General features: G+C 71.6%; 91 protein-coding genes and 5 pseudogenes (2 of these 96 cut by a window edge). 36 read left to right on the top strand and 60 right to left on the bottom strand.

All coding sequences use genetic code 11. From position 1 onward, the window contains the following. From crcB (QF034_RS38545) to QF034_RS38515, 7 genes are all read right to left on the bottom strand, one after another. Positions 1-298, bottom strand: partial view of a fluoride efflux transporter CrcB gene (crcB, locus tag QF034_RS38545; protein WP_307179296.1) — the 5' portion only. The gene continues 50 nt to the left of window position 1, outside the view; only the first 298 of its 348 coding nucleotides appear in the window; the start codon lies at positions 296-298; its stop codon lies off the left edge, out of view. Continuing rightward, the gene (locus tag QF034_RS38540) at positions 295-675 is read right to left on the bottom strand and encodes a DUF190 domain-containing protein (RefSeq protein WP_307179295.1); all 381 of its coding nucleotides are present in this window, start codon (positions 673-675) and stop codon (positions 295-297) included. Before QF034_RS38540 ends, crcB (QF034_RS38545) begins: the two co-directional genes overlap by 4 nt. Beyond that, complete coding sequence (gene crcB, locus QF034_RS38535) at positions 672-1133, bottom strand: fluoride efflux transporter CrcB (protein ID WP_307179294.1); 462 nt, start codon at positions 1131-1133, stop codon at positions 672-674. The genes QF034_RS38540 and crcB (QF034_RS38535) overlap by 4 nt, the downstream gene beginning before the upstream one ends. A 168-nt stretch (positions 1134-1301) precedes the next feature. Next, on the bottom strand, positions 1302-2261 hold the full coding sequence (locus tag QF034_RS38530) for an SMP-30/gluconolactonase/LRE family protein (RefSeq protein WP_307179293.1): 960 nt from the start codon (positions 2259-2261) through the stop codon (positions 1302-1304). A gap of 58 nt (positions 2262-2319) precedes the next feature. Beyond that, positions 2320-2577: an ArsR/SmtB family transcription factor gene (locus tag QF034_RS38525; RefSeq protein ID WP_307179292.1), complete on the bottom strand. Its 258-nt coding sequence runs from the start codon at positions 2575-2577 to the stop codon at positions 2320-2322. A 182-nt stretch (positions 2578-2759) separates the two neighbouring features. After that, positions 2760-4319: a glycoside hydrolase family 53 protein gene (locus QF034_RS38520; protein ID WP_307179291.1), complete on the bottom strand. Its 1560-nt coding sequence runs from the start codon at positions 4317-4319 to the stop codon at positions 2760-2762. A gap of 115 nt (positions 4320-4434) precedes the next feature. Beyond that, positions 4435-6456 (bottom strand): beta-galactosidase, encoded by a 2022-nt coding sequence (locus tag QF034_RS38515; RefSeq protein WP_307179290.1) that lies wholly within the window; start codon positions 6454-6456, stop codon positions 4435-4437. 184 nt (positions 6457-6640) lie between these two features. On the opposite strand from QF034_RS38515, the pseudogene QF034_RS38510 reads away from it, so the two are divergent. The 5 genes and pseudogenes from QF034_RS38510 to QF034_RS38490 all read left to right on the top strand — a co-directional run bounded on the left by QF034_RS38510 (position 6641) and on the right by QF034_RS38490 (position 11341). Further along, positions 6641-7961, top strand: a pseudogene (locus QF034_RS38510) (ABC transporter substrate-binding protein). After that, complete coding sequence (locus QF034_RS38505; protein WP_307179289.1) at positions 7958-8935, top strand: carbohydrate ABC transporter permease; 978 nt, start codon at positions 7958-7960, stop codon at positions 8933-8935. Before QF034_RS38510 ends, QF034_RS38505 begins: the two are co-directional and overlap by 4 nt. Further along, positions 8932-9840, top strand: a complete 909-nt coding sequence (locus tag QF034_RS38500) for a carbohydrate ABC transporter permease (protein WP_307179288.1) — start codon at positions 8932-8934, stop codon at positions 9838-9840. The genes QF034_RS38505 and QF034_RS38500 overlap by 4 nt, the downstream gene beginning before the upstream one ends. Further along, a complete protein-coding gene (locus QF034_RS38495; protein ID WP_307179287.1) occupies positions 9837-10868 on the top strand; it encodes a LacI family DNA-binding transcriptional regulator in 1032 nt (343 codons plus the stop codon). The genes QF034_RS38500 and QF034_RS38495 overlap by 4 nt, the downstream gene beginning before the upstream one ends. A gap of 83 nt (positions 10869-10951) precedes the next feature. Further along, positions 10952-11341 carry a MarR family winged helix-turn-helix transcriptional regulator gene (locus tag QF034_RS38490; RefSeq protein WP_307179286.1) on the top strand — a complete coding sequence of 130 codons (390 nt, stop codon included), beginning with the start codon at positions 10952-10954 and terminating at the stop codon, positions 11339-11341. Between the two features lie 26 nt (positions 11342-11367). On the opposite strand, the gene QF034_RS38485 is transcribed toward QF034_RS38490, so the two are convergent. From QF034_RS38485 to QF034_RS38470, 4 genes are all read right to left on the bottom strand, one after another. After that, positions 11368-11769, bottom strand: coding sequence for an SseB family protein (locus tag QF034_RS38485; RefSeq protein ID WP_086558508.1), 402 nt, complete (start codon positions 11767-11769; stop codon positions 11368-11370). A 163-nt stretch (positions 11770-11932) separates the two neighbouring features. Then, on the bottom strand, positions 11933-12655 hold the full coding sequence (locus tag QF034_RS38480; RefSeq protein WP_307179285.1) for a Type 1 glutamine amidotransferase-like domain-containing protein: 723 nt from the start codon (positions 12653-12655) through the stop codon (positions 11933-11935). Between the two features lie 79 nt (positions 12656-12734). Continuing rightward, positions 12735-13586 (bottom strand): phosphotransferase, encoded by an 852-nt coding sequence (locus QF034_RS38475; RefSeq protein ID WP_307179284.1) that lies wholly within the window; start codon positions 13584-13586, stop codon positions 12735-12737. A 27-nt stretch (positions 13587-13613) separates the two neighbouring features. Continuing rightward, positions 13614-14264 carry a maltokinase N-terminal cap-like domain-containing protein gene (locus QF034_RS38470; protein ID WP_307179283.1) on the bottom strand — a complete coding sequence of 217 codons (651 nt, stop codon included), beginning with the start codon at positions 14262-14264 and terminating at the stop codon, positions 13614-13616. Between the two features lie 268 nt (positions 14265-14532). Between QF034_RS38470 and QF034_RS38465 the strand changes: the two genes are divergently transcribed. The 4 genes from QF034_RS38465 to QF034_RS38450 all read left to right on the top strand — a co-directional run bounded on the left by QF034_RS38465 (position 14533) and on the right by QF034_RS38450 (position 21080). Further along, a complete protein-coding gene (locus QF034_RS38465) occupies positions 14533-15726 on the top strand; it encodes an MFS transporter (RefSeq protein WP_307179282.1) in 1194 nt (397 codons plus the stop codon). 53 nt (positions 15727-15779) lie between these two features. After that, the gene (locus QF034_RS38460; RefSeq protein ID WP_307179281.1) at positions 15780-17546 is read left to right on the top strand and encodes a glycoside hydrolase family 35 protein; all 1767 of its coding nucleotides are present in this window, start codon (positions 15780-15782) and stop codon (positions 17544-17546) included. Beyond that, positions 17540-19924 carry a beta-galactosidase gene (locus QF034_RS38455; protein WP_307180077.1) on the top strand — a complete coding sequence of 795 codons (2385 nt, stop codon included), beginning with the start codon at positions 17540-17542 and terminating at the stop codon, positions 19922-19924. Before QF034_RS38460 ends, QF034_RS38455 begins: the two co-directional genes overlap by 7 nt. A gap of 88 nt (positions 19925-20012) precedes the next feature. Then, a complete protein-coding gene (locus QF034_RS38450) occupies positions 20013-21080 on the top strand; it encodes a LacI family DNA-binding transcriptional regulator (RefSeq protein ID WP_307179280.1) in 1068 nt (355 codons plus the stop codon). A 9-nt stretch (positions 21081-21089) separates the two neighbouring features. Here the strand turns inward: QF034_RS38450 and QF034_RS38445 are convergent, their stop codons facing one another. The 14 genes from QF034_RS38445 to solA form a co-directional block, all read right to left on the bottom strand. Continuing rightward, the gene (locus tag QF034_RS38445) at positions 21090-23069 is read right to left on the bottom strand and encodes a heavy metal translocating P-type ATPase (RefSeq protein WP_307179279.1); all 1980 of its coding nucleotides are present in this window, start codon (positions 23067-23069) and stop codon (positions 21090-21092) included. Positions 23070-23163: 94 nt separating this feature from the next. After that, a complete protein-coding gene (locus QF034_RS38440; protein WP_307179278.1) occupies positions 23164-24825 on the bottom strand; it encodes an amidohydrolase family protein in 1662 nt (553 codons plus the stop codon). Between the two features lie 198 nt (positions 24826-25023). Beyond that, positions 25024-26307 carry an NAD(P)/FAD-dependent oxidoreductase gene (locus QF034_RS38435; RefSeq protein WP_307179277.1) on the bottom strand — a complete coding sequence of 428 codons (1284 nt, stop codon included), beginning with the start codon at positions 26305-26307 and terminating at the stop codon, positions 25024-25026. 40 nt (positions 26308-26347) lie between these two features. Continuing rightward, entirely contained in the window at positions 26348-27013 is a 666-nt protein-coding gene (locus QF034_RS38430; RefSeq protein WP_307179276.1) for a haloacid dehalogenase type II, read from the bottom strand. A gap of 36 nt (positions 27014-27049) precedes the next feature. Then, on the bottom strand, positions 27050-27988 hold the full coding sequence (locus QF034_RS38425; protein ID WP_307179275.1) for an aldo/keto reductase: 939 nt from the start codon (positions 27986-27988) through the stop codon (positions 27050-27052). After that, positions 27985-29439 (bottom strand): aldehyde dehydrogenase family protein, encoded by a 1455-nt coding sequence (locus tag QF034_RS38420; protein WP_307179274.1) that lies wholly within the window; start codon positions 29437-29439, stop codon positions 27985-27987. Before QF034_RS38420 ends, QF034_RS38425 begins: the two co-directional genes overlap by 4 nt. After that, on the bottom strand, positions 29436-30389 hold the full coding sequence (locus QF034_RS38415; protein ID WP_307179273.1) for a succinylglutamate desuccinylase/aspartoacylase family protein: 954 nt from the start codon (positions 30387-30389) through the stop codon (positions 29436-29438). Before QF034_RS38415 ends, QF034_RS38420 begins: the two co-directional genes overlap by 4 nt. A gap of 23 nt (positions 30390-30412) precedes the next feature. Beyond that, the gene (locus QF034_RS38410; RefSeq protein ID WP_307179272.1) at positions 30413-31684 is read right to left on the bottom strand and encodes an aminotransferase class III-fold pyridoxal phosphate-dependent enzyme; all 1272 of its coding nucleotides are present in this window, start codon (positions 31682-31684) and stop codon (positions 30413-30415) included. An 81-nt stretch (positions 31685-31765) separates the two neighbouring features. Beyond that, complete coding sequence (locus QF034_RS38405) at positions 31766-32632, bottom strand: ABC transporter permease (RefSeq protein ID WP_307179271.1); 867 nt, start codon at positions 32630-32632, stop codon at positions 31766-31768. Further along, positions 32629-33522, bottom strand: coding sequence for an ABC transporter permease (locus QF034_RS38400; RefSeq protein ID WP_307179269.1), 894 nt, complete (start codon positions 33520-33522; stop codon positions 32629-32631). The genes QF034_RS38405 and QF034_RS38400 overlap by 4 nt, the downstream gene beginning before the upstream one ends. 3 nt (positions 33523-33525) lie before the next feature. After that, positions 33526-34665 (bottom strand): ABC transporter ATP-binding protein, encoded by a 1140-nt coding sequence (locus QF034_RS38395; protein WP_307179268.1) that lies wholly within the window; start codon positions 34663-34665, stop codon positions 33526-33528. Next, positions 34658-35758: an ABC transporter substrate-binding protein gene (locus QF034_RS38390; protein WP_307179267.1), complete on the bottom strand. Its 1101-nt coding sequence runs from the start codon at positions 35756-35758 to the stop codon at positions 34658-34660. Before QF034_RS38390 ends, QF034_RS38395 begins: the two co-directional genes overlap by 8 nt. A gap of 78 nt (positions 35759-35836) precedes the next feature. Continuing rightward, on the bottom strand, positions 35837-36808 hold the full coding sequence (locus tag QF034_RS38385; RefSeq protein ID WP_307179266.1) for a succinylglutamate desuccinylase/aspartoacylase family protein: 972 nt from the start codon (positions 36806-36808) through the stop codon (positions 35837-35839). Between the two features lie 147 nt (positions 36809-36955). Then, entirely contained in the window at positions 36956-38092 is a 1137-nt protein-coding gene (gene solA, locus QF034_RS38380; RefSeq protein ID WP_307179265.1) for an N-methyl-L-tryptophan oxidase, read from the bottom strand. Between the two features lie 278 nt (positions 38093-38370). Between solA and QF034_RS38375 the strand changes: the two genes are divergently transcribed. Together QF034_RS38375 and QF034_RS38370 are read left to right on the top strand one after the other, a co-directional pair. Continuing rightward, positions 38371-39117, top strand: coding sequence for an IclR family transcriptional regulator (locus QF034_RS38375; RefSeq protein ID WP_307180076.1), 747 nt, complete (start codon positions 38371-38373; stop codon positions 39115-39117). Between the two features lie 308 nt (positions 39118-39425). Continuing rightward, complete coding sequence (locus tag QF034_RS38370) at positions 39426-40172, top strand: IclR family transcriptional regulator (protein ID WP_307180075.1); 747 nt, start codon at positions 39426-39428, stop codon at positions 40170-40172. Between the two features lie 61 nt (positions 40173-40233). On the opposite strand, the gene QF034_RS38365 is transcribed toward QF034_RS38370, so the two are convergent. The 4 genes and pseudogenes from QF034_RS38365 to QF034_RS38350 all read right to left on the bottom strand — a co-directional run bounded on the left by QF034_RS38365 (position 40234) and on the right by QF034_RS38350 (position 47172). Continuing rightward, entirely contained in the window at positions 40234-41418 is a 1185-nt protein-coding gene (locus tag QF034_RS38365) for an aminotransferase class V-fold PLP-dependent enzyme (RefSeq protein WP_307179264.1), read from the bottom strand. Between the two features lie 175 nt (positions 41419-41593). After that, positions 41594-42938, bottom strand: a pseudogene (locus QF034_RS38360) (NAD-dependent succinate-semialdehyde dehydrogenase). 92 nt (positions 42939-43030) lie between these two features. Then, entirely contained in the window at positions 43031-45907 is a 2877-nt protein-coding gene (locus QF034_RS38355) for an FAD-binding and (Fe-S)-binding domain-containing protein (RefSeq protein WP_307179263.1), read from the bottom strand. Further along, a complete protein-coding gene (locus QF034_RS38350) occupies positions 45904-47172 on the bottom strand; it encodes an aspartate aminotransferase family protein (RefSeq protein ID WP_307179262.1) in 1269 nt (422 codons plus the stop codon). The genes QF034_RS38355 and QF034_RS38350 overlap by 4 nt, the downstream gene beginning before the upstream one ends. A 226-nt stretch (positions 47173-47398) precedes the next feature. Between QF034_RS38350 and QF034_RS38345 the strand changes: the two genes are divergently transcribed. Next, positions 47399-49021, top strand: coding sequence for a PucR family transcriptional regulator (locus QF034_RS38345; RefSeq protein ID WP_307179261.1), 1623 nt, complete (start codon positions 47399-47401; stop codon positions 49019-49021). 3 nt (positions 49022-49024) lie between these two features. Here the strand turns inward: QF034_RS38345 and QF034_RS38340 are convergent. The 6 genes and pseudogenes from QF034_RS38340 to paaA all read right to left on the bottom strand — a co-directional run bounded on the left by QF034_RS38340 (position 49025) and on the right by paaA (position 54718). Continuing rightward, positions 49025-50780 (bottom strand): annotated as a pseudogene (locus QF034_RS38340) (RICIN domain-containing protein). A gap of 200 nt (positions 50781-50980) precedes the next feature. After that, positions 50981-52096, bottom strand: coding sequence for a 1,2-phenylacetyl-CoA epoxidase subunit PaaE (gene paaE, locus QF034_RS38335; RefSeq protein WP_307179260.1), 1116 nt, complete (start codon positions 52094-52096; stop codon positions 50981-50983). Then, positions 52096-52611 (bottom strand): 1,2-phenylacetyl-CoA epoxidase subunit PaaD, encoded by a 516-nt coding sequence (paaD, locus tag QF034_RS38330; protein ID WP_307179259.1) that lies wholly within the window; start codon positions 52609-52611, stop codon positions 52096-52098. The genes paaE and paaD overlap by 1 nt, the downstream gene beginning before the upstream one ends. Continuing rightward, a complete protein-coding gene (gene paaC, locus QF034_RS38325) occupies positions 52605-53432 on the bottom strand; it encodes a 1,2-phenylacetyl-CoA epoxidase subunit PaaC (protein ID WP_307179258.1) in 828 nt (275 codons plus the stop codon). Before paaC ends, paaD begins: the two co-directional genes overlap by 7 nt. Positions 53433-53441: 9 nt before the next feature. Next, positions 53442-53735, bottom strand: coding sequence for a 1,2-phenylacetyl-CoA epoxidase subunit PaaB (gene paaB / locus QF034_RS38320; RefSeq protein ID WP_307179257.1), 294 nt, complete (start codon positions 53733-53735; stop codon positions 53442-53444). After that, positions 53732-54718 carry a 1,2-phenylacetyl-CoA epoxidase subunit PaaA gene (gene paaA / locus QF034_RS38315; RefSeq protein WP_307179256.1) on the bottom strand — a complete coding sequence of 329 codons (987 nt, stop codon included), beginning with the start codon at positions 54716-54718 and terminating at the stop codon, positions 53732-53734. Before paaA ends, paaB begins: the two co-directional genes overlap by 4 nt. Before the next feature lie 203 nt (positions 54719-54921). On the opposite strand from paaA, the pseudogene QF034_RS38310 reads away from it, so the two are divergent. Further along, positions 54922-55137 (top strand): annotated as a pseudogene (locus QF034_RS38310) (hotdog fold domain-containing protein); the annotation flags it as partial. Next, on the top strand, positions 55134-56435 hold the full coding sequence (gene paaK, locus QF034_RS38305) for a phenylacetate--CoA ligase PaaK (RefSeq protein WP_307179255.1): 1302 nt from the start codon (positions 55134-55136) through the stop codon (positions 56433-56435). The pseudogene QF034_RS38310 and the gene paaK, both read left to right, overlap by 4 nt. Before the next feature lie 4 nt (positions 56436-56439). Here paaK and QF034_RS38300 read toward each other — a convergent pair whose 3' ends face one another. Beyond that, the gene (locus QF034_RS38300; RefSeq protein WP_307179254.1) at positions 56440-60159 is read right to left on the bottom strand and encodes an nSTAND1 domain-containing NTPase; all 3720 of its coding nucleotides are present in this window, start codon (positions 60157-60159) and stop codon (positions 56440-56442) included. An 85-nt stretch (positions 60160-60244) separates the two neighbouring features. Here QF034_RS38300 and QF034_RS38295 point away from each other — a divergent pair, with 85 nt between their 5' ends. Further along, positions 60245-61558: an acyltransferase family protein gene (locus QF034_RS38295; protein WP_307179252.1), complete on the top strand. Its 1314-nt coding sequence runs from the start codon at positions 60245-60247 to the stop codon at positions 61556-61558. On the opposite strand, the gene QF034_RS38290 is transcribed toward QF034_RS38295, so the two are convergent. Next, positions 61525-62748 carry a PP2C family protein-serine/threonine phosphatase gene (locus QF034_RS38290; protein ID WP_307179251.1) on the bottom strand — a complete coding sequence of 408 codons (1224 nt, stop codon included), beginning with the start codon at positions 62746-62748 and terminating at the stop codon, positions 61525-61527. The two genes, QF034_RS38295 and QF034_RS38290, sit on opposite strands and share 34 nt — an antisense overlap. A gap of 101 nt (positions 62749-62849) precedes the next feature. Continuing rightward, positions 62850-63608, bottom strand: a complete 759-nt coding sequence (locus QF034_RS38285) for an IclR family transcriptional regulator (RefSeq protein ID WP_307179250.1) — start codon at positions 63606-63608, stop codon at positions 62850-62852. Between the two features lie 211 nt (positions 63609-63819). On the opposite strand from QF034_RS38285, the gene QF034_RS38280 reads away from it, so the two are divergent. The 6 genes from QF034_RS38280 to QF034_RS38255 are packed head-to-tail and all read left to right on the top strand — an operon-like array spanning position 63820 to position 71659. Continuing rightward, positions 63820-65403, top strand: a complete 1584-nt coding sequence (locus tag QF034_RS38280) for an ABC transporter substrate-binding protein (protein ID WP_307179249.1) — start codon at positions 63820-63822, stop codon at positions 65401-65403. A 2-nt stretch (positions 65404-65405) separates the two neighbouring features. Continuing rightward, positions 65406-66362 carry an ABC transporter permease gene (locus QF034_RS38275; protein ID WP_307179248.1) on the top strand — a complete coding sequence of 319 codons (957 nt, stop codon included), beginning with the start codon at positions 65406-65408 and terminating at the stop codon, positions 66360-66362. Further along, positions 66359-67243, top strand: coding sequence for an ABC transporter permease (locus QF034_RS38270; protein WP_307179247.1), 885 nt, complete (start codon positions 66359-66361; stop codon positions 67241-67243). Before QF034_RS38275 ends, QF034_RS38270 begins: the two co-directional genes overlap by 4 nt. Beyond that, complete coding sequence (locus QF034_RS38265) at positions 67243-68991, top strand: dipeptide ABC transporter ATP-binding protein (protein WP_307179246.1); 1749 nt, start codon at positions 67243-67245, stop codon at positions 68989-68991. The genes QF034_RS38270 and QF034_RS38265 overlap by 1 nt, the downstream gene beginning before the upstream one ends. Then, positions 68988-70994, top strand: coding sequence for a CocE/NonD family hydrolase (locus QF034_RS38260; protein WP_307179245.1), 2007 nt, complete (start codon positions 68988-68990; stop codon positions 70992-70994). The genes QF034_RS38265 and QF034_RS38260 overlap by 4 nt, the downstream gene beginning before the upstream one ends. Next, the gene (locus tag QF034_RS38255; RefSeq protein ID WP_307179244.1) at positions 70961-71659 is read left to right on the top strand and encodes a TetR/AcrR family transcriptional regulator; all 699 of its coding nucleotides are present in this window, start codon (positions 70961-70963) and stop codon (positions 71657-71659) included. Before QF034_RS38260 ends, QF034_RS38255 begins: the two co-directional genes overlap by 34 nt. Here QF034_RS38255 and QF034_RS38250 read toward each other — a convergent pair. After that, entirely contained in the window at positions 71648-72715 is a 1068-nt protein-coding gene (locus QF034_RS38250; RefSeq protein ID WP_307179243.1) for a LacI family DNA-binding transcriptional regulator, read from the bottom strand. The genes QF034_RS38255 and QF034_RS38250 overlap by 12 nt on opposite strands. Before the next feature lie 270 nt (positions 72716-72985). Here QF034_RS38250 and QF034_RS38245 point away from each other — a divergent pair, with 270 nt between their 5' ends. Both QF034_RS38245 and QF034_RS38240 read left to right on the top strand, forming a co-directional pair. Continuing rightward, on the top strand, positions 72986-76246 hold the full coding sequence (locus tag QF034_RS38245) for a discoidin domain-containing protein (protein WP_307179242.1): 3261 nt from the start codon (positions 72986-72988) through the stop codon (positions 76244-76246). After that, the gene (locus QF034_RS38240; RefSeq protein ID WP_307179241.1) at positions 76243-77733 is read left to right on the top strand and encodes a family 43 glycosylhydrolase; all 1491 of its coding nucleotides are present in this window, start codon (positions 76243-76245) and stop codon (positions 77731-77733) included. Before QF034_RS38245 ends, QF034_RS38240 begins: the two co-directional genes overlap by 4 nt. Positions 77734-77743: 10 nt before the next feature. Here QF034_RS38240 and QF034_RS38235 read toward each other — a convergent pair whose 3' ends face one another. Continuing rightward, entirely contained in the window at positions 77744-78478 is a 735-nt protein-coding gene (locus tag QF034_RS38235) for a dienelactone hydrolase family protein (RefSeq protein WP_307179240.1), read from the bottom strand. A gap of 328 nt (positions 78479-78806) precedes the next feature. Here QF034_RS38235 and QF034_RS38230 point away from each other — a divergent pair, with 328 nt between their 5' ends. The 7 genes from QF034_RS38230 to hypE all read left to right on the top strand — a co-directional run bounded on the left by QF034_RS38230 (position 78807) and on the right by hypE (position 86701). Next, on the top strand, positions 78807-80552 hold the full coding sequence (locus tag QF034_RS38230) for a hydrogenase maturation protein (RefSeq protein WP_307179239.1): 1746 nt from the start codon (positions 78807-78809) through the stop codon (positions 80550-80552). After that, positions 80549-81112: a hydrogenase maturation protease gene (locus QF034_RS38225; RefSeq protein ID WP_307179238.1), complete on the top strand. Its 564-nt coding sequence runs from the start codon at positions 80549-80551 to the stop codon at positions 81110-81112. The genes QF034_RS38230 and QF034_RS38225 overlap by 4 nt, the downstream gene beginning before the upstream one ends. Positions 81113-81173: 61 nt before the next feature. Next, complete coding sequence (gene hypB, locus QF034_RS38220; protein WP_307179237.1) at positions 81174-81905, top strand: hydrogenase nickel incorporation protein HypB; 732 nt, start codon at positions 81174-81176, stop codon at positions 81903-81905. Then, the gene (hypF, locus tag QF034_RS38215; protein WP_307179236.1) at positions 81902-84214 is read left to right on the top strand and encodes a carbamoyltransferase HypF; all 2313 of its coding nucleotides are present in this window, start codon (positions 81902-81904) and stop codon (positions 84212-84214) included. Before hypB ends, hypF begins: the two co-directional genes overlap by 4 nt. Positions 84215-84217: 3 nt before the next feature. Further along, positions 84218-84499 (top strand): HypC/HybG/HupF family hydrogenase formation chaperone, encoded by a 282-nt coding sequence (locus QF034_RS38210; RefSeq protein ID WP_037671093.1) that lies wholly within the window; start codon positions 84218-84220, stop codon positions 84497-84499. Beyond that, positions 84496-85638 carry a hydrogenase formation protein HypD gene (hypD, locus tag QF034_RS38205; protein WP_307179235.1) on the top strand — a complete coding sequence of 381 codons (1143 nt, stop codon included), beginning with the start codon at positions 84496-84498 and terminating at the stop codon, positions 85636-85638. Before QF034_RS38210 ends, hypD begins: the two co-directional genes overlap by 4 nt. Next, positions 85631-86701, top strand: coding sequence for a hydrogenase expression/formation protein HypE (gene hypE / locus QF034_RS38200; protein WP_307179234.1), 1071 nt, complete (start codon positions 85631-85633; stop codon positions 86699-86701). The genes hypD and hypE overlap by 8 nt, the downstream gene beginning before the upstream one ends. A gap of 43 nt (positions 86702-86744) precedes the next feature. On the opposite strand, the gene hypA is transcribed toward hypE, so the two are convergent. The 9 genes from hypA to QF034_RS38155 form a co-directional block, all read right to left on the bottom strand. Next, positions 86745-87101, bottom strand: a complete 357-nt coding sequence (gene hypA, locus QF034_RS38195; protein ID WP_307179233.1) for a hydrogenase maturation nickel metallochaperone HypA — start codon at positions 87099-87101, stop codon at positions 86745-86747. Between the two features lie 7 nt (positions 87102-87108). Next, the gene (locus tag QF034_RS38190; protein ID WP_307179232.1) at positions 87109-87258 is read right to left on the bottom strand and encodes a hypothetical protein; all 150 of its coding nucleotides are present in this window, start codon (positions 87256-87258) and stop codon (positions 87109-87111) included. A gap of 80 nt (positions 87259-87338) precedes the next feature. Continuing rightward, a complete protein-coding gene (locus tag QF034_RS38185) occupies positions 87339-87545 on the bottom strand; it encodes a hypothetical protein (RefSeq protein ID WP_307179231.1) in 207 nt (68 codons plus the stop codon). A 42-nt stretch (positions 87546-87587) separates the two neighbouring features. After that, positions 87588-88184, bottom strand: coding sequence for a DUF5947 family protein (locus QF034_RS38180; RefSeq protein WP_307179230.1), 597 nt, complete (start codon positions 88182-88184; stop codon positions 87588-87590). Further along, positions 88181-88717 (bottom strand): NifU-related iron-sulfur-binding protein, encoded by a 537-nt coding sequence (locus QF034_RS38175; protein WP_307179229.1) that lies wholly within the window; start codon positions 88715-88717, stop codon positions 88181-88183. The genes QF034_RS38180 and QF034_RS38175 overlap by 4 nt, the downstream gene beginning before the upstream one ends. Continuing rightward, a complete protein-coding gene (locus QF034_RS38170; protein WP_307179228.1) occupies positions 88710-90503 on the bottom strand; it encodes a nickel-dependent hydrogenase large subunit in 1794 nt (597 codons plus the stop codon). Before QF034_RS38170 ends, QF034_RS38175 begins: the two co-directional genes overlap by 8 nt. Positions 90504-90552: 49 nt before the next feature. Further along, entirely contained in the window at positions 90553-91641 is a 1089-nt protein-coding gene (locus QF034_RS38165; protein WP_307179227.1) for an NADH-quinone oxidoreductase subunit B family protein, read from the bottom strand. Next, positions 91641-93800, bottom strand: a complete 2160-nt coding sequence (locus QF034_RS38160) for a hypothetical protein (protein ID WP_307179226.1) — start codon at positions 93798-93800, stop codon at positions 91641-91643. Before QF034_RS38160 ends, QF034_RS38165 begins: the two co-directional genes overlap by 1 nt. A gap of 197 nt (positions 93801-93997) precedes the next feature. Next, positions 93998-94465, bottom strand: coding sequence for a DUF6069 family protein (locus QF034_RS38155; RefSeq protein WP_307179225.1), 468 nt, complete (start codon positions 94463-94465; stop codon positions 93998-94000). A 160-nt stretch (positions 94466-94625) separates the two neighbouring features. Here QF034_RS38155 and QF034_RS38150 point away from each other — a divergent pair, with 160 nt between their 5' ends. Beyond that, positions 94626-96305 (top strand): NAD-dependent malic enzyme, encoded by a 1680-nt coding sequence (locus QF034_RS38150; protein ID WP_307179224.1) that lies wholly within the window; start codon positions 94626-94628, stop codon positions 96303-96305. Positions 96306-96380: 75 nt separating this feature from the next. Further along, on the top strand, positions 96381-97295 hold the full coding sequence (gene sigJ, locus QF034_RS38145) for an RNA polymerase sigma factor SigJ (protein WP_307179223.1): 915 nt from the start codon (positions 96381-96383) through the stop codon (positions 97293-97295). 23 nt (positions 97296-97318) lie between these two features. Here the strand turns inward: sigJ and QF034_RS38140 are convergent, their stop codons facing one another. Together QF034_RS38140 and QF034_RS38135 are read right to left on the bottom strand one after the other, a co-directional pair. Next, positions 97319-98056 (bottom strand): SDR family oxidoreductase, encoded by a 738-nt coding sequence (locus tag QF034_RS38140; RefSeq protein WP_307179222.1) that lies wholly within the window; start codon positions 98054-98056, stop codon positions 97319-97321. A 153-nt stretch (positions 98057-98209) separates the two neighbouring features. Beyond that, complete coding sequence (locus QF034_RS38135) at positions 98210-99205, bottom strand: Lrp/AsnC family transcriptional regulator (protein ID WP_307179221.1); 996 nt, start codon at positions 99203-99205, stop codon at positions 98210-98212. Positions 99206-99324: 119 nt separating this feature from the next. On the opposite strand from QF034_RS38135, the gene QF034_RS38130 reads away from it, so the two are divergent. The 3 genes from QF034_RS38130 to QF034_RS38120 are packed head-to-tail and all read left to right on the top strand — an operon-like array spanning position 99325 to position 103330. Then, the gene (locus QF034_RS38130; protein WP_307179220.1) at positions 99325-100644 is read left to right on the top strand and encodes an Nramp family divalent metal transporter; all 1320 of its coding nucleotides are present in this window, start codon (positions 99325-99327) and stop codon (positions 100642-100644) included. Further along, entirely contained in the window at positions 100641-102092 is a 1452-nt protein-coding gene (locus tag QF034_RS38125; RefSeq protein WP_307179219.1) for an amidase, read from the top strand. Before QF034_RS38130 ends, QF034_RS38125 begins: the two co-directional genes overlap by 4 nt. Then, positions 102089-103330 carry an NAD(P)/FAD-dependent oxidoreductase gene (locus QF034_RS38120; protein WP_307179218.1) on the top strand — a complete coding sequence of 414 codons (1242 nt, stop codon included), beginning with the start codon at positions 102089-102091 and terminating at the stop codon, positions 103328-103330. The genes QF034_RS38125 and QF034_RS38120 overlap by 4 nt, the downstream gene beginning before the upstream one ends. A gap of 7 nt (positions 103331-103337) precedes the next feature. On the opposite strand, the gene QF034_RS38115 is transcribed toward QF034_RS38120, so the two are convergent. The 5 genes from QF034_RS38115 to QF034_RS38095 form a co-directional block, all read right to left on the bottom strand. Beyond that, the gene (locus tag QF034_RS38115; RefSeq protein ID WP_307179217.1) at positions 103338-105077 is read right to left on the bottom strand and encodes an amylo-alpha-1,6-glucosidase; all 1740 of its coding nucleotides are present in this window, start codon (positions 105075-105077) and stop codon (positions 103338-103340) included. A gap of 79 nt (positions 105078-105156) precedes the next feature. Continuing rightward, positions 105157-105981, bottom strand: coding sequence for a carbohydrate ABC transporter permease (locus tag QF034_RS38110; RefSeq protein WP_086562640.1), 825 nt, complete (start codon positions 105979-105981; stop codon positions 105157-105159). Further along, positions 105978-106964, bottom strand: coding sequence for a carbohydrate ABC transporter permease (locus QF034_RS38105; RefSeq protein WP_307179216.1), 987 nt, complete (start codon positions 106962-106964; stop codon positions 105978-105980). Before QF034_RS38105 ends, QF034_RS38110 begins: the two co-directional genes overlap by 4 nt. A gap of 10 nt (positions 106965-106974) precedes the next feature. Beyond that, on the bottom strand, positions 106975-108216 hold the full coding sequence (locus QF034_RS38100; protein ID WP_307179215.1) for a sugar ABC transporter substrate-binding protein: 1242 nt from the start codon (positions 108214-108216) through the stop codon (positions 106975-106977). Between the two features lie 117 nt (positions 108217-108333). After that, a complete protein-coding gene (locus QF034_RS38095; protein WP_307179214.1) occupies positions 108334-109356 on the bottom strand; it encodes a LacI family DNA-binding transcriptional regulator in 1023 nt (340 codons plus the stop codon). Positions 109357-109663: 307 nt separating this feature from the next. Between QF034_RS38095 and QF034_RS38090 the strand changes: the two genes are divergently transcribed. After that, positions 109664-112345 carry a carbohydrate-binding protein gene (locus QF034_RS38090; protein WP_307179213.1) on the top strand — a complete coding sequence of 894 codons (2682 nt, stop codon included), beginning with the start codon at positions 109664-109666 and terminating at the stop codon, positions 112343-112345. Positions 112346-112447: 102 nt separating this feature from the next. On the opposite strand, the gene QF034_RS38085 is transcribed toward QF034_RS38090, so the two are convergent. From QF034_RS38085 to QF034_RS38070, 4 genes and pseudogenes are all read right to left on the bottom strand, one after another. Further along, a complete protein-coding gene (locus QF034_RS38085; protein ID WP_307179212.1) occupies positions 112448-113161 on the bottom strand; it encodes an SDR family NAD(P)-dependent oxidoreductase in 714 nt (237 codons plus the stop codon). A gap of 34 nt (positions 113162-113195) precedes the next feature. Continuing rightward, a pseudogene (locus tag QF034_RS38080) lies at positions 113196-113822 on the bottom strand (zinc-binding dehydrogenase); the annotation flags it as partial. A 50-nt stretch (positions 113823-113872) separates the two neighbouring features. Next, positions 113873-114571, bottom strand: a complete 699-nt coding sequence (locus tag QF034_RS38075) for a TetR/AcrR family transcriptional regulator (RefSeq protein WP_307179211.1) — start codon at positions 114569-114571, stop codon at positions 113873-113875. A 44-nt stretch (positions 114572-114615) separates the two neighbouring features. After that, positions 114616-115343: the 3' portion of an aspartate ammonia-lyase gene (locus QF034_RS38070; RefSeq protein WP_307179210.1), read on the bottom strand. 697 nt of this gene lie beyond the right edge of the window; 728 of the gene's 1425 nt are visible here — the last part of the coding sequence; its start codon lies off the right edge, out of view; its stop codon occupies positions 114616-114618.

Below are 115343 nucleotides of genomic sequence, written 5' to 3'. Positions count from 1 at the left end.
CCAGGCTCGCCGTCACATTGAGGACGGCGTAGCCGCGGGCCCCCGTCTCCACCAGCCGCAGCGTCTCGTAGGAGAACGTCGAGTACGTCGTCAGGGCCCCGCACAGCCCGGTGCCGAGCAGCAGTTGGACGTGTCCGGCGACGCCGGTGAGCAGGCCGAGGATCAGACAGCCGGTGACGTTCACCGCGAAGGTGCCCCAGGGGAAGACGGAGTCGTGCCGGGCCTGCACCGCGCGGTCGGTGAGGTAGCGCAGCGGGGCACCGACCATGGCGCCCCCGACGACCAGCAGCCAGTTCACAACGACCTCTTACCCTTCCCGTCCGTTTCGCCCGGGGTGTCCGCCCGGCCGGTGTACCGGATGACTTGGCAGTCGTCGAGAGTCACCAGGCCCTCGGTGACGAGTTCGTCGAGCTGGGGCAGGAAGGCCCGCACGCGTGGCTCGGTGTCGACGATCACGACGGCGACGGGCAGGTCCTCGCTCAGCGACAGCAGCCGCGAGGTGTGGATCAGCGAGGAGGCGCCGAAACCCTCGACACCCCGGAAGACGCTGGCGCCCGCGAGGCCCGCCGCGTGGGCCCGGTGGACGATCTCCGAGTAGAGGGGCTTGTGGTGCCAGGTGTCGTTCTCGCCGACGAAGACGGTCAGGCGCAGGGCCCTGCCGGTCAGCCGTGTCATGACTGCCTCCACTTCAGGGCACGGCGGGTCGACCAGGCCGCGAGCCATACCGCCGTGAGCGCCGCGAGCGGGGTCGCGGCGAGGTAGGCCAGGCCGGTGCGGAGGTGGCCGCCGTCGGCCAGCTTCTGGATGTCGACGGCGTAGGTCGAGAAGGTCGTGAACCCCCCGAGCACGCCGGTGCCGAAGAAGGGTCGGACCAGGCGGTGGGCGGCCCGGACCTCGGTGATGACCACCATGAACACGCCGATCACGGCGCAGCCGGCGACGTTGACCCAGAAGATCGTCCAGGGGAAGCCGCCCGTGTGCGAGGGCCACCACAGGGACGCCGCGTAGCGGGCGGCGGCCCCCACTCCCCCGCCGAGCGCCACCGCCGCGACGACCGGCGCCTGGGCGCGCCAGGCGGGCGGGTGCGGTGCGGCGGGCCGGATGCGCAGGCTTTCCGTCTCGGGGGCCGTCATGGTCGTACGTCTCCTACTCGCCGGGGCCCGGAATCTGCGGGCGCGTGCCGTCGCAAGTAGGGACCGTTGGCGGCGTCCGTGCCGCGGTTCGGGTACGGCGGGCCCCACCGCCGCGCCGCGAGAGGTGGCGCGGCCGGGGTTCAGGTTAACCCCGGTGGCGAACCGGCGTCACTTCGGGCTGGGTGGCTCGCAGACCGCCACGCCCGGCTCCCAGAGGCTGCCCAGCACGAGGTTTCCGCCCGCCTCGCACACGCTGGTGACCATCCGGTACCCGGAGTGGCGGCGGGCGAGGTGGTGGACGACGCGGCCCGCGTCGTCGAAGGCCAGGACGGCGATCGTGCCGGTGGGACGGAAGGGGGCGTGTACGGCCGCGCGGGCGGCGGCCCGGCGGACCGCGGGCGCGCTGCGGTGGAACAGGTCGAGGGCGGGGACGCGGGGCCCGGCCAGCGCGACCCAGACCGGTCCGTCCGGGGCACCGCGCCACAGGTTGTCGGGCATGCCCGGGAGGTTCTCGGCGAAGGGCTCGCTCCGGCCGGCGCCGGGTCCGGTGAGCCGGTAGCGGATGAGCCGGCGGGCGCCGGTCTCGGCGACGACGAGGAACGACTCGTCGGCCCCGGCGGCGAGCCCGTTGGCGAACTGGAGGCCGTCCAGCACCACCTCGGGGGTGTCCGCGCCGGGGGCGAGGCGCAGCAGGCGTCCCGTCCCGGTGTGTTCGACGATGTCGCCGATCCAGTGGTCCAGGGGATGGCGGCGGCTGGAGACGGTGAAGTACACGCTGCCGTCGGAGAGGGACACGACGTTGCTGGCGAACCGCAGCCGCTCCCCCGCCACCGAGTCGGCGAGAACGCGGACCGTGCCGTCGCCGGTGCCGACGCGCAGCAGTCCGCGTTCGGCGTCGCACACCAGCAGGTCGCCGTCCGGGAGGAGTTCGAGCCCGAGCGGCCTGCCGCCGGTCTCGGCGATCACCTCGGTCCGGGCCGTCACCGGGTCCCCCAGGCCGTCCAGGCGCAGGATGCGGCCGTCCGCCAGGCCGGTCAGCACGCGGCCGCGCGGGTCGGCGACCACGTCCTCGGGGCCGTGGCCCACGGCGACGTAGTGGCGTGGGACGAGTGCCGTGGGGCGTTCCATCGTGTGCGTGTCCTTCACCGTCGGGGGGATTCCGCTGTACCGGGCTGTACCGGGTCGACTACCAGCCCTTTTCAAACATCCGGGCGACCTCGGCAATCCGCATCTCGTCGCGGTGGTAGTGCACGCGGCCCGCGGACCGGCTGGTGCGCAGCATGCCGGTGGCCTGGAGCAGCCGGAGGTGGGTGACGGCGACCGGGCGGGGCATCGAGAACCTCTCGGCGACGGCGTCCGCGGTGACGCCGTGCGCGGCGGGGCCGGGTTCCTTCAGCCAGGCCAGGATGCGCAGGCGCGTCTCGTCCGTGGGAGTCCTCAGCATGTCGTGCCCCTGCCTCGCGGCTCTGGTCCTCTCACCGCGTCTTCCCACTGTCCCGCAGTCGAAGCCGCCGCGTCCGGGACTCGGCATCCTTGACCGATACCGAACTTCCGTAGGCCACAAGTGAGTTCGAGAACGGGCGAGGGCCCGGCCGCGGGTGTGCGGCCGGGCCCCCCTCCCCGTGGTCAGCGGTGGCGGAACCAGGACGTCGACGACAGCGCCCGGTCGTCGTAGCCGAACAGCGCCTGGTTCTCCCAGGCGTTGCCGGAGGACGGGTCGGTCGGGTCCCAGCCGTTGCCGTTCACCGCGGTCCAGGTCGCCTCCCAGTAGAAGATGCCGAGGCCACGGCCGTTCGGGACGGCCTCCACGATGCTCGCCACGTCGTTCATCCACCGGGTCTGGCCGGCCACGCTCGCCGGGTAGCCGGAGACCAGTTCGGCACTGGTGTCGATGATGTTCTCGTGCGAGTCCTCGCTGTCCAGGCGGAACGGGTAGGCGGTCTCGGCGACGAAGACCGGCTTGCCGTAACGGGAGGCCGCGTCGTCGAGGGTCGTCTGGAAGTCGGCCAGCGTGCCGTGCCAGTAGCCGTAGTACGACAGGCCGATCGCGTCGAACTTCACGCCGCCCGAGCGCGCGCTGTCGAACCACCAGCGGGTGCCGGGCAGGTCACCGCCCTTGGCGAGGTGCAGGGCGACGGTCGTGCCGGAGTTGACCGCCTTGACCGCGTCATAGCCGGAGTTGAGCAGACCGGCCAGCTGCGTCCAGTTGGAGGTCGATCCCTCGTTCCACAGCATGCCGCCGTTGATCTCGTTGCCGACCTGGACCATGTCGGCGGTGGTGCCCTGCGCCTTCAAGGCGTTCAACACGTCGTACGTGTGGTTGTACACGTCGGTCTTGAGTTGACTGTACGAGTGTCCGGTCCAGGCGGCGGGCTTGTCCTGGCGGCCCGGGTCGGCCCAGAAGTCCGAGTAGTGGAAGTCGACCAGCAGCTTCATGCCCTGCGCCTTGACGCGCTTGGCCGTGGCGAGGACGCGCGCCTTGTTGTTGTAGCCGTCGGCCGGGTTCACCCAGACCTTGAGGCGCGCGTAGTTCATGCCGGACGACTTGAGGATCGCCAGGGGGTCGCCGGCCGTGCCGGAGCTGTTCCGGTAGACGCCGCCCTTGGCCTCGCTCTTGGCCAGGGACGAGATGTCGGCGCCCTTGATCGACGTACCGGACGTGCCCGACGTGAAGGTCAGGTCGTCAACATTGATCCAGTTGCCCGCGTTCGCGTCACTGTTGACGCTGATCGTGCACTGGTTGCTGGTCACATTGACCGGCACGACGATCCGGATCCACCCACTGGCCGAGACCGGCAGGTCGGTGCGCTGCTCGGCTCCGCCGCAGTTCTTCAGCGCGATGTACGCGGACTTCTGCCCGCCGCCGGAGCGCACCCAGGCGGTGAGCTTGTAGGCGCCGTTGGTGAGTCCGGACAGGTACTGGTACGTCTCCACCTTGTAGGCGGTGGAGGCCCAGTGGCTCAGGCGGTAGCTGCCGCCGTGGCCGCCGGACTCGGTGAACGAGGCGCCGGTGTCGCCGTACTCGGACCAGCCGCCCGGTGTGGCCGCGCCCGCGCCGTCGGCCTCGAAACCGCCGTTGGCCGGCGTGCTCGCGGCGTGGGCGGAGGTGGCGGGAAGGGCGGTGAGGGCGAGCCCCGCCGCGAGCGGGAGCAGCAGGGTCCTGAGCGTGCGTCTGGGATGGAACATCGTCGTCCGTCGTCCCTTCGACGTGGGGGTTGAGGGTGCCCCTCGCCCGGAGGAGGGGCGAGAGGGCCCCTCCGCCCGCGGCTCCTGCGGCTCGCACGGGCGGAGGGGAGTCGGTTCAGCCGTCGAGCCGGACGACCCGGACGGCTCCGGCCGGGACCGGCAGCCGGCCCACGGCGCGTTCACCGGTCAGCAGCTCGGTGCCGGGGGCCTCCAGCGGCACCTTGGCGTCCGAGCCGGTGTGGTTGACGGCGAACAGGTAGGTGCCCGACTCGCCGGTGCGGCGGACCACTTCGACGTCCCGGGGCAGGTCGGCGCGCGGGGCGAGCCGCGCGTCCTCGGCCGCCCAGCCGAGCAGCGCGTCGAGGCCGTCGGATCCCAGCCGGGTGGAGATGTACCAGGCGGTGCCCTCGCCACGGCGGTGCCGGGTGACGGCGGGCCGCCCGGCGGCGAGGCCGTCGGCGTACGTCAGTACGGTCTCGGCGCCGCGCGGCACCACGAACTCCGTCCACACGTCGGCGCCCAGCTCGGATCCGTCGGGGCCGCTGACGTGCACCCGTTCGCCGGGAAGCAGCGGCGAGAACTCCTCGACGGTGAGGCCGAGGACGTCCCGCAGCGGGCCCGGGTAGGCGCCCTCGTGGACGGCGTCGTGCTCGTCGACGATGCCGGAGAAGTAACTGACGACCAGCGTGCCGCCGTTCTCGACGTACGCCGTGAGGTTGTTCCCGGCCGCCTCCGTCATCAGGTACAGGGCCGGTACGACGACAAGGGGATACCTCGACAAGTCGGCTTCCGGGTGGGCGAAGTCGACGGTGAGGTGGCGGTCGTAGAGTGCCTCGTAGAAGGCGTCGGCGCGCTCGCGGGCGTCGTGGTCGACGCTGGGACGCCATTCGAGGTTCTGCGCCCACCAGGAGTGCCAGTCCCACAGCACGGCCGCGTCGGCTGCGGTGCGGGTGCCGCGGATCTCGCTCAACGCGTCGACGGCCGAGCCGAGTTCGACGACCTCGCGCCACACCCTGGTGTCGATGCCGCCGTGCGGGAGCATCGCCGAGTGGAACTTCTCGGCGCCGCGCCGGGACTGGCGCCACTGGAAGAACATGGCGCCGTCGGAGCCGCGCGCCACGTGCGTGAGGGAGTTGCGGGCCATCTGGCCGGGGGCCTTGGCCGGGTTGCGGGGCTGCCAGTTGACGCCCGAGGTGGAGTGTTCCAGCAGCAGCCAGGGGGCGCCGCCCGCGACGGAGCGGGTGAGGTCGGCGGCCATCGCCAGGTTGACGTGGGTGCGGCGGCCGTCGGTGATCAGGTAGTGGTCGTTGGTGACGATGTCGACCTCGCGGCCCCAGGCCCAGTAGTCGACGGAGTCGCACTGGCTCAGCGCCGTCATGAAGTTGGTGGTGACCGGGACGCCCGGGGAGAGGCGGTGCAGGATGTCCCGCTCCGTCACGAAGTTCTCTCGCATGGTCGCGTCGGCGAACCGCTTGTAGTCCAGCGCCTGGCTCGGGTTGACGGCCGCGGGGGTGAGCCGGGGCGGGTTGATCTGGCCGAAGTCGGTGTAGCGCTGACCCCAGAAGGCCGTGCCCCAGGCCTCGTTGACCGCGTCGACCGTGCCGTACGTCGTCCCCAGCCAGCGGCGGAAGTGCGCGGCGCACGAGTCGCAGTAGCAGGCCGAGACGGGGACGCCGTACTCGTTGTGCACGTGCCACATCGCCAGCGCCGGGTGGTCGCCGTAGCGCTCGGCGAGCTTCGTGGTGATGGCCGCGGCGGCCGCGCGGTAGTCCGCGTTGCTGTGGCAGATCGCCGCGCGGGAGCCGAACTCGTAGCGCACGCCCTCGCGGGTGACCGGCAGGGCGTCGGGGTGGGCCCGGTAGAACCAGACGGGCGGCACGACGGTGGGGGTGCCGAGGTCGACGCGGATGCCGTGTTCGTGCAGCAGGTCCAGGAGCCGGTCGAGCCAGCCGAAGTCGTAGGTGCCGGGCGAGGGCTCCAGCAGTGCCCAGGAGAAGATCCCGACGCTCACCATGGTGACGCCGGCTTCCCGCATCAGCCGGACGTCCTCCTGCCAGACGCTCTCCGGCCACTGCTCGGGGTTGTAGTCCCCACCGAAGGCGAGCCTGGTGAGGCCCCTGGGGGTGGTCTCCGGCATGGATGGTCTCCCGGTCGATCGATCAATTGGGAACGTGCACACACAATGACACGGTGCGGAGCCCAACATAACCGCACAGCAACAACCATTGACAAGTGTCCGGGATGTTTCTCTACTGTGAACGCTCACAGAAGCATGGCAGGTTCTCGCAACAGGCGAGAACCCCAGGTCAGGGGAGAGATCCATGCCGTACACGAAGCGCCGCCGCCTCGTGACATCCGCCGTCGCCCTCGCGCTCGGCGGCCACCGCCCTCGCCGCCTGCGGCTCGGAATCCGGGGACAGCGAGACCGAGTCGGGGCCGGTCTCGCTGACGTACTGGACCTGGACGCCCGGCATGGACAAGGTCGTGGACCTGTGGAACAAGGGGCCGGGCAAGAAGGACCAGATCACCGTAACGGTGAAGAAGCAGGCGTCCGGCGACACGCTCGTCACCAAGATCCTCACCGCGCACAAGGCGGGCAAGGCGCCCGACCTGGTGCAGGCGGAATACCAGGCGCTGCCCACGCTGGTCAGCAACGACGCCCTGGCGGACATATCCAAGAACGTGGGTGACGCGAAGGACAGGTTCGCCGACGGCGTCTGGCAGCAGACGACGCTGGGCACGGACGCGGTCTACGCGGTCCCGCAGGACATCGGGCCGATGATGTTCTACTACCGCGAGGACCTGTTCAAGGAGTACGGCCTGACGGTCCCGACGACCTGGGAGGAGTTCGCCGAGACGGCCCGCAATCTCAAGAAGGCCGCCCCGGACAAGGACCTCACCACCTTCTCCGCCAATGACTCCGGCCTCTTCGCGGGTCTCGCCCAGCAGGCGGGCGCCAAGTGGTGGACGACCTCCGGCGACCAGTGGAAGGTCTCCATCAACGACGCGGCGACGCAGAAGGTCGCGAAGTTCTGGGGCGGCCTGGTCAAGGAGGGCGCCATCGACAACCAGCCGATGTACACCCCCGCCTGGAACAAGGCACTCAACACCGGCAAGCAGATCGCCTGGGTCAGCGCCGTGTGGGCACCGGGCACGCTGACGACGGCCGCCCCCGCCACCAAGGGCAAGTGGGCCATGGCCCCGCTCCCCCAGTGGTCCGCGAACGAGAACCGCACGGGCAGCTGGGGTGGCTCCTCCACCGCCGTCACCACGGACTCCAAGCACCAGCAGGCCGCCGCCGAGTTCGCCACCTGGCTGAACACCGACCGTGACGCCCTGAACGCGCTGGCCAAGGAGAGCGGCATCTACCCGGCCGCCAAGAACGCCCAGACCAGCGGCGCCTTCCTCAAGCCGCCGGCCTACTTCTCCGGCCAGGCCGACTTCTACAGCAAGGCCGCCGACATCGCGGAGACCACGGCGCCGTCCGCCTGGGGGCCCAACGTGAACGTCGCCTACACCACCTTCAAGGACGCCTTCGGCGCCGCCGCGAAGAACAAGTCGGACTTCGGCGCCGCGCTGGAGAAGATGCAGGACGACACCGTCGCCGACATGAAGAAGCAGGGCTTCGAGGTCGCGGAGTGAAAAGCACGGCACGCCGGCAGTCGTACGGGGTCAAGGGCGCCCCGTACGCCCACCCGTCTCCCACCACCACCCTCAAACGAGCGCGAAGCGCCCCCTATTTTTTCCTTGTCCCCGCGACGATTCTGTTCGCGCTGTTCTTCGCACTGCCCATCGGCTACGCGCTCTGGCTCAGCCTCCACAAGGTGAAGGTCTCCGGCCTCGGTCTCGGCTCCGGCGCTCGCAAGGAGGTCTGGGCCGGTCTGGAGAACTACACCGACGCCCTCACCGACAGCGAGCTGGTGAACGGCGCCCTGCGCGTGCTGGGCTACGGCTGCATGGTCGTCCCCGTCATGCTGGGCCTCGCCCTGCTGTTCGCGCTGATGCTCGACTCCGAGAAGGTGCGGCTGGCCCCCTTCACCCGGCTCGCGATCTTCCTGCCGTACGCCATCCCCGGCGTGGTGGCGGCGCTGCTCTGGGGGTTCCTGTACCTGCCGGACGTCAGCCCCTTCTACTTCGTCCTCGACAGGCTGGGGCTGCCGCAGCCGGACCTGCTGGACGGCGGGCCGCTGTACCTGGCCCTGTCGAACATCGCGGTCTGGGGCGGCACCGGCTTCAACATGATCGTCATCTACACCTCGCTCCAGTCGATCCCGGCGGAGGTGTACGAGGCGGCGAAGCTGGACGGCGCCACCCCGGCGCAGATCGCGCTGCGGATCAAGATCCCGATGGTGGCGCCCTCGCTGGTGCTGACCTTCTTCTTCTCGATCATCGCGACGCTGCAGGTGTTCAACGAGCCGACCACCCTCAAGCCGCTCACCAACTCCGTGTCCACAACGTGGAGTCCGCTGATGAAGGTGTACCGGGACGCGTTCGGCGAGGGTGACATCTACGGGGCCGCGGCGCAGGCCGTGATCATCGCGTTCGCCACGCTCCTGCTGTCCTTCGGCTTCCTGCGGGCCGCGAACCGCCGTCAGAAGCAGGAGGCAGCCCGATGAGTTCCCTTGCCGTTTCCCAGGCCGAGCCGGTGGCGGGCAGCACGCCCGGGACCGCCCAGGGCCGCCCGCCGCTGCGCCGCCGGATCGCCCTGATCCCGACGGCCACCCTGCTCCTGGGGGCGATCTACTGCCTGCTGCCGGTGGCCTGGGTGGTCATCGCCGCCACGAAGTCCGGCAGTGAGCTGTTCTCCACGTTCACGTTCCGGCCGGGCACGGGCTTCGCCGACAACTTCCACGATCTGAGCGCCTACCGCGACGGCGTCTACTGGGAGTGGATGGGCAACTCCGCCCTGTACGCCGTCCTGGGCGCCCTGCTGTCGACGTGCGTGTCCGCGATCAGCGGCTACGCGCTGGCGACCTACCGCTTCCGCAGCCGCGAGACGATCTTCAACGTGCTGCTCGCGGGTGTGCTGATGCCGCCGGTGATCCTGGCCATCCCGCAGTACCTGCTGCTGGCGAAGGCCGACCTCACGGACTCCTACCTCTCCGTCCTGCTGCCGCAGATCCTGTCGCCGTACGGCGTCTACCTCGCGCGGATCTACGCCGCCGCCGCGGTCCCCGCCGACGTGGTCGAGGCCGGCCGGATGGACGGGGCGAGCGAGTGGCGGATCTTCACACGGATCGCGCTGCCGATGATGATCCCCGGCATGGTGACGGTGTTCCTCTTCCAGTTCGTGGCGATCTGGAACAACTTCCTGCTGCCGTACATCATGCTCAGCGACGACGAGAAGTTCCCGATCACCCTCGGCCTGTTCACGTTGCTGGAGCAGGGCGCCAACACCCCGGCGATGTACACCCTGGTGATCACGGGCGCGTTCCTCGCGGTGCTGCCGCTGGTCGCTCTCTTCCTGGTCATCCAGCGGTTCTGGAGTCTGGATCTGCTCTCCGGAGCCGTAAAGTCATGACCATGAACGCTGCGGGGGGCAGGCGCAGGCCGCCCACGATCCACGACGTGGCGCGCGAGGCGGGGGTCTCGCGCGGCACGGTCTCGCGTGTACTCAACGGCGGCCACTACGTCAGCCCGGCCGCCCAGGAAGCGGTCAACGCGGCCATCCGCAGGACGGGTTACGTCGTCAACCGGCACGCCCGCTCCCTGATCACCGGGCGGTCCGACTCGATCGGCTTCCTGCTCACCGAACCGCAGGAGCGGTTCTTCGAGGACCCCAACTTCAACGTCCTGTTGCGCGGCTGCACCCAGGCGCTCGCCACGCACGACATCCCGCTGCTGCTGATGCTGGCGGGCACCGAGGACGAACGGCGCCGCCTCACCCGGTACATCACCGCCGGGCATGTCGACGGGGTGCTGCTGGTCTCCAACCACTCCGGTGACCCCGTCGCCGAGCAGTTGCGCGGGGCCGGGGTGCCGCTGGTGGCGTGCGGGAAGCCGATCGGAATGGGCTCCAAGGTGAGTTACGTGGCCGCCGACGACCGCGACGGCGCCCGCGACATGGTCCGCCATCTGCTGTCGCTCGGGCGGCGCCGGGTGGGCATGGTGACCGGGCCGCTGGACACACCCGGCGGTGTCGAGCGTCTCGCCGGCTACCAGGAGGTGCTCGCGGAGGCGGGCTTCGACTTCGACGAGCGCCTCGTCGTCTCCGGCGACTACAGCCGCGCCAGTGGCGAGGCGGGCGCCGAGCGGCTGCTGGAGCGGGTCCCGGACCTGGACGCGGTGTTCGTCGCCTCGGACCTCATGGCGCAGGGCGTGCTGGCGGCCCTCCACCGGGCGGGGCGGCGCGTGCCGCAGGACGTGGCGGTCGGCGGTTTCGACGACTCCCCGGCCGCCCTGGCGTCCAGCCCGGAGCTCACGACCATCCGGCAGCCGTGGGACCGCATCAGCGCCGAGATGGTGCGGGTGCTGCTCGCGCAGATCGGGGGCGAGGATCCGGCGGCGGTGATCCTGCCGACGGAGCTGGTCAAACGGGAGTCGACGTAGGCTCCCGCCGTCCGGCGAGGGACGCGCACCGCGCGCACTGCATGCACGGTCATCGAATGCCGCGCCGGTGTTACCGTTCACATATGGCGTCGAAAACGGCTGGTGCGCGGCTCGAGGAACGGTGGCGGGACATCCTGTCGGCGCACGCGCGCACGATGTGCGAGATCGACCGTGTGCTGCATCCGCACGGGCTCGGCGCGTCCGACTTCGAGGTCCTGGACATCCTCGCCACGGCCGCGCCCGAGGAGGGCGAGCAGTGCCGGGTGCAGAACCTGGTCGGGCGGGTCCATCTCAGCCAGAGCGCGCTGTCCCGGCTCATCGCCCGGCTGGAGAAGGACGGGCTGGTGACGCGTTCGGTGTGCGTGGAGGACCGGCGCGGTGTGTGGGTGACCCTGACCTCCAAGGGCCGTGACCTGCACGCGGAGGCACTGCCGCTGCAGCGGGCCGCACTGGCCCGGACCCTGGGCGAGTAACCCGCCCGGGCCCGGCGCACGGCGTCCTACGGACGTGCCAGCAGGGTGCGTACTCCCTCCGAGGTGAGCGTCAGGCGGTGCTCCGAGCTGCCGTCTATGGTGAGCGACAGGTCGTCGGCCGGCCACTGGGCGGCCAGGGCGCCGAGCGGCACCAGGCGGTAGCGGGAGACGAACGGCAGCAGCCCGGCCATCTCCACCTCGGAGGTGAACACGGGCACCACCGGCTCGCCGCCGGGCTGCTCCAGCACCGGCAGCGCCACCGCCGAGGGATTGGCGGTGTCGGCGTCGTTCGCGTCGTCGGGCACGGGGATGAGCACGTCGCTGTTGGCGAGCGCGTCCAGAGCCGCCGCGTCCTCGGTGTTCTCGGTGAGGACGTCCAGAGCCCGCTGGGCGGGCGTGGGCGTGGGGTCGTTTGCGGGTGTCTCCATGGCAGATTCCCTGGTAGCGGCGGTCGTGCGGCCTGCCCGGGGCATGATCCGCCCCGGACGCGGTGTTGCTCGCGTACCCGATCGTGCCCGGGGCAATCCTGCTTGATCTTCGAGGTTCTCGGGATGTGCGGGCCGGAGGCTCAGGGGCTCTGTGGCGGTGACGTCAAACGGTCCCGAGCAACCGACACGGCAGCGCACGCTCCCTCACGCCACCACCCTCGTCCGGCTCCACCCGGTACACCCCGGCTCCCCGCGCCCGGGTGACGGCCTCCGTCAGCACACCGCCCGTGAACAGCGCCGCGGCCCCGTCCTCCACCGCCCAGCCTGCCGGCAACCGCCCCGCTGCCACGGCCGCGCGGTAGGAGGGGCGGCGGCCCGGTTCACTGTCGTAGTGCGGGCAGACGGAGCCGAGCAGCAGCCCCAAGCCGTCGGGGAGGTACGTCAACGGCCCGAAGGAGTCGGTGTGCGAGCCCTCGGCCCAGCAGTTGGCACCGGCGCTGATGCCGCACAGCAGCGTGCCGCGGCCGTAGGCCTCCCGCAGCAGCCGGTCCACGCCGTGGGTTCGCCATACGGCGAGGACGTTGGCCGTGTTGCCGCCGCCCACGTAGATGACGTCCTGGGCGAGCAGGAAGGAGCGCAGTGCGTCGTCGTCCAGCTCGCGGCGGAACAAGTGCAGGACGGAGGGTTCGCAGGCGCGGCGGCTCCCGAACGCCGCACGGAACTGTTCGATGTAGGCCGGCGCGTCTCCGCCGGCCGTGGGTACGAAGCACACCTTGGGGCGGGGCACGCGTGCCCGGGCCAGTACCCAGTCGTCGAGGCGGCCGTCGTCGTCGGTGGAGAAGCCACCGCCGAGGAGGGCGAGGCGCTGCGGGGGTTCGGCGGCCATGGCTGTGCCTTCCTGGACGGGTGACAACGAGCTGCTCGACACCGGCCTGTGCAAGCCACAGCTGTCGGTCACCGGGAATTCAACCGTGGGAATCCAGGCCGTTGCGATCGAGTGCCGCCCGGATCTGGCTGAGCCACTCCCCGGCCAGCCGGCGCCCGTCGGGGAGCTGGTCGTCCCGGTCCCAGCGCCACGTTGTGATCATCGCCAGCACCAGGATCCGGCACTCGCGCAGCAGGTCCTGATCGACACCCGGGTAGTGCTCGCCGACTTCTTCGGGTGCATGGGCGAGGTCGAATTCGACCGGCCCACGGCAACACGTCTCGAGGTCGATGAACAGCAGGCCGTTCTGCGTGGTGAGCAGGTTGCCCGGGTGCGGCTCGCCGTGCAGCAGCTGTTCCGCGCCGCCGCGCTCGCCGATCGCTCGTCTCAGGCTCCGCAGCGTGTCGCCGAGCAGTTTCCGGTCCGCGTCGGCGAGCGCCGGAGTGCGGTCGTGGTTCGCCACGAGTTGTTGAGCCTGCTCGACTCGGTCCGTGAAGTGCGGCGTGGGAACGTCGATTTGGCGCATGCCGGTGTGCAGCAGATTGAGCGCGGTGGCGTAGTCGGCCGGTGAGATCTCGGAAGGTGTCGCGGGTTCGTAGTAGGTCCACAGCGTGATCTCGTAGCCGTCACGCTCGTGGACGCGTGGCTCCACCCGAGGCTCGAGAGCAGCCACAGGGCACCCGGCTCCGGCGAGCCGCTGGGCGAGCTCGACTTCGAACCGTGCGATCTGATGCGCCGCAGGTGCCACCCGGGCCAGGACATCGCAAGGCAGCAGACGCAGAGTGAGCTTGTTCGAGTCATGGAGAACGAGCGCGTCGTCGGCTGTCAGGCCGAGTGAAGAGGCGGTCGACAGGGCCGCGGCCACCGCACGACGGACCTCAGACGCCTGCATCGTCGCCTGCCCCCTCTCCCCTGAGCACTAGGGAGTGTGCAGGACGGCGAAGACCCCGCGGGCACGAGTGCCGTCCGGGAGCTGCCAGGTGCCGGTGACCTGGCCGGTCGCCCCCTGGGACGGCGGAAGCGGGCCGTCCGGGGCAGGCCGCAGGACGCGGTGCAGGTGGAGGGTCGTGCCGTGCGGGGCGGTCAGCCGGGTGCCGTCCTGGTCGTCAGCGGCGACGAAGTCCGTGGGGAGGGGGCCTTCGCCGGTGTGGGAGGCGGCGACCTCCCGGTCGGGTTCGTGGCTGACGCTCTGGGCCTGGGCCTGCACCCGCCCCTCGATCAGGGCAGCCAACTGGGCGACCAGCACGGGGTCGTGGCACCCGTCGTAGGCCCAGCGCTGCCCGAGCACGCCGTGCTCCATGGTGCCCACGAGGGCGTGCTCAGCCCCGTCGAGCGGGGCACCGCGATAGGTGAGCGGCACCAGGTAGGTGACGGGCTGAGGGCCCGAGGTGTCGGTGACGACCATGAACTCGATCCCGACCTCGCCCTGCGGGTCGTCCAGCCGGAACCCGCCGGCCTTGGCGAGCTTCGGCTCGGCCGCGCCACCGCGGTACCACGGGCGGGACGGCAGCCAGACGGTGAGCAGTTCCAGCTTGGTCGGTGTCACCGTAGTGCGGTGGATGACTGCCATGCCGAGGGTTTCCTTCCGTCCGTTGCGCCGGCCAGAGGGCGCGGGTGGCCCATGCGCGCATTAGATCAGCCGCCGCACCGGCTTCACCACGCGATTATCGGGAGGGGCCGCGGCAGCGCGGAGCTTGCCCGGGCTTTTCATTCTGCCGTCAAGGGGTGTCGGCGAGGGTGATGTTACCGGTAACATCACCCTCGCCCGCCCTCGCTTCGAGCCGTACGCGACCTGTTCTCCGCCCGCCCCACCCGGCCGGCCGTCCCCGGGAGTCCGCGTGACCGACCAGCCCACCGCGCAGCGCGCGGTCAGCCTCTCCCCCGCTTCGTCGGCCCCGGTGTTCAGCGGGGCCGCCGTGGTGGCCTCCTGTGCGGGCTTCGTGCTCATGGGTGCGTTGCAGGCCCTGTACGGGCCCGCGATCCCCGGCGTCCGTGCGGAGTTCGGGCTCTCGCCGTCCGCCGCGGGGCTGGGGCTCAGCGCGCACTTCGTCGGCGGCGTGGCCGGTGTGCTGCTCTTCGACCGGCTCTACGGGCGGGTCGGCAACCGGCACCTCCTCGGCAGTTCCTACCTGCTGATGGCGCTCGGCGCGGCGGGCTTCGCGCTGGCACCCGGCTGGCCCACCGCCCTGGCTGCGGCCCTGCTCGCCGGGCTCGGTTTCGGCGGCATCGACTACGGGCTCAACCAGCTGTTCGCCGTCGGCTTCGGCCACCGTTCGACCGCGATGCTGAACATCCTCCACGCCCACTTCGGCATCGGCGCCATCCTCGGCCCCGCCCTGATCGGCGTGGTCGGCTCGGAGCACTACCCGGCCGTCTTCCTCGGGTTCGCCCTCGCCAACCTGCCGTTGCTGCTGTGCCTGAGGGGCGTACGGAACGACGCGCCCGTCCCGCCCGGGGACGCGACGGGCGGTGGCGGGGTCCTCCGGCGGAGCCTCGCCTCGGTACTCGCCGTCTTCGTCGCGCTCTACGTCCTGCACGTCGGCATCGAGGCCGGTGTCGGCGGCTGGGAGCCCACGCATCTGGAGACCGTCGGCTACGGCGCGGGCGTCGCCGCCACCGCCACGTCCGTGTACTGGCTGATGATGACCGTCGGCCGCTTCCTGGTCGCGCCGCTCGCGCTCCGCTTCTCCGCCCAGGCGATCATCACCGTCTCCTGCGCGGGGATGACGGTGTGTCTGCTGGCCGCTTCCGTGCCGGCGCTGGCCCTGTACGCGTACGCCGGTGTCGGTCTGTTCATCGCGCCGATCTTCCCCACCGGTCTGCCCTGGCTGAACCGGGCGGCCCCGCGCGCCCGCAGAGCCGGTGCCCTGGTCATCGCGGCGTCCATGATCGGCGGTGTCGCCGCCGGGCCGGCGCTGGGCAAGGCCATCGAGTGGTCGGGGGTCCGCGCGGTGCCCCTCCTGCTGTGCGGAGTCTCGGCGGTGTGCCTGGGCGCCACGCTCTGGCTGATCCGCGTCACCCGCTCTCGCTGAAAGTCCCATCGACTTCCATTGACCTGCGCCCGCCCCCCGAAGGGAAGCCTCGTATGCCCGCCCTGACGACGACGTCCGACGGATTCCTGCTGCACGGCGAGCCGTTCCGGATCGTCTCCGGTGCCCTGCACTACTTCCGTGTCCACCCCGGCCTGTGGTCCGACCGGCTGCGCAAGGCGCGGCTGATGGGCCTCAACACGGTGGAGACGTACCTCCCGTGGAACCACCACCAGCCCGATCCCGAGGGCCCGCTCGTGCTCGACGGCTTCCTCGACCTGCCCCGGTTCCTCGAACTCGCCCAGGACGAGGGGCTGCACGTGCTGCTGCGTCCCGGACCGTTCATCTGCGCCGAGTGGGACGGCGGCGGGCTGCCCGACTGGCTGACCTCGGACCCGGACATCCGGCTGCGGTCCAGCGATCCGCGTTTCACCGGGGCCGTCGACCGCTACCTGGACCTGCTGCTGCCCGCGCTCCGGCCGCACCTGGCCGCGGCGGGCGGTCCCGTCATCGCCGTGCAGGTGGAGAACGAGTACGGGGCCTACGGCGACGACGGCGCGTACCTCAAGCACCTGGCCGACGCGTTCCGCTCCCGGGGCGTCGAGGAGCTGCTGTTCACCTGCGACCAGGCCGACCCAGAGCACCTGGCCGCCGGGAGCCTGCCGGGCGTGCTGACCGCCAGTACGTTCGGCAGCCGGGTCGAGCAGTGCCTCGGGCGGCTGCGCGAGTACCAGACCGAAGGCCCGCTGTTCTGCGCGGAGTTCTGGATCGGCTGGTTCGACCACTGGGGCGGGCCGCATCACGTCCGGGACGCGGCCGACGCCGCCGCCGATCTGGACCGGCTGCTGTCCGCCGGGGCGTCCGTCAACCTCTACATGTTCCACGGCGGCACCAACTACGGCTTCACCAACGGCGCCAACCACAAGCACGCCTACGAGCCCACCGTCACGTCGTACGACTACGACGCCGCGCTCACCGAGTGCGGCGACCCGGGCCCGAAGTACCACGCCTTCCGCGAGGTCATCGCCCGCCACGTCGGCGTCCCAGAGGAGCCCGTGCCGGTGCCCGGCCCCAAACTGCCGCCGACCGGCGTGGAGTTGGACCGCCGGGCACCTCTGCTTCCCCTCGCCGACGTGCTCGCCGCGCCCGTCCGCACCGACGACCCGGTGACCCTGGGCGAGCTCGGGCAGCACACCGGCTACGCGCTCTACCGCACCGTCCTGCCCGCCTCCGGTGACGGCCTGCTGCACTTCGCCGGCGGTGTCGGCGACCGCGCCCAGGTCTTCGTCGACGGCGCCCCCGTCGGCGTGCTGGAGCGCGAACGCCACGACGAGACGCTGCCGGTGCGTGTCCCGCGCCCGGGCGCCGAGCTGGAGGTGCTGGTCGAGAACATGGGCGGTGTCAACTACGGGCCCCGCATCGGCGCCCCGAAGGGCCTGCTCGGACCCGTCTCCTGCAACGGCACCGCCCTGCGCGGCTGGGACTGCCACCCGCTGCCGCTTCACGACCTGGACGCGGTGCCGTTCGCCCCGGGCGACGGGGCGGCGGTCACCGTGCCGGCCTTCCACCGCGGCACGTTCGAGGTGGACACGCCCGCCGACGCCTTCCTCGCCCTGCCCGGCTGGACGAAGGGGCAGGCCTGGGTCAACGGCTTCCACCTGGGCCGCTACTGGAACCGCGGCCCGCAGCACACGCTCTACGTCCCCGCGCCGGTACTGCGGCCGGGCACCAATGAGCTGGTCCTGCTGGAACTGCACGGCACCGCCGCCACCCGCGCGCAGCTGACCGACACGCCCGACCTCGGCCCGGAGAACACCTGGTGACCCCGCACCGGCTGCGCGTGCCCGCGCCCTCCGCTCCCCCGCCGACCGGCCACCTGCCCTTCGCGGACGCGCCGGGCGTGCCCGATCCGATCGAGGTCACCGGCCGCTGGCTCACCCGTGGCGGCCGCCCCTGGTTCCCGGTCTCCGGCGAGTTCCACTACTCCCGCCACCCGGCCCGGGAGTGGGAGGAGGAGTTGCTGAAGATGAAGGCGGGCGGGGTGAGTGCCGTCGCCTCCTACGTCATCTGGATCCACCACGAGGAGATCGCGGGGCGGATCCGCTTCGACGGCGACCGCGACCTGCGCCGCTTCGCCGAGCTGTGCGCCCGCCACGGCCTGGACTTCATCCCGCGGATCGGCCCGTGGTGCCACGCGGAGGTGCGCAACGGCGGCCTGCCCGACTGGCTGCTCGCCCGCGCCTGTACGCCGCGCACCGACGATCCGGCCTATCTGGAGCCCGTACGCGCCTGGTTCGCGGCCGTCGCGGAGCAACTGCGCGGTCTGGACCGGGCGCACGGGGGTCCGGTCGTCGCGATCCAGATCGAGAACGAGCTCTACGACCAGCCCGGTCATCTGCGCACCCTGAAGCGCCTGGCCCAGGAGGCCGGACTGAGCGCGCCCCTGTGGACGTCGACCGCCTGGGGCGGGGTCCGGCTCCCGGGTGACGAACTGCTCCCGCTGTACGGCGGCTATCCGGAGGCGTTCTGGACGGAGGCGGACGGCGGCTGGCCCGACACCTGCCGCAAGCACTTCTTCTTCACCCACGAGCGCGACGACGAGGGCATCGGCGCCGACCTGCGGCCCACGACCGAACGCGGCGCCGACCCGGTACCGGCGGACCGATTTCCCTGGGCCACCTGCGAGCTGGGCGGCGGCATGGCGGTGGCCTACCACCGGCGTCCCCGGGTGGAGGCCGCCGACGTGGCGGCGCTGGGGCTCACCAAGATCGGCTGCGGTTCGGTCTGGCAGGGCTACTACATGTTCCACGGCGGCACCAACCCGCCCGGAGAGCTGACGACCCTTCAGGAGTCGCACGCCACCGGCTACCCCAACGACCTGCCGGTCCTGACCTACGACTTCCAGGCCCCGCTCGGCGAGTACGGCCAGGTGCGGCCCTCGTACCACGAACTGCGGCTCCAGCACCTGCTGCTGGAGTGCTTCGGGGACCGGATCGCGCCCATGGAGTCCGTGCTGCCCGAGCGGCTGCCGACCGGGCAGCACGACCGGGACACGCTGCGCTGGGCCGTCCGGACCGACGGCACGTCGGGCTTCCTGTTCGTGACCAACCACCAGCCGCACGAGCCGCTGCCCGACCACCCGGACACGGCCTTCACGGTCGCCTTCCCGGACGCACCCGCGCTGACGCTGCCGAGCACTCCCGTGACCGTGCCGTCCGGCGCCTGCTTCTGCTGGCCGCTGCGGCTGGACGTGGCCGGGCTGCGGCTGGAGTGGGCGACCGCGCAGCCGGTGTGCACCGTGGAGGCGGGCGGCCGTACGGTCCTGGTGCTGGCCGCGACCGACGGCATCGTGCCCGAACTGGTCCTGGACGCGGACACGGTCGCGTCCGTCGCGACACCGTCCGGCGACGTCACACCGGTCGGCGACCGGGTCCTGGTCAGCGGAGTGCGGCCCGGCACCGACGCCCTGGTCGAGGTGGAGGCCGCCGACGGTTCACGCGTCGGGCTGCTGGTCCTGGACGCGGCGACGGCCCGTACCGTCTACCGGGGGGACGCCTGGGGAGCCGAGCGCCTGGTGCTGTGCGGGGACGGTGTCGTCTTCGACGGTGCCGAGGTACGGCTGCACAGCCCGGCCGCCAAACCGTCGTTCGCGGTGCTGCCCGCGCCGGATTCCGCCCCGGTGGTGGCGGGGACACGGGCGCGGGAGGCGGCGGACGGCGTGTTCACCCGCTACACGATCGAGGCCGCGCCCCTCCCGGACAGTGCGGTGCCCGTCACCCTGGTCAGGCCCGCCGGACCGGCGCCCGAGCCGGTGACCGGCGTGCAGGGCCGGGCGAGCGTGCCGGCGGACAAGTATGTCGAGACGGTGGCCGCCGAGTACCGCGTCGACGTACCGGAGGAACTGCTGCGGGCGCCCGCCGGTGTTCTGCTGCGGCTGCGCTGGACGGGTGACCTGGCCCGGGCGTATGTGGGGGACGTCTTGGTCGCCGACCAGTTCTTCTCGGGCCGGGTCTGGGACGTCGGCCTGGAGCGGCTGCCGGTCGAGGCGCTGAGAACGGAAGGCCTGCGGCTGAGGGTGCTGCCGTTGGCGGCGGATGCCCGGGTTCATGTGCCGGGGCAGGTGGGTGAAGCGTGGCGTGCGGCGGGTGTGCAGCACGCCGAGTGGGTGGTCACACGCTCGTGGACGGTGCGGGCCGGCTGAGCAACCCCACGGGTGCCGCCCGGCCTATGCTGTGCTCCTGCCGGGCGGGGTCAGGACCGCCGTAACCGACGTCGAGGAATCACCCGCCATGACACCGAGCGCCACCGACAGCCCTGTCCCCAAGGGCCGCAGCCGGCGCAACTTCGCGGGCGCGCGGCCGGTGATGGCCGACGTGGCCCGGCTGGCCGGCGTCTCCAAGCAGACCGTCTCCCGGGTGCTCAACGACCATCCGGCCGTCCGCCCCCAGACGCGCGAGGCGGTCCTGGACGCCATGCGCACCCTCGGCTACCGGCCCAGCCGCAGCGCGCGGTCGCTGGCCAGCGGCCGGACCCGGATGCTCGGGGTCATCTCCTTCGACGCCGCCCGGTACGGGCCCGCGTCCATTCTGACCGCCATCAACACCGCGGCCCAGGACGCCGGTTACCTGGTGAGCTCCATCGCGCTCGACACGGCCGACCACGACACCGTCGTCGAGGCCGTGAACCGGCTGTCGGCCGAGGGCGCGGACGGCGTCATCGCGATCGCCCCGCAGCAGTGGGTCGGCCGGACCCTGGCGCAGACCGACCTCGGGACTCCCCTGGTGGTGCTGGAGAGCGCCCTCGACGACAGCACGCCCCCGGTCACCGGCGACTCCCGCACCGGTGCCCGCAAGGCCACCGAGCACCTGCTCGGCCTCGGGCACGCCACCGTCTGGCACATCGCGGGCCCGGCCGGCTGGACGTCCGCCGACCACCGGCTGGCGAGCTGGCAGGAGACACTCCAGGCGGCCGGTGCCGACGTCCCGGCCCCGCTCGCCGGGGACTGGAGCGCCGACTCCGGTTACGACCTGGGCCGCCGACTGGCCCGGCGCCCGGAGGTGACGGCGGTGTTCGTCTCGAACGACCAGATGGCGCTGGGCCTGCTGCACGCCCTGCACGAGTCCGGGCGCTCCGTTCCCGGGGACGTCAGCGTCGTCGGCTACGACGACATCCCCGAGGCCGCGCATCTCCTGCCGCCGCTGACCACCGTCCGCACCGACTTCACCGAGATCGGCACCCGTTCCCTGCGGCTTCTCCTGGACCGCATCGACGGACCCGGGGAACAGCCTCGCGTCGACACGCTCGTTCCCGTGGATCTCGTGGTGCGTGCCAGCACCGGCCGGCCGCCGGTGGGCTGACGGCGTTCGTCAGTCGCTGCCCTCGGCTGCCGCCCGCTGCCAGGCCGTCTCCCGCAGCAGACGCAGGCCGTTCAGACCGACCAGGACCGTGGAGCCCTCGTGGCCCGCGACGCCCAGCGGCAGTGGCAGGTTTCCGGCCAGGTCCCAGACGACGAGACCGGCGATGAACACCCCGGCGATGACGAGGTTCTGCACGACCAGCCGGCGCGCGCGGCGCGAGAGGGCCACGGTGGTGGGGACCGCCGCGAGTTCGTCGCGCACGATCACGGCGTCGGCGGTCTCCAGCGCGAGGTCGGAGCCCGCCCGGCCCATGGCGATCCCGGTGTGGGCGGCGGCCAGGGCGGGTGCGTCGTTGACGCCGTCCCCGACGACCAGGACCTTGCGGCCCGCGCGCTCCATCTCCTGAACGGCCGTCAGCTTGTCCTGGGGCAGCAGTCCGGCGCGCACGTCGTCGATGCCGGCCTCGGCGGCGAGGCGGGCGGCGGCCCGGGGGTTGTCGCCGGTGAGGAGCGCCGGGGCGGTTCCCGTGAGCCGGGTGAGCGCGGCGACGGTGGCGGCGGCGTCCGGGCGCAGCCGGTCGGCGATGCCGAGCAGCCCGGCGGGGGCGCCGTCGACGAGGACCAGGACGGCGGTACGGCCGGACTCCTCCAGCTCCCCGGCGACGGCGGCGACCGTGCTGCCCGTGCCGTCCAGGAGACGGGACGGGGCGCCGACGGCGACCGCACGGCCGCTCACGACGGCGGTCACTCCCACACCGGGCGCGGAGGTGAAGTCCTGCGCGTCGGGCAGTCCGAGACCGCGCTCGCGGGCCGCGTCCACGACCGCCCGGGCCAGCGGATGCTCGCTGGGCCGCTCGGCGGCTGCCGCCAGCGTCAGCAACTCCCCCTCGTCCAGACCGGACGCGGGCAGCGGCCGGACGTCGGTGACCCGCGGGCTGCCCTCGGTCAGCGTGCCGGTCTTGTCCAGCGCGACCGCGTCGACCTGCCCGAGCCGCTCCATCACCACGGCCGACTTCACCAGCACGCCGTGCCGTCCGGCGTTGGCGATGGCCGACAGCAGGGGCGGCATGGTCGCCAGCACGACCGCGCACGGCGAGGCCACGATCATGAACGTCATGGCGCGCAGCAGCGCGTCGGTGAGCTGGGCGCCGAAGGCGAGCGGCACCAGGAAGACGGCCAGCGTCGCCGCCACCATGCCCAGTGAGTAACGCTGTTCGACCTTCTCGATGAACAGCTGAGTGGGCGCCTTGGTCTCGGACGCCTCCTGCACCATCCGGACGATCCGCGCGATAACCGAGTCGGACGCGTCGCGCTCGACCCGGACCCGCAGGGCGCCGGTGCCGTTGAGGGTGCCGGCGAAGACCTCGTCGCCCTGCTCCTTCGCCACGGGGAGCGGCTCGCCGGTGATGGTCGCCTGGTCCACGTCGCTCGCCCCGTCCAGCACACGGCCGTCGGCGCCGACGCGCTCACCGGGGCGGACGAGGACGGTGTCGCCGACCGCCAGCTCCTCGACGGACACGGCTTCTTCGCCGCCGTCCGGGGTCAGCCGGGTGGCCGTGGCGGGGGCGAGATCGAGCAGGCCGCGGACGGAGTCGGCGGTGCGGGCGGTGGCCAGCGCCTCCAGCGCGCCGGAGGTGGCGAAGATGACGATGAGCAGGGCACCGTCCATGACCTGCCCGATCGCCGCCGCGCCCAGGGCGGCGACGACCATCAGCAGGTCGACGTCGAGCGTGCGCTCCTTGAGCGCCTTGAGCCCTTCCCAGCCCGGCTCCCAGCCGCCCGTGACGTACGACAGGGCGTAGAGCGGGCCCCAGGTCCAGGCGGGTGCGCCGGTCAGCTGCAAGGGCAGCGCGAGCAGGAAGAGGACGGTGGCCGCCGCGGCCCAGCGCGCCTCGGGGAGCGCGAGGACACGGGTACGCCGCCGGGGTGCGGTCCCGGTGCGCGCGGGCTCCGCCCGGTCGACCGGAGGCGGCGTGAGGGTGGAGGTCATCAGGAGTCCTTCAGGCGGGTGCGCGTGCCTCCCCACCATACAGGAACACATGAAGACTGATTCATGTCTTCATCGATGACCGTCTGCCCCGGGTTCAGTGCTTCTCGGCGGCCCCCCAGGTGTCGAGGTAGGACTCGGCGCCGCGGAACAGGTCGTCCACCACGTCCTTGCCGCCGACCCGGCGGATGTCCTCGATCCAGTCCGGGACGAGGCCGTAGTGGGCGGCGCCGTCGGTGTTCAGGTCCCAGGTGCGCTCGCCGGTGGTCTGCCGGTCGATGACGGAGCCGCCGTCGACGCTCTTGAAGGGGTACGTGACCTTGTCGGGGGCGTCCGCGCCGCGCGGGGCCGGCCAGCCGCCGACGCCGTTCATGTCGGTGCCGTATCCGTAGCCCACGCCGTACTTGTCGCGCAGGGCCTGGGTGCGCTTCGACTCCGCGACGAAGCCCTCGGACCCGTGCATGTACTGGGCGATGAAGCCGCCGAGGCCGTAGACCCGTTCGGTCCAGTCCAGGTCCATCCAGCTGTGCGAGGAGAGCACGCCGGGATAGGACTCGGCCTCGAAGATGTCGAGCACCCGGCCGGTGGCCTTGACGCTCATGTGGTCGATCTCCAGCATCATCCCGCGCCGCATCATGCCGCGGACGGCGTATTCCCCGAGTCCGGTGAGTCCTCGCACGTTGCACTGGGCGTCCGCCTTGTACGAGGGAACCCGCACGCCCGCCGGGAGCTTCTCCTCGGCCGCGGCCGCCGTCGCGTTGCCGATGGGGTTGTCGTGCTGCGGGCCCTTGCACGTCTCCGTCTTCCAGAAGGTGCCCGTCGACAGGAACTGTCCGACGTTGATGGCCGTTCCGAGCGAACCCGAGTCGAAGCGGACACCGCACAGCGCGTTGTCGAACTTGTGGCACAGGAACATGCTGCGCACGCCCAGCGCGTACAGCTCGTCCAGACCCTTGTCGATGTCGGCCCTGCTGCACTGCGGGATGTCGAGGATCTGCTTGCAGCCGAAGGGCTCGGAGGTCTCGACGCCGAGGACGACCGCCAGCTTGCCCTGCTCGATCACCTCACGGGCCTGCGCGCTGTCGGTGACGATCCGGAACCAGCCCTTGCCGGGCCCGCCGTACATCTTGTCCACGAAGGACTGCATGTCGTACGTCAGTTTGGCCTGGAGCCGGATGGACGTCATCTCGTCGCAGCCGCGGTCCTTGAAGAAGTACACGGAGCAGATGACGCCGTTGGTGACGAGGTCGTTCACCAGCACCCGCTGACCGCCGCGCCAGGCCCGCTCCACCCAGGCGTAGTAGTTCTGCTGGTGCGTCAGCGAATCGTGGGCCGGCCAGTCCTTGAAGGTGGGCCAGCCGACCGGGTCGTGCCTGCCGTCACCCCCGTTGGTGATGAAGTCGAAGACCGCGAGCGAGCCGTCCGGGTAGTGCTCGGGACAGTCCTTGAGCGCGTCGGCGACGCCCTGGTCGGAGAACGGCTTTCCGCAGATCAGACGGCCCCCGAAGCCCTCGTTGGCGAAAATGTGGTCGTGCGCGTCGACGAAGCCGCGCACGTCGCCCTTGGCATCGGTGCCGGTGAAGGGCTCGCCCGTGATGTTGATCCGGGAGTCCGGAGCGGGCCGTGCGGTCGGGTTCCACCAGCCGGAGCCGGCCGCCGAACTGGGCGTCGGACCCAGCGCGACGGCCAGCACGAACAGGAGGAGCGACACTACGGTGACGTTCTTGCGTCGGCGGTACGGGCGTCCTGCACTGGTCACGGCCCACGTCCTCGGTCGGGGGGGTGGCGGGGTCGACGTACCGGCCGCCCGAGGCCCCCGAAGGCCGGGGAACGACGGCCGGGTTGTCATGACCTCATCCAAGGTGCGACGAGGATGACCAACTGCCGCGTCACGAGTCAAGGGTCCGTGGCTGATGGCCTACTGACGGGTCATCAGTTCACGCCTGCCGGAACGTGCTCAGCGCAGGCGGTCCTTCGCCTTGTAGTACGCGCCTCCGAACGGCAGGAACCAGGGGGTGCCGTTGTAGAACGGGACGGGGACCTTCGGGAAGCCGAGGCCGCGCAGCGGGTTGGCCTCCGGGCGGCCGTCCATCATCTCGGCGACGGCACGGCCCATGTAGGTGGCCATCTGAACACCGTGGCCGCAGTAACCCATCGAGTAGTACAGGCCGTTCGCCTCGCCGGCGTGCGGGAGCCGGTCCCAGGAGAAGCCGACCATGCCGCCCCACACGTAGTCGATCCGCACCCCGGCGAGCTGCGGGAAGATCTCGGTCATCTCCCCCTTCAGGACGTCGCCGCTCTTGACGTCGGAGGCCGGGTTGGAGGGGGCGAAGCGGGCCCGGCCGCCGAAGGCGAGGCGGTGGTCGGGGGTGAGGCGGATGTAGTGGCCGATGTTCTTGGAGTCGACCACCAGACGGCCGTTCGGGATCAGCGCCTTGGCGCGCGCCTCGCCGAGCGGCTCGGTGACAATGATGAAGCTGCCGACATTGATGAGCCGCTTGCGGAACCACGGCAGCGCCTTGTCGGTGTAGGCGTCGGTGGCGGCCATGACCTGCTTGGCGCGGATCGTGCCGTTCAGGGTCTCGACCACGAAACCGCCGCCCGGCAGGCGGGTGAGGCCGGTGGCAGCGTTCCGCTCGTGGATCTCCGCACCGGCCCGTTCGGCGGCCTCCGCGAGGCCGTGCACGTACTTGCCGACGTGCAGGGCGGCGCTCAGCGGGTCGAGCAGGGCACCGTGGTAGTAGTCCGAGCCCAGCTCCGACTTCAGCTCGCCGCGGGTCAGGAGCTGGGTCTCGTGGCCGAAGTTGTCGGCCAGGTCGCGCTGGGTGGCCCGCATCGACTCGAAGTGCTGCGGCTTGAAGGCCACTCCGAGCCGGCCGGCCCGATGGAAGTCGCAGTCGATCTGCTCCGTCCGCGTGATCTCCTCGACCACGTCGACCGCCTCGCGGAAGGAGTCGTACAGCTCGCGGGCGCGCTCCTGGCCGTAGCGCTTGCGGGCCTCGCCGGGGCTGATGGTGAGGCCCTGGGTGCACATGCTGCCGTTGCGCCCGGAGGCACCCGAGCCGACCTTGTCCTTCTCGACGAGGACGACCCGGGCGCCCTTGCGCGCGGCGTGGTAGGCGGTGGAGAGGCCGGTGAGGCCGCCGCCGATCACCACCACGTCCGCCTCGTCGGGCAGGTCATTTCCGGAACGGTCGGGCAGGGCGGGGGCGGTGTCGAGCCAGTAGGGGATCTGCTTCATGGCGTGCGTCCTCTGTCTTTCGGTCCTGGGTCGCCGTCGGTCAGCAGCCGAGGAGCTGCGGCAGGCCCGACAGGTCGGGCAGTTCGTCGTACGGCTGGTAGTCGGCGCTGCCCGGGCGGCCGAAGCGGTTGATCCACACGCGGCGCTTGAGGCCGAGGTCGCGGGTCGGGATGTGGTCGTACTCCCAGCCCTGGGCGGTGTGGATGACCTGGGACGGCTCGACGCCCATGGTCGTGAAGGCGTGCTCGAAGGTCTGCCGGTCCGGCTTGTAGGCGCCGGCCTGCTGGGCGGTGATGACGTGGTCGAACTCCACGCCGATGTTCTCGACGTTGCGCGCGATCAGGTTGTCGTCGGTGTTGGAGATGATGGCGATCTCGTACCTGCTCTTCAGGGCGCGCAGGGCGTCCGGGACCTCCGGGAACGGGCCGAAGGTGGGGACGGCGTCGACCAGGGCGTCGCCGTCGGACTCGCGGTACTCCAGGCCGTGCAGGCGCATGGCGTTGCGCAGGCTGGAGTGCAGGATTTCGTGGTAAGGGCGGTAGGCCTCCAGGACGGCCTGGAAGCGCATGACGCGGAAGTCGTCGAGGAACTCGTCGACGTCCAGGTTGTCCAGGTCCAGCCGGTCGGACAGGACCTTCAGGGTGGTCGGGCCGAGCTGGAAGTCGACCAGGGTGCCGTAGGCGTCGAAGGTGACGATCTCTCGCATGGTGTTCAGCCTCGTTTCAAGAAATGTGACAGGGGGTCAGACGACCCGTTCACCGGGGGTGACGATCGCGTCGAGGGCGGCCAGGTCAGCCGTGTCGGGGAGCCAGTCGGCCGCCGCCGCGTTGGCGGTGACCTGCGCGGGCGTCATGGCGCCGCAGATGACCGAGCCGACCGCGGGCAGTGCGGCCAGTCCGCCGACGGCGACCTGGAGGAGGGTCAGGCCGCGCTCGGCCGCGTACGCGGTGAGCGACTCGACGCGGTCCAGGGCGGCGTCGGTGAGCCAGCCCTGCCGCCAGGACAGCCGGCTGCCGGGCGGGGGCTGCTCGCCGCGCCGGTACTTGCCGCTGAGCAGGCCGTTGGCCAGCGGGTAGTACGGCAGGAGACCCAGGCCGTGGCGCAGACAGGCCGGGATCAGGTCGTTCTCCACGCTGCGGTCGAGCAGGTGGTAGCGGGCCTGCGTCGACACGAAGGCGTCGGTGAGCTGCTCGGGCGGGAGGTCGGAGCAGCCGAGGTACCGGATCTTGCCCTCGGCCACGAGTTCCCGCAGGGCGGCGACGGTCTCCTCCAGCGGGGTGACGCCGTCCGGCTCGTGGTACTGGTACAGGTCGATGCGGTCGGTGCCGAGCCGGCGCAGGGAGGCCTCGACGGCGTACCGGATGTACGCGCGGGCGCCGCGCCGGCCGTACCGGTCGGCGTCCGGGCTCATCTCCATGCCGAACTTGGTGGCCAGGACGATGTCGTCGCGGTGCCCCTTCAGTGCGGCGCCCAGCAGTCGTTCGCCGTCGCCGCGTGCCCCGCCCAGCTCGCCGAACCCGCCGTACATGTCGGCGGTGTCGAACAGGGTGATCCCCGCGTCCAGGGCCGCGTGGACGACCGCCTTCGTGCCTTCCTCGTCCAGGCGGGAGCCGAAGTTGTTGCCGCCGACGCCGACGACGGAGACGGTGGGGCCGCGTTCGCCCAGCGTGCGATACCTCATGACCGGTCTCCGAATCCGATGCAGACGTTTTTGGTCTGCGTGTAGCTCGCCAACGCTTCGAGGCCCTTCTCGCGGCCCCAGCCGCTGTGCTTGTAGCCGCCGAAGGGCAGCTCGATGCCCGTGCCGGCGCTGGTGACGTTGACATAGACCTGTCCGGCCCGGATGCCTTCGGCCAGGCGCATCGCCTTGTCGATGTCGCGGGTCCAGACGTAGGAGGACAGGCCGTACGGGCTGTCGTTGGCTACCTGGAGGGCCTCGTCGGCGTCGTCGAACTCGATGACGGTGACCACGGGCCCGAAGATCTCCTCGCGGGCGCAGCGAGCGTCGTTGGTCAGGCCGGTGAGGACGGTCGGCTCGATGTAGTAGCCGTCGGCCAGGGCGGGATCGGACGGTGCTCCTCCCCCGACGCGTGCCACGGCGCCTTCCTGCCGGGCCAGTTCCAGGTATCCGAGGACCCGGTCGCGCTGACGGGCGGCGACCAGCGGGCCGATGTCCGGGTCCGTGAGGCCGGGACCGACGCGCAGGGCGGCGATCTTCTCGGTCAGCCGGTCCAGGAACTCCTCGGCGCCGCGCTGGAGCAGCAGGCGTGTGCCCGCCGAGCACATCTGCCCGGCGTTGCTGAACGACCAGCCCAGGATCGCGGTCAGCGCCAGGTCGAAGTCGGCGTCGGCGAAGACGACGAACGGCGACTTGCCGCCCAGCTCCGTGACGGAGGGCACCACGTTGGCGGCGGCGGCCTGGGCGACCTTGATGCCGGTCGGCACCGAGCCGGTGAAGGTGACCTGATCGATGCCGGGGTGCCCGGCGAGTGCCGCGCCGGTCTCGCCGTCGCCGGGTACGACGTTCAGCACGCCCGGCGGCAGTCCGCACTCCAGCGCGATACGGCCGACCTCCAGCGGGGTGAGCGGCGCCTCCGGGGAGGGCTTGAGCACGATCGTGCACCCTGCCGCGAGTGCCGGGGCGGAACCCCTCGCGGTGTTCTGGAGCGGGTAGTTGAAGGGGATGATCTGGCCGGAGACGCCGATCGGCTCGCGCAGGGTGTAGTCGATCAGGCCGGGGCCGAGCGGGACCGTGGAGCCGCCGAGCTTGTCGGCGATGCCCGCGTAGAACTCGAAGTAGCGGGCGGCGGACTCGACATCGGCCTTGGCCTGGCGGAGCGGCTTTCCGACATCCTGGCTCTCCAGGCGTGCCAGCGATGCGCCCTCGCGGCGGATCGCGTCCGCGATGCGGTGCAGCAGCCGCCCCCGGCCGGCGGGGCGCATCCGGGCCCACTCGGGTGCGGTGAGGGCCGCGCGGGCCGCCGCCACCGCCTGGTCCACGTCCGCCGGTCCGGCCAGCGCCACCTGGGTGATGGCCGTCCCGTCCGCCGGGTCGAGGACGGTGAAGGTGCGGCCGTCGGCGGCGGGCACCTGCTTGCCGTCGACGAGGAGCAACTGGGTTTCGCCGCTCATGGCTGGATCTCCCCCTGCACCTCACCGAAGATGACCACCTCGTCGCCCGGCCGCACGGTGCGGATTCGGCGCACCCAGAGCACGATGCCGTCCTGTGGGGCGCGGACCTCCTCCAGCGTGTTGCCGTAGTGGTCGACGATCTGGGCGATCAGGTCGCCTTCCTTGCAGGTCTCGCCGGGCTCGGCGTGACCGAGGAAGAAGCCGCCGGCAGCGGACCGGGCGAAGGTGCCGGAGACGGTCGTGTAGTTGTCGCGCAGTTCCGCCTCGCCGTCGATCATGCCGAGCTGTCGCATGATGTTGCGGATCGAGTGGACGTGCAGGGCGACGTTCTGCTCGCGGTAGGTGCCGCCGCCCGCCTCGATGGTGACGGCGGGCTTGCCGGCGGCGAGGGTGGGGTGGCGGACCGTGCCGCCCCACTTGCCGCCCTTCCAGACCAGCTCGTGCCCGGCCGCGAGGGCGAGGTCGGTCGCCAGGTCCTCGTAGCCGCCCTGGAGGATGACGAGCGGGGCGATCTCACCGAACGTGCCGCCCGTGTGCAGGTCGACCAGGGCGTCGACGGCGGGGACGACCTGCTCGACGAAGGTGGCGGCCAGGCGCAGCGAGTACGAGCCGTCCGCGTCACCCGGGAAGATCCGGTTGAGGTTCAGGTGGTCCAGGCCGCTGGTGCGGGCCGCCGCCTCGAAGGCGGGGGTGTTCATGCAGGGGATGCCGACGAGGGTGCCGCGCAAGCCCGCCGGGTCTATCGCGGCGAGGACGCGGCGGATGGCCTCCTGACCGTCGTACTCGTCTCCGTGGACACCGGCGTCCACGCACAACACGGGACCGTCCTCGGTGCCGTTGACGACGATCAGCGGGATGCCGAGCTCCACGCCGTACGTGCTGGTGCCGACCGGGATCAGACCCTGGGCACGCTCACCGGGGGCGACGGTCAGGGGGCCGATGGAGTACATGTCGTTCCTTTCGAAAAGGTGGATCACAGGCGGGCGGAGGCCTCGGCGAGGGTGTCCGCGATGATGTCGGCGATACGGTCCAGCAGTGCGCGGTCGCTGATCAGCGGGGGCGCGATCTGCACCAGCGGGGCGGCGCGGTTGTAGACGCGGGCGAGCAGCCCGGCCTCGCGCAGCCGGCGCGGGATCAGGTCGGCGACGAGCGCGGCGCGGGCGGTGTCGCCGAAGCCGCCGCCGTCGAGGTCGCCGACGAGCTCGACGGCGTAGAAGAACCCGGTGCCGCGGACGTCGCCCACGATCGGCAGCTCGCCCAGGGACGCCATGCGCCGGGCCAGGTGGTCCTGGTGGTGGCGGACGTTCTCCAGGATCCGGTCGCGCTCCATGATGTCCAGGCTGCGCAGGGCGATGGCCGCGCTCAGCGGGTGGCCGCTGAAGGTGTAGCCGTGGTTGAGGACCTGGCCGGGCCGGTTGATCACCTCGGCGACGCGGTCCGAGACCAGGGTCGCGCCCATCGGGGCGTAGCCGGCGGTGATGCCCTTGGCGACGGTGACGATGTCCGGGCGGGCGCCGTACCGCTCGCCGCCGAACCACTCCCCCAGCCGGCCGAAGGCGGTGATGACCTCGTCGGCGACCAGCAGGAAGCCGTACTGGTCGGCCAGTCGGCGCAGGCCCGGCCAGTAGCCGTCGGGCGGGGTGATGCACCCGCCGCGGTTCTGCACCGGCTCGGCGATGAGCATGGCGACGCTCTCCGGCCCGGCCGCGAGGACCGTGGCCTCCACGTCGGCGAGCAGGTACTCGGTGAAGGCCGCCTCGTCGAGGGGCTGTTGCAGGGCGGCCTGGTTGGTGTTGGCGACGAAGTGGGTCTCCACGGCGGGCGGCCCGTACGGCTCGGTGAGGCCGGGGTCGTCGGTGAAGGACAGCGCCCCGAGGGTCAGGCCGTGGTAGGCGCCGCGCCTGGCGATCGCCTTGATCCGGCCCGCCTCGCCGCGCAGGGTGTGGTACCTGCGGGCGATCTTCCAGGCGGTCTCCACCGCCTCGGCGCCGCCGCCGCTGAAGAAGACGTGCTCGATGCCGTCGGGGGCCAGGGCGGCGAGGCGCTCCGCGAGAGCCAGGCCGGTGGGGTGCGCGGACTCCGACCACAGGGGGCTGTAGCAGAGTTCGCGCAGTTGCTTCTGGGCCGCTTCGGCGATCTCGTCGGCGTAGGAGTAGCCGATCTGGCAGCAGTAGAGCCCGGACAGGCCGTCGATGTAGCGGTTGCCGGCCGCGTCGTCGACGTAGGGGCCCTCGCCATGGCGCACGACGAAGAGGTCCTTTGCCGGGCTTCGCGAGCGATCCGTTGGCGGTCATGTTCAGCAGCAGGTGCCGCTGAGCGGTGGTGGTCATACGGGCTCACCTCCGGGGGTGGCGATCCCTGTCGCGGTCTCGACCGACAGCAGGGAGTCCTGCCGTCCCGAGCCGAGCCAGCGCACCAGGGCCACGAGGGCGAGAGCGAGGAACGCGCCTGCGATGAGGATCGCGCTGATCGCGGTGACGCTGGGATCGATGTCGAAGGTCAGGGAGTTGTAGATCTGCACCGGCAGGGTGACGGTGTCGACGGAGGACAGGAACTGGGAGATGTAGAACTCGTCGAAGCTGGTGATGAAGGAGAAGATCGCGGCGGCGATCACGCCGGGGGCGGCGAGGGGGAAGGTGATCCGCCGGGCGATGGTCAGCCGGTTCGCGCCCATGCTGGCGGCGGCGTCCTCCAGCCGTTCGTCGATGCCGCGCAGGGTCGCCACCAGGATCAGCACCGCGATCGGTGAGGCCAGCACGGTGTGGCCGAGGGCGATCGCGATGGGGCTGCCCAGCATGGAGGCGGGTTCGAAGAGCAGGAACAGGCCGAGGGCAGTGACGATCTGGGGGATGAGCAGGGGCCCGAGGACCAGGGCGTAGACCGCGGAGCGCAGCGGGAGTTCGCTGCGGGTCAGCGCGGTCGCCGCGGTCACACCGATGATCAGCGAGAACACGGTGCTCAGGCAGGCCACCAGCGCGCTCATCGACATCGCGGCCGGCCACTTGCTGCCGTCGGCGAACAGCGACTTGTACCAGCCCAGCGTCCACGCTTCCGGCGGGAACGAGCCGAAGGCGTTCTTGCTGAACGAGGTGACGAGGATGACCACGATCGGCAGCGCCAGGAACAGCAGGATCATGGTGGCGACCGCCGTCAGGGCGATCCGGCCACCCAGGGTGCTGCGCAGCTCCATCATGACGCGCTCCTCTTCTTACGGCTGGCGCCGAGGGAGGTGACGAGCTTGACCAGCACCAGTCCGGCGAAGGTCATCAGCAGCAGGACGACGCCCTCGGCGGCCGCCCCGTTCCACTGGTTCTGCTTCATCACCTGCTGGTTGATCAGGGAGGCGATCATCGTCTGGTCGGGGCCGCCCATCAGGGCCGGGGTGATGTAGTAGCCCAGCGACAGGATGAAACTGAGCAGTCCGGCACTGGCCAGGCCAGGGGCGACCAGGGGCAGGTAGACCCGGCGGAAGATGGTCACGCGTCCCGCGCCCATGCTGGCCGCGGCGGCGAGCAGTCGCCGGTCCACGCCGCGCATCACGCCATACAGCAGCAGCACGGTGTAGGGCAGCATCACCGAGGTGGTGCCGATGACCACGCCGATCTCGTTGTAGAGCAGCTGGTACGGCGCCCCGGGGACCCACAGGTGGGCCATGGCCTCGTTCACCAGGCCCTTGTCCCCGAGCAGGATGATCCAGCCGTAGGTGCGCACCAGGGCGCTGATGAAGTGCGGGACGACCACGATCAGCATGGCCAGTCCCGCCCACAGGGGCTTCAGCCGGGAGATCGCGTTCGCCAGGACGAACCCGAAGACGAGACTGAACAGCGCCGTCTCCGCGGAGATCCGCACCGTGGTGAACAGCACGGAGAGGTTGATCCCCGTGAGCGCGTCGACGTACCAGTGCAGCGTCAGTGATCCGTCGGGGTTCTTCAGGCTGAGGAAGAGCGTGCTGAGGATCGGGTAGACGAACAGCACCAGCAGGTAGACGACGACGGGCAGCGCGTAGAGGATGCCGATCCGCGTTCTGCGGGAGGCCAGGAGCTTGCGGGGGCGCGCCGGGGCGCCCGCGAGGGTGGCGGCCATGACTCACCCGCCCTGTTCGGAGAGGAAGAGGTTGACGTCGTCCGGGTCGGCGGTGATGCCGACCCGCTCGCCGGTGACGGGTCCGCGGCCGGCGGGTACCTCCAGGCGCAGCAGTGGCGCGTCACCGCCGTCGACCCGCACCCCGGCGCGGACCAAGGTGCCCACATAGGTGGCGGTCTCCACCGTGCCGGTACAGAAACCGTCGTTCGGTGCGCCGGCGCGCAGCCGGCCCGGCTGGACGGCGGCCTTAACCGGGGTGCCGGGGGCCAGGGCGTGTCGCCTGGCCGTCAGCAGACCGCCGCTGTGGTCGAGGCGGACCACGGTGTGGTCGTCGGTGTTCAGTTCCACGCGGCCGGGCAGGAAGTTGGCCGCGCCGAGGAAGTCCGCGACGAAGGGGGTCTTCGGCCGCTCGAACAGTTCCCTGGGTGTGTCGAACTGCTCGATCAGGCCGTTGCGCATCACCGCGATGCGGTCCGAGAGGACCAGCGCCTCTTCCTGATCATGTGTCACGTAGATGACGGTCAGGCCGAGTTCCTGCTGGATGGCCTTGATCTCGACCTGGAGCTGGTCGCGGAGCTTTTTGTCCAGGGCGCCGAGCGGCTCGTCCATGAGGATGACCGGCGGGCGGTAGACCAGCGCCCGGCACAGGGCGACACGCTGCTGCTGACCACCCGACAGCTCGCGCGGCTTGCGGCCGCCGAAGCCGGACAGGCCGGCGATCTCCAGGGTCTCCCCGACCCGCCTGCGGATCTCGTTCTTCGGCACCCCGCGCAGGGTCAGGGGGAATGCGACGTTCTCACTGACCGTCATGTGCGGGAACAGCAGGTACTGCTGGAAGACGAAGCCGAGGTTGCGTTTCTGCGGGGCGAGCCGGGTGACGTCGCGGCCTCCGACGGTGATGGTGCCGGAGTCCGGTTCGCAGAATCCGGCGATCATCATGAGGGTCGTTGTCTTGCCCGACCCGGAGGCGCCGAGGAAGGTGACGAACTCCCCGGCCGCGATCTCCATGGACGCCTCGTCGACAGCGACGACGTCCCCGTATGTCTTGCGCAGGGCCACCACCGACAGCGCTTTGCCGGTCGTGGTGACCGGCTTGCCGCCGGCCACCTCGACGGACGGTGTGGCGACACCGAATTCAGCCACGAGCCCACTCCAACCAGCGCTTGGTGACGGCGGCTTCGTTCTTGATCCACCAGTTGATGTCCGCGTCGAAGCCCTTGTCGTAGTACTGCGGCGCACCGGCGAGTGCGTTGCGCTCCTCCTTGGTGAGCTTCTCGTAGGCCACCGGTGAAGACGGGTTCGACGGGAAGGCCTTGGCCAGGGCGGCCTGGACATCGGGACGCAGCGCGTAGTCCATGAGCTGGTAGGCGGCGTCCACGTGGGCCGCGCCCTTGGCGATGCCGTAGCCCTGGAACTGGCGGCGCATGCCGTTGAGCTGCCGTGCGACCGGGACGCCCTGCTTCTCCAGGTCGGCGATCCGGCCGTCCCAGACGGTGGACATCGTCACTTCCTGGCGGCTGAGGAGCACACCGGGGAGCGGGCCGCTGTCCCAGAACTTCTTGATGTCGGACCGCAGCCGGGTCAGCACCTTGAAGGCGCGGTCCAGGTCGAGCGGGTACAGCTTGTCCATCGGGACGCCGTCGGCCAGCAGCGCGAACTCCAGCTCGGGCAGGTCGGCGTCCGGGTTGCACATCGAGCGGCTGCCCTTGAACGCCTTGGTGTCCCAGAAGTCCGCCCAGGACTCCGGCTTGCGGCCGCCGAAGGCGTCGGTGCGGTACGCCATGCACTGGCCGTAGAAGCTGTTGCCGATGGCATGGTCGGTGATCTGATTGTCAGGGATCTTGGCGCTCTTCAGGCTCTTGATCCGGTCGAGGTCCAGTTTCTCCAAGGCGTCCTGGGCCCCGAACTTGATGTGGTCCATCATCGAGTTGTTGATGAGGTCGAACTGAGGGCGGCCCTGGTTGATCTGGGCCAGCATCTGGGTGCCCTGGAGGTTGACGACCTGGACGTTGATGCCGGTCTCCTGGGTGAACGGCGTGTAGACCGCCTTCTGGAGGGCCTCGCCGTAGGAGCCGCCGCTGTCGCGGACGACCACCGTCTTGCCGCCCTTGCCGCCGCCGGACGCGGCGCGGCTGGTGCCGGTGCCGCAGGCTGAGAGGGAGGGCAGGGCGGCGAGGGCTGCGAGGCCGCCGGCTCCGCGCAGGAGCGCTCTGCGACCGATCATGGGATCACTCATGACAAATCTCCTGGAATTGGCGCGTGGGGACCAGCTGTTCGGGGTGAGTGGTGGTTCGGGGACCTGTGGTGGTACCGGTCAGTCGTGCGGCACCGCGATGGCGGCGAGTTCCGCGCCGGGGCCGACGGTGAGCCCGTTCATGCCGTAGAGGATCTGTCCGGTGGCGGTGGCGGTGACCTTGTGTTCGCTGCCGTCGGCCGGGTCGATGACGCGGCCGATGGACTGACCCACGGTCACCTCGTCGCCGGTGGCCGCGTCCGGGTACCACAGGCCGGTGGCCGGGGAGACGACGGATCCGGTCCAGACCCAGTCGCGCGGCCGCACGGTCACGGGCGCGACGTGCTGCGGTGCCTCGATGACGCCGAGGTGGTGCAGGAGCCGGTACAGACCGTCGAGCAGGGCCCGTGCCTGGGCGGGGTCCCGTTCGCCGAGCTGGCCGGTCTCGATGAGGATGGCCGGGATGCCCTGCCGGGCGGCCGCGGCGTGACTGTTGCCGCCCTCGGCGTTGCGACCGAAGAGGACGCGTTCGTAGCCGACGGAGTGGGCCATGGCCCGTGTCCTGGCGTCGAGTTCCGCGTCGGAGGTCAGGCGGTAGCCGACGAAGTCGAGCAGGGTCTCGTCGATGCCGCCGCTGTGCAGGTCCGCGTAGGCATCGGCGCCGGAGATGATGTTCTCGAAGAGCCAGGCCGCCAGCCGCTCGGTCGGTCCTCCGGCGGGATCGCCGGGGAAGACGCGGTTGATGTTGACGTCGTCCAGCGGGGACTTGCCCAGGCGGCCGTCGTACACGGCCGGCGGGTTGGCCACGGGGCAGATCACCACCTGGCCGGTGACGTCGTCCGGCTCCAGGAACCCGCCGAGTCGGGTCGCCGCGTCGATGCCGACGAACTCGCCGCCGTGGACACCGCCGGTGATGACGACCCGGGGTCCGGGACGGGAGCCGTTGACGAGAACCAGGGGGATCTCGACGGTCGAGAGTCCGAGGTCCACGGGGATCGCCCCGCGGACCTTGCGGCCCGGCTCGGCCCGCAGCGGGCCTACGGTGAGTGTCATGTCGTACCTCATTCAGGCGGTGGTGCGGCCGAGCGTGGAGATGAAGTCGATCGGCTGGGCGGTGCGGCGCTCCAGGGCGAGGTCCGCGGCGATGTCGCCCGGGCCGGGCGAGAGTGTGAAGTCCGGGGGCTGGTGGTCGGGGCCGGTTCAGGCCGTGGTGCGGCCGACGGTCGAGATGAAGTCGATGGGCTGGGATGAGGTGCCGTCCAGCGCCAGGTCGGCGGCGATGTCGCCGAAGGCGGGCGACAGCTTGAAGCCGTGGCCGGAGAAGCCGGCGAGCAGTACGACCTTGTCGGCGCCGGGCAGCGGGCCGATCAGCGGGCGGCTGCTCTCGGTGTAGGCCTCCATGTAGACGGAGATCCGGGTCGGGTCGGGGTGCAGGTCCGGCATGTGGCGCCCGATCAGCTCCGTGAAGATGTCCAGTTCCTCCGGCTGGACGGTGCGGTCCAGCGCGTTGGGGTCACCCACGGGCTTGTGCAGGGTGCGGGACAGGCCGAGCTTGACGGAGACGCCGTCCGGGGAGGGCAGTCCGTAGCAGTGCGTGGGGGCGGTGCGGATGAAGGCCGGGCGTTCCTCACCGAACCAGGCGTCCGTGGTGGGCACGTACCAGGCGCTGATGAGGCGGCGGATCTCCACGTCCCACGGCAGGTCGGACAGCAGGTCGTTCACCCAGGGGCCGACGGTGACGACGACGGTGTCGAAGTGCTCGCTGCCTGCGTCGGTGCGGATCTCGACGCCGTTCGCGACGGGGACGATCTCGCGGACCGGGGTGTAGCGGTGGATACGGGCACCCAGCTGCTCGGCGCGGCGGGCGGCGGTCTGGACGGTCAGCTCGGGGCGGATGAAGCCGGCGCGGCGGTCCAGCACGGCCGCGTCACCGCCCTCGAGCCGGTACTGCGGGAAGCGCTTGGCCAGCGTCTCGGCGTCGAACACCTCATGGTCGAGCCCGTGCTCGGCGATGGACTCGAGAACGGTGGCCATCTGCTGGTGCTCGGTGGGCCCCATCAGCAGGCATCCGGTCAGGCGGCGCAGCTCGCGGCCGGTCTCCTGCTGGAGCCGCTCCCACAGGACGTCGGCGTGCTTGAGCAGCGGGACGTACCGGGAGTCCTCGAAGTGCGCGCTGCGGAAGATACGGGTTTCGCCACCGGCGGCGCTGCGGTCGTGGCCGGGGGCGAAGCGGTCGTAGGCGACGACTTCCGCGCCACGGGCCGCGAGGCGCCAGGCGGCCTGGCTGCCCATGGTTCCCACGCCGACGACGGCGACTCGCTTCCTGGCAGCTGACACGGGGCTTTCCTTTCGTATCGCAGCGGCGCATGCTGAGCCCCTGCGTGAGACTGTTCGGTTCGAGGTGGTTTGGGCGGAGGGGGCGGGTCCTTCGGGGGACCTCGGCTCACGAACGCCCTGTCTCGGAGTTCCGGCTGCGTCCTCGGGATCTCCCGGAGCCGTGCCACATTGTGGAATGCTGTGCTAGTATCTGGCACAGAGAATGACAGTGGCTCCCAGGGGAGTCAAGAGGTGTCCGCCAGAGATTCTGAGGATTAACAGGGGGAAACCGGATGGAAATGAAGAGCGTCACCAGGTCGCTGCGCATCCTGGAGGCGGTCGCCCAGCATCAGCCGGTCACCGTCGGGGAATTGACGAAGCTCTTCGGCCTTCCGAAGTCGACCGTGCAGCGCACCCTGGTCACGCTGGCCGAGGCCGGCTGGCTGCGGGCCAACCGCAAGGACACCACCCGCTGGGAGATCGGCGCCCGAGTCCTGGCCGTACGGCCCGCCGCCCTCCAGGGGTCCAGCTTGTTCGCCGCAGCGCGCGAGCCCATGGTCCGCCTGAGGGACACGGTGAACGAGACGATCCACCTGTCGGTGCCGGACGCCCTGCAGTGCATGGTCGTGGTGGACCGCGTGGACTGCTCTCACGCCGTACGGACGTTCCACACCGTCGGCGACACCTCGCCCCTGCACGCCACCGCGACCGGGCGTGCCGTCCTGGCCCATCTGCCGAAGCAGGACGTCGAGGAGCTCATCACACAGGGGCTGGAGCGCTACAGCGACGCGACGCCCACCGACCCGGACGAACTGCGGGCCGAGCTGGACCGGATCCGCATCGACGGATACGCGGTCAACCGCAACCAGTACCGGCCGGACGTCTGCGCGATCGCCGCGCCCGTCCTCGACGAGGAGGGCACACCACTGGCCACCGTGGCCATCTCCATGCCCGACTCGCGCTACGACGCGGACCGGCTGCCCGAGTGGGGCCGCCTGGTCGCCGACGCCGCCGCGGAGATCACGGGGCGCCGCTTGGGCGCCTGAACGAGAGTCCGACATCGGCAAGGGCCGTCCCCCACGCTGACGCGTGGGGGACGGCCCTTGCTCACGTTCGGACGACAGCCGCCGCCCTGCGCCCGGCCGGGAGAAAGGCCGGACGCAGGGGGCTGCCCCGCGGGGGCAGGCGCGGTCAGGGCGCTGCCACCGTCCATCACCTGCGGGGTGCGTCGGATCCCGCATGCGTGCCGTATTGTGGAACGCCGTGCTAGAATCCGGCACGATCATGCCCGCGGCTCCGGGAGGGAGTCAAGAGGTGAGACCGGCGAACGAGAACTGACGGGGCCCCGATGGAAATGAAGAGCGTGACCAGGTCGCTGCGCATCCTGGAGGCGGTCGCGCACCACCAGCCCGTGACGGTAGGCGAGTTGACGAAGCTCTTCGGTCTGCCCAAGTCGACGATGCAGCGCACGCTGGTCAGCCTGAACGAGGCGGGATGGCTGCGGGCGAACCGCCGGGACACCACCCGCTGGGAGATCGGCGCCCGGGTGCTCGCCGTACGTCCGGCGGCGCTTCAGGGCTCCAGTCTGTTTGCGGCGGCGAGGGAGCCCATGATCCGGCTGCGGGACGCGCTGAACGAGACGATCCACCTGTCGGTGCCGGACGCTTTGCAGTGCATGGTCGTCGTCGACCGGGTGGACTGCGCTCACGCGGTGCGGACGTACTACGCGATCGGCGACACCTCTCCCCTGCACGCCACCGCCACCGGGCGCGCGATCCTGGCCCATCTGCCGCCCGCCGACGTGGACGAACTGGTCGCCCAGAGGCTGGAGCGCTACAGCGACGCGACGACGGTCGACCCGGCCGAGTTGCGCGCCGAGCTGCAGCGGGTGCGCACGCACGGCTACGCCGTCAACCGCAACCAGTACCGTCCCGATGTCTGCGCGATCGCCGCACCCGTCCTCGACGAGAACGGCACACCGCTCGCCTCCGTGGCCGTCTCCATGCCCGACTCCCGCTACGACGCCGACCGGCTGCCCGAGTGGGGCCGCCTGGTCGCCTACACGGCGTCCGGCATCAGCGACCGCCGACTGGGTGCGTGACAACCCGGCACGCACGACGGCGCCCCCTGCTGCCGGCCGGCAGGGGCGAGGCGTTTCCGCGTCAGGGGCGGCCCGCGCTCTGCTTGTCCACCACTTCCGCGAGAGCGTCCACGAAGCGGTCGAGCTCGCTCTCGCGCATGTAGATGTGGGGCGACACGCGCATGCCGCTCAGGTGCCGTACCTCCCGGTATTTCACATGCACCTGGTGCGCGTCCCGGAGCTCCTGTTCCACGGCTCTGGCGTCCAGGCCGTCGACGGAGAAGAGGCTCACCGCGCCCAGGGTCTCCGAGTCCAGCGGCGTGTGCAGCCTGAACCCGGGGATCGCGGCAGCACGCTCCACCCAGTACCGCGTCAGCTCCCGCACGCGCGCGTGGACGGCCCGGGCCCCGATCTCCCGGTGGAAGCGCGCCGCCGGCAGGATGCCGGCCTGCAGGGCCGAGTTGTACGTGCCGAGGTTCCAGTGGTCGAACTTGTCGACGCGCAGTGGCGGCGGATCGAAGGGGGCCAGCAGGGGCCACGTACGGTCGATGACTCCCTCCCTGACGACCAGCATGCCGTTGCCGACCGGCGCGCCCATCCACTTGTGCAGACTGGTGATGAAGAAGTCGCAGTCCAGGTCACGGAAGCTCACCGGCATCTGCGCGAAGGTCTGGGCGCCGTCCACCACGGTGAGCGTCCCGTTGTCCTTCGCCAGCCGGCACAGCCGCTTCGCCGGCACGACCCGTCCCGTCCAGTGGGACATGTGGGTGATCTGAAGGACACGGGTGCGCGGTGTCAGGACCGCCGCGTACGCCTCGAAGATCTCCTCGTCGCTGTCCATGAGGTCGTAGTCGGCGGTGACGACCTCGATACCCTCGCGTTCCTGCCGCTGGAACCAGGCGGCGCGGACGCTCGGGTAGTCCCAGTGCGAGACCACGACCTGGTCGCCGGCGGCCAGCGGGATACCGAAGATCGCCGTGCACAGGCCCTCGGTGGAGTTCCGGTTCAGCGCGATCTCGCCGGGGGCGCAGTCGATCAGCTCGGCGAGTTCCGCCTTGGCCTCGGGGAGCGCGAGGTCGAGGTTGCTCCACATGGTGCGGTCGGGGTTCCGGTTGACCAGCCGGTAGGCGTCGATCGTCGCCTGCTCGACGACCAGGGGCGGCGGGCTGACCGCCGCGTTGTTCAGGTTGAGCAGGGGCAGCTGCTCCGGGTAAGCCGCGCGGACGTACTCCCAGAAGTCGTCCTGGCCCGGGGTGGGAATCGCCATGATGCTCTTCTCCGATGTCATGAGGCCGGTGCGCCGGGCGTGTCGGCCTGTGCCCCGTGCCCGGGCCGGGGGAGGCCGGGCACGGGGCGACCCGCCTAGGGCCCGGGGGGGGCGGGCCGGGTGCGCGGGGGCCGCCGCGCGGTGCGCGACGGGGCGTGTCAGGGCGTGAACGCCGTCATCGCACGGGCACCGCGACGTACTGGTACTCCAGGAACTCCTCGATGCCGACCCGGCCGCCCTCACGACCGAGCCCGGACTGCTTGACCCCGCCGAAGGGCGCGGGCCGGGTTGGAGACGAGGCCGGTGTTGAGGCCCACCATGCCGACCTCCAGGCGTTCGCTGACGCGCAGGCCGCGGTCCAGGCCCTCGGTGAAGACGTAGCCGACGAGACCCCAGGGCGTGTCGTTGGCCCGGCGCAGGACCTCGTCCTCGTCGTCGAAGGTGAGGATCGCGGCCACGGGGCCGAAGATCTCCGTGTCCATCAGGCGGCTCTCGGGAGAGACGTCCGTGAGCACGGTCGGCGGGTAGAAGCAGCCCGGTCCCTCCGGCGTACGGCCGCCGACCAGCACCTGGGCGCCGCGCTCCACCGCGTCGGCGACGAGTTCCTCGACCTTGCGCCGTCCGGTGGCGTCGATCAGCGGGCCGACGTCGACACCGTCGCGGGTGCCGGGGCCGACCACGAGCGCACCCATCCGCTCGGCGAGCCGCCGGCCGAACTCCGCTGCCACCGACCGGTGGACGAAGAAGCGGTTCGCGGCCGTGCAGGCCTCGCCCATGTTGCGCATCTTGGCGACCATCGCGCCGTCCACGGCCACGTCCAGATCGGCGTCGTCGAAGACGATGAACGGCGCGTTGCCGCCCAGCTCCATCGACGTGCGGACGACCGTGTCGGCGCACTGGGCGAGCAGGATGCGGCCGACGCCCGTGGAGCCGGTGAAGGAGAGCTTGCGGATCCGGCCGCCGCGCAGCAGCGGCTCGCACACCTCTCCGGCGCGGGAGGTGGTGACGACGTTCAGCACGCCGTCCGGCAGGCCGGCCTCCTTGAGGATGCCGGCCAGCGCGAGGCTGGACAGCGGGGTCTGCGGGGCGGGCTTGAGGATCATCGTGCAGCCCGCCGCGATCGCCGGGCCGATCTTGCGGGTGCCCATGGCCAGCGGGAAGTTCCACGGCGTGATCAGCAGGCAGGGCCCGACCGGGCGGCGGGAGAGCAGCATGCGGTTGCGCCCGTCGGGCAGCGTGCCGCATCCGCCGTCGATGCGGACGGCCTCCTCGGAGAACCAGCGGAAGAACTCGGCGGCGTACGCCACTTCTCCCCTGGCTTCGGCGAGCGGCTTGCCCATCTCCGACGTCATCAGGTGGGCGAGCTCGTCGGTGCGCTCCAGGATGAGCTCGTAGGCGCGGCGCAGGATCTCGCTGCGCGCCCGGGGCGCCGTACGGGCCCACTCCTGCTGTGCCTGGACCGCCGCCTCCTCCGCGAGCCGGGCGTCCTTGGGGCCCGCGTCGGCGACCTGGCAGAGGATCTCGCCGGTCGCGGGGTCGTCGACGGGCATGGTGGCGCCGTCCGCGGCGTCCACCCAGGCACCGCCGATGAACAGCTGGGTCAGTACCTCGGTCATGTCGTCTCTCCTGGTCGGTCGGCGGCGGGGTCGAGGAGTTCCGCGAGGTGCAGGGCGCGCACGCCCCGGCCTCCGGCGAGATGGTCGATCTGGGTGGCGCAGCTGAAGCCGTCGGCCACGACGGTGCGTCCGGCGAGCTGGTCGATGCGGGGTTTGAGGGCGAGATCCGCGACGGCCATCGAGGTGTCGTAGTGCTCTGCCTCGAAGCCGAAGTTCCCGGCGAGTCCGCAGCAGCCCTCGGCCTCGTCGACGTCGCGTACGCCGAGCCGGCGCAGCACGTCGGCGGGGCGGCGGCCCTTGAAGGTGGCGTACTCGTGGCAGTGAGTCTGGAGCACGACGTTCTCCGGCAGGGGAGGCGGCGTCCAGTCCTGGTCGGCGAGGTCGGTCAGGGCCCCGGTGAAGGTGTGGACGCGGCCCGCCACGCGCTGGGCGGCCTCGGTGCCGAGCAGTTCGGGGACGTCACGCTTCAACGCGGCCGCACAGCTCGGCTCGGCCACGATGATCGGCCGGTCGTCACCGTCGTCGAGCGCGGCGACCGTGCGGGCCATGATCTTGCGGGCGACGTTCAGCTGTCCGGTGCTGACCCAGGTCAGCCCGCAGCACAGTCCGCTCTGCGGCGCGCAGGGGATACCGGCATCGGCCAGCACACGGCTCGCGGCTCCCGCGACCTCGGGACGGAAGGCGCGGGTGAAGCTGTCCACGAAGAGCACGGCCTTCGCGGGCCCTGGCGTCTCGGCCGCGCGCAGCGTCCTGCGCAGGGCGCGCCGGGAGGCGAAGGCGGGGATCCGGCGCTTGGTGGTCACGCCTCCGAGACGGGCGAGGAGCCTGCCGACCGGCCCGCGCAGCAGTGCGTTGATCGGACGGGCCGCATATCCGGCGAGGGCGGAGGTCCGGGGCAGCCAGCCGAGCGAATAGTGGGAGCGGGGGCGCAGGCGGCCCTTGTAGTGCTGGTGCAGGAACTCCGCCTTGTACGTCGCCATGTCGACACCGACCGGGCAGTCGCTGGAGCAGGCCTTGCAGGACAGGCACAGGTCGAGGGCGTCGCGCACCTCGGTCGAGCGCCAGCCGTCCTGGACGGCCTCGCCGCGCACCATCTCCTGGAGCAGCCGGGCCCGGCCGCGGGTGGAGGCGTTCTCCTCGCCGGTGGCGCGGTAGCTCGGGCACATCACACCGCCCGCGTCACTGCGGCAGCGGCCCACACCGACGCAGCGGCGTACGGCGCCCGCGAAACCGTCCTCGTCGTGCGGGAAGGTGAACGTCGTGTCCACGAGTGGGAGTTCGCGCAGGGCGAGATCGGTGTCGAGGGGGGCGGGGTCGACGATCACACCGGGGTTCAGCAGTCCCTCGGGATCGAAGACCTTCTTGAACGCGGCGAACGCGGCGATCATGCGGTGGCTGTACATGACCTCCAGCAGTTCGCTGCGGGCCCGCCCGTCACCGTGCTCACCCGACAACGTGCCGCCGTGCTCGACGACCAGCGCGGCCGCCTCGGTCAGGAACCGGCGCATGACCGTTCGGCCGGCCTCCGTGGCCGGGTCGAAGTCGATCCGCACGTGCACGCATCCCGCGCCGAAGTGCCCGTAGAGCACGCCGGTCAGGTCATGGGTGGTCAGCAGTTTGCGGAAGCCGCGCAGGTAGGCGGCGAGGTTCTCGGGCGCGACGGCCGCGTCCTCCCAGCCGGGCCAGGACTCTCCGCCGTCCACGAGCCGGGCGGCCAGCCCGGCCCCGTCCTCACGCACCCGCCACAGCGAGCGCCGCTCGGCCGGGGTCTCGACGACCCGGCCGCCGGTCATCCGCCCCTGGGCCCGGAGCGCGTCGAGCAGCTCGGCGGCCCTGCCGTTCACCGAGGCCTGGTCGTCGTCTTCGAGTTCGACGTACAGCCAGGCCCGCCCCTCGGGCAGCCCGGTCACCGCATCCGCCCCGCGGCGGGCGCGCATGGTGGCGACGATCGCCTCGTCCATGCCCTCCACGGCGCTGGGCGACCAGCGCAGGATCTCCGGTACGTCCTCGGCGGCGTCGACGACGTCTGCGTAGCCGAGGGTCAGCAGCGCTGATGCCTGTGCGGTCGCCACCAGGCGGACCGTCGCGGCGGTGACGACCGCACAGGTGCCTTCGGTGCCCACGAGGGCGCGGGCCAGGTCGAAGCGGTTCTCGGGCAGCAGGTGGTGCAGCTGGTAGCCGGAGACCTGGCGCGGGATGCGGCCCAGTTCGGTGCGGACCGGCGCCAGGTTGTCGTCGATCAGGCGCCGGAGGTCCGCTTCGAGCCGGGCGACGCGCCGTACGGCCTCCGCGTCGCCCGGCTCGGCGGCGTGCAGCCCGGAGTGGTCGGCGACGGCCCGCACGCCGTCGGCCGTCACGATCTCCAGGGCCTCGACGTGGCCGCTGGTCCGTCCGTCGCGCACGGACCGGTTGCCGCACGCGTCGTTGCCGATCATGCCGCCGAGGGTGCAGCGGCTGTGCGAGGACGGGTCGGGTCCGAAGTCGAGCCCGTGCGGGGCGGTCGCGCCGCGCAGGGCGTCCAGGACGACACCGGCCTCCACCCGCGCGGTACGCGCCTCGACGTCGATGTCCAGGATCCGGTTCATGTACCGGGAGAGGTCCAGGACGACCCCGGGGCCCACGGCGTTGCCCGCCATGCTGGTGCCACCGCCACGGGCCGTGACCGGCACGCCCGCCTCCCGGCAGGCCCGCAGCACCGCGACCACGTCGTCGGCGGTGCGCGGGAAGGCCACGGCCCGGGGCGGCACACGGTAGTTGGAGGCGTCGTAGGCGTAAGGGCCCGTCGCCCCCGGGCCGGTCTCCACCCGCAGGCCGGGCGCGATCTCGGCGATGCGGGCCGCCAGACCCGCCAGGTCGCGGGTGGTGGTGGTCATCGGCCCGCCGCTCCCGAGGTGCCGGCCTCGACGGCGTTCGCCCAGGCCCGGAGGCCCTCGTCCACGCCCGCCTCGTCGATCACGAGGGCGGGGATCATGCGGACGACCTGGTTCCACGCGCCGCACAGCAACAGGAGCAGGCCCTCGTCGACGGCGGCGCGCTGCACGCGGGCGGCGGTCTCGGGATCGGGGTTGCCCTCCTCGGTGACGAACTCGGTGGCGAGCATGAGGCCGAGGCCGCGGACGTCGCCGATGCCCGGGGTCCGGTCGGCCACCGCCTCCAGGCCGTGGCGCAGCCGCTTGCCCATCGCCTCGGCGTTCTCGACGAGCTTCTCGTCGCGGACGACGTCGAGGGTCGCGCAGGCCGCGGCGCAGGCGACGGCGTTGGCGCCGTACGTGCCGCCCTGCGATCCGGGCCAGGCCCTGGTCATCAGTTCCTCGGAGGCGGCGATGCCGGAGAGGGGGAAGCCGCTGGCCAGGCCCTTGGCGGTGACGAGGATGTCCGGGGTGACGCCGAAGTGGTCGTGGCCCCAGAAGCGCCCGGTGCGGCCGACGCCGGTCTGCACCTCGTCGAGGATCAGCAGGAAGCCGTGCCGGTCGGCCCGCTCCCGCAGCCCCGCCATGAAGGCGCTGTTCGCGGGCACGTACCCGCCCTCGCCCAGCACCGGCTCGACGATGATCGCGGCCGTGTCGGCGGGCGACGAGATCGTCTGGAGCGTGTAGTCGAGCTCCTTCAGCGCGAAGCGGGTGGCGGTCTCCTCGTCCCAGCCGTAGCGGAAGGCCGTCGGGAACGGGGTGACGACCACACCGCTCATCAGCGGGGAGAAACCGGACCGGAAGCGGGTCCCGGAGGTGGTCATGGAGGCGGCGGCCACCGTGCGGCCGTGGAAACCGCCGTGGCAGACGATGACGTTGGGCCGGCCGGTGGCCTGGCGGGCCAGCCGCAGGGCCGCCTCGACGGCCTCGCTGCCGGAGTTGGTGAAGAACAGGCTGTCCAGACCGGCCGGCAGCACCTCGCCCAGCTTGTCGACGAGGCGGCGCAGCGGCTGGTGCATGACGGTCGTGTACTGGCCGTGGATCAGCGTGCCCACCTGCTCCTGCGCCGCCGCCACGACCTTGGGGTGGCAGTGCCCGGTGCTGGTGACGCCGATGCCGGCGGTGAAGTCGAGGTAGCGGCGGCCGTCCTCACCGTAGAGGTGGACGCCTTCGCCCCGGGCCGCCACCACGGGCGTGGCCTGGCGAAGGTGCGGCGACAGTGCGGTCATTTCGTCTCCCGGCCGTACGTCGAGGTCTGATGGGTTGCTCAGCTCCGGTTTCCGAGCATCCAAGCCCCCGCGAAGGGCGACAACGCGTGATCTGTCCAGCCGGAACGCGTTGTTCGGACGTTGTGTCAACCGCCGGACCCCTCGGGTCCCGCCGGCCCCTCCCGTGGACAGCTCTTGCGCAGGTCAGTGCCGCTTGTCAGAGTGACCGGGCGAGCAGGGAGACACCGTGAACGAGAACCACCCGACGGCCCCGGCCGGTCGCGCGCCGACCGTCGCCGACGTCCTGGCCCTGCCCGTCCTGGCCGCCGGACAGCCCCAGGTCGTCACCGGGCTGGCCCAGCTGGACCGGCCGGTGCGCTGGGTGCACATCACCGAGCTGACGGACCCGGCCTCCTTCCTCAAGGGCGGCGAGCTGGTCCTGACCACGGGCATGCCGATGCCCGAGGACGCCGCGGGGGTCCGCCGGTACGTCGACGAACTCACGGAGGTGGGAGCGGCCGCCCTGGTCATCGAGCTGGTACGGCGCTACCACCGTCCGCCCGAGGCCCTCGTCCAGGCCTGCCGGGCCCGGGGGCTGCCCCTGGTGACCCTGGCTCGGGACGTCAACTTCCTGGAGGTCACCCAGGTCGTCCACGCCCTCATCCTCGGCAACCAGGCGGAGGCGATGCGCCGGACGCAGCGTGTCCACGAGGCGTTCACGGCTCTGACGTTGCGCGGTGCGGGCCCGCAGGACGTGGTGCGCGCGGCGGCGGAGATGAGCGGCCGGACGGTCGTCCTGGAGAACCTGGTGCACCAGGCGCTGATCTGCGAGCCGTCGGGGAGCACGGTGGGGGAGGCGCTCACCGGCTGGGAGCAGCGCTCCCGGGCCACCGCGCCCGGCGACCACACGGAGGTGGGCGGCCCGGAGGGCTGGCTCACCGCGCCGGTGTCCTACCAGGGCGAACGCTGGGGCCGCCTGGCCATGCTCCCGTCCGCCGGCGAGGGGCCGGGCTTCGGGCCGGAGCACGTCACCGTCCTGGAGAGAACGGCGATGGCCCTGACCGTCGCCCGGCTCATCCACGCCACGCCCTGGGAGCACACGGCCCACCGCGACGCCCTGCGGGAGCTGGCGGAGCAGCGCCACCACTCTCCCGAGGACGCCCGCGCCCGTTGCGCCGCGCTCGGCCTGCCCACGCGGGACAGCCGTTTCCTGGCGATCCTCGTCGACCTGGGCACCGGTGCCGGGGGGAGCGAGCCCGAGAGCCGGCTGCACGGGGAGCTCCGATCGGCGGGGGTCGCGGCGCTGGTCGGGGAGCTCTCCCCCGGCCGCCTCGGCGTGCTGCTGGCCCTGCGCCCCTCCCAGCCCTGGCGCCCCGTGGCCGAACGCCTGAGCCGCACCGCGCTGGGTCTGGCGCCGGAGGCGATCGTGAGCGTCGGCTCGGAGGTGGCGGAACTCGCCGACACCGCACGCTCCTTCCGGGAGGCGGCTCGGGTCACCGAGGCCACCCCGCCCGGCCAGCCCCTCCCGGCGGACCGCTCCTTCCACGAGCTGCCGGACATCGACCTGCGCCGCCTGCTGTACGCCCTGCGCGAGGACACCCGTGTCCAGGACTACACCGAACGGCGGCTCGGCCGGCTCATCGACCACGACACCCGGCACGGCACGGATCTGCTGACGACGCTGGGCCACTACCTCGACGCCGCCGGCAACAAGACCACCGCGGCCCGCCGCGGCGGCCTGTCCCGGGAGACCATGTACCAGCGTCTGCGCACCATCGAACGCCTCCTCGGCACCGACCTGGAATCCGGTGAGCGGCGCACCGAACTCCACGTGGCGCTCACGGCGTTGCGTGTCCTGCGCGCCGAGTGAGCGTCACTCGGGCCGGGGCCCCGCCTGCCGGACCAGCCGCCATTCCTGTGAGCCGTCCGCGGCCTCGTGCTGGAGGGTGAGCGGCGCCCCTCGGGACGCGCCGGTGAGGTACAGGTCCGGGTTCTTCGCCGCCTGGAACCTGTAGGAGCCGTCGTCGGTCCTGATGACGTTCCAGCTGCCGGTGGCGTTGTCGTCGACCCACTGGCCGATGCGCTGCCCGGCGGAAGCGGTCCCGGTCCAGATCGCCGCCGCCCGGCCGCCCGACTTGTTCAGCAGGCTCGTACCGCCCTGCGGCCGGGTCACCACATGCCAGTACTGGGTGTCCTGGTCCGCGGTCGCGCCGGTGTCCTCCAGGCGGACGTCGGGGACGTCACCGTTGCCGATGTTCGCGTCGTTGGTCTTGCCGCCGGTGCCGATGACCTGGCCGGTCCGGCGGTTGACGAGCCGGTAGTAGGCGCCGTCCGAGTGGCCGAGGTCGACCTCGGCGTGGGCGATCACCGACGTGTCCTGGTTGTTGAGGATCACGATGCGGCCGGTGCCCGCGACGTACTGGAGGTTGCGGCTGTAGCCGGCCCGCGAGGTCGTCTGGTACTCCTTCCACACTCCGTCGCCACGGCCGCTGTCGTTGACCCAGACGTTGCCGCTGCCGGCCGCGTTGTAGACCAGGCGCCCGTCGGGGAGCCGGACGACGACCGGGCTGCCGCCGGTGGCGAGGGTGCGGGAACCGGCGTCGACCGGCAGGGAGGTGACGGGGTTGTCCGCCGAGGCGCGGTAGAACGTCAACGGGTCGTCGGCGAGCGCGTACCTGGTGTTGGCTCCGCCGGCCCAGTACTCGAAGGTGAGCAGCCACTTGCCGTCCGAGGTCCGCACGACGTTCGTCATGCCGGGGCGCCCGCCGCCGATCTCCGTCTTGCCGCCGCCCATGTCCTGGGTCAGCCCCGCGACGTCGACGACGGGTTCGCTCCACCGGGCGGCGCGTCCGTCCCAGGTCTTGTGCACGAGGATCTGGCCGTGCGAGTCCGGTGCGGTGTCGTTCGCGGGGTCCGGTGTGGGCACGCCGGTGACCGGGTCAAAGCCGAGGTAGTCGTTCTCGTCGGAGTAGTAGCAGACGAGCCGGCCCTTGTGGACCATCAGGTACGGCTCCCAGAGGGGGTCCACCTGCCGGTGTGTGTTCGCCCTCGCGATGTTCTTGCCTGTCGCGCCCGCGCTGCCGCCCTGCCGGCCGCCGGTCGCGATGACGTTGACGACCTTCCAGGACCTGCCCTCGTCCGTGCTGGAGTAGAGGGCGATCGCCAGGTTCTCGCGGTCCCCGTCGTTGGACGGCGTCCAGTCGGGATCGGCCGCCTTGTGCTCCTTGTAGTACGGGTCGTCGCCCGACACGACGCTCGCGAGCAGGAGTGTGCCCTTCTTCAGCTTCCCGACGGTCTGGGGGAGCACGTAGAGGTACGGATTGGTCCAGTTGCTCGTGTACTTCGCGTACCGGGGGTCCCGGGAGAGGTACGCCGGAGCCTTGACCTCTGACAGCGGCTGCCAGGAGGTGCCGTGGTCGTCGCTCTTGTAGACCGGCAGCGTCTCCCCGTCGGCGCTGCCCGTCCGCGGCACGACCGTGGCCTTCTCGAAGGACGCGACGAGACGTCCGCCCGGTAGTTGCGCCGACTTGGGGTAGACGGCGCAGTTGCCGCCGGCCCTTCAGGCACGGCTCGTCCCCGAGCCGGTACACGATGCCGCCCGTCGGGTTGTAGGCCTGCGCGGTGGCCATGGGTATCGCCAGCAACGCGGCCGCCGCGATGAAGCTGCCCAGCACCTTGGCCGGTCTTCCTCCGTACATGGCCCCTCCACCCTCGGCGTCGCCGTATGACTGCGCAGTCAGAGGGGAGTCTGTGGGCGGTGTCGCGCCGCAGTCAAGACTCCGGCGCGATCTGGCGAGTGAGGGTTGCGCTGGGGTGACTTGACGTCGGCTCAGGTGTCGAAGTCCACCGTCAGGGCGTCGGAGACCGGGAACGACTGGCAGGTGAGGACGTAGCCCGCGTCGACCTCGGCCGGTTCGAGGGCGAAGTTGCGGCGCATGTCGGCCTTGCCGTCGGTGACCAGGGCGCGGCAGGTGCCGCAGACCCCGCCCTTGCAGGCGAACGGCAGGTCGGGGCGGGTCTGCTGGGCGCCTTCGAGGATGGTCCGCTCGCGGGGCAGAGCGGAGGTGGTGGAGCGGCCGTCGAGGGTGACGGTGACCTGGCTGACCGGGCCGGACGGGCCGGGCTCGGTGTGCTGGACCTCGCGTACTGGTTCGTCGTCGGCGTAGAACAGCTCCTGGTGGACGCGGTCGCCGGGGACGCCGAGACCGGCCAGGACGTCCTGGGCGGCGCGGACCATGCCGTGCGGACCGCACAGCCACCAGTGGTCGGCGGACTCCGCGTCGATCAGCGCGTCGACGAGCGCCGAGAGGCGGTCGGCGTCGAGACGGCCGGAGAGCACCTCGGCCTCGCGGGGCTCGCGAGAGAGGACGTGGGCGAGCTGGAAGCGCGTCGGGTAGAGGTCCTTCAGGTCGGCCAGTTCGTCGGCGAACATCACCGTGCCGGTGCGGCGGTTGCCGTAGAGGAGGGTGACCGTCGAGCGGGAGTCGGCGGCCAGGACGGACTCGGCGATGGAGACCATGGGCGTGATGCCGGAGCCGGCCGCGATCAGGACGTGGTGGCCGGGGGTGGTGAGGTCGGGGGTGAAGGCGCCGGTGGGGGCCATCACCTCGACGGTGTCGCCGGGGCGCACCTCGTGCACCAGCCAGGAGGAGAACAGCCCGCCGGGCACGACCCGGACGCCGATGCGCGGTGTCGTGCCGGCGGGTGAGCAGATCGAGTAGGAGCGGCGTTCGTCGCGGCCGTCGATCTCACGCCGCAGGGTGAGCGACTGGCCGGGCGCGAAGGCGAACTCCTCGGCCAGCTCGCCCGGGATGTCGAAGCTGACGGCCGCCGCGTCCTCGCACAGCGGCTGCACGGCGGCGACGCGCAGGGGGTGGAAGACCGGACGTCGGCGGGCTCGCGCGCGGGCCGCCGGGGCGGGGGCCGGCTGCATCAGGTCCTCCATCAGATCTCCTTGACGTACTCGAACGGCTCGCGGCAGGCGAGGCAGCGCCACAGCGCCTTGCAGGACGTGGCGCCGAAGCGGGAGGTCTCCTCGGTGTCGGGGTGGCCGCACCGGGGGCAGGGCACCGAGCGGCGGGCCGGCGACAGCACGAGCGGGACCGGGCCGGCGGCACGCGCGGGCGCGGCGCCGGGCGGGGCGATGCCGTGCTCGGCGAGCTTGCGACGGCCGTCCGGGGTGATCCAGTCGCTGGTCCACGGCGGGTCGAGGACGGTGCGGATCTCCACGCGCGGGTAGCCGGCGGCCTGGAGCCGGGCGGCCACGCCGGCACGCATCTCCGCCATGGCCGGGCAGCCCGAGTAGGTCGGGGTCAGGCTCGCGACGACCGTACCGTCCGGCTCCAGGGACACCTCGCGCAGCACCCCCAGGTCGGCCAGCGTGAGCATGGGCAGCTCGGGGTCGGGCACCTGCTCGGCGATGCGCCGGGCCCGTCGCGCGTCCAGGGCCGTCGTCACCATGTCGCCTCCGGGTGGGCGCGGGCCACGCCCTGCAACTCGGCCAGCAGCGGGGCGAGATGCTCGGTGTGCTCCCCGGCGCGGCCCGAGCCGGGCAGCGGCCGGTAGACGGGCATGGGCAGCCCGGCCGCCTCGGTGACCTGGCGCAGGACCGCGACGACCTCGTCCCGTACGTCGTGCGCCGTGAACAACTCCCCCAGGTAGGGCGCCACCTGCTCCAGCGCCGTGCGCGTCCGGCGGCGGGACTCCTCGGTGCCGTCGCCCAGCCGCACCGCCCACTCGGCCGCGTACTGCCGGTGGTAGGCCAGTTCCTTCACTCCCTTGGCGGCGATCGCCGCGAGCACCGGGTCGCGGTGGGCGGTGAGCCGCTCGAAGTGCGCGAGGCGCCAGCCGGCGAGCACCAGCAGCCGCACGACCGAGAACGCGAAGTCGCCATTGGGGAGTTCGGCCAGGCGTACGTTGCGGAACTCGCCGGCGTCGCGGAAGTAGGCGTAGGCGTCCTCGTCGCGCCCGGTCCCGTCGACCTGGCCGGCGCGGGAGTACAGCAGGCGGGCCTGGCCGAGCAGGTCGAGCCCGATGTTGGCCAGCGCCACCTCCTCCTCCAGCTCGGGCGCCCGGGTGGTCCACTCGGCCAGCCGCTGGGCCGAGACCAGCGCGTCGTCGGCGAGGGTGACGCACAGGGCGGCCAGTTCCCCGGCGTCCACACCGTCGGGGACGGCGGTGTCCACGCCGTGCAGGGGGTCCTCGAAGCCGGTGCCATAGGCCCAGCGGGTGTCGTCCTCGTGCCCCTCGGCGAGGGTCATGTAGACGTGGTCGTCGCTCATGCCCTCTCCTCAGATGTGCGGGACGTCGTCGGGGATGTCGTAGAAGGTCGGATGCCGGTAGACCTTGTCGGCGCTGGGCTCGAAGAACGGGTCCTTCTCGTCGCGGGTCGAGGCGGCTATGTGCTCGGAGCGCACGACCCAGATGCTCACGCCCTCGTTGCGCCGCGTGTACAGGTCACGTGCGTGGGTGAGCGCCATGCGGTCGTCGGCGGCGTGCAGCGAGCCCACGTGGACGTGGTTCAGCCCGCGCTTGCCGCGCACGAACACCTCGTACAGCGGCCAGTTCTGCTTCTCGGCGGTCATGCCACCGCTCCCTTCTCCGCGCGGGCGGCCTGCTTGGCGGCGTGGGCGGTGGCCGCCTCACGCACCCAGGCGCCCTCCTCATGAGCGGTGCGACGCCGCTCCATCCGCTGGGCGTTGCACGGGCCGTCGCCCTTGATGACCCGCATCAGCTCGTCCCAGTCGGGGGTGCCAAAGTCGTGATGTCCGCGCTCCTCGTTCCAGCGCAGCTCCGGATCGGGCAGCGTCACGCCGAGCTTCTCGGCCTGCGGGACCGTCATGTCGACAAAACGCTGACGCAGCTCGTCGTTGCTGTGCCGCTTGATCTTCCAGGCCATCGACTGCGCCGAGTTGGGCGAGGCGTCGTCGGGCGGGCCGAACATCATCAGCGACGGCCACCACCAGCGGTCCACCGCGTCCTGCACCATCGCACGCTGTGCCTCGGTCCCCCGCATCATCGTCATCAGCAGCTCGTAGCCCTGCCGCTGATGGAACGACTCCTCCTTGCAGATCCGCACCATCGCCCGCGCGTAGGGGCCGTAGGAGCTGCGGCACAGCGGCACCTGGTTGCAGATCGCCGCGCCGTCCACGAACCAGCCGATCACCCCGACGTCCGCGAAGGACAGCGTGGGGTAGTTGAAGATCGACGAGTACTTCTGGCGGCCCTCGATCAGCCGCTCGGTCAGATCCGCGCGGTCGGCGCCCAGCGTCTCCGCCGCCGAGTACAGATACAGCCCGTGTCCGGCCTCGTCCTGGACCTTCGCGAACAGAATGGCCTTACGGCGCAACGACGGCGCGCGTGTGATCCACTCGCCCTCCGGCTGCATGCCGATGATCTCCGAGTGCGCGTGCTGCGCGATCTGCCGGACGAGTGTCTTCCGGTAGCCCTCCGGCATCCAGTCACGCGGCTCGATCCGCTGATCCCGCGCGATCGTCGCGTCGAAGTGCTCCTGGAGAACCGGCTCGGCGCCGTCCGCCCCCGGGGGGCTGGAGTGTGTCGTGTCCATCCGTCCCACTTCCCAACCGACCATTCGTTCGGTCCATCATAGAACGACCCGCGCGCCTTGGTAAGACCCCGACTCTTGACAGGCCCCGAGGCGGCTGGATTACTTGGCAACGCCGAAGCTAACCGAATGGTCGGTCGGGTCACAAGAGGATGCGATCGAACTACAGGGTGGTGCGAGAAGTGACTCATACCGCTGTCCTCCGGATGACCGTGGCGGCCGGGGCCGACATCGCGTTCGTGGCTCCGGCGTACGAGGGCGATGTCCTCGTGGCGCGCGCCGAGGAACGGACCCGGTACGGCCGCAGCGGCCTCTACGACGTGACCGTGCCGCGGAGTGAGGACGTGAGCGCGGAGTTCCGGGGCCGCAGCCGCAGCATCGGGAGCACGAGCGCGAGTACGACGTCAAAGGAGTCGCGATGACGGGCGAGCTCCTCCCCCACGATCTGCTGGACGACGCCGAGCGCCTCACCCGCGAGCAGCTGCGCGAGCTCCAGCTCGACCGTCTGCGCCGGAGCCTGCGACACGCCTACGACCACGTGGAGGCGTACCGGAAGAAGTTCGACGGCGCCGGGGTCACTCCCGAGGACTGCCGCTCGCTGGAGGACCTGTCCCGGTTCCCCTTCACGACCAAGGCCGATCTGCGCGACACCTACCCGTTCGGCATGTTCGCCGTCCCCATGGAGCAGGTCCGCCGCGTCCACGCCTCCAGCGGCACCACCGGCCGCCCCACGGTCGTCGGCTACACGGAGAACGACCTGTCGATGTGGGCAGACCTGGTCGCCCGCTCGATCCGGGCCGCCGGCGGCCGCCCGGGGCACAAGGTGCACGTCTCCTACGGGTACGGGCTGTTCACCGGAGGTCTCGGCGCGCATAACGGCGCGGAGCGCGCCGGCTGTCTGGTGATCCCGGCCTCGGGAGGCATGACCGCACGCCAGGTGCAGATCATCCAGGACTTCCAGCCCGAGATCATCATGGTCACCCCGTCCTACATGCTGACGCTCCTCGACGAGTTCGAGCGTCAGGGCGTCGACCCCCGCTCGACCTCGCTGAGGGTCGGGATCTTCGGTGCCGAGCCGTGGACGGAGGAGATGCGCCGCGAGATCGAGGAGCGCCTGGACATCCACGCCGTCGACATATACGGCCTGTCCGAGGTCATCGGCCCGGGCGTCGCCCAGGAGTGCGTGGAGACCAAGGACGGCCTGCACGTGTGGGAGGACCACTTCTACCCCGAGGTCGTCGACCCGCTCACGGGCGAGGTGCTGCCCGACGGTGAGGAGGGCGAACTGGTCTTCACGTCCCTGACCAAGGAGGCCCTGCCGGTCGTCCGCTACCGCACCCGCGACCTGACCCGGCTGCTGCCCGGCACGGCCCGGCCCGCCTTCCGCCGCATCGAGAAGATCACGGGCCGCTGCGACGACATGATCATCCTGCGTGGGGTGAACGTCTTCCCCAGCCAGATCGAGGAGATCGTGCTGCGCACACCCGGCGTCGCCCCGCACTTCCAGATCGAGCTGACCCGGCGCGGCCGGATGGACCACATGACCGTCCGCGTCGAAACCCGCCCGGGCACGCCCGCCGGCCTGCGCGACGCCGCCGCCCGCGCGATCGCGCAGGACGTCAAGGACGGCGTCGGCGTCACCGTCGACGTGGCGGTCGTCGAACCGGAGACGCTGGAGCGGTCGGTCGGCAAGCTCCGCCGGGTGAAGGATCTGCGGTGAAGTCCTACCGCTCGGCTGCCGGGCAGCCGGTTTCAGTGGACTGGTTGTGCAGATAGCGGGACTGTTCCAGCGGTGTGAGCGTGGTGTCGATGGCCTCGCAGATGGTGCGGATCGCACGGGCCGGGTCGGGCAGTTCGACGTTCCACAGCTCGACGGAGCTGCCCGCGCTGATGGCCAGGGTCCGGCCGTCCGGGCTGAACGCCACGGCTGCGTGCGAGCGGGTCGGCAGGGTGCTTCTGATCTGACTGGTGGCGAGGTCCCACAAGTGGACTCCTCGTTCGTTGCTCGCGGCCAGGGTGCCTCCATCGGAGCTGAAGGCCAGCGATCGCACCTCTCCGCTGACGCTGAAGCTGTCTTGGAGCTGACCGGTGCGTGCGTTCCAGGTCTTCACGGCTCCCTTGGCGCTGCTTGCGGTGGCCAGGGTGTGGCCGTCCGGGCTGAACGCGAGGGACAGCACCATTCGGGCGCCCGGCTTGACAGTGCGCTGGGTCCGGCCGGTCGCGGCGTCGAGCAGTCTGACCTGTTCGTCACCGGCCCTGACGTGCACGACGGCCAGTGTGCGGCCGTCCGGGGAGAACACCGGCGTCCTGACGGGTTCGCCGTGGCCCGGGTAGGCGGTGTGTAGTGCGCCGGTCGAAAGGTGCCAGATGCGAACCGATCCGTCATGGCCGATAAGGGCGAGCCGTGTCCCGTCGGGACTGAAGAGCACCGTGTCGATGTGGCCCAGGGCACGGCTTTGGCGAAGGCGGCCCGTGGCGACATCCCGGACCTCGAACACGCCGTTGTCAGTGGCCCTGGCAGCCAGGGCCCGCCCGGTCGGACTGAACCCCACAGCGCCTGGGTGGTGAAGCGTGACGGGCAGCCGCTCCCGCCGGGGTGCCGGGCCGGTGTGGAGCGCCAGTGTGCCTTTGCGATCTCCGGTTCTGACATCCCACAGCTGTACCGACCCCCGACCGGACGGCCCTTGGCGAACTGTGGCCACCGCGCGTCCGTCCGGACTGAAAGCCATGTCGGCGATGAACGTGTCGACATGGCCTGACAGAGTCGTCCGCGCGTGATCGGCAGACAGGTGGTGGACGCGGATGGCGGCATCCCGGCTGCTGCTGGTCACCAGGGTGCGGCCGTCCGCGCTGAGGGCCATGTCCGTCAGTCCCCGGCCACGGTGACCGGCGGTCACGGTGGCCCGCGCTGCACCGGTGGCGGTGTCCCACAGTCGTACCGTGTCATCACGGCCCCGGATGGCGAGGGTCCGCCCGTCCGAGGCGAAGGCCACCTCGTTCACCCCGACGGGACCATCACTGATGGTGCGTTGAACAATGCCGGTGGCCACCTCCCGCAGTTGCACCGAACTGTCGGTGCGGACCACCGCGTACGTCCGGCCGTCAGGGCTGACAGCCACGGCATGGCCCTCGCTGTGGCTGTCGCGGGCGGTCCGGGTGCGACCGGTGGCCACATCCCACACCCGTACAGCTCCGTTGAGGCCTAGGGCGGCGACGCTACGTCCGTCGGAGCCGAAGGAGACTGCCTGCGGGTCGGGGTGGCTGGTGAAGCTGTGCCGCGTGCGGCCGGTGGCCACATCCCACACCCGTACAGCCGCCGGGGAGGCGGCTGCCACGGTACGCCCGTCAGGGCTGAAGGCCATTCCTCGTACCGCACCGTCGGGGACGGTGAAGGTTCTGAGCTTCGTGCCGGTGACCGGCTCCCACAGGTCTATCTCCGTGCCGGAATCATCGGCCGCGGCGACAGCGAGAGTGCGCCCGTCGGGACTGAACACCACGACCTGGCTGGTGTCATGGGCGGTGAAGCTGTGTCGGAGCCGGCCCCCGGGCAGATCCCAGACCCGCACCTTGCCGTCTTTGCTCTGGGTGGCGACGGTACGTCCGTCCGGACTGACGGCAACGGAATAGACAGGTTCGTTGACGCTGACCAGACGCTTGCGCAGCGGTAGCGCCGCGGCGGCATACAGGGCGGCGGCGGCTTCCCGCGTAGGGCTGGTGCGGTAGGCATGGACGGCGAGAAGCGAGGCGAGATCGGGTTCGGAGTCCCGCAGTGCGCTGGACTCGGCGGCCAACTGCCGGGACTGGGCCACATGCTGGGCAGTGACCGCGCTCTGCCACTGCCCCACGGCGAGACCCGCGGCGACAAGCGCGAGGCACAACGCGGCGGTGACCGTGGTGAGCACCAGCCGGGACCGGCGACGGCCCTTCTGCTCGTGGGCGCGGCTGGCGTCGAGGAAGGCGTGCTCCAGGTCGGTCAAGTCCTCGCGCGGCGCGTCGCCGAAGTGTTCCCGGGCGGCGGCGAGCCGACTTCCCCGGCTCAACGCGTCATCCTCGCGGCCCAGTTCCTGCCAGGCGTGAGCCGCTTCGGTCAGGTTCCGGTGCACACGCAAGCGTTCGCGGTCTTCCTCGATCCACCCGCGCAGCCGGGGCCAGGCCGTGATCAGGGCCTCGTGGGCCATCTCGACCGTGTCGCCGTCCAGGGTGAGCAGCCGCGCCCCGGCGAGCGCGTCGACCACCCGGGCGGTGTCGTCCCGGCCGGTGCCGGGCAGTTCCGCGCGCTCGACGGGACGGCGTGTGTCGGGCGTGCCGTCGCCGGGGGCGACCAGGCGCAGCAACACCCGGCGGGCGGCAGCCGCCTGGTCTTCGGTGAACCGGCCGTAGACCTCCTCGGCGGTCCTGGCGATCGCGCCGTCCAGGCATCCGGCCGCCTCGTACCCCGCCAGGGTCAGTGTCTTGCCGCGGCGGCGGCGCCAGGTCTCCAGCAACGCGTGGGACAGCAGCGGCAGCCCGCCCGGCGCGTCGGCGACCTCCTCGACCAGCCGGGCGGTGAGGGTCCGTTCCACGGTCAGTCCGGCGGCCTTGGCCGGCTTGACGACGGCGGCGCGCAGTTCCGCCGAACTCATCGCTCCGGCCAGGAGGTTGGCATCGCGCAGTGCGTCAGCCAGGTCGCGGTGCTCGGCGCAGCGGCCGTAGAAGTCACCGCGCACCGCCAGCAGCACCCGCACGCGGCTCCCGGGCTGCCGGGCTGTCAGCAACAGGTCGATGAAGCGGGCGCGTTCGGCCGGGTCGTGGCAGAGCGTGAAGACCTCCTCGAACTGGTCGACGATCACGAGCGTGTCCGCTCCGGCGCTGCCGCCGCGGGGCGTTGCGGGTGTGAGGAGGGGTGCGTGGCTGCGGACGGGTCGTTCGCCCGGTGTCAGGATCCGGATCGCGGCCGGGCGCAGGTCCGGCTCCTGGGCGTGCCGGAGCACGGGTATCAGGCCGGCCCGTAACAGGGAGGACTTGCCGCTGCCGGAGGGGCCGAAGAGCGCGGCGAACCGCCGCCGGCGCAGCAGATCGACCAGGTCGGCGGTGAGCTGCTCCCGGCCGAAGAACAGACCGCTGTCCCCGGCCTCGAACCGTGCCAGCCCCCGGTACGGCGGGAGGGATCCGCCGTCGTCCCGGGAGTCGTCACCGGCGGACTCCTCCACCGCCTCCTTCCACCGGGCCTCCCATTCGGCCGGGTCTCCGCCGCACGCCTCCGCATAGGCGAGGGCCACCGGCAGCGTCGGCAACCGCTCGCCTCCCGCCGCCTGCGCAAGCGTGGTCACCGAGTAGCCCGCCCGTTGGGCCAGCGACCGGTAGGTGATCCCGTCCGCCTCCGCCCTCAGCTTGCGTAACTCGAACGCGAACCGCTGCACCGGTCCCGCCGCCGGATCCACCGGCACCTCATGACGCCCCGCCACGCCTTCACCCCCTCCAGCCCCGCATCATTGTCAGGCCGCCAGAACGGTACTGCCGAACAATGCTTCAGCCGCTGAAGTCGGTGGCATGGAACCCCCACCCCTCGTCCCGGCCTCCCCACCGCATGCGCTCTCCCGGACATCGCGATTCCCCAACGCCCTCGCGACGGCCGGTCCGTCGCGGTCGGGCTGGCTGGACGCCTTGCGCGGCATCGCCGCACTCGTCGTGGTGTTCGACCACTCGTCGTACACCTTCATGCCGGAGTTCCGGCGGGAGCTGATGCCGGAGTTCAACACCAGCCGCTACGGCATCATGGTGTTCTTCCTGGTGAGCGGCTACATCATCCCGGCCTCGCTGGAGCGACGGGGCTGCGTCCGGACGTTCTGGGTCGGACGGTTCTTCCGCGTGTATCCGCTGTGGGCGGTTGTCGTCACCGTGCTTCTCGCCCTCAACCTCTCCGGCATCGCGGAGCTGCGTGACTTCGGTGGGCAGGGCGCCGTCACCGTGGCTGTCGCCCACGCCACGATGCTCCAGGAGTTACTGGGGACACCCAATCTCCTGCTCGTCCTGTGGACGCTCTCGTACGAGATGTCCTTCTACCTGCTGGTCGTCGCTCTGTTCACGGTCCGCCTGCACCAGCGGTCCGCGGCGGTCTCGGTCGTCCTGGCCGGGCTCGCCGCCGTGAGCGTGACGACAGGGGTGGTGCTGCCGGTCTCCGCCCTGTCCGGCCTGGTCGGCAACGGCCCGCTGATCGCGATCGCCGCGATCGCCATGGTGGTCGCCATCGGCTGCGCCAGTACCGGGGCACCCGTGCTCCGCGGCTTCGGGGGTGTGCTGGGCGGGGTACTGGCGCTCGTCCTGGTCCCGCTCAACGGCACAGTCCCGCTGTGGGAGGGCCTGGTGATCCTCGCCGTGATGTTCCTCGGCACCGCCGTCCACCGTGCCGAGAACGGTCAGGGCACCTGGCGCGATGCGGCCGTCACCGCCGTCTTGGTGGTTGCCTGTGCCGTGGGGAGTGCGTACGGGTACGGCGACGTCGAGCACTTCACTCGGCGCGGCTGGATCGTCGCGTTCCTGCTGGCTGTGCTCACGTTCGGCGCCGGACTGTGGTCGCGGCGCCTGCGCATACCCAGGGTGCCGGCCGGACTGGGAACGATCAGCTACTCGGTCTATCTGGTGCATCCGGTGCTGCTGACGGTGATCGACAACACGATCGGCCGACGGCGGCAGGACAGTCTTGCACTCGAAGTGGCCTTCATCGCCACGCTGCTGCCCCTGTGCCTGCTGACCTACCGTTGCGTCGAAGCGCCGAGCCAGACCTGGGGCCGCAGAGTGGCACGCCGCGTGCGGCCGAGTGACGACGAGCGTCAGCGGCATTCCGCTTCGGAAGCCGGAGCGTGAACCGTGGGAGCCATGCTGCCGGGATCGATCGCCACGGCAGCTCCTGCTTCGGATGCCACCGGCTTACGGATCAGGAGCAGGGCCGCGTCGTCGTGCAGTCGGCCGCCGACGTGGGCCAGCAGTTCGTCGTGGAGTGCGCCGAGGGTGCGGGACGGGTCGTGGGAGACGTGGCGCTCCAGTCCTTCGGCGAGCGGGTAGAAGGCACGGCCGTGGTCGCGGGCCTCGGTGACACCGTCGGTGTAGAGCAGCAACTGGTCGCCGTCGGCGAACGGGAGCGTCTGGAGGCCGGGCGCGTGGCCGGCGAGGGCGCGCAGTCCGAGGGGCGGGGACGGAAGATCGGGCTCGACCGGCGTGACACCCCCCGAGGCCCGCACCAGCAGTGGCGGCGTGTGCCCGCAGTTCACCACCTCCAGATGTCCTGCCTGCGGGTATCCGGCGACTATGGCGGTGACGAAGTCGTCGCGGCCGAGATTGCGCGCCAGGCTGCGCTCGATCCTTTCGACCACGGCGAGCAGGTCGGGCTCGTCGTGGGCGGCCTCGCGGAAGACACCCAGCACCAGGGCGGCCGTACCCACGGCGGGCAGTCCCTTGCCCCGCACGTCGCCGACGATCAGCCGCACGCCGTGCGGGGTGGGTATCAGGGCGTAGAGGTCGCCGCCGATCCGGGCCTCTGCGGCAGCCGCGCTGTAGCGGACGGCCACCTGAAAGGGTCCGACGGTCGCCGGCACGGGCTTGAGCAGCGCGTGCTGGGCGGTCTCCGCGACCGAGCGGACGGCAGCAAGCACCCGTTCACGGCGTCCGCGCAGGGCGCTGGCCAGGCCGCTCGCGAGGGTGACGGCCATCAGGGCCGACAGTACGGCGGCCAGTTCCCGGCCCGGCACCCCGTCCCGGATGCCGAGTGTCGCACCGAGCGTCACGGCGATGAACCCGATCCCGAGGACCCCGCGCGAGCCGTTGGTCGTGGCCGCGAGGGCCGGACCGGCCGCGAGCAGGGGCAGCCAGATCATCCCCGCCCCGTCGACGATGTCACCGAGCACGACGACGCAAACCAGCAGTACGGGCAGGAGGGGGGCACCTGCGGCCCCGTGCGCGGCGACGCGCCGGCGGGCCGAAGCCCAGGCGCCGGCCACTCGGTCCCTGAACGGCCGTACAGGCCGGTAGTCGCCACCAAGGTCTCGCGCATGGCTCATGTTCTTGTCCGCAATCCTCACCTGTGCGCGGGGCGCACCCCTGAAATGTCGGTTTCATCCAGAAAACGGGGTGAGGCCGGACACCCACAAGGGGAGGATTTTCAGATAGTGAGCGAGAGACTCCGGGTCACCCGGCCCGCGGTCGGGAGCAGCCGCTCCCGGACCTCCTGCAGCTGGGAGAGCCGGTTCACCGGGAGCGAGACGCCGAGAGAACCGATGGTGTCCCCGCTGTAGACCGGGACAGCGACACAGACCGTGCCGAGGGCGTACTCCTCCAGGTCCGTGACGGCCGGAGCCATGGGGGCGGTTTCCAGCCGCCGGAGCAGTTCCGGCAGGCTGGTGATCGTCCGTGGCGTGAGGTCGGCGAGCTGATGGCGCGAGAGATAGTCCTTGCGGGCCTCGACGTCCATCTCCCGCAGCACGGACTTGCCCAGTGCGGTCGCGTGCCCCGCGTCCTCGAAGCCCACCCAGAGATCCACCCGGGGCGTTCCGGGGCCGTCGACGATCTCGGCGACCCGGATCTCGCCGTCCTCGTAGAAGGTGAGGTAGGCGGCGGACGCGAGCTCGTCCCGCAGCGCGCCGAGCGTGGGCCGGACACGGCTGAGCAGCGCCTGCGCCCGGCCCGTGGTCCGCAGCGTCTGCAGCTTGTCGCCGAGGACGAACCCGCCGTCGTCCAGCTTCCGCACGTACCCGTCGTGGACCAGGGTCCGCAGCAGGTGATAGGCGGTGGCCAGGGGCAGGCCCGTCTCGCGTGCCAGCTGCTTCGCCGGCGCGCCGTTCTCATGCCCGCTCACGGCCTCCAGCAGGCGCATGGCCCGCTGGACGGAGGTGATCAGCGTGGGCACGGCTTGCTCAGCCATACGACCAGCGTGCGTCAGGCGTACGGCACGGGCAAGCGTCCTGGCGGAGCAGCGGCACACGCACCCGCCCTCCCTCGGGCTCGGGGCGGCCGCGGTGTTTGTGATGACTTCTTCACAGCCCGAAGGGTTGGCTTGAAACCGCCTGCTCGCTATCGTTCACGCACCTCACTCAATCGTTCAGCGAACGAATAGCGACAGGGAAGGTCGGTTCATGTCCGACATCCACCACCCGGGGCGCCGCTCGGTGCTCGCCGTGGGCGCCGCCGGTGCGGCCTCGCTCGGCGCGTCCTGGCTGCTGTCCGGCTGTTCGGGCGCCACCGCCGCTCCCGTACTGCCGGCCGCCGCCCGGCAGGGCACGCCCGACCGCGGCGGCACCCTGCGGATCGCCCGTCCGCCCGCCTCCGACGCTGAGACCCTCGATCCGGCCAGTGCCCTGTCGGCGTACGAATACCTGGGCGCGCTCTACAGCCGGCTGGTCCGCATCGGCGCGGACGGCCAGGTGGCGCCCGACCTCGCCGAGTCCTGGGAGCCGGACAGCACAGCACGCACCTGGACCTTCCGGCTCCGCAAGGGCGTCACCTTCCACGACGGCCGTGCCTTCACCTCCGCCGACGCCGCCTACACGCTGCGTCACATCCTCGACAAGGCGACGGCGTCCCCGCAGGCCGGCGTCCTCGCCCCGCTCGTCGACCCCGGGCGGCTGCGCACACCCGACGCACACACCCTCGTCGTGCCGCTGAAGACCCCGAACGCCGAGTTTCCGAGCCTGCTCACGCACTACAACTGTTACGTCGTCCCCGAGGGCAGCGGGAAGTCCATCGGCCGCACCGGCATCGGCACCGGCCCCTTCCGGCTGGAGTCCTTCGCACCGGCCGGCCCCGGCCGCGTCACCGCGTACAAGGACCACTGGGCGGGCCGCCCCGTGCTCGACGCGATCGCCTTCTACTCGGTCGCGGACATGTCCGCCCGCTCGGGCGCCCTGCTCGCCGGGCAGGTCGACCTGCTGTCCCAGACCAATCTGGACTTCGCCACCGCCCGCGTCGTGGCCGCCTCCGATCGCGCCACCATCGCCCGGGTGAAGAACGCCCAGTGGTACGTGCTGCCGATGCTCACCACCGACAAGCCCTTCACCGACGTTCGCGTCCGCCGGGCCATGAAGCTCGCCTACGACCCCGAGCACATCGTGAAGGCCGCGCTGCAGGGCGCGGGCAAGGCCGGCTGGGACAACCCGGTGCCTCCGGACGACCCGGCACACATCGCCGCGCACCCCGAGCACGATCCGGAGCAGGCCCGGTACCTGCTGAAGAAGGCGGGCCACGAGAACCTGGCCGTCGACCTCTACACCTCGGCGTACGACCCCCTCTTCACCCCCATGGCGCTCGCCTACCAGGAGTCGGCGAAGCGGGCGGGCGTCCGGATCCGCGTCAAGACGGCATCGGCGGACTCGTACTACACACAGATCTGGATGAAGCAGCCGCTGATGGCCACCTACTGGTACACCGGCCGGCCGGTCGACCAGCTCTTCAACCAGGTCTTCCGCGGCGGCTCCTCGTACAACGAGACCGCCTGGTCCGACAAGGGCTTCGACGCGCTGCTCGACCGGGCGCGTGCCGAGACCGACGACACCCGACGCCGTGACCTCTACGGCGAGGCGCAGACCTGGGTGATCGACAAGGGCGGCGCGATGACCCCGATGTTCGCCGACCGGCTGGTGGGCATCTCGCGCAAGGTGCGCGGTTACGCCGAGCACGGCTTCGAGTTCGACTACCTCGGCATCGGCCTGAAGGGGGCCTGACCATGCTCTCCTTCGTCGCCCGACGGACCGTGGCAGCGCTCGGCACGCTCCTGCTCTCCTCGCTGCTGGTCTTCCTCGCCGTGCAGGCCCTGCCCGGGGACGTCGCCACCCAGGTCCTCGGCAAGGACGCGACCCCGCGGGCGGTCGCCGAGCTGCGCGGCAGTCTCGGACTCGACCGGCCCGCCTTCGAACGCTACGGCGACTGGATGTGGGGCGCCCTGCACGGCGACTTCGGCACGTCCCTCGTCTCCGGGACGGCGGTCGGCGGTGACGTCGCGCAGTACCTGGGCAACTCCGCGCTCATCGCCCTCATCACCATCCTGTTCGCGGTGACCGGCTCGCTGCTGCTGGGCATCCTCGCCGGGCTCTACCGCGACCGCTGGCCCGACCACCTCATCTCGACCGTCAGCCTCGTCGGCATGAGCGTCCCCGAGTTCGTCGTGGCCACCGTCCTCGTGCTGTGCTTCTCGGTGGCACTGCCGTGGTTCCCCGCGGTCGTCCTCTACGGTCCCGACGCCACCGTCGGCCAGCTCCTGCCCGCCGTCTGGCTCCCGGCCCTCGCCCTCGCGGTGGTCATGGCCGCCTACATCGTCCGCATGGCCCGCACCTCCGTGATCGACGTGATGGCGAGCGAGTACGTCACCACCGCCCGCCTCAAGGGCCTGTCCACCTGGCGGGTCGTCACCCGGCACGCCCTGCCCAGCGCCCTGCTGCCCGTCCTGCACGTGATCGCGCTCAACGTGGCCTGGCTGCTGGGCGGCGTCGCCGTCGTCGAGAACGTCTTCAACTACCCGGGCATCGGCAAGCTGATGCTCTCCTCGGTGCAGAACCGGGACCTGCCCGTCATCCAGGCCATCGCCCTGATCAGCGCCGTCGTCTACGTCGTGTGCAACCTCGCCGCCGACCTCGGCGCCATGGCCCTCAATCCCAGGCTCCGCACCCGAGGGAGGACCCGATGACCACGGTCGACACCGTCCGGGCCGACGCCCCGGCCCCGCGCGCGGCCCGTGCGTGGCGCACTCTGCGCTCCTCGCGCGCGGCCGTCGTCGGGCTCGCGATCGTCGCCGTCCACGTCGTGATCGCGCTGCTGGCCCCGCTGCTCACCTCGTACGACCCGATCGCGGGCAACGCCTCGCAGGCCCTGCTCGGTCCGGGCGGGGCGCACTGGGCGGGCACCGACCAGTACGGCCGCGACGTCCTCGCGCGTGTCCTGTACGGCGGCCGGTACGCGCTCGGAGTGTCCGTCGCCGCCACCGTGGTGAGCGTCGTCCTCGGCACGGTCATCGGCTGCGCGACCGCCCTGCGCGGCGGCTGGTTCGACGACCTGACCGGGCGAGTGCTGGACGCCGTACTGGCCGTGCCGGCGGTCCTGGCGCTGCTCGTGGTCGTGACCGCGCTCGGCACCGGACCGGCGGTCATCGTCCTGGCCGTCGCCGTCGTGTTCGTGCCCCAGGTGGTACGGGTCGTGCGCGGGGCCGCCCTGGCGGTCGTGCCCGCCGACTACGTGACCGCCGCACGGGCCCGTGGCGAAGGCACCTGGTCGATCCTGCGCCGTGAGGTCCTGCCGAACATCGTCGACGTGGTGTGCGTCGAGTTCGCGATGCGCGCGTCCTGGGTCGTGCTGCTGATCTCCTCGCTGTCCTTCCTAGGCTTCGGCGCCGACCCGCCCACTCCCGACTGGGGCCTGATGGTCGCCGAGAACCGCACCGCCATCACCGTCGTGCCGATGGCGAGCGTCGCGCCGATCATCGCCCTGGCCACGCTCGTGATCGGACTCAATCTCGCGGCCGACGGCCTGTCCAAGGCCTGGGGCGTCGACCGGATCAGGGAGGGCTTCTGATGACCCCGCTCGTCTCCGTAAACTCCCTGTCCGTGGCCTACCGTTCCGGCGGTCGCCGGATACCCGTGGTGCACGAGGTGTCGCTCCAGGCCGCCGCCGGGCGGACACTCGCGCTGGTCGGCGAGTCCGGCAGCGGCAAGTCGACCCTCGCCGCGGCCCTGCTGGGGCATCTGCGGCACGGCTCCCACGTCACCGGCGGTTCGGTGTCGGTGGACGGCCGGGACGTCTTCGCCCTGTCCGCTCCCGAGCTGCGGCGGCTGCGCGGCCGGACCGTCGCCATGGTCGCCCAGAACGCGGGCCAGGCGCTGACACCCTCCATGCGCGTCGGCCGGCAGATCGCGGAGGCGGGCGGCGACATCCCCGTCACCGAACTGCTCGAACAGGTCCGGCTGCCGCGCCCCGCCGAGCTGGCCCGCCGCTATCCGCACGAGCTGTCCGGCGGCCAGCAGCAGCGCGTCGCCCTCGCCATGGCCCTCGCCGCCCGCCCCAAGGTGCTGGTCCTCGACGAGCCGACGACCGGCCTGGACGTCGTCACCCAGCGGGGCGTGCTCGACCTGATCGCCGCCCTGCGCGATGAACTCGGCCTGGCGGCCGTGCTGGTGAGTCACGATCTGGGCGTCGTCGCGCACCTGGCCGACGAGGTGTGTGTGCTGAAGTCGGGCCGTGTGGTGGAGTCGGCGCCCACGCGGCAACTGTTCGCGCTGCCCGAGCAGCCGTACACGAAGCGGCTGCTGGCGAGCGTGCCGCGGCTGGACGACGCCGGTCTCGCTCTCGTGCGGGAGACGGGCGAGCGCGAGATCCGCCCGAGGGCCGTCGTGCCCGAGGACGCGCCGGTCGCCGTCTCGGCCCGTGACGTCACCGTCGACTACGGCAGCTCCCGTGCCGTGCACGGTGTCTCCTTCGCGGTCCGGCGCGGTGAGGTGCTCGCCCTCGTCGGCGAGTCGGGCAGCGGCAAGTCCACGCTGGCCTGGGCCCTGGCGGGGCTGCGCACACCGTCCGGCGGCACCATGAGCCACGAGTCGGGCGATCTGGCCCGGCCCGCGCAGCGGCGGCCGATGTCCCTGCGGCGACGGGTGCAGCTCGTCTTCCAGAACGCGGACACCTCGCTCAATCCCCGGCGCTCGGTCGGCGACGCCATCCGGCGCCCGCTGCGGTTCTTCGGCACGGCCTCCGGCCGGGCGGAGTCGGCCGAACGCGCCCGGCGGCTCATCGCCGACGTACGCCTGGACCCGGCGCTCGCCGACCGGCTGCCCGCCCAGCTCTCCGGCGGCCAGCGTCAGCGCATCGGCATCGCCCGGGCGCTGGCGGGCGAGCCGGACGTCCTCATCGCCGACGAGATCACCACCGCGCTGGACGTCTCCGTCCAGGCCGACGTACTGCACCTGGTCGACGACCTGCGCCGGGACCGAGACCTGGCCTGCCTGTTCATCAGCCATGACCTGGCCGTCGTCCGCGGCATCGCGGACCGCGTCGTCGTCCTGCGCGGCGGTGTCGTGGTCGAGGAGGGCCCGACGGAAGCCGTGTTCTCGGCTCCTCAGCACCCCTACACGTGCCAGCTGATGGCGGCCGCCCTCGAACCCGACCCCGACGCCCAGCCGCCGGTCGAGGCGGCCCCCGACTGGGCCGACGCCGCCCAGGAGGGCGAGGTGTGGACCGACCACGGCGGCGGCCACCGCGCACGCCGCTGGCGGCCCGCCGGCACCCCCGACGACAACCCGACCGCTCCCGTCGCAGAAGGAGTTTCGTGAAGTACCGCGACCGGTTCGAACGCCAGGTCGTCCGCGAGGACGTGTGGATCCCCACCCGGGACGGCACGACCCGCCTGCACGCCCGGGTATGGCGCCCGGCCGACGCCGAGTCGGACCCCGTTCCCGCGCTGCTCGAGTACCTGCCGTACCGCAAGAGCGACTGGACCGCCCCGCGCGACGCACAGCGCCACCCCTGGTACGCCGGTCACGGCTACGCCTCCGTCCGGGTGGACATCCGCGGCCACGGCGACAGCGAGGGCACACCCGGCGACGAGTACGACGCCCAGGAGCTCGCGGACGGCGTGGACGTCGTCAACTGGCTTGCCGCACAACCCTGGTGCACCGGCAAGGTCGGCATGTTCGGCATCTCCTGGGGCGGTTTCAACTCCCTCCAGATCGCCGCCCTCGCCCCCGAACCGCTCAAGGCGATCGTGACGGTCTGCTCGACCGACGACCGCTACGACAACGACGTCCACTACACGGGCGGCGCTGTCCTCGGCATCGACATGCTCGCGTGGGCCGGCACCATGCTCGCCTTCACCGCACGCCCGCCGGACCCCGCGAACGTCGGCGCGGAACGCTGGCTTCCCATGTGGCGCGAGCGCCTCGACACGCTCGAGCCCTTCCTGCACACCTGGCTGGAGCACCAGCAGCGGGACGATTACTGGCGGCACGGCAGCGTCTGCGAGGACTACACGGCGATCGACGCGGCCGTGCTCGCGGTCGGCGGCTGGAACGACCCGTACCGGGACACGGTGCTGCGGCTCGTGGAACACCTCCCCGGCGACCGGGTGCGGGGCATCATCGGCCCCTGGTCGCACCAGTACCCCGACCGCGGACTACCGCCCGGCCCGGCCATCGGGTTCCTCCAGGAGACACTGCGCTGGTGGGACCAGCACCTCAAGGGCATCGACGCCGGGGTCATGGCGGAGCCGTTGCTGCGCGCCTGGCTGGGCGACCCCGTACCGCCCGCCCCGTCGCACGAGGAGATGCCCGGACGCTGGGTGAGCGACGCCGAGTGGCCCAGCCCCTACGTCACGTGGGACACCCGTCCGCTCGGTGAGAGCCACGACCCGGTCCTCGTACGTTCCCCACAGCACACCGGCCTCGACGCCGGCCGCTTCTTCCCGTTCGGCAACGCCGCCGACCTGCCGCCCGACCAGCGCGAGGAGGACGGCCGTTCGGTCTGCTTCGACTCGGTGCCCCTCACCGAACGGGTCGAGATCCTCGGCCGCCCCCGCGTCCGGCTCCGCCTCGACAGCGACACCCCACGAGCCCATGTCATCGCCCGCGTGTGCGACGTCGCTCCCGACGGCTCGTCGACGCTCGTCACCCGGGGCGTGCTCAACCTGCTCAGCCGACGGGGTCGTGAGCACGCGGTCGAGTGGACTCCGGGGACGTACGAGGACGTCGAGTTCGAGCTGAACGGCATCGGCTACGCCTTCCCGCCCGGTCACCGCATCCGCGTCGCCGTCTCCGACGCGTACTGGCCCTGGGTGTGGCCGCACGGCGAACGCGGGGCGCTGCACGTCGTTCCGGCGGGCAGCGCGGTCCTGCTGCCCGTGCGCGAGGCCGCCGACGAGGCCTCCGTCCGCTTCGAGGAACCGGAGCAGGCGGTACCGATGCCGGTCACCTACGACACTCCCCCGGACCCCCGCCCCGAGCGGCTGGTCACGCAAGACGTGGCCAAGGGCGAGTGGACCCTGGAGGTCGATCCCGGGTACGGGGGGTCCCGGACGTACCCGGACGGGCTGCGCTACGAGGAGAGCGCCCGCGAGACGTACACCATCCGCACGGACGACCCGCTGTCGGCGCGAGCCGTCTCCGAGTGGCACATCCGGCTGCGGCGCGGGGACGACTGGGACGCTGAGATCATGACGCGGACGGAGCTGCGCGCCACGGCCGCGGAGTTCATCATGGACAGCCGTATCGAAGCGCGGGGGAACGGAGAGACAGTGACCGAGCGCTCATGGCACCGCACCGCCCCGAGGACGTCGGGATGACGGCCGCCGAGCAGCCGCGGCATGGCGCGAGGGGCCCGCGCCGTGCCGTCGCCGCCCGCGACCGGACCCGGCAGCCCACCGAGGTGCGCCGGCGCCTCATCATCGACGCGGCCGTCCCTCTGATCGCGGAGCGCGGTTACAAGTCGGTCGGCGTGCGCGATGTGGCGGCCGCGGCCGGAGTGTCCGTCGGCACGGTTACCTACCACTTCGACAGCGTTCAGGAGGTCCTCTCCGAGGCCATGGTGCTGCACATCGAGCAGTACTACGCGGCGCTCAGCGAGGCCGCCGAGCAAGCGACCAGCGCGGCCGAGGCGCTCAGGCTGCTGGTCGACGCGCTGTTCACCGAGGACACCGACCGGCACTGGCGGATGTGGTTCGACTTCTGGCACGCGGGCGAGCAGAGCACGGACGAGGCGTTCGCCCGGGGGCAGGCCGACCGATACGGGGCCTGGCACCGGCAGATCCACGACTTGGCCGAACGGGGCGTCGCCGACGGCGAGTTCAGCTGCGACGACCTCGACGGCTTCACGGCCCGCTTCGCCGCCCTCGCCGACGGTCTCGCCCTGCAACGGCTGCGCCAGGCACCTCCTCTGACCACGCAGGAGGCACGGCACCACCTCAACCGGTTCATCGAACGGGAACTCGTTCCGCGCTCACCCGCGTGACGGTGCTCGCAGCCGTGACGGTGCTCGCAGCCGTGGCGGTGCGGTCGAGGCGCGGACGACGAGTTCGACCGGTGGGTCGTTCACAGGCGGCAGGTCCGCGTCCGGGCGCTCGATCGCCCGCACCAGGAGCCGGAGCCCCTCTCGCGCCACGGCGTCGAACGGCTGGCGCACCGTGGTCAGCGGCGGGGTCACGTACGCGGCGACGGGGATGTCGTCGAAGCCGACCACGCTGACGTCGTCCGGCACGCGCCGCCCGGCCTCCGTCAGGGCGCGGATCACGCCGATGGCCATGTCGTCGTTGGCGGCGAACACGGCGGTGACGTCGCCGTCGGCGGCGAGCGCGCGGCCCGCCTCGTGGCCCGACGCGGCCGACCAGTCGCCGACGAGCACGGCCGGCTGCTCCGCGCCGCGCGCGGTGAGGGCGCTGCGCCAGCCCTCCAGGCGGTCCCGGGCGGCGAACCACCGTTCGGGGCCCGCGACGTGGTGGACCGTCCTGTGGCCGAGGTCCAGCAGGTGTTCCGTGGCCGTGCGGGCGAGGGGTTCGGCGCCGACGCCCGTGGCGACGGTCCGGGTGCCGCCGAACGCGGCCGGCGCTCCGAGGACGAGGACCGGCACGTCGACACTCAGGGACACCGCTCCCTCGTCGATGGGCTCGGAGACGACGATGCCGTCCACGCCCTGCTCCAGCAGCGACTCCACGGCGCCGACGACACCTCCCGGGTCGCCTTCCAGGGTGTTGACCACCCGCAGCGCGTATCCCGCGTCCCGCGCGGCCCGCTCGACGCCGATCAGGAGCGACGCGGGCCCGTAGAGGGCGGTCCCGAGCGTGACCACGCCGATGGAGCGGGTCCGCCCGGAGGCCAGCGCCCGGGCCGCGCTGTTCAGCCGGTAGCCGAGTTCCCCGGCCGCCTCCAGCACCCGCCGCCGCACCTCGTCGGAGACGTACCGCTCCCCGTTGAGGACTCTCGACACCGTCTTCTGCGAGACGCCGGCCAGCCGGGCCACGTCCACGCTGCGCGGCGCGGGGCCGCCGGCCCGTCCTCCCTCTCGCGTCATGCGTCTCTCCCTGGGTCCTGGTGTCCTGCCGGACTGCGCAGTCATGCGTACGCAGTGAAACGGGCCGCGTCAAGCGCGAGCAACGCCGGCCTGAAAGGTTTTCCGGAATCGCGACAACGCCGTGGGCACACGCGTCGGCCCCACCGCATCGCCTAGCCCTCCAACTCTTGTCTCATACAGCTCCCTTGACACTTCATCAGCTCCCTCCTACGTTGCGAAAACCTTTTAGGTCGTTTCCGTGCTCTTCCCGGTCCGGACAGGGAGCATCCGATGAGAAGACCACTGGTACTGCCGGCCGCACTGGTGCTCGGTGTCTGCTGCCTCGTCCCGGCCGGTCCGGCCGCGGCGGCGCAGACCATCGGGTTCCCCACGTTCAGCGGCCCCTCGATCCCCGCCCCGCCCGTCGCCCACACGCCGGGCGACATGATGCGGGCGATCTACGACGCGGAGAGTTCGGGGACCGACTTCTGGATGGACCGCCTGCTGGCCCGCTCGGGCAACGATCCGGCCGGACCCTGGCTGATGAGCAGGGGACGCGCGGTCTTCATGAAGGAGCACGACCCCGCCCGGTTCGGCTTCGGCGGCAAGGTCGCCTACTGGGAGAGCATCACCGGCGACAACGCCTACACCGTCGCGGTGTCCCCCGGCACCTTCACCGAACAGGTCGCACAGCGCCGGCAGACGCCCAGCCACTGGAAGAGCGTGCACACCAGCGGCTCGGTCACGGTCGACCAGACGAAGTTCATCACGGACAACAACGTGGCCGTGACCAACCTGTCGATCAGGAACAACGGCACCGCCTCCACCACGCTCCGGTTACGGGCGACCTCTCCCTACGCCACCACGGGCAGCGGCAGCGAGCTGACCGGGCAGGTGAACGCCTACAACAACCTCACCACCATCCGCCCGCGGCTCACCGGTGACGGGTTCGCGGCCTCCGGCGGCGGCCTCGACCGGTCGGTGACGGTCGCGGCCGGGGCCACCGTCACCGCCAAGGTGGTCATGGGCTTCGTCACCGACGAGATCCCCGAGTCCCGCACGGAGTACGAGGCCTACGCGGGCTATTCGGCCGCCACCGCCTTCGCGACCCACGTCAGGGCCTACAACCGGTGGTGGGCGCAGAACGTCCCCTACATCGACGTGCCCGAGCCCGCGATCAAGAAGAACATCTACTACCGCTGGTGGCTGATGCGTTTCAACCACCTCGACGCCGACATCCCCGGGCAGACCTTCCAGTTCCCGACCTCGACCGAAGGCGTCCTCGGCTACAACAACGCCATCGCGCTCACCCAGCCGATGCACATCGACGACCTGAAGTACCTGCGCGACCCGTCCTACGCCTACGGCGACTGGATCGGTGTCGGCCAGACCTCCAAGGGCGGCCGGTTCATGGACAACCCGGGCGACCCGGAGAACTGGTCCAACAGCTACACCCAGTACATCGCCGAGGCGGCCTGGAAGAGCTACCAGATCCACGGGGGCCAGCCGGCCATCGCCGCCAGTCTCGCCCGGTACGCCGAGGGTGACGTCAAGGGTCAGCTCGCCCATTACGACCACGACGACAACAAGCTCATCGAGTACGACTGGGGCGCCCTGACGGGCAACGACGCCGACGCGGTCTCCTTCCACTGGAAGCCCGGAAACATGGACCGCGCCGAGTCCGCCTACCAGTACAGCGGGGCACTGGCCGCCGCGCAGGCGTACGAGGCGACCGGCAACACGGCCAAGGCGAGCGAGATGCGCACGCTGGCCAACCAGATCAAGGACGCCATCGTCAATGTGCTGTGGAACCCCAGCCGGCAGTTGTTCGAGCACCGGCTGAAGTCGACGAACGAGTGGGTGCCCTGGAAGGAGATCAACAACTACTACCCGTTCTCGGTCGGCGCCGTCCCCGACACGGCGACGTACCGGCAGGCCCTGCGGCTCTTCGACGACCCGGCCCAGTACCCGGTCTTCCCCTTCTACACGGCCAACCAGGCCGACAAGAAGGCGGCGGCCGAGGCCGGTGAACCGGGCTCCAACAACTTCTCCACCATCAACTCCACCGTCCAGTTCCGGCTCTACTCCTCGGTGCTGCGCAACTACCCCAACTCCTGGATGAACGCCACCGACTACAAGAAGCTCCTCTACTGGAACACCTGGGCGCAGTACGTCGGCGGCAACACCCAGTGGCCGGACGCGAACGAGTTCTGGTCCGACTGGAACGGCAACTCGATCAGCTACCGCTCGTGGATCCACCACAACATCCTGGGCAGCAGCAACTGGACCGTGATCGAGGACGTGGCGGGCCTGCGGCCGCGGGGCGACGCGAAGGTCGAGCTCTCCCCCATCGACATCGGCTGGTCCCACTTCACCGTCAACAACCTCCGCTACCGGGGCGCCGACCTGTCCATCGTCTGGGACGATCCGGCCGACGGCGTGACGCGCTACCCGGGCATCCCGGAGGGCTACTCGATCTACGTCAACGGTGACCGGGCCGCCACCGTCAGCTCCCTGGTGCCCTTCACCTGGGACCCGGCCACCGGCGAGGTCACCACCAGCGGCACGGTCACCCACCACACGGCCGTCCCCGGGCTGAAGGCTCCCACGCAGGTCGTGCAGGACAGTCCCCGCATGGTCGACATGCTCGCCAAGGCCGGTGTCGACCTCACCGCCGACCTGGCGAACCTCGCCTCCGGAGCGACCGCGTCCGCCTCCCACACCGGGCCGGGGAGCACGGTCTCCGGCGCCGTCGACGGCTATCCCGTCAACGAGCCGTTCTGGGGCGCGGGCGGCTCCGCCGGCAGCCAGGACTGGTACGAACTGAACTTCGGCACCGCCCGGACGCTGAACGAGATACGCCTGTACTTCAAGGACAGCCGCCCGGCGAGCACGACCTACCGGGCTCCGTCCGCGTACACGGTCCAGTACCACAACGGCAGTTCCTGGGTGAACGTGCCCGAGCAGACGAAGAGCCCGGCCGCACCCCGGGCCAACTACAACCTGGTGCGGTTCCCGGCGATCAGTGCCCAGCGCGTCCGGGTCCTGCTCACCCACGCCTCCGGGGCGAAGACGGGCCTGACCGAGATCAAGGTCCACCACCGGGGCGGCACCCAGCCATCCGCCAACCTGGCACCGTCGGCGACGGCGTCCGCCTCGTACACCTCCCCCTGGGAGAGCGTCACCGCCGTCAACGACGGGGTCGACCCGCCCTCGTCCGACGACACCGCGAATCCGCGCTGGGGCACCTGGCCGGAGAGCGGGCAGCAGTGGGCCGAGCTGACCTGGCCGTCGGCGAAGACGCTGAACAAGGCCGAGGTGTACTTCTTCGACGACGACCAGGGCATCGACATGCCCGCCTCGTGGAAGCTCCAGTACTGGAACGGCAGTGCCTACGTGGACGTGCCCGGTGCGAGCGGCTACCCGGTGGCGAAGAACCGGTACAACACCGTCACGTTCACCGCGACGAACACCACGCGACTGCGCGTGCAGCTCACCAGCAACGGCTCCAACTCCGTCGGCCTCCTCGAAGCAAAGGTGTACGGCCCGTGACCCGTTCCCGATGTCTGTCCGCGCTCCTCGCCTCACTCACCCTGGCGGTCGCCTTCCTGGCCGCGCCGCCGCCCGCTGCCGCCGCCGTCGCCTTCACCTCGACGGGGGTCAACCAGAACGGCGGCAACTGCCTGGACCTGCCGGGCGGTTCGACGGCCGACGGGACGCAGCTGCGTGCCTTCGCGTGCGACTCCGGTGCGAACCAGATCCTCGGCTTCGCCCCCGTCCCGGGGACGAGCGACACGTACACGATCACGACCCGGTCCGGTAGGTGCGTCGACGTCCACGGTGCCTCCGCGGCGGACAACGCGCCGATCATCCAGTGGCCCTGCCACGGCGGCACCAACCAGCGGTGGCGGCTCGTGCCGGCCGGCGGCGGAGACAAGACCTTCAACCTGGTCTCCGCGAGTTCGGGCAAGTGCGTCACGCCCGGCGGAGGTTCGCCGGCGTCGGACACCGGCCTGGTGCAACTGCCGTGCTCCACTGCGAACGGCAGGGTGTGGCGGCTGCCCGGCTTCACCGGCGGCGGCCCGAGCCCGAACACCTTCACGAACCCGATCGCCCAGCGCGGCCCCGACCCCTGGATGACCTACCACGACGGCTACTACTACCTCGCCACCACGACCTGGAACTCGACGATCACCATGCGCAAGTCCCGCACTCTGGCGGGACTGGCCACGGCCACCGAGCAGGTCGTCTTCCACCTGACCCGGCCCAACGGGGCGGGCACGATGTGGGCGCCCGAGTTTCATCTGCTCGACGGTCCGAACGGCAAGCGCTGGTACTTCTACTACACCGCCGGGCGGGAGCCGTACGACCTGGGCACCCAGCGGATCCACGTCCTGGAGAGCGCCGGCCTGGACCCCATGGGGCCCTACACCTTCAAGGCCGACCTGCTCGACCCGGCCCAGGACGACACCTGGGAGCTGGACCCGGGCATCCTCCAGCTGAACGGCAAGCTCTACCTGCTCGGCACGTTCTACAACGGATCGCAGCCGATGTTCATCCGGCCGCTGTCGAACCCGTGGACCGCGAGCGGCACCCGCCGGATCCTGTCCACCCCCACCTACAGCTGGGAGACGGTCGGCGGCGCGGTCAACGAGGGCGCCGAGGTGCTCCAGCGCAACGGGAAGACGTTCATCGTCTACTCCGCCAGCCACTGCTCGACGCCCGACTACAAGCTGGGCATGCTCACGTACAACGGCGGCGACCCGCTCAGCTCCTCCTCCTGGACCAAGTCGCCGAACCCGGTCTTCCAGCGGTCAGGCGCCAATGGGGTGTACGGCCCCGGTCACAACGGCTTCTTCAAGTCACCGGACGGCACGGAGGACTGGATGGTGTACCACGCGAACAGTTCGGCGAACGGCGGCTGCGACATGAACCGTTCGACCAGGGCCCAGAAGTTCACCTGGAACGCCGACGGCACGCCGAACTTCGGCACGCCGGTCGGCCTGGGTGTCCCGCTGACGGCGCCTTCGGGCGAGTAGCCCCTGTCGGTCAGCTGCCGGCCAGGGTGCGGTCGAGGAGGGGGAGCAGGCGGTCCCAGTGGCGCTGCAGTCCGGCGGCGTCGAAGGCGTCGGTGTCGGCCATGGTGAAACCGTGGATGGTGCCCGGGTAGATCTCGGAGGTGTAGCGGACACCGGCGGCGTCCAGGGCCCGGTTGAGCTCGCCGAGGGTCTGCGGCGTCAGGTCGCTCTCGGCGTGGCCGAAGTGGACCTGGGCGGTGATCCCGGCGAGGGCGTCGGGCCCGTCCGCGCCCACGGGCCCGTGGAACGCGGCGACGGCGGCCACTCGGCCGGGGTGGGCCGCGGCCGTGCGCGTCGCGAGGAGGCCGCCTATGCAGTAGCCGGTCACCGCGACTGGTCCGGCGCCGACCTCGGGCTGAGTGGTGAGGAACCTGAGGTAGGCGTCGGCGTCGCTCAGGACACGTTCGGCGGTGTGCTTCTCGATCAAGGGCATCACCTGGGCCATGAGCGCGGGCCGGACCTCTTCTCCGATGTGCTCGGGCAGGTCGATCACCGGTGCCGGGCCGTGCCGGTAGAAGGGGTTGGGGACGAGCACGTAGTACCCGTGCCCGGCCAGTTCGCGGGCCATCTCCCGCAGCACGGGCCGGATGCCGAAGCCGTCCGCGTACATCAGCACCCCCGGGTGCCGCTCGCGGTGGTCGGGGAAGGCGGCGAAGGCGTCGGCCCGGCCGTCCGGGGTGGGGATCTGCAGCGTCTTGATGGGCATGTTCCGCTCTCCTGTCGTGGTTGATGTGCCGAGCCTGTGATCAACACGACGGAGGCGGAGCCCGCGCAGCAACGCAGGATCCTCGATCGAACACCGGGCCCGCACCGGCCCGTACGGCGCTCAGAAGAGCACCGGGTCACCGATCCGTGTGTGGCGCGAAGCCGTCCCGGTATTCATGGCCGCACAGCCTAGCCCACCGGGCAGAAGCCCGCCCGGACGTCGAGAACGGACAGCGGGCGATCCGGATGGAGCAAGAGGCCCGGGAAGACAGGCGAAACGCCGCCGTGGTCCTTCGCGGGCCTCCCCGGACCGGCGACCATGCGATGTCATGGACATCTTGCTCGTCGCCAGCGCGTTCAACAGCCTGACCCAGCGTGTGTACGCGGAACTGTCGGACCACGGGCACCACGTGGACGTCGTCCTCGCCTCCCACGGGCCCGACGCGGTCCGGGCCGCCGTGCGCGAGGTGCGCCCGGAACTGATCGTCGCCCCGATGCTGAAGTCCGCCCTGCCGGAGGACGTGTGGCAGGAACACACCTGTCTCATCGTGCATCCGGGGCCGCCCGGCGACCGGGGCCCGTCGTCGCTGGACTGGGCGATCGCCGAGGAGGAGCCCGAGTGGGGCGTGACGGTGCTCCAGGCCGAGGCGGCGATGGACGCGGGAGACATCTGGGCGGACGGGGCCTTCCCGGTGCCGCCGGCCGGCAAGAGCGACGTGTACCGCAATGAACTGTCCGACGCCGCCGTGGCCGCCGTGCTGCTGGCCGTGCGGCGGTACGCCGACGGATCGTTCAAGCCGCGGCCGCAGAGCGATCCCGGGATCCGTGTGGTGTGGCGGGACTTCTTCCGCCAGGAACAGCGGCGGATCGACTGGGAGAACGACAGCACGGAGACGGTGTTGCGCAAGCTCCGCGGGGCCGACTCGCAGCCGGGCGTCCTGGACGAACTCTGCGGCCGGGAGGTGTTCCTGCACGGCGGGCATCCCGAGGACCGGCTGCGCGGCCGGCCGGGCGAGCTGCTCGCGACCCGGTCCGGCGCTCTGTGCCGGGCCACCCGGGACGGCGCGGTGTGGATCCCGGAACTGCGCCCCCGCAAGAGCTCCGGCGACCCGGCCCCCTTCCGCCGCCCGGCGGCCTCGGTCCTCTCCTCCTTCCCGGCGCCGCCCGGCAGCGGCCCGGGCATGCCGGGTTCGAACGACCGCCCGTACTGGCTGCCGGAGATCGCCGCCCCGCTCGAACTGCCGCCGAAGCGCACCACCTGGTCCGACATCCGCTACCGGCAGCGGGACGGCATCGGCTTTCTGTCCTTCTCGTTCCCGGGCGGGGCGATGAGCACCAACCACTGCCGCAGGCTGCTCGCCGCCTACCGGTACGCGCTCACCCGCTCCACCTCGGTACTGGTGCTCGGCGGCGCCCGCGACTTCTTCTCCAACGGCATCCACCTGAACGTCATCGAGGCGTCGAGCGACCCGGCGGGCGAGTCCTGGTCCAACCTCACCGCCATGAACGACCTGGTCGAAGCCGTGCTGCGCACCACCGACCGGCTGGTGGTGGCGGCGCTCGGCGGCAACGCGGCGGCCGGCGGTGTCATGCTGGCCCTGGCCGCCGACGAGGTCTGGTGCCGCACGGGCAGCGTCCTCAACCCGCACTACCGGAACATGGGCCTGTACGGATCGGAGTTCTGGACGTACTCGCTGCCGCGCCGCGTGGGAGCCGAGACGGCCGAGCGGCTGACGAGCGAGGCGTTGCCGGTGAGCGCCGCGACGGCCGAGCGGATCGGGCTGGTGGATCGTCTGGTGCCGGTTCCTTCCCAGGAGTTCGCCGCGGAGGTCGAGCGTCTGGCCGGCGAGGTGGCGGGCGACCCGGATCTCGCCCGCCGGATCACCGCCAAGGCCACGGCACGGCACGCGGACGAGCTCCAGCGTCCCCTCGCCGAACACCGGCGGAGCGAACTCGCCCGCATGCGCGCCATCTTCTTCGATCCGCAGGCCCCGTACCACGGGCTGCGGTCCGCCTTCGTCCGCAAGAACCCGACCGGCTCCGCCCGGCCGCTGGCCCCCGCAGACGCGGTATGAGGACGCGGCTGCTCGTGGCGGGCGTCGGCAACATCTTCCTCGCGGACGACGCCTTCGGCCCCGAGGTGATCCGTGCCCTGGACCGGCGTCCGCTGCCGCCCGAGGTCCGGGTCCGGGACTTCGGCATCCGCGGCCTGGACCTCGCGTACGCACTCCTCGACGGCTACGACACGGCCGTCCTGGTCGACGCGGCCGTACGGGGGCACGAGCCGGGCACCCTGTCGCTGATCGAGCCGGACCTGCCCGGCCGCGCCACGGCCGGCGCCCCGCCCGAGGCGCACGGCATGGACCCGGCGAAGGTCCTCGCCCTGGCCGCCCACCTGGGTGACGAGCCGCTCCCGCGCGTCCTCGTCCTGGCCTGCGAGCCGGAACTGCGGGCACCGGCCGACGAGGACATCGCCCCGGGGATCAGCGCGACGGTACGCGAAGCGGTCGGGCGGGCCGTCGCGGCGCTGCACGCCATGGTCCCGGTGCTGCTGGCCGACCCGGCGGCCACACCCCCGTTGAGCCGCCCGGACGAATCCCCCGCCCTGTCCCCGCCGGGCTGCCGGGCACCGTGAGGGACGGCGCCGAGGATCGGTGGCGGACCGATTTCCCCACCGACCGCGAGGAGCGGCGCCCATGTGCGATTCCGTGGACGAGGTCACTCAGGCCGTCCTGGCGAAGAACGACGGTCTGGCCGCGGGCCTGCGCGAGACGCTGGCCCGCCGTGGCGTGAGCGTGGTCAATCTGCTGTCCAGCCCGGGCAGCGGCAAGACGGAGCTGCTCGGGCGGGTGCTCGCCCGGGCGGTGGAGCGGGGCCTTCCGGTGGCCGCGCTCACCGCCGACCTGGCGACCGAGAACGACGCCGACCGGCTGGCCCGTTCGGGAGCCCCGGTGAAGCAGCTGCTGACGGACGGGCTGTGCCATCTGGAGGCGCGGCAGCTGCGCGGCCATGTGGAGAGCTGGCTCCCCGAGGACACCTCGCTGCTGTTCGTGGAGAACGTCGGCAACCTCGTCTGCCCGGCGTCCTACGACCTCGGCGAGCGTCTGCGGATCGTGCTCATGGCGGTGACGGAGGGCGAGGACAAGCCGCTGAAGTACCCGACGGCCTTCGGGTCCGCCCATCTGGTGGTGCTGACCAAGACCGACCTGGCGGGACCCGCCGGGTTCGACGAGACCGCCTTCGACACCCATGTCCAGCGGGTCAACCCCGGGGTGGAGGTGCTGCGGTCCTGCGCCCGCACCGGCGCCGGCGTCGACGCCCTACTGGAGCGGGTGCTCGCCGTACGGGACGGGGCCCCGGTGCACCGGCCTCCGCTGACGCCCCGCCCGCACACGCACGAGAGCGCCGAAGCCGGCCTCGTCTCGTGACAGCGCCCGTCACACAGGCGGTGCGCCGCCGCGTCACCGTGCGCGGCACCGTGCAGGGCGTGGGGTTCCGCCCCTTCGTGCACCGCCTGGCCACCGACCTCTCGCTCGCGGGGTTCGTGAGCAACACGGCGAACGGAGTCCTCATCGAGGTGGAGGGCCCGCCGGACCGTGTCGCCGGCTTCTGCGACCGGCTGGCGACCGAGCCTCCGCCGTTGGCCGCCGTCACCGGTGTCGGGTTCGAGGACCTGCCCGTCACCGGCGCCGAGGACACCTTCGCCATCCGTGCCACCGACCACTCCCTGGGCCGCACCCATCTCCCGCCCGACACGGCGACCTGCGCCGACTGTCTGCGGGAACTGGCCGATCCCGCCGACCGCCGGCACCGGCACCCGTTCGTCACGTGCACCCACTGCGGGCCCCGCTTCACCATCGCCACGGGCATGCCGTACGACCGGGCGGTCACGACCATGACCGGCTTCCCGATGTGCGCGGACTGCGCCCGGGAGTACGGCGATCCCCTCGACCGACGCTTCCACGCCCAGCCCGTGGCCTGCCCCGGCTGCGGTCCCCGGCTGCGCCTGGTGCCCGCGCCCGGCAGCGAGGTCCGCCCGGCGCGGGACGCCGACGCCCTGGCGGTGGCACGGGCGCTGCTGGCCGCCGGGCGGATCGTCGCCGTCAAGGGCCTCGGCGGCTACCACCTGGCGTGCGACGCGACCCACGCACGGGCCGTCGCGACGCTGCGCAGCCGCAAGGCACGCGGCGGCAAGCCGTTCGCGGTGATGTGCGCCGACCTGGACACCGTACGGCGGATCGCCGTGCTCTCCACGCCCGAACTGGCCGCCCTCACGAGCCCCCGGCGCCCCATCGTCCTGCTGCGCCGGCGCGCGGAGCAGTCGGGTCTCGCGTCCGGCGTCTGCCCCGGCAGCCCCCACCTGGGCGTCATGCTGCCCTACACGCCCCTGCACACCCTGCTGTTCGGCCTGCCCGGCGATCCGCCGGGGCCGCGCGTGCTGGTCATGACGAGCGGCAACCGCTCGGGAGAACCGATCGTCACGGACGACGACGAGGCACTGACCCGGCTCGCCGGGCTGGCCGACGCGTGGCTCGCCCACGACCGGCCCATCGCCTCGCCCTGTGACGACTCCCTGCTGCGGGTGCGCCCCGACGGCACCGAGCAGGTGCTGCGCCGGTCCCGGGGGTACGTGCCCCGCCCGCTGCGGCTGCCGGTACCGGTGCGGCCCGCGCTCGCCGTGGGCGGCGATCTGAAGAACGTCCTGTGCCTGGGCGAGGGCGACCACGCCTGGTTCGGCCCGCACATCGGGGACATGGGCGATCTGACCACCCTGGAGGCGGCCCGGCGGGCTGAGGCGCACATGCGGTGCCTGACCGGCGTCGCTCCCGACGTCGTCGCCGCGGACCGGCACCCCGGATACCACTCGGCGAGGTGGGCCGCCCGGCTGGCCGGGCACGCCCCGGTGCTGGTCCAGCACCATCACGCGCACATCGCCTCCGCGATGGCCGAGCACGGTCTCGACGGCTCCGCACCCGTGATCGGCGTCGCCTTCGACGGCACCGGCTACGGCGACGACGGCACTGTCTGGGGCGGCGAGATCCTGCTCGCCGGCTACAGCGGCTTCCGGCGCTACGCCCATCTGGCCCCCGCCCCGCTGCCCGGCGGCGACGCGGGCGTGGCCAACCCGTGCCGCCTGGCGCTGGCCCGGCTGTGGGCGGCGGGCCTGCCGTGGGACGCGGGCCTGCCCTGCGTCCAGGCCTGCGCAGCCGATGAACTGGAGCTACTGCAGAAGCAGTTGGAGCGTGGTCTGGCCTGTGTGACGACCTCCAGCATGGGCCGGCTCTTCGACGCCGTGTCGTCGCTCGTCGGCGTGTGCCATCGCGCGGGGTACGAGGCCCAGGCCGCCCTGGAACTGGAGGCGGCGGCCGCTTCGGCCTGGGACGCCGACACCTCGGCGTACGCCTTCGGCGGCGATCTGGACCCGGCACCCGTGCTCAGCGCCCTGGTCGCCGATCTGCGGCGCGGCACCCCGGCCCCCGTACTCGCCGCCCGCTTCCACCGCGCGGTGGCACGGGCCGTCGCGGAGATCTGCCGGCGTGCGCGCCGGGACACCGGCCTGGCCACCGTCGCCCTCAGCGGCGGGGTCTTCGCCAACGCGCTGCTGGAGGAGGAGTGCGCGCGCCTCCTGACCGGCGACGGATTCGCGGTGCTCCGCCACGGCGAAGTCCCCCCGAACGACGGCGGATTGGCCCTCGGCCAGCTGGTGGTCGCGGCGCACCTACGACAGGAGGAGTGACCCATGTGTTTGGCAGTGCCCGGCAAGGTCGTGGCCATCGACGACAGCGCGGATCCGCTCACCGGACTGATCGACTTCGGCGGAGTGCAGAAACAGGCGTGTCTGGAGTACGTGCCCGAGGTACGGGTGGGCGAGTACGTCATCGTGCACGTCGGCTTCGCGCTCCAGCGCCTGGACGAGGAGTCGGCCCTGGCCTCGCTCAAGCTGTTCGAGGAACTGGGGCTGCTGGAGGAAGAGTTCGGCGACGCCTGGGAGCAGGCGGCGAAGGAGGCGGGAACGGCGTGAAGTACATCGACGAGTTCAACGACCCGGAGCTGGCCCGGCGGCTGCTGGACGAGATCCGGGCCACCGCGACCCGGCCGTGGGCCCTGATGGAGGTGTGCGGCGGGCAGACCCACTCGATCATCCGGCACGGCATCGACCAACTGCTTCCCGAGCAGGTCGAGTTGATCCACGGCCCCGGCTGCCCCGTCTGTGTCACGCCGCTGGAGGTCATCGACAAGGCGCTGGAGATCGCCGCGCGGCCCGGGGTGATCTTCTGTTCCTTCGGCGACATGCTCCGGGTGCCGGGCACCGGCCGCGATCTGTTCCGGGTCAAAGGCGAGGGCGGCGACGTGCGCGTGGTCTACTCGCCGCTCGACGCCCTGGAGCTGGCCCGCCGCCACCCGGAGCGGGAGGTGGTGTTCTTCGCGATCGGCTTCGAGACCACGGCCCCGGCCAACGCGATGGCCGTGCACCAGGCGCGCAGGCTGGGTCTGAGCAATTTCAGCCTGCTGGTGTCGCATGTGCGGGTGCCCCCGGCCGTCGAGGCGATCATGACGGCTCCGGCCTGCCGGGTGCAGGGCTTCCTGGCCGCCGGGCACGTGTGCAGCGTGATGGGCACGGCGGAGTACCCGGAGCTGGCCGAGCGGTTCGGTGTGCCGATGGTGGTGACCGGGTTCGAGCCGCTGGACATCCTGGAGGGCATCCGACGGGCGGTCCGCCAGCTGGAGCGGGGCGAGCACCGGGTGGAGAACGCGTATCCGCGTGCCGTGCGCGAGGAGGGCAATCCGGCCGCCGTGCGCATGATCGAGGAGGTGTTCGAGGTCACCGACCGGTCCTGGCGCGGTATCGGCCGGATCCCGGCCAGTGGCTGGCGGCTGCGCGACACCTTCCGCGCGTACGACGCCGAGCACCGCTTCGACGTCACGGGGATCCGTACCGAGGAGCCCGCGGAGTGCCGCAGCGGTGAGGTGCTCCAGGGGCTGATCAAGCCGACCGAGTGCGCCGCGTTCGGCACCACCTGCACCCCGCGCACCCCGCTCGGCGCCACCATGGTCTCCAGCGAGGGCGCCTGCGCGGCCTACTACCTGTACCGCCGGATGAACGCCCCGACGCCGCAAGCCGGCCGCGCCACCCAGGAAGGGGTGACTCCCGTTGCCTGAGCAACTCGCCGAGGTCGTCGACCCGGCCAACTGGACCTGCCCCGCCCCGCTGCGCGACCAGGGTGTCGTGGTGATGGGCCACGGCGGCGGCGGAGCCCTGTCGGCGGAGCTGATGGAGCAGGTCTTCACGCCCGCCTACGGCAACGCCACCCTCGCCGGTCTCGCCGACTCCGCCGTCCTCGAACTGGGCGGCGCGCGGCTGGCCTTCTCCACGGACTCCTACGTCGTCCGGCCGCTGTTCTTCCCCGGCGGCAGCCTGGGCGACCTCGCGGTCAACGGCACCGTCAACGACCTGGCGATGAGCGGTGCGCGGCCCGCGTACCTCTCCGCCGCGTTCGTGCTGGAGGAAGGCGTCGAGCTGACCGTCGTGGAGCGGATCGCCCGCGCGATGGGTGCGGCGGCCGAGACCGCCGGGGTCACCATCGCCACGGGCGACACCAAGGTGGTGGAGTCCGGGCACGGCGACGGTGTGTACGTCACCACCGCCGGTGTCGGGCTCGTCCCGGACGGGGTGGACATCCGGCCCCAGCGTGCGCGGCCCGGCGACGCCGTGATCGTCAGCGGGCCGATCGGCCTGCACGGGGTGGCGATCATGAGCGTGCGGGAGGGGCTGGAGTTCGGGGTGGAGATCGCCAGCGACACCGCGCCGCTGGCGGATCTGGTGGCGGCGATGCTGGCCGTCACTCCGGACATCCATGTGCTGCGCGATCCCACCCGGGGCGGCCTGGCGGCGTCGCTCAACGAGATCGCCCGTGCCTCGGGGACCGGGGTCCGGCTTCAGGAGCGCGCCATTCCGGTGCCGGACGCGGTGGCGAACGCGTGCGGCTTCCTGGGGCTCGATCCCCTCTACGTCGCGAATGAGGGCAGGCTGGTCGCCTTCGTACCGCCGGAGGAGGCGGAGCAGGTGCTCGCCGCGATGCGTGCCCACCCGCAGGGCGCCGGGGCCACGCTGATCGGCGAGTGCGTCGCCGACCACCCCGGGATGGTGGTGGTCGCCACCGGCCTGGGCGGGACCCGGGTGGTGGATCTGCCCCTCGGAGAGCAGTTGCCGCGTATCTGCTGAGCAGCGCGAAAGGGCCCCGCCGACGGATCGGCGGGGCTGTTCGCTATGCCGGGGCCGGTGCCGGCTCGATCCCGGCGATCTCCAGCTCCCGGCCGCTGCGCAGGTCGTTGGAGGGCTGGTCGCAGCGTGGGCACCAGAAGAACGGTGGCATGCCCACCGGGAACTCCTCGGCGCACGGACCGCACCAGGCCAGCGCGGGGACCTGCTCGACCACGAGCCGGGCCCCGGCCAGGGCGGTGCCGTCGCGGGCCACCTCGAAGGCGAAGTCCAGGGCGTCGGGGACGACGCCCGCCAGCTCGCCGACCCGGACGGTCACCGCCGAGACGGCGTCCGTCCCGTCCGCCCGAGCCAGCTCGTCGGCCCGCTCGATGATCGCGGTCGCGATCGACAGTTCGTGCACGGCCGGCTCACGGGTAGCGGTGCCCGGCGCGGAAACCGCCGGCCATCCGCCAGATCCGCACCTCCCGCCTCAGGCTGGGAATCTCCCAGCACAACAGTGCCAGGGCCACACCGCCCACCAGGGCGGCCTCGGCCTTCAGCACCCGCTGCCCGTTCATCCCGCCTCGCCTGCGCGCGACGGGTCTGCGCGTTCGTCGGACTTTCATTGCGGCGCCTTTCTGGTCTCTCATCACGGCTCTCATCCCGGCGAGATGTTCGGCATGGTCTCGGCGAGGGCGTCATGCCGCTTCCAGTGGATCCCCGTGGAGCGGCGCGCGTCGGCGGTGCCGTCCTCGTGGTGTCCCTTCTGCTCGTCGTACCGTCCCTTGTTGCCCTGGTGCATGCCGGCGACGTGCCCGGGTGTGTCGGGCCTCGCCTGGGCACGGCCCACTCTGATGCTGCCCATGGGGTGTTCTCCTTCCTCGCCTCCGGCCTGCGGAGTGCGTGTTCACGGCCGCTCGGTGAGCTCCTCGAAGAACCGCTCGACGGCCGGCCAGACCCGGCCACCGCCGGACAGGCCGCGCCACTCCCTGCGTACGAGGGCGACCATCCGGTAGCAGACGTCGACCGGCACGATCCAGTGGTGGTCCAGGCCGTGGACGGTGTTCACCAGCAGGGCCTCCACATCGGGTTCCACGCCGGCGAGCTGCGGACACGTCCCGGCCAGCTCCTGCCAGGCCGCCGCGTCCACCTCCCACCGCATGGCCCCCGCCGGGCTCGGGCCCTCCGCCGTGACGGTGCCGTCCGCCCGGGGCACGAAGAAGACCAGGCCCACGGGTACGCCCAGCACCGCCGTGTCGACGTGGGGCAGCCGGACCCGGCGCCGGGGCACGAGCCGGTAGTGCCCGTCGCCCGCGCCGGCGCCGGCGAACAGCACCGAGCAGGGGCCGCAGACGCAGCGCACCTCCTCCTGCCCGGTGTCGTACAGGTGGGCGTGCTCGTCGGCGACCGGCGCGGCACACAGCTCGCACCTCTCCACCGCGGTCGCCGCCGTACGGTCGGCCGAGGAGCGGATGAGGCGGGCCAGTGCCCCGTCGGTGGTCACCGTGCGCCTCGGTGCGTCAGCGTGGTCAGGGGGACGAACGCGGGCGCCGGCGTGCTCGGCAGCGGCTCCACCGCCGTCAGCTCGGGAGCGACGGCGAGCACCGCCTCCCGGACCGCGTCGGTGACGTCGGAGCCGCCACCGCCGCAGCCGGAGCCGCAGCCGCCCGTGGTCAGACGCACCCGCCCGACCTGCCCATCAACACCGGCCCACTCCACGTCTCCACCGCGCTCCCGTACGGCGGGCCGCAGCCGTTCGACCGCGCGGGCCGCCCGGCGTTCGGCGGGCTCGGGGTGGATGTCGTGCAGCACCAGCAGATGGCCCAGCAGCTCGTCGTCGGCCAGGCGTTCCGCCAGCTGCTCGTCCGCCTGGTCCACGACGCGGGCCAGGGCCTCGCCGTAGACCTCGGTCAGCAGCCGGACCGCTTCCGTGGCGGCGCCGGGGAGGGGCTCGAGGCTCTCCAGCACCTCGTCGAGCCGGGCGAGCCGGGCCTCGACGTCCGGGTCGGCCAGCCGGGTGCCGACGGTCTCAGCCATGGTTCGCCCCGTAGGTGGGCGAGTGCAGGGTGGTGAGCGTCTTGCCCTTGCCGACGTACATGTGCACACCGCACGGCAGACAGGGGTCGAAGCTGCGGACCGTGCGCATGATGTCGACGCCCTTGAAGTCGTCCGGGCCGTTCTCCTCGAAGATGGGCTGGCCCTGGACGGCGTCCTCGTAGGGGCCGGGCGTGCCGAACTTGTCGCGGGGGCTGGCGTTCCACGGGGTGGGCGGGTACGGGTGGTAGTTGGCGATCTTCTTGTCCTTGATCACCAGGTGGTGGGAGAGGACGCCGCGCACCGCCTCGTGGAAGCCGCAGCCGATCGCCTCGTCGGGCACCTCGTAGTTCTCGAACACCTTGGTCTCGCCCGCGCGCACGAGCCCCATGGCCTCTTCCAGGAACTGGAGGGCCATGGCGGCCGCGTAGGCGATGAAGTACGGCCGGGCGCGGTCGCGTTCGATGGTGTTGCTCCACTGCGGGATGCGCCATTCCAGGGTCGTCTCCGGCAGTTTCTCGCCCTTGGGCAGGGAGATGCGCACGCTGTGGCCGGTGGCCTTGACGTACGGGGTGTCGACCAGGCCGTTCAGCGCGGTCGACCACAAGCGGGCGAGCGGGCCGCCGCCGGTGTCCAGGGCGAGGTGGTCGCCGGTGCGCTGGTCGAACCAGCGCGGGCTCATGACCCAGCTGTACTTGTCGGCGAAGTCGCGCTTCTGCGGCACCGGGACGGTGGTCTGGTTCCACGGGTGGCGCATGTCGACGGGGTTGCCGAGCGGGTCGTGGGTGACGAAGGGCGATTCGTTGACCCAGTCCTCGTAGTACGAGCTGCCGAGCAGGATGCGCAGACCGAGGTTGATGTCGACGAGGTTGTTGGTGACCAGCTCGCCGTCGACGATGATGCCGGGGGTGACGTACATGTCCTTGCCCCAGGAGTTCATCGTCTCGTAGCGGTAGTCGACGGTCTTGGGGTCCTGGAAGGCGCCCCAGCAGCCCAGCAGGACGCGGCGGCGGCCGACCTCCTCGTAGCCGGGCAGCGCCTCGTAGAAGAAGTCGAAGACGTCGTCGTTCAGGGCGACGGCCTTCTTCACGAAGTCGATGACCCGCATGAGCCGGCTGAGGTAGTCGGTGAAGGTGTTCGGCTGCGGCATCGTGCCGACGCCACCGGGGTAGAGCGTGGACGGGTGGACGTGCCGGCCCTCCATGAGGCAGAACATCTCACGGGTGATCCGGCTCATCTTCAGGGCTTCCTTGTAGACCTCGCCCTCGAAGGGGTTGAAGGCCCGCATGATGTCGGCGATCGTCCGGTAGCCGTGGATGTCCCCGTGGGGCGCTTCGGTGCGTTCGGCGCGGGCCAGCACACCGGGGTTGGTGGCCTTGACCATCGCCTCGCAGAAGTCCACGAACACCAGGTTGTCCTGGAAGATCGTGTGGTCGAACATGTACTCGGCCGCTTCGCCGAGGTTGACGATGTAGTCGGCCAGCGGGGGCGGCTTGACGCCGTAGGCCATCTGCTGGGCGTAGTCGGAGCAGGTGGTGTGGTTGTCGCCGCAGATGCCGCAGATCCGGGACGTGATGAAGCCCGCGTCGCGCGGGTCCTTGCCCTTCATGAACACCGAGTAGCCGCGGAACAGCGACGAGGTGCTGTGGCATTCCACGACTTCCCGGTTGGCGAAGTCGATCTTCGTGTAGATGCCCAGGTTCCCGATGATCCGGGTGATGGGATCCCAGGACATGTCCACGAGCTGGGGTGGTTTGCGCTCGGTGGGCCGGGCCTCGGTGGTGGTCATCTGCGGTACTGCCCCTCACTGTCGGTGGTGGGATGGGTCGCGGGTCTCATCAGGGGCGCCAGTGCGGGTCGTAGCCGCTGGTCAGCTTGCGCTTGTTGTGGCGCCATCTGGGCTCGTGGTTGACCAGTTCGTTGGTCATGCCGCGCAGGCGGCGGATGACGGCCCCGTACGGCTTGATGGCCAGGGACGACAGGGTTCCGCCGGGGGGCTCGTCCATGAACGGCATGAACGCGTCGGGGAAGCCGGGCATCGTGCAGCCGATGCAGATGCCGCCGACGTTCGGGCAGCCGCCGATGCCCGCCATCCAGCCGCGCTTGGGCACGTTGCAGTTGACGACCGGGCCCCAGCAGCCCGCCTTGACCAGGCACTTGGGCGAGTTGTAGTCCTTGGCGAAGCTGGCCTGCTCGTAGTACGAGCCGCGGTCGCAGCCCTCGTGGACCGTCTTCCCGAACAGCCACTGCGGGCGCAGCATGTGGTCCAGTGGGGGCGGGGGCGCGGAGCCGGCCGCGTGGTAGAGGACCCAGACCAGGGTCTCCATGAAGTTCTCGGGCTGGATGGGGCAGCCGGGCACGTTGACGATCGGCAGGCCGCCCTGGGAGGTGAAGTCCCAGCCCAGGTAGTCGGCCAGGCCCATGCAGCCGGTCGGGTTGCCGGACATGGCGTGGATGCCGCCGAAGGTGGCGCAGGTGCCGGCGGCGACCACCGCCCAGGCCTTGGGGGCCAGTTGGTCGATCCACCAGTTGAGGGTCTGCGGCTCGCCGGTCTCCGGGTCGTTGCCGAAGGACGTCCAGTAGCCGTCGCCCTCGATGATGTTCTGGTTGGGGATCGAGCCCTCGATGACGAGGATGAACGGGCCGAGTTCGCCGCGTACGGCCGCCCGGTAGGGGGCGAGGAAGTCCTCGCCGCCGAGGCTCGGGGAGAGCACCTTGTTGACGAGGTTCACCTTGGGCAGGCCCGGGATCAGCCCGAGCACCAGGTCCTCGATGGAGGGCTGGCCGGCGGCGGTGAGGGAGACGGTGTCGCCGTCGCAGCTCATGCCTTCGGAGATCCAGAGGATGTGGATCTCCTCCATGCCCTGCCGTTCCTCGGTCCGGTCGGGTTCCTTGCTGACTTCGGTGGTGCTGCTGTGTGTGGTCATCACTCGGCCTCCGCTGCGGGGGTCTCGGAGTCGGTCGTGTGCCGCGAAGGGGCTGCGGCGGGAGCCGGTGCCGACGGCTCGTCCGGGGATCCGGCGGGTTCGAGGGGTTCGAGCTCGTCGGGCCGGAAGTAGTGGAAGCGGCCGTACCAGGAGTGGAGTTCGGCCGCGGGGTCGTCGTCGAGGGTGACGGCGAGGTGCACGCTCCCGTCCACGTCGTGGAAGACGGCGGCGACCTCGGCGGTGCGGCCGGCCAGGAACATGTCCTGGGCATCGGCACCGCGTCCCCGGGGGCAGAGCCGCACGCGACTCCCGCCGCCCAGCGGGACGCCGCCGACGAGCACGGTGTCGGTGACCGGGGAGAGGCCGTCGTCGGCGCCCTCCTGCCACCACGCGGGGCGGTCGGTGGGGGTGGGTGGCGTGGGCGCCGGGGGCGCGGGGGCGGGCGTCATGAGGGCGGGAGCCCCGGGTGTCGGGGTCACAGGGGCGGGAGTCCCAGGCACCGGTGTTACGGGCACGGGTGTCACGGGAGCGGGAGCCCCAGGCGCCGAGGTCCTGGGGACGGCAGTCCCAGGCACCGGGGCCGCGGGCGCGGGCGTCGGGGTCGCCGGCACGGGTGTCACGGGAGCGGGAGCCCCCGGCGTCGGGGTCACAGGGGCGGGAGTCCCAGGCGCCGGGGTCACGGGTGCGGGCGTCACGGGGTCGGGAACCCCGGGCGCCGGAGTCGCAGGCGCGGACGTCACGGGCGCGCCAGCCCCAGGCACCGGTGCCACGGGCGCGGGCGTCACGGGGGCGGGAGTCCCAGTCGCTGGGGTCACGGACGCGGCAGTCCCCGGCACCGGCACGGGCGCGGCAGTCCCAGGCACCGGTGCCACGGGCGCGGGCGTCACGGGGGCGGCAGCCCCGGGCGCCGAAGTCGCAAGCGCGGCAGTCCCCGGCGCCGGGGTCGCGGGGGCCCCGGCCGCCGAAGTCGCAAGCGCGGGCGTCACGGGCGCGGCACCCGCAGGCGCCAAAGTCGCAGGCGCGGCACCCGCAGGCGCCGCAGTCGCAGGGGTGGCCGGTGTCAGGGAGCGGACGGCGCCGTGGAGGCGTTCGAAGACCTCCTGCGGCATCGTGTCGACGCGGTCGAGGATCGCCGCCGCCCTCGGGTCGGTGGCCCGCGCCTCGCGCTTCTCCTCGTCGGTCAGCAGCATCGTGCGCAGCGTGAGGATCTCGTCGATCTCCGCGGCGTCGTGCAGGTCGCCCGGGCTCTCGGGGGCCACCTGGGGGTGGTCGGGCAGGATGATGGGCGCGGAGAGCAGGACGTCGCCGTCGTCGCCGCCGAGGACGGGGAAGGTGAACTCGTTCCGGCACGAACGGGCGAGTGCGCTCAGGTCCGTCGGCGGGTCGATCAGCGAGACGAACTCCACGCCATCGCCGCCGATGAGCGTGTGGGTGGCGATGAGGGCCCGGCGCAGTGCCTCGTCACGAGCGGTCCGCGGTTCCGGTGCGGGCCCGGTGTTCGTGGTGCGCACGCGGAGCCGGCAGAGGTCGTCCGACAGTTGCTCGGCGGTGACGGTGATGTCGGCCCGTACCTCGTCGCGGTGTCGCACCACCCGCCCGGCGTGACCGGGCAGTGGCTCGACGTCCACTCCGGCCGCTGCGACCACGGGGACGGTGTGTCCACCCCGAAGGAGCTCGTCGAGCGGGACCTCGACCTCGCGTTCACGCGGCACGGCCTCGTCGAAGGTCAGATGCGTCGTGCCGTCGGCGGTGCGCAGCGACTCGACGACGTGATGACGGCCCTCCCGGCTCTCCTCCACCTGCTTGCGCTGCATCTGGAGGTGACGGATCCGCACACGTACGGACGCACTGCCGGGCCGCCGGATCCTCAGCAGGCACTCGGTCTGCTGGTACCAGGAGTCGGCGGAGCCGGAGACACCCGGGGCCACGGAGCCGTCCGCCTCCACCCAGTCCCTCGGGAACAGAACCCCGAACTGCCATCGGACGCGGTTCTTGGCCGAGGACCGGCGGTAGGGGTAGAGGAGATAGCCCTCGTAGAGGACGGCGTCGGCGACGGCGCTCACCCGCTCGAAGGCGTCCGGTGACCGGTCGGGGGGCGGATCCTCGCCGCCTCTCGTGGCAGCGCACGCCGTGCCGCCCTCGGCCAGTCCCTCCGCCATCGCGTCTCCTCGTCCGGGTGTGCACACGCTTCAGGGGTGCACGCGCATCCCTTCCACCACGGTCACACCGCTCATCCACGGTCGCCTCCTACGGCGCAGTGCCGTTGGGCCGTTCGGGGCTGTCGCGTGGTGCACGACGACGGCCCGTCCGCGGTGAGCGCGACGGGCCGGTGTCGGGATCGTGGGAGTCGAGGGCGTCACCTCCGCACGTGGGACAGCCGCCGTGCCACCAGGGGGACGATCACCGCGGCGGCCACCCCGTGCGACAGGGCGAGGACGATCTGGGTGGACGTGGCCGTGTGCGGGGCGACGGCCGGACCGGCGAGGGACAGTGCGGTGAGGACGACGGTGGTCACGGTGAAGGTGCGGGCGGGCTGCTTCGCCCAGCGGGCGAGCACCACCGCCAGGACGATCCCGGCGACCGACCAGAACACCACGCCGCCGCCGAAGCCGCCGACGGGGATGGCCGCGGCCTCCTCGGCGCCGGGACCGGCCGCCTCCATCGGGACGCCCGCGGCCCGGGCGACGAGCGCGAACGCCTCGGTCACGACGGCACCGGCGAGCGTCGCCAGGACGCCGACCAGCCATACGGGGCGCGTGGAAAGGAAGCCGGCGGTGTGCCGGGAGTCGGTCCGGGTCTGCGTCTGCGAGGTCGTCACGCTCATGTCGCCTTCTCCTGCTCGGTGTTGGGCTCGGTACGCCTGACGGAGAGGTAGACCGGGGGACGCGCCGGAACTCATCGGTGCTCCGGGGACCGGCAGACCGTTCGGCCGAGCAGCGCAAGTCGCCTGCACGAACCGGCGAGTCCGGGGAAGGCGTCACCCCATGGACCAGCCGAAGACCCCGCACCCCCGCACGACCACCAGCCCCGCCCTCACCACCCTGGCCGACCCGCTCGTCAACAAGGGCACCGCCTTCAGCCGGCAGGAGCGCGCCGAGCTCGGCATCGACGGGCTGCTGCCGCCCGCCGTGGAGACCCTGGACGAGCAGGTCGCCCGCGCCTACGAGGCGTTCCACGGCTATGACAAGCCCCTCAACCGGCACATCTACCTGCGCCAGCTCCAGGACACCAACGAGGTGCTCTTCTACCGCCTGGTCACCGAGTACCTGGAGGAGCTGCTGCCCGTCGTCTACACGCCGACGGTGGGCGAGGCCTGCCGGCGTTTCAGCGAGATCTACCGGCGGCCGCGCGGGCTGTTCCTGACGTGGGAGGACCGGCACCGCTTCCGGGACATCCTGCGCAACCGCCCGCACCGCGACAAGGACGTGGACGTCATCGTCGTCACCGACGGGCAGCGCATCCTCGGCCTGGGCGACCAGGGCGTCGGCGGGATGGGCATCCCGATCGGCAAGCTCAGCCTCTACACGGCGATCGGCGGCATCCACCCCGCCCGCACCCTGCCGATCCTGCTGGACGTCGGCACCGACAACGAGGACCTGCTCGGCAACCCGCGCTACCTCGGCCGGCGTGCCCGCAGGCTGACCGGCGCCGACTACGACGAGATGATCGAGGCGTTCGTCTCGGCGGTGGAGGCGGAGTTGCCCGGCACGCTGCTCCAGTGGGAGGACTTCGCCACCGCCCACGCCTATCCCATCCTCTCGCGCTACCGGGACCGGCTGCTCACCTTCAACGACGACATCCAGGGCACGGCGGCCGTCACGCTCGGCGCCCTGTCCACAGCCGCGAACGTGTCCGGCACTCCGCTGTCCGAGCAGCGCCTGGTGATCCTGGGGGCGGGGTCGGCCGCCATCGGTGTCGCCGACATGATCCGGACGGCCATGATCGAGGAGGGCCTGTCCGAGGACGAGGCCACGGCACGGTTCTGGATCCTCGACGTCGACGGCCTGCTGGTGCGCTCGCGCACGGAACTGACCCCGCAGCAGCGGGTGTTCGCGCGGGACGACGGCGAGGTGAACGGCTGGGACGGCACCGGCCTCGCCGAGGTGGTGCGCCGTGTCGAGCCGACGGCGCTCATCGGGTTGTCGACGGCTCACGGCGCGTTCACCGAGGAGATCGTGCGGCAGATGGGCTCGACCTGCGAACGGCCCGTCATCTTCCCGCTTTCCAACCCCACTTCTCACTCCGAGGCCGATCCGGCGGACCTCACCCGCTGGACCGACGGCCGGGCGCTGATCGCCACCGGCTCGCCCTTCCCGCCGCTGACGGTGAACGGGCACGAGGTGCCGGTGGCGCAGTCGAACAACGTGTACGTCTTCCCGGCCATGGGCCTCGCGGTGACGGCGAGCCGGGCCACGCGCGTCACGGACCGCATGATGGTGGCCGCCGCCCGGGCCGTCGCCGAGTGCGCGGTACGGGCGGCGCCCGGCGACGACGGCCCCGTGCCGCTGCTGCCGCCCCTGACGGGGATGCGCGAGTCCGCTCGCGAGATCGCCCTGGCGGCGGCTCTCGCCGCGGTCGAGGACGGGGTCGCTCCGCAGGCGACGGAGGACGAATTGCGCAAGGCGGTCGCGCAGGCGCAGTGGACACCTCGTTACGACGACTGAGCGCCGCCACATGCACCGGCTCCGAGGGTCGTACTGTCTGAGGCACGACGGTCGACCCGCGGAGGCATCGGCAGCATGGACCAGGGACAGCCCCTCACCGACGGCGCGCTGGACGCGGCCGCGGACGCGTTCGAGCGCCTGCGTCCCCGGCTGTTCGGTATCGCCTACCGCGTTCTGGGCAGCGTGTCCGAGGCCGAGGACGTGGTGCAGGACGTGTGGCTGCGCTGGCAGGGCGCGGACCGGAGCGCCGTGCTGGACGACGGGGCGTTCCTGGCGAAGATCACCACACGTCTGGCGATCAACGTGGCCCAGTCGGCGCGGGTTCGCCGGGAGGCCTATGTGGGGCCGTGGCTGCCGGAGCCGGTGGACACCAGTGTGGATCCGCAGGTCGGCGCGGAGCGGGGCGAGGCGCTGGAGCTGGCCGTGCTGCTGGTCCTGGAGCGGCTGAACCCGGTGGAGCGGGCGGCCTATGTACTGCGGGAGGCGTTCGACTACGCGTACGACGAGATCGCGGGCATGCTCCGGTTGAGCCAGGCCAACACGCGGCAGATCGTCAGCCGGGCCCGCAAGCGCCTGTCCGCCGAGCGCCGTGACCCGGTCGACCCGGCACAGCACCGGCGCCTGCTCGAAGCCTTCGTCGCCGCCGCGCGGCACGGTGACGTCGCGGCGCTGGAGAACGTGCTGTCGGCCGACGTCGTCGCCTACGCGGACGGCAACGGCATGCGCGGCGTGGCACGGCTGGAGATCGTGGGGCCCGAGCGCGTGGCCAGGGTCACCGCCTTCGCCCGGAAGTTCTTCCCCGGGGCCGAGTACGGCATCGTCGAGGCCAACGGACGGCCCAGCCTGCTGCTCGCCCGGGACGGGGCCGCCGTCGCCCTGGTGAGCGCCACCGTGGGACCGGACGGCATCGACGGGCTCTACTGGGTCCTGACGCCGGACAAGCTGAGGGCGTACGAGCGGTCGGCGCGCAGGCTCACCGACCGCCCGTAGGGCCTGTCCGACGACGGACATCGTCAGTTCTGCTTGACCCATTCCTCGTAGCGGGTGGACGCGAGATGCGCGGTGCCGTCGCCGGTGAGCACGTCGGGCATGCCCGCGAACAGGCCGGCGGTCTCGTCGGTGACGACGCTACGGCCGTCCGGCTTCGCCGCCAGGGTGAGTTCACCGAGCCGGTCGAGCCGGTGCACTTCGGGTCCCGCGATGGTCCGGATGCCGTTCGACGGTTCGCCCTGGGCGGCCTCGGCGACGGCCGCCGCGACATCGGCGGAGGCGATCGGGCGCAGCCGCGTGGACGGCAGCCGCACCTCACCGTCCTGGGTGGACATGTCCATCACCGGGGCGACGAACTCGAAGAACTGGGTGGCGCGCACGATGCTGTAGGGCACGCCGCTGCCGCGCACGGCGTTCTCCTGGGCGACCTTGGCCTCGTAGTAGCCGTATCCGGGCACCTGGTCGACGCCGACGATGGAGAGCCCGACATGGTGGCGGACGCCCGCCTCCTTCTCCGCGGCGAACAGGTTCCGTGCCGAGCGGGTGAAGAAGTCCAGCGCCGGCTCGCTGTCGAAGGACGGCGAGTTCGACACGTCCACGACCACGTCCGCGCCCTTGAGGGCCTCGGCCAGTCCCTCGCCGGTGAGGGTGTCGACCCCCGTGGAGGGAGCGGCGGCCACGGCGTCGTGGCCCTTGTCGCGCAGCAGCGCGACGACCTGCGAGCCGATGAGTCCGGTACCGCCGACGACCACGATCTTCATCACTGTCTCCGTTTCGCTGAGGGATTGACTCACCGGAGAGACAGGGCGGGGCCCGGGTCTGTGACAGCCGCCCCGGCCTGCGAGCCCTCTTCCCCACTGGAGACCGCCGTGTCAAGACCTGACGATCATCGATACATCGGCCTGAACAGGACGTCAGTCACGCAGCCGCGGCGCGAGCATCCCGCCCCGCTTCAGCGAGCCCAGGACCATCGACACATCCACCGACACGACCTCGCGCAGCCACGGGGCACGTGTGACGAAGTCGTGGAGCGCCGCCTCGTCCGGAAACGCGGTCAGGACCAGCAGCTGGCGTTCGCCGGTGACGAAGCTGACGTACCGGACGTGCGGGGACCCGGCGAGCGCCGCCGTCACCGCGTCGGCCTCCGACGGCACGGTCCGCACCCACAGCACCGCCTCCACCGGCAGCCCGAGCAGCACCGGTTCGATCACGGCACGGACGCGGACCCGACCCGCCCGGCGCAGGGCGCCCAGCCGGCGCCGGGCGGTGGCCTCGGACACCCCGGACACCCGGGCCAGTTCGTCGAACGTGCACCGCCCGTCCTCGGCCAGGGCGTGCACCAGCAGCCGGTCGGCGCGGGAGAGCTCTCCGGCCCCGTCGAACGGGGGCGACACGTCCGCCGACGCGGGGAGGGCTCCGGTCCCTTCGGTGAGTGCGGCGATCTCGGCCTCGGTGAGCAGACCCGCGTGCCACTCGCGAATCGTCCGCACGTGCCGCAGCACCGGGAGCGTCAGCGTCCTCACGACCCCGGGCAGGCCCGGCAGGTCGTCCATGACGAGTCCCGCGAGACGGTCGCGCGGGCACTGCACCTCCGCGACGCAGTCCCAGGTCCCGGTCAGGAGCTGGGCGAAGGCACAGTCGGGCCGGCGCGCGAGCGCGGTGGCGACCACGCGGGCCTGGCCGGGCGCGCAGCGCACTCCGATCACGGTGCTGCGTCCGCGCACCGGCATGGCGCCGATCCGTACCAGCCCGGAGTCCAGCAGCCGGGTGCCCCGGCGGACGACGGTGCGCTCCGGTTCGCCGAGCGCCGTCGCGATGGCGTGCCACGAGGCACGGCCGTCGATCTGCAGCGCGCTGATGATGCGCCGGTCCAGCGAATCGGCCACGAAGCCGGTGTGCGGTGCGTCCATCGGCCTGAGCGTATGGCCGATTCCGTCGATTTCCCAGGGAATCTTGTTCCCATCCGTCGCCGTGCCCGACTCTGCCGGGAAGCCGGACCGCACTCTCCCCACCTCCGGAGGTGGCCGACATGACCGCGACACCCGGAAGTCCCCCTCACCCGCCGACGGCTGCCCCGTCCCCCGAGTCCTTCCCCGCCCCCACCACCCGGCGCGGACGGCTGGCCGTCCTCGGGCCGGGGCTGGTCCTGGCGGCCGCCAGCGTGGGCGCCGGCGACATGGTGACGTCGCTGGCGGGCGCCGCCGGCTACGGCATGGCCCTGCTGTGGGCGATCCTCATCGGCGTCGTGCTCAAGTACGCGCTGACCGAAGCGGTAGGACGCCTGTATCTGGCGACCGGGCTGACGGTGATCGCGAGCCTGCGCTCGGCCGCCCGCTGGCTCCCGTACGCCTTCTTCGGATTCGTCCTGGTCATCGGGCTGCTCTACGGGGCGGCCCTGAGCTCGGTGGCGTCGCTCGCGCTGTCGACGCTGTTCCCCGTCCTGCCGGTGAGGCCACTGGCCCTGGTGATCGCGCTGGCGTCGGCCGGAATCGTCTACGTGGGCCGGTACACGCTGTTCGAGCTGGTGATGAGCGGGTTCATGCTGGCCAAGTTCGTCGGCATGGTCGTGCTGGCCGTGGCCACGCTGGCCACCATGGACGACCCGTCCGGACTGGTGTCCTCACTGCGGCCGCGGCTGCCGGAGGGCGACGTCATCACGGTCCTGGCCCTGGTCGGCGGGGTGGGCGGCACGGCCGGAGTGGCCTCATACAGCTACTGGGTGCGGGAGAAGCGCTGGCGGCACGCGAGCTGGCTGCCCGTCATGCGGGCCGACACGGCGATGAGCTACACGGTCACGTTCCTGTTCGTGGTGTGCACGTCGATCGTGGGCACCGGCCTGCTGTACGGCAGCGGCCGGACGATCACCGGCAACGAAGGGCTCGCCGCACTGGCCGAACCGCTCGGCGCGGATATGGGGTCGGCAGCCCGGGTGCTGTTCCTGGGCACCTTCTTCCTCGTCACCCTGAGCGCCCTGGTCGGCGGCTTCAACGCCCTGTGCTATCTGCTGGCCGACTCGCTGCGCACCCTGCGCTCAGTGCCGGACGACGAGGCCGAGCGGCACATGGGCCAGCGCAGCCTCCCGTTCCGCCTGTTCGTGCTCTACTGCGCGGCCACGTCCGTGGCGGTGACCTTCGCCGGGAAGCCGGTCCCCCTGCTGCTCACCTACGCCGCCGTGGGCTCCCTCGTCCTGCCGTTGCTGTCCGGGGCGCTGCTGGTCCTTCTCAACCGGCGAGGCCTTCAGCCGCCGTACCGCAACAAGACTCTTTCGAACGTGCTGCTGTCGGGCTCCTTCGTCCTGTTCGGGGTGCTCGCCGTCGTGCAGCTCAAGGAAACCCTGGGAGGACTGTGAACCCCGCCGACCTGTGCTTCAGCACCGCGACCGAGCTCGCCGCGGCCCTGCGGAGTCGTGAGATCTCCGCCCGCGAGGTCGTCACCGCCCATCTGGAACAAATCGACCGGGTGAACCAGTCGGTGAACGCGATCGTCACCCTCGTCGCCGACCGGGCTCTGGAGGCGGCGGCCGAAGCCGACGAACGGACCGTCTCACAGGCGGAGTTGGGACCGCTGCACGGGCTGCCCGTCGCGCACAAGGACCTCCACGACACCGCGGGCATCCGCACGACGTACGGCTCACCCGTCCTCGCCGACCACGTCCCGGCCCGGGACCACCTGGTCGTCGAGCGCCTCAAGCGGGCCGGGGCCATCACGCTCGGCAAGACGAACGTGCCCGAACTCGGGATGGGCTCGCACACCGTCAACCCCGTCTTCGGCGCGACCCGCAACCCCTACGACCTCTCGCGCAGCGCGGGCGGCAGCAGCGGCGGCGCCGGGGCCGCGCTCGCGTGCGGTTTGCAGCCGATCGCCGACGGCAGCGACACCGGCGGCTCGCTGCGCAACCCGGCGTCCTTCAACAACGTGGTCGGCCTGCGCCCCTCCCCCGGCCGGGTCCCCTCTTGGCCCGACAAGGCGCCGTGGGGGCAGCTGTCGGTCAAGGGCCCCATGGCGCGGACCGTGCAGGACGTCGCCCTGACGCTGTCGGTGCTGGCCGGGCCGGATCCGCGCAGCCCGCTCGCCCTGGAGACGCCGGGTTCCCTGTTCTCGGGCCGGCTCGACGGCGATGTGCGCGGCTGGCGGGTCGCCTGGTCGCCCGACCTCGGCGGGAGCGTGCCGGTCGACCCGGAGGTCCGGGACGTGGTGCGCGGCGCGGTGCAGGTGTTCGGGGAGCTGGGCTGCGAGGTCGAGGAGGCCTGTCCCGACCTGTCCGGCGCCGACGAGGCGTTCCTCGTCCAGCGCGCCTGGCAGATGGAGCTCGCCTACGGGCCCCTGCTGGACGAGCACCGGCACCGCATGGCCCCGGACGTCGTCTGGAACATCGAGGAGGGCCGCAAGCTCACCGGCCCGGACCTGGGCCGCGCCCAGCTGCTCCAGGCGGCGCTGTTCCACCGGGTGCGCGAGTTCTTCGGGAGGTACGACGTCCTGCTGCTGCCGGTGAGTCAGGTCCCGCCCTTCGACGTCCGCCTCGCTTACCCGGCCTCGGTGGACGGCGTCGCCATGGAGACGTATCTGGACTGGATGCGCTCGGCGTCCCTGATCACGATGACCGGCTGCCCGGCCCTGTCGGTCCCGGCCGGCTTCACCCCGGCCGGGCTGCCGGTCGGGCTCCAGGTGGTCGGGCCGCACCGGGGGGACGCGGCCGTGCTGAGGGCGGGATACGCGTTCGAGCAGGCGACCCGGGTCGGGGAACGGCGACCGGACATCGCGGTGCACACGGATGTGGCGGAAGGCGGTCGGTCATGAGCCCGCGCAGTGTCGTGGTGGTGGGTGCGGGCATGGCCGGGCTGTCGACGGCCTGGTTCCTCCAGGAGGCCGGTGTCGAGGTCACCGTGGTCGACCGGCGGGGCGTCGCGGCCGGCGCGTCCTGGGGCAACGCGGGCTGGTTGTCCCCCGCCCTGACCGTGCCCCTGCCCGAGCCGGCCGCTCTGAAGCTGGGGTTGCGCACGCTTCTCTCCCCCGCCTCCCCGCTCTACATCCCGCCCCGCCCCGATCCGCGGCTGGCCCGCTTCCTGCTGGCGTTCACCCGGAACTGCACCCACCAGCGCTGGCAGGTGGGGATGGCGGCACTCGCCGCGCTGAACCGCCGGGCGCTGTCGGCGTACGACGATCTGGCCCGGGGCGGGGTCACCGAGCCGACGCGCTCGGGCGAGGCGTGCCTGCTCGCCTTCACCTCCGCGGCCGGCCGCGCCCCGCTCGTGGCGGAGCTGGACGCGGTGCGCGCGGCGGGGCAGGAGGTCGACTACGACCTGCTCACAGGGGCCGAGGCGCGCGCGTGGGAACCCGCGCTCTCCTCTCGCGTCGACGCGGCCGTACGGCTGCACGGCCAGCGTCACCTCGATCCCGGGGCCTTCGTCACGGCACTGGCCGACGCGGTCCGCGACCGGGGCGGAAAGATCGTCACCGGCCTGGAGATCACCCGGGTACGGGACCTGGGCACCGGGGTCGTCGCCCTCGCCCCGGACGGCACGTCCGTGCGGGCCGACGCTGCCGTCCTCGCGCCCGGGGCCTGGCTCGGCCGCCTGGCCTCGCCCTTCGGCGTGCGCGTCCGGGTGCAGTCCGGGCGCGGCTACAGTTTCTCTCTTCCTCCGGAGGGGCTGCCCACCCGGCCCACCTACTTCGCCGAGCGGCGGGTGGTCTGCACACCGCTCGGGGACCGCGTGCGGGTGGCGGGAATGATGGAGTTCACGGCGCCCGACCGCCCTGCGGACCCCCGCCGTATCGAGGCGGTCGTCAACGCGGTCCGCGATCTGCTCCCTTCGGCCGACCTCACCCGCCGCACCGACGCCTGGGCCGGCCCTCGCCCGTGCACGGCGGACGGCCTGCCCCTGGTCGGCCCGACCCGCTCGCCCCGGGTCCACGTCTGCGGCGGCCACGGCATGTGGGGCATCGCCCTGGGCCCCCTCAGCGGCAAGCTGCTGGCGGAGTCGATCGTCACGGGCCGCCGGGCTGCCGAGTTGACGGCGCTGCATCCGCTGCGGTGACGCACGGTCAGTGGCGGCCCCGGTGGGCGTGTGCTTCGGCGAGGAGGAGGTAGCTCGCGGCGGTCCAGGTGTAGGCGCGGTCGCGCAGACCCGTGCCTGTGAGGGCGTCGAAGTTCTCGGCGAAGCCGTGGGTCTCGCACAGTGCGCGGAAGCGGGCGCTGATGTCGTCCGCGAGCCGGTCGTGGCCGGCGCGGCGCAGGCCGTCCTCGATGAGGACGGTGGCGGGGGCCCAGACGGGGCCGCGCCAGTAGCCGTCGGAGAGGTAGTGCGGTGAGGTGGGCAGTTCGGTGGCGAGGCCGTACGGGGTCAGATGAGCCTTGATGTGGTCGGCCAGCGCGCTGCCGATCTCGCCGGGCAGGTGCTCACCCAGCACGATGGGCATGAGGTCGAGGAGGCTTGAGCTGCTCCAGGTGTGCCCGGTGGCGGCTCCCCGGGCGACGAACCGTTCGCCGGTCCAGAGCTCGTCCAGCAGCGCCGACTGGATCTCGTGTGCCGTGCGCGTCCAGCGGCTCGCTTCGTCCGGCTGGTCCAACTCCGCCGCCAGGGCGGCGAGTTCGTGGAGCTGCAGGACGAGGAAGGCGGCCAGGTCGGCGGTGACGACCACCCGCTCGGGGTCGAAGGTGGTGGCGTTGTCCCAGCCGCTGTCGTTGCCGTGCTGGTAGTGGGGCAGGGCGGCGCCGGGTGCGCGTCGTGCGGTGAGCCAGAAGTCCGTCCAGCGTGCCAGCCGGTCGTACGTCTCGGCCAGTTCCGCCCGGCTGGGAGGCTCCGGCAGGCGGCGGCGCAGACGGCCCGACGCCCAGCCGTGGACGGGCGGTTTGACGAAGTTGCGGAGGACCTCGGAGTGGGTGACGGAGTCGGGCAGGGCTCCGCTGCCGTCCTGGTGGTCGAAGGGCAGGGCGAACTGGTCCACGGCCAGCTCGGGACAGCCCGGGGCCAGGGCCAGGGCGTTGAAACAGTGGTCCCAGCTCCAGACCTTGTCCATCCAGTGCTTGGACATGAGGACGGCGGGCCGGGTGACGAGTCCGGTCCGGCGTACGGTCGCCGACCAGAGGACGTAGGCGGCGAGTTCGGCGGCCGGGGTGGCGGACGAGCGCCAGGGCGCCACCGCGTCGGCGAAGTCCGCGAAGGATCGGCGGGCCCCCGCCACGATCTCGCCGAAGGCCGCCGAGGACGCGTACGGCGGGCGAGCGGTGTCGAGTTCCTCGACGGCGATCTCCCACGCCCCGTCCGCCGCAGCGGCCACGGCGAGGCCGCGGTCGCCACCGCCCAGCGCCTGGGCGCCGGCAGTGTGGGCGATACGGCCGGACAGGACGGTCACGCGGTAGCGGCGTCCTGTCTCGTACGACGTGAACACGTGCGCGTCCGCCGCCGGGTCGTGGAAGAAGTACGTCCCGCTGAACGGCGTCAGGACCTGCGCGGCCGCGAAGACGCCGAGGCCCAGGCCGCTCCCCCGCAGGCGCACGGTGTCCGGCGACTCGTAGGCGAGGTCGATGCGCCCGGCCGGGCCGACCCAGCTGAGCAGTCCCGGAGTCGCCTCGACACGGGTGCCGGTGCGCTCGCCCGTCGCCGGGTCCAGCGGGACGAGGCGGAGGACGGCGTGCATGCCGTTCTGGTGCGAGACGAGGTGGAGGTCCTCGGCGTACGTCTTCTCCGCCACCACGGGTGAGATGCCGAACCAGGATCCGAACGTGCTGAACGGGATGTCGTGGACCGAGAAGGCAGGTCCGGACGACGGGGCGGCGGTCATGGAGGCGTGACTCGTTTCTCGAGCAGGGATCGTCGGCAGAAGCAGGGATCGTCGGCGGAAGGGCAGGTTCAGCGGGCGGTCAGTCCTTGACGGCACCGGCGGTCACGCCGGCGGCGACGTAGCGCTGGGCCAGGACGAGGATCACCGCGGCGGGCAGCGAGGCCACGACGGCGGTCGCCATGATGGCGTTCCACTCCTGGTTGTTGTTGCCGATGTAGTGGTAGATGCCCAGGGTGATCGGCTCGTGCGCACCGCCGTTGACGAGGGTGCCGGCGAAGACGAAGTCGGACCACGACCACAGGAACGCGAACAGCGACACCGTGACGACGGCGTTGCGGCTCATCGGCAGGACGATGGACCGGAAGGTGGTCAGGGGTCCGGCGCCGTCCATCGTCGCCGCCTGGAGCAGTTCGCCGGGGATGCCGGACATGAACGCCGTGAAGATGAGCACCGCGAACGGGACGGCCAGGGTGGAGTCGGCGACGATCAGGCCGGGCACGGACCGGAGCAGGCCGAGCTGGAGGTAGATCGCGTAGAAGCCCATCGCCATGATGATGCCGGGGATCATCTGGGCGACCAGGAAGAGGAAGCCGAGCAGACCCCCGCCGCGTGGGCGGAGTTTGGCCAGGGCGTAGCCGGCGGGGGCGGCCAGTGCCACGGTCAGGACGACCGTGCCCAGGCCGATGACCAGGCTGGTCGCGAGGTAGGGCAACTGCTCGTCCAGGACGGTGCGGTAGCCGGCCAGGGTGCCGTGCAGCGGCAGCAGGTCCGGCGGGCTCTTGCGCATGTCCTGGTCGCGGGTGAGGGAGACGTTGAGCATCCAGTAGACCGGGAAGAGCATGATCCCGGTCAGCAGCACACCGATGGCCGTCTTCCACCCCGTGCGGCCGGTGCGTCGGTTCATGACAGCGCCTGCTTTCGCTGGACCCGGATGTAGACGAGGCCGAACACCAGCGCGGCGACGACGAGCAGGTTGCCGACGGCCGCTCCGGGGCCGAAGGCGGGCAGGAGGTTGCCGAAGCCGAGCTGGTAGGACCAGGTGGCGAAGGTGGTGGACGCGTCCGCCGGGCCGCCCTTGGTCATGATCCAGATGATGTCGAAGACCTTGAGTGTGTAGACGAGGCCCAGGAGCAGGGTGATCGCGGACACCGGGCGCAGCAGCGGGAAGGTGATGCGCCAGAAGCGGTGCCAGGCGTTCGCCCCGTCCAGTGCCGCGGCCTCGTACAGGCTGGCGGGGATGGACTGCAGGCCGCTGTGGAGCACGACCAGGTTGAAGGGGACGCCGATCCAGATGTTGGCGATGATCACCGAGGTCAGTGACCAGGACGGTGAGGTCAGCCAGTTCACCGGGTCGATGCCGACGGTGCTCAGCAGGGCGTTGACGATGCCGGAGTCGCTGTTGAGCATCCACGACCAGGTGGAGGCCGACACGATCAGCGGCAGCAGCCAGGGCACCAGGAACAGGGCCCGCAGGGTCGCCGACAGCCGGAAGTTCTGATGGAAGAAGACCGCGAGGGCCAGGCCGATGGCGTACTGGAAGACCAGGCACACGGCGGTGAACACCACGGTGTGGAGCAGGGCCGGGGCGAAGGTCGGGTCGTCGAGGACCTTCGCGTAGTTCTCCAGGCCCGTGAAGGGCGCGTTGCCCTGGACGAAGGAGCGGACGGTGTAGTCGCGCAGGCTCAGGTCGAGGTTGCGGTACAGCGGATAGGCGTAGAAGAGGACGAGGTAGAGGGTCACCGGGGTGAGGAAGGCCCAGGCGGCCCATTGCTGGGAGGTCGGACGGCGTCGTGTCCCGGGACGGGCCGGGTGCGGGGCGAAGGCCCCCGCCGGCCCGGTCGGGGTGCGCACGGGCCGGTGGTCCGGCGGGTGTGCCGTCTGCTTCATCGGGCCCATGTCACTTGACCGCGGCCTGAGCCGACGTCAGGGCGTCCTTGGGCGACTTCGCCCCGCTGAGGGCGGACTGGACCGCCTTCCACAACTGCTCCGAGATCTTGGGGTACTTGGTGCCGAGGTCGCCGCTGGTGCGTCCCTTGGCCGACTTGACCGCGTCGACCCAGGGCTTCAGTGCGGGGTTCGCCGCCACCTGCTTGTCCTGGACCTCACCGGTGGGGGCCACGTAGGACAGGGTGGTGTCGGTGTCGTACAGGTTCTGGGTGCTGGTCAGGCAGGTCGCCAGCTTCTGCGACGTGGTGTAGCGGCCGGTGTCCTCCTGGACCGGGAGGGTGACGAACTCGCCGCCGGTCGGGGCGGCGGCGTGGCCCCCGTCGGAGCCCGGGATCGGCAGGACGCCGTACTCGAAGCCGGCCTTCTCGGCGTTGGCGAGCTGCCAGGTCCCGTTCTCGGCGAAGGCGTAGTCGCCGCCGGCGAACTCCTGCCAGCTGGTCGTCTGGGTGTTGTTGATGACCGAGTTGGGGGCGTAGCCCTTGTCCAGCCAGCCCTTCCACAGCGACAGTGCGGACACGGCCTCGTCCGAGTCGGCCTGGGTGAGCTGCGCGCCCGATCCCCAGAACCAGGGCAGGAACTGGAAGCTGCCCTCCTCGGTGCCGATCGCCGAGAAGGTGATGCCCTTCTTGCCCGCCTTCTTGACCTTCGCCAGCGCCGCCGTCAGCGACGTCCAGTCCTTGACCGAGGCGATGTCCACCCCGGCCTCCTTCAGCACCTTCTTGTTGTAGTAGAGGGCGAGGGTGTTGGCGCCGATGGGTGTGCCGTACGTCTTGCCGCCCGACTGGCCGGCCGCGAGCAGGTTGGGGTCCACCTTGGAGGTGTCCAGCTTGTTCTCGTCGGTCGTGGTGAGCACGCCCGCCTCGGCCAGGGTCGAGACGACCGGATTGTCGACGATCAGGACGTCCGGGGAGTTGCCCTGCTGGGCGGCGAGCAGCGTCTTGTTGGCCAGGTCGCTGGTGTCGTAGCCGGTCCGCTGGACCTTCACGCCGGCCCGGGTGCCGCACTTGTCCAGCAGCTTCGTCCAGGCCGAGCCCTTGGCGAACTGCGGGTACGGGTCCCAGATCGTGTAGGTGCCGCTGTCAGCGTCCTTGGCGTCGGTGCTGCCCGCGCCGGAGGAACAGGCGGTGCCGACGACGGCGACGACGGTCGACAGGGCCACGGCCGTGAGGAGCCGTCTGGAGGAGCTGTGCATGGCGGGTCCTTCGTTCTCGGCATACGGGTGCCGTGGGAGGGGTGGCGGGCTGTGCGGGTACGCCGAAGGGCGGCGGCGTGCCTGATGAAGTGCGGAGAGTGCGAGGAGGGTCGAGGGTCAGACGGGGGGCGTACCGCCGGCGGGCCCGGTGCTGGCCCGCAGCGAGATGGGCGGTGCGAGAAGGTGGTGCCGAGGCGGCGCGCCGGGATGGTCGAGCCGTTCGATGAGCAGGTCGACGGCGCGACGGCCCATCTCCTCGGCCGGTACGTCCGCCGCGGTGAGCTGCGGGGTCACCGTCTCCGCCCACCGGCCGGCGACGACTCCGGTGACGGAGAAGTCGCGCGGCACATGACGGCCCGCCTGGGAGAGCCCTCGGTACAGACCGCCCAGGGCGGCCTCGTTCAGGGTGACCAGGGCCGTCGTCGCGGGATCGTCGTGCAGGATCTGTTCCAGGCACGCCTGGCCGGAGGCGGCGTCGTCCCCGCAGCAGTACGTCCGCACCGTCAGCCCGCGCTCGGCCGCCGCCTTGGTGAAGCCGTCCAGCCCCCGGTGCGCGGACTCGTATCCCGCCCGCAGGAGCTGTTCCGGCCGGTTGACGAAGGCGACCCGGTGATGACCGAGGTCCGCGAGATGGTGGACGCACGCCGCCGCCAGTGCGGTGTGGTCCAGGCCCACCCACCAGCCGCTCTCCGGGTGCGCGGTGCGGCCGATGGCCACGGAGGGGAAGTCCAGCGCGGCCAGGTGGTCGACCCGGTCGTCCTGCAGCCGGATCTCCATCAGGATCGCGCCGTCGACCCGCCGCTCCCCCAGCAGCCGCTGGAACGAGCGGTCGCTGTCCACGCCGCTCGGGGACAGCAGCACGTCGTAGTCATACGCTGCCGCGGCCTCCACCACGCTGCCGATGAAGTCCAACTGCATGCCCGTGTAGTGGTTCCCGGCGGGCGGGAAGACCAGGCCGATCGTGCTGGTCCGGCCGTTGGCCAGGGCGCGGGCACTGGCGTTGGGCCGGTAGCCCAGCTCGTCGATGACGTCCTGGATCTTCCGGCGGGTCTCGTCCGACACCGGACGCTTGCCGCTCAGCGCGTAGGACACGGTGCTCCGCGAGACACCGGCCCGCCGGGCGATCTCACCGATGTTCACGGGCGACTCCTTGCGTGGGCTGTCGAACCGGCGAGTGTCGAACCGGTTCGCGTGAAGTGAAGCTAAGAACTGCCCGGGCGGCTGTCAACACCCCGCACAGCACTTCTTGTCCTGCGACAGGGGTATTGCTGGGAGATTTCGCCGGTGCTAGCTTCCTGCGAACCGGTTCGACGAGCGGCCGCCTCCGCGTGCCGCAAGGGATGACGGACGGATCGCAACCCACTTTCGATGCGCAAGAGTCGAACCGGTTCGACTCCCTCAGTGTCCGATTCAGCGTCCGAGCAGTACGGAAACCACGGAGACCTCAGTGCGACGAAGCAGAACGACTGTGGCCGGAGCCGTCGCGACGGCCGCCCTCGCCACGCTCCTGGCCGGCCCGTCCGCGGGCACCGCCGGGGCCGTGGAGCGGGAACGGCTCGTCATCGATCTCGCCACCGACACCGGAGCCTTCCACGGCGGTGCCGCCGGCTCGCTGTACGGCGTGTACGGCGACGGCGTGCCGAGCCGCAGCCTCATCGAGGGCATGCGTCTGCGCACGGTGTCGACGAAGGCGCAGGACGGTCCGCAGCACCCGGGAGCGGACGCGCTGGAGATGCTGCCGCCGTTCGTGGACTCGGGCGGCAAGGACGTCTACATCTACATGACCGACATCTACCGCGGCTTCCCGTACCAGTGGCCGGGTGCGAGCGGCCCCGAGCGGCTCGCGGACTTCAAGACGAAGATCAAGAAGCAGGTCCAGCAGGTCCTGACCATGGGCAAGTACAAGGACCACGTCGTCTACGTGCCCTTCAACGAGCCCGAGGGCAACATGTTCGGGACCGGCGAGTGGAGTTACGACAAGGTCTCCTGGCTGAACGACCCGCAGCACTACTTCGCGGCCTGGAAGGAGGTCTACCGCCTCATCAAGGGCCTCGACCCGGACGCCCGCATCGCCGGTCCCAACACCAGCGTGCTCTACGACCAGGTCAAGGGCTTCCTGCAGTACGCCAAGGCCAACGACGTGGTGCCGGACGTGATGACCTGGCACGAGCTGTCGTCACCTGCCGCGGTCCGCACGAACGTGGCGAAGTACCGGCAGATGGAGAAGGACGTCGGCGTCGGGCCGCTGCCGGTCAACGTCAACGAGTACGGGCACAACTACCACCTGTCCGTGCCCGGCCAGGTCGTCCAGTGGGTCTCCGCCATCGAGGAGTCGAAGATCGACGCCGACCTGGCGTACTGGAACATCGACGGCAACCTCAACGACTCGGCCGTGGAGGCCAACAAGGGCAACGGCCAGTGGTGGCTGTTCAACGCCTACGGGCAGATGTCCGGCCACACGGTCGAGGTGACCGCCCCGCACCCCAACCAGCAGTACACCCTCCAGGGCGTGGCCACCCTCGACGAGGACAAGAAGCAGTCCCGGGCGCTCTTCGGCGGCAAGAGCGGCGACGCCGACATCGTCTTCGACCACATCGACCCGAGGCTGTTCGGGAAGACCGTGCGCGCCACCGTCCAGGAGATCCCCTGGACCGGCCAGGTCGGCGACTCCGCCCAGCCGTTGCGGCTCGCGGACCAGGAACTGACGGTCGGCGCGGACGGCTCGGTGACACTGCCGATGACCGGCATGAACGAGATGTCCGCCTACCAGGTCATCCTCTCCCCCGGCGGCAGCGGCGGGAAGCCGGACGCGCCTTCCGTGAGCTGGCGCGAGACGTACGAGGCCGAGAACGCCGCCTACACCGGCAAGGGCTACTCCAGGAACGGCCCCGAGGGCACGCCCTCCGACGTCGGCAAGTTCGCCACGTCGGGCGCCTACAACGTGGGCGGTCTGCGCACCGGCTCCGACGGAGTGCTCTCCTTCGACGTCGAGGTCCCGCGGGACGGCACCTACGACCTGAGCGTCTTCGCCAACTCCTACAACCTGTACGACCTGGTGAAGGAGCAGGGCCCGACCAACGTCTTCCTGCGGGTCGACGGCAAGGAGCCACAGGAACTGCGGCTGCCGCTGGGCTACAAGTGGGTGGTCTGGGGCCACACCGACACGACGGTGAAGCTGACGGCGGGCAAGCACCGGATCACGCTGGCCGCTCAGGACCCCGACCTCGGGGTCACCAAGGGTGACGCGATCATCGACAAGATCGACCTCGCCCTGCGCGACGAGAAGGTGACCGCCCCGGCGCTCTACGAGGCCGAGTACGCCACCCTCACCGGCACGGAGCCGCGCTACACGTACGGCGGTGCCTCGGGGCCGGGCGCGGTTCCGCTGCCGAAGGGCGCCTCCGCGACGTTCTGGGTCCACTCCCCCGCCGATGGTGAATCGACCGTGTCGGTCGACCACTTGGGCGGCGGACGGGCGAGCCTGGCACTCAACGGCGAGAAGCTCGACCTGCCCAAGGTCGGCGGGGCGGGGAAGGGCACGGACACGGTCCGACTGTTCCTGTCCGGCGGCATCAACAAGATCACCGTCACCGGTACGGCGGGCGAGCCGGTCCTCGACCGGCTGCGGGTCGCCCCGTCGAAGGGCACCCTGGTGCCCACCGTCTACCAGGCCGAGAACGGCACGCTCACCGGCGCCGCGAAGGTCACCGACGCCTACCCCTTCGCCACGAACGGCAAGGCCGTCACGGACATCGGCGACGGCAAGGCCAACGCCCTCACCGTCGACGTGGTCGCCGCCAGGGCCGGGCGGCACGCGCTGACCATCCGCTACTCCAACGCCGAGCAGGCGCCCGCCACCCACTACAACCCCGACCCGATCGCCCGCCACGCCGACCTCTCCGTCAACGGCGGCCCGGCCCGCCGGGTGCTGTTCCCGACCACCTTCCACTTCAACAACTTCTGGGACCTGACCGTCCCGGTCACCCTGAAGAAGGGCACGAACCGGCTCACCTTCACCGCCGAGGAACTGCCCGACTTCAACGGCGACACGTACAACCAGTACGACCAGCGGTCCCCGTACGCACCGGTCATCGACCGGCTCGCCGTCACGCCGATGGCGGCGAAGTAGCCCCTGGTGAAGGCGAGGCGCCGATCCGGAACCCCGGTCGGCGCCTCGCCCCGCGCGTCGGCGCCTGCGCCATGTCACCTACAGGGGGAAAGGGGAGCCGGGTCAGTCGAGGGCGACGCCCGTGTGCCGCTCCAGGGCTGCGATGAGCTGCTCCTGGAACCGTTCGTCCTGCGTGGCGGGGTGGGGTGTCCGGGGTTGCCGGTGGTACCAGTAGCCGCCGGTGCTCGGGGTCACGTCGTCGTGGGTGGCGAGCCATGCCTGGGTCTCGTGCCCGGCGGTCAGATCGTCCGGGGCGCCGCGACCGCCCATGCGGGTGGGGACCCAGCCGGGGTCGACCGCGTGGCTGGAGGTTCCTTCCCAGCGGGAGGCGAAGGCCAGCGCGAGGGTCGTGACCCACAGTTTGGTGTCGTCGTAGGAAGCGGATCCGACGGCCAGCCGGCGCAAATCGGTGGAGCCGGTGTGGTGCATGGAGCTGCTGAGGTAGACGAGCCGGGCCGGCTTGCCCATCAGCGCCGTCAGCATGTAGGGCGCGACCGTGTTGACGGTGACGTCTTCCGGGCGGTTCATGACGCCGGCGTTGTGGATGACGGCGTCGAAGCGGCCGAACCCGGCGGCCTGCCGGGCGACCTCGCGGATCTCGTCCAGGTCGGCCAGGTCCCCCGTGACGACGCCTTGCCACCGGGCGGTGTCGTCCGCGGCGGCGAGCCGGGCCCGGTTGCGCACGTGGACGACCACGTCGTGCCCGTCGCCGGCCAGCGCGTCCGCCGTGTCGCGCCCGAGCCCGCCGGCCGCCCCGGTCACCAGAACCAATGCCATGTCAGTTCCCTCTCCTGTCGTCGTCGGGAGCTCGTCAGAGAGTGAGGAGCACCTTGGTGGCGCGTCGCTCGTCCATGGCCTTGTATCCCTCCGCGGCCTCCTCCAGCGGGAGGGTGAGGTCGAAGACCTTGCCGGGGTCGATCTTCCGGTCCCAGACGAGCTGGATCAGCTCGGGCAGGAACCGGCGCACCGGGGCGGGGCCGCCCTCCACGTGGATGTTCGCGAAGAACAGGTCGATGCCCGGGATCGTGACGTCGTAGTTGACGCCGACGAAGCCGAGGCGGCCGCCGGGGCGGGTGGAGTTGATGGCCTGCATGGTCGACTCCTGGGTGCCGACGGCCTCGACCACCGAGTGCGCGCCGAGCCCGTCCGTGAGTTCCTTGACCCTCGCCACGCCCGCGTCACCGCGCTCCTCGACGATATCGGTCGCCCCGTAGAACCGGGCGAGCTCCTGCCGCTCGGGGTGGCGGGACATGGCGATGATCCTCCCCCGGTCTCGGCTTCGCTCGACCGGGGGCGCCCCCATCGCGCCCAGCTGCTTGGCCGCCAGGACGGCCATGAGGCCGACCGCGCCGTCGCCGACGACCGCGACCGTCTTGCCCGGGCCGGCCTCGGCGGCGACAGCCCCGTACCAGCCGGTGCCGAGCACGTCGGAGGCGGCCCCACCCAGGAGGCGGGCTCCGCCACGCGGTAGGCGGACCGGCCCGGGCGTCAGCCCTTCTTGCCCGGCGCGGGCGCGGTGGGGCCTTCCGGGCCGGCGCGGAGCATCGCCTTGTAGAGGGCGTCGTGCTCGGGCGGGTCGGGCAGGGGGCCGCGGGCCGGGGCCTCCAACGACTGGATCACCAGGGCGACGACGCGCCGCCAGGCATCCGGGGCGGCGTCGCCGGTGGCGTTGACGACGCCCGCGTTGGCCATGTGGATCAGCACCAGGTCCGAGGGGTCGAAGTCCTCACGCAGCCGGCCCGCGGCCTTGGCCCGGTCGATGAGCCGGACCAGGGCCTCGTACGCCTCGTCGCGGCGCTGCTCCAGGGCCTTGGCGGTGGGGAAGGTCATGGTCAGGACGTCGGCGAAGCCGTGGTCGGCGGCCTGCATCGCACAGGCGGCCTCGATGTAACCGACGAAACCGTGCCAGGGGTCCGGGTCGTCCAGGGCGGCCGCGACCGCGTCGGCGTACGCGTCCATGCGGTCGGAGAAGACGGCCTCGACCAGCTCCTCCTTCGTCGGGAAGCGGCGGAACATGGTGGCGATGCCCACGCCCGCCTCGCGGGCCACCGACGCCATCGAGGCGCTCAGACCGTCCCGCGCGAACACCGAGCCCGCGGCGGCGATGATCCGCTCCCGGTTGCGCTCGGCGTCCTTGCGCAGCGGCGGGGCGGCGGGACCGTCGGATTGCTGGGCGCCAGGACTCATACCGGCCACTCTAGCGATCGGGTCGCCCTGTCCGGTTCCCTCCCTCACGGCTTGGTCGGAACCTCCGGCAGCGGTGTCCGGCCGGTGAGGTTCTCCGGGCGCAGGATCGTGGCCAGTTGCTCCGTCGTGAGCAGACCCGTCTCCGTGGCCAGCTCCTTGATGCCGCGTCCCGTGGCGAGGGCACGGCGGGCCAGCGTGGTGGAGGCGGCGTAGCCGATGTGCGGGGCGAGCGCGGTCACCAGGCCGATGGAGCGGTGGACCGTGTCGTGGAGGTGTTCGCGGTTGGCGGTGATGCCGGGGACGCAGCGGGTGGCGAGCGTGTCGCAGGCGGCCCGCAGATGGGGCAGGGAGCGCAACAGGCTGTAGGCGATGACCGGTTCGAAGGCGTTGAGCTGGAGCTGCCCGGCTTCGGCGGCCATGGTGACGGTCAGGTCGTTGCCGATGACCTCGAAGGCGACCTGGTTGACGACTTCGGGGATCACCGGGTTGACCTTGCCGGGCATGATGGACGAACCGGCCTGTACCGGCGGCAGGTTGATCTCGCCGAGCCCGGCGGTGGGGCCGGAGGACATCAGACGCAGGTCGTTGCACGTCTTGGAGAGTTTCACCGCGACGCGTTTGAGGACGCCGGAGAGCTGGACGAAGGCGCCGCAGTCCTGGGTGGCTTCGATGAAGTCGCCCGCGGGCCGGACGAGTTCGCCGCTGATGTCGGCGAGGTGGCGGCAGGCGAGTTCGGCGTAGCGGGGGTGGCCGTTGATGGAGGTGCCGATCG

Source organism: Streptomyces africanus, from assembly GCF_030816955.1.
GTDB classification, from domain to species: domain Bacteria; phylum Actinomycetota; class Actinomycetes; order Streptomycetales; family Streptomycetaceae; genus Streptomyces; species Streptomyces africanus.
This window is presented reverse-complemented; position numbering and strand designations above follow the sequence as displayed.

What these genes read in the sequence shown, in the direction of transcription:
- paaC (WP_307179258.1), bottom strand. Translation starts at nt 53,432, where the DNA reads ATGAGCGACGACCACGTCTACATGACCCTCGCCGAGGGGCACGAGGAC.
- QF034_RS38400 (WP_307179269.1), bottom strand. Translation starts at nt 33,522, where the DNA reads ATGGCCGCCACCCTCGCGGGCGCCCCGGCGCGCCCCCGCAAGCTCCTG.
- crcB (WP_307179294.1), bottom strand. Translation starts at nt 1,133, where the DNA reads ATGACGGCCCCCGAGACGGAAAGCCTGCGCATCCGGCCCGCCGCACCG.
- QF034_RS38495 (WP_307179287.1), top strand. Translation starts at nt 9,837, where the DNA reads ATGACCATGAACGCTGCGGGGGGCAGGCGCAGGCCGCCCACGATCCAC.
- QF034_RS38255 (WP_307179244.1), top strand. Translation starts at nt 70,961, where the DNA reads ATGGCACCGCACCGCCCCGAGGACGTCGGGATGACGGCCGCCGAGCAG.
- QF034_RS38175 (WP_307179229.1), bottom strand. Translation starts at nt 88,717, where the DNA reads ATGGCTGAGACCGTCGGCACCCGGCTGGCCGACCCGGACGTCGAGGCC.
- QF034_RS38250 (WP_307179243.1), bottom strand. Translation starts at nt 72,715, where the DNA reads ATGACGCGAGAGGGAGGACGGGCCGGCGGCCCCGCGCCGCGCAGCGTG.
- QF034_RS38415 (WP_307179273.1), bottom strand. Translation starts at nt 30,389, where the DNA reads ATGTACTCCATCGGCCCCCTGACCGTCGCCCCCGGTGAGCGTGCCCAG.
- QF034_RS38120 (WP_307179218.1), top strand. Translation starts at nt 102,089, where the DNA reads ATGAGCCCGCGCAGTGTCGTGGTGGTGGGTGCGGGCATGGCCGGGCTG.
- QF034_RS38110 (WP_086562640.1), bottom strand. Translation starts at nt 105,981, where the DNA reads ATGAACCGACGCACCGGCCGCACGGGGTGGAAGACGGCCATCGGTGTG.
- QF034_RS38470 (WP_307179283.1), bottom strand. Translation starts at nt 14,264, where the DNA reads ATGGCAGTCATCCACCGCACTACGGTGACACCGACCAAGCTGGAACTG.
- QF034_RS38235 (WP_307179240.1), bottom strand. Translation starts at nt 78,478, where the DNA reads ATGCCCATCAAGACGCTGCAGATCCCCACCCCGGACGGCCGGGCCGAC.
- QF034_RS38170 (WP_307179228.1), bottom strand. Translation starts at nt 90,503, where the DNA reads ATGACCACCACCGAGGCCCGGCCCACCGAGCGCAAACCACCCCAGCTC.
- QF034_RS38435 (WP_307179277.1), bottom strand. Translation starts at nt 26,307, where the DNA reads ATGAAGCAGATCCCCTACTGGCTCGACACCGCCCCCGCCCTGCCCGAC.
- QF034_RS38480 (WP_307179285.1), bottom strand. Translation starts at nt 12,655, where the DNA reads ATGGCCGCCGAACCCCCGCAGCGCCTCGCCCTCCTCGGCGGTGGCTTC.
- QF034_RS38150 (WP_307179224.1), top strand. Translation starts at nt 94,626, where the DNA reads ATGGACCAGCCGAAGACCCCGCACCCCCGCACGACCACCAGCCCCGCC.
- QF034_RS38460 (WP_307179281.1), top strand. Translation starts at nt 15,780, where the DNA reads ATGCCCGCCCTGACGACGACGTCCGACGGATTCCTGCTGCACGGCGAG.
- QF034_RS38370 (WP_307180075.1), top strand. Translation starts at nt 39,426, where the DNA reads ATGAAGAGCGTGACCAGGTCGCTGCGCATCCTGGAGGCGGTCGCGCAC.
- QF034_RS38295 (WP_307179252.1), top strand. Translation starts at nt 60,245, where the DNA reads ATGGAACCCCCACCCCTCGTCCCGGCCTCCCCACCGCATGCGCTCTCC.
- QF034_RS38375 (WP_307180076.1), top strand. Translation starts at nt 38,371, where the DNA reads ATGAAGAGCGTCACCAGGTCGCTGCGCATCCTGGAGGCGGTCGCCCAG.
- paaB (WP_307179257.1), bottom strand. Translation starts at nt 53,735, where the DNA reads ATGACCGCCGAGAAGCAGAACTGGCCGCTGTACGAGGTGTTCGTGCGC.
- QF034_RS38085 (WP_307179212.1), bottom strand. Translation starts at nt 113,161, where the DNA reads ATGGCATTGGTTCTGGTGACCGGGGCGGCCGGCGGGCTCGGGCGCGAC.
- QF034_RS38405 (WP_307179271.1), bottom strand. Translation starts at nt 32,632, where the DNA reads ATGATGGAGCTGCGCAGCACCCTGGGTGGCCGGATCGCCCTGACGGCG.
- QF034_RS38140 (WP_307179222.1), bottom strand. Translation starts at nt 98,056, where the DNA reads ATGAAGATCGTGGTCGTCGGCGGTACCGGACTCATCGGCTCGCAGGTC.
- QF034_RS38115 (WP_307179217.1), bottom strand. Translation starts at nt 105,077, where the DNA reads ATGACCGCCGCCCCGTCGTCCGGACCTGCCTTCTCGGTCCACGACATC.
- QF034_RS38230 (WP_307179239.1), top strand. Translation starts at nt 78,807, where the DNA reads ATGGACATCTTGCTCGTCGCCAGCGCGTTCAACAGCCTGACCCAGCGT.
- QF034_RS38540 (WP_307179295.1), bottom strand. Translation starts at nt 675, where the DNA reads ATGACACGGCTGACCGGCAGGGCCCTGCGCCTGACCGTCTTCGTCGGC.
- QF034_RS38280 (WP_307179249.1), top strand. Translation starts at nt 63,820, where the DNA reads ATGTCCGACATCCACCACCCGGGGCGCCGCTCGGTGCTCGCCGTGGGC.
- QF034_RS38490 (WP_307179286.1), top strand. Translation starts at nt 10,952, where the DNA reads ATGGCGTCGAAAACGGCTGGTGCGCGGCTCGAGGAACGGTGGCGGGAC.
- QF034_RS38190 (WP_307179232.1), bottom strand. Translation starts at nt 87,258, where the DNA reads ATGAACGGGCAGCGGGTGCTGAAGGCCGAGGCCGCCCTGGTGGGCGGT.
- QF034_RS38500 (WP_307179288.1), top strand. Translation starts at nt 8,932, where the DNA reads ATGAGTTCCCTTGCCGTTTCCCAGGCCGAGCCGGTGGCGGGCAGCACG.
- QF034_RS38135 (WP_307179221.1), bottom strand. Translation starts at nt 99,205, where the DNA reads ATGGACGCACCGCACACCGGCTTCGTGGCCGATTCGCTGGACCGGCGC.
- sigJ (WP_307179223.1), top strand. Translation starts at nt 96,381, where the DNA reads ATGGACCAGGGACAGCCCCTCACCGACGGCGCGCTGGACGCGGCCGCG.
- paaA (WP_307179256.1), bottom strand. Translation starts at nt 54,718, where the DNA reads ATGGACACGACACACTCCAGCCCCCCGGGGGCGGACGGCGCCGAGCCG.
- QF034_RS38430 (WP_307179276.1), bottom strand. Translation starts at nt 27,013, where the DNA reads ATGCGAGAGATCGTCACCTTCGACGCCTACGGCACCCTGGTCGACTTC.
- QF034_RS38270 (WP_307179247.1), top strand. Translation starts at nt 66,359, where the DNA reads ATGACCACGGTCGACACCGTCCGGGCCGACGCCCCGGCCCCGCGCGCG.
- QF034_RS38225 (WP_307179238.1), top strand. Translation starts at nt 80,549, where the DNA reads ATGAGGACGCGGCTGCTCGTGGCGGGCGTCGGCAACATCTTCCTCGCG.
- QF034_RS38445 (WP_307179279.1), bottom strand. Translation starts at nt 23,069, where the DNA reads ATGACCTCCACCCTCACGCCGCCTCCGGTCGACCGGGCGGAGCCCGCG.
- QF034_RS38265 (WP_307179246.1), top strand. Translation starts at nt 67,243, where the DNA reads ATGACCCCGCTCGTCTCCGTAAACTCCCTGTCCGTGGCCTACCGTTCC.
- paaE (WP_307179260.1), bottom strand. Translation starts at nt 52,096, where the DNA reads ATGGAGGACCTGATGCAGCCGGCCCCCGCCCCGGCGGCCCGCGCGCGA.
- QF034_RS38420 (WP_307179274.1), bottom strand. Translation starts at nt 29,439, where the DNA reads ATGAGCGGCGAAACCCAGTTGCTCCTCGTCGACGGCAAGCAGGTGCCC.
- QF034_RS38390 (WP_307179267.1), bottom strand. Translation starts at nt 35,758, where the DNA reads ATGAGTGATCCCATGATCGGTCGCAGAGCGCTCCTGCGCGGAGCCGGC.
- QF034_RS38105 (WP_307179216.1), bottom strand. Translation starts at nt 106,964, where the DNA reads ATGAAGCAGACGGCACACCCGCCGGACCACCGGCCCGTGCGCACCCCG.
- QF034_RS38520 (WP_307179291.1), bottom strand. Translation starts at nt 4,319, where the DNA reads ATGTTCCATCCCAGACGCACGCTCAGGACCCTGCTGCTCCCGCTCGCG.
- QF034_RS38365 (WP_307179264.1), bottom strand. Translation starts at nt 41,418, where the DNA reads ATGGCGATTCCCACCCCGGGCCAGGACGACTTCTGGGAGTACGTCCGC.
- QF034_RS38485 (WP_086558508.1), bottom strand. Translation starts at nt 11,769, where the DNA reads ATGGAGACACCCGCAAACGACCCCACGCCCACGCCCGCCCAGCGGGCT.
- QF034_RS38530 (WP_307179293.1), bottom strand. Translation starts at nt 2,261, where the DNA reads ATGGAACGCCCCACGGCACTCGTCCCACGCCACTACGTCGCCGTGGGC.
- paaK (WP_307179255.1), top strand. Translation starts at nt 55,134, where the DNA reads ATGACGGGCGAGCTCCTCCCCCACGATCTGCTGGACGACGCCGAGCGC.
- QF034_RS38155 (WP_307179225.1), bottom strand. Translation starts at nt 94,465, where the DNA reads ATGAGCGTGACGACCTCGCAGACGCAGACCCGGACCGACTCCCGGCAC.
- QF034_RS38475 (WP_307179284.1), bottom strand. Translation starts at nt 13,586, where the DNA reads ATGCAGGCGTCTGAGGTCCGTCGTGCGGTGGCCGCGGCCCTGTCGACC.
- QF034_RS38075 (WP_307179211.1), bottom strand. Translation starts at nt 114,571, where the DNA reads ATGAGTCCTGGCGCCCAGCAATCCGACGGTCCCGCCGCCCCGCCGCTG.
- QF034_RS38185 (WP_307179231.1), bottom strand. Translation starts at nt 87,545, where the DNA reads ATGGGCAGCATCAGAGTGGGCCGTGCCCAGGCGAGGCCCGACACACCC.
- QF034_RS38285 (WP_307179250.1), bottom strand. Translation starts at nt 63,608, where the DNA reads ATGGCTGAGCAAGCCGTGCCCACGCTGATCACCTCCGTCCAGCGGGCC.
- QF034_RS38385 (WP_307179266.1), bottom strand. Translation starts at nt 36,808, where the DNA reads ATGACACTCACCGTAGGCCCGCTGCGGGCCGAGCCGGGCCGCAAGGTC.
- QF034_RS38130 (WP_307179220.1), top strand. Translation starts at nt 99,325, where the DNA reads ATGACCGCGACACCCGGAAGTCCCCCTCACCCGCCGACGGCTGCCCCG.
- QF034_RS38450 (WP_307179280.1), top strand. Translation starts at nt 20,013, where the DNA reads ATGACACCGAGCGCCACCGACAGCCCTGTCCCCAAGGGCCGCAGCCGG.
- QF034_RS38160 (WP_307179226.1), bottom strand. Translation starts at nt 93,800, where the DNA reads ATGGCGGAGGGACTGGCCGAGGGCGGCACGGCGTGCGCTGCCACGAGA.
- QF034_RS38100 (WP_307179215.1), bottom strand. Translation starts at nt 108,216, where the DNA reads ATGCACAGCTCCTCCAGACGGCTCCTCACGGCCGTGGCCCTGTCGACC.
- QF034_RS38290 (WP_307179251.1), bottom strand. Translation starts at nt 62,748, where the DNA reads ATGAGCCATGCGCGAGACCTTGGTGGCGACTACCGGCCTGTACGGCCG.
- hypB (WP_307179237.1), top strand. Translation starts at nt 81,174, where the DNA reads ATGTGCGATTCCGTGGACGAGGTCACTCAGGCCGTCCTGGCGAAGAAC.
- QF034_RS38245 (WP_307179242.1), top strand. Translation starts at nt 72,986, where the DNA reads ATGAGAAGACCACTGGTACTGCCGGCCGCACTGGTGCTCGGTGTCTGC.
- QF034_RS38355 (WP_307179263.1), bottom strand. Translation starts at nt 45,907, where the DNA reads ATGACCACCACCACCCGCGACCTGGCGGGTCTGGCGGCCCGCATCGCC.
- QF034_RS38425 (WP_307179275.1), bottom strand. Translation starts at nt 27,988, where the DNA reads ATGAGGTATCGCACGCTGGGCGAACGCGGCCCCACCGTCTCCGTCGTC.
- QF034_RS38275 (WP_307179248.1), top strand. Translation starts at nt 65,406, where the DNA reads ATGCTCTCCTTCGTCGCCCGACGGACCGTGGCAGCGCTCGGCACGCTC.
- QF034_RS38525 (WP_307179292.1), bottom strand. Translation starts at nt 2,577, where the DNA reads ATGCTGAGGACTCCCACGGACGAGACGCGCCTGCGCATCCTGGCCTGG.
- QF034_RS38165 (WP_307179227.1), bottom strand. Translation starts at nt 91,641, where the DNA reads ATGACCACACACAGCAGCACCACCGAAGTCAGCAAGGAACCCGACCGG.
- QF034_RS38350 (WP_307179262.1), bottom strand. Translation starts at nt 47,172, where the DNA reads ATGACCGCACTGTCGCCGCACCTTCGCCAGGCCACGCCCGTGGTGGCG.
- QF034_RS38210 (WP_037671093.1), top strand. Translation starts at nt 84,218, where the DNA reads ATGTGTTTGGCAGTGCCCGGCAAGGTCGTGGCCATCGACGACAGCGCG.
- QF034_RS38515 (WP_307179290.1), bottom strand. Translation starts at nt 6,456, where the DNA reads ATGCCGGAGACCACCCCCAGGGGCCTCACCAGGCTCGCCTTCGGTGGG.
- paaD (WP_307179259.1), bottom strand. Translation starts at nt 52,611, where the DNA reads ATGGTGACGACGGCCCTGGACGCGCGACGGGCCCGGCGCATCGCCGAG.